General features: G+C 55.0%; 117 protein-coding genes and 1 tRNA gene (1 of these 118 only partly in view). 67 read left to right on the top strand and 51 right to left on the bottom strand.

Annotation, left to right across the window (positions count from 1 at the left end; genetic code table 11):
- Positions 1–1,002, top strand: the 3' portion of a protein-coding gene (gene leuB, locus IJT02_01415; GenBank protein ID MBQ7543582.1) for a 3-isopropylmalate dehydrogenase. 60 nt of this gene lie to the left of the window's left edge; the window shows 1,002 of its 1,062 coding nt (coding positions 61–1,062); its start codon lies beyond the left edge, outside the window; its stop codon occupies positions 1,000–1,002.
- A gap of 68 nt (positions 1,003–1,070) precedes the next feature.
- Positions 1,071–1,158: transfer RNA gene (locus IJT02_01410), tRNA-Ser, on the top strand.
- A 21-nt stretch (positions 1,159–1,179) separates the two neighbouring features.
- Here the strand turns inward: IJT02_01410 and IJT02_01405 are convergent.
- Complete coding sequence (locus IJT02_01405) at positions 1,180–1,782, bottom strand: methyltransferase domain-containing protein (protein ID MBQ7543581.1); 603 nt, start codon at positions 1,780–1,782, stop codon at positions 1,180–1,182.
- Positions 1,783–1,821: 39 nt separating this feature from the next.
- Between IJT02_01405 and IJT02_01400 the strand changes: the two genes are divergently transcribed.
- The 4 genes from IJT02_01400 to IJT02_01385 are packed head-to-tail and all read left to right on the top strand — an operon-like array spanning position 1,822 to position 6,533.
- The gene (locus tag IJT02_01400; protein ID MBQ7543580.1) at positions 1,822–2,511 is read left to right on the top strand and encodes an NAD-dependent deacylase; all 690 of its coding nucleotides are present in this window, start codon (positions 1,822–1,824) and stop codon (positions 2,509–2,511) included.
- Between the two features lie 4 nt (positions 2,512–2,515).
- The gene (locus IJT02_01395) at positions 2,516–3,922 is read left to right on the top strand and encodes a hypothetical protein (GenBank protein ID MBQ7543579.1); all 1,407 of its coding nucleotides are present in this window, start codon (positions 2,516–2,518) and stop codon (positions 3,920–3,922) included.
- Entirely contained in the window at positions 3,922–4,854 is a 933-nt protein-coding gene (metA, locus tag IJT02_01390) for a homoserine O-succinyltransferase (GenBank protein MBQ7543578.1), read from the top strand. Before IJT02_01395 ends, metA begins: the two co-directional genes overlap by 1 nt.
- Positions 4,855–4,868: 14 nt before the next feature.
- Complete coding sequence (locus IJT02_01385) at positions 4,869–6,533, top strand: cache domain-containing protein (protein MBQ7543577.1); 1,665 nt, start codon at positions 4,869–4,871, stop codon at positions 6,531–6,533.
- Positions 6,534–6,562: 29 nt separating this feature from the next.
- On the opposite strand, the gene ftsH is transcribed toward IJT02_01385, so the two are convergent.
- The 31 genes from ftsH to IJT02_01230 all read right to left on the bottom strand — a co-directional run bounded on the left by ftsH (position 6,563) and on the right by IJT02_01230 (position 36,322).
- Positions 6,563–8,446, bottom strand: a complete 1,884-nt coding sequence (ftsH, locus tag IJT02_01380) for an ATP-dependent zinc metalloprotease FtsH (protein MBQ7543576.1) — start codon at positions 8,444–8,446, stop codon at positions 6,563–6,565.
- 28 nt (positions 8,447–8,474) lie between these two features.
- Complete coding sequence (locus IJT02_01375) at positions 8,475–8,915, bottom strand: hypothetical protein (protein MBQ7543575.1); 441 nt, start codon at positions 8,913–8,915, stop codon at positions 8,475–8,477.
- Positions 8,912–9,499, bottom strand: a complete 588-nt coding sequence (gene gmk, locus IJT02_01370; GenBank protein MBQ7543574.1) for a guanylate kinase — start codon at positions 9,497–9,499, stop codon at positions 8,912–8,914. Before gmk ends, IJT02_01375 begins: the two co-directional genes overlap by 4 nt.
- Entirely contained in the window at positions 9,457–10,344 is an 888-nt protein-coding gene (locus tag IJT02_01365) for a YicC family protein (protein MBQ7543573.1), read from the bottom strand. The genes gmk and IJT02_01365 overlap by 43 nt, the downstream gene beginning before the upstream one ends.
- A gap of 3 nt (positions 10,345–10,347) precedes the next feature.
- Entirely contained in the window at positions 10,348–10,983 is a 636-nt protein-coding gene (locus IJT02_01360) for a 1-acyl-sn-glycerol-3-phosphate acyltransferase (protein ID MBQ7543572.1), read from the bottom strand.
- Positions 10,980–11,639, bottom strand: a complete 660-nt coding sequence (locus IJT02_01355) for a (d)CMP kinase (GenBank protein MBQ7543571.1) — start codon at positions 11,637–11,639, stop codon at positions 10,980–10,982. The genes IJT02_01360 and IJT02_01355 overlap by 4 nt, the downstream gene beginning before the upstream one ends.
- A gap of 3 nt (positions 11,640–11,642) precedes the next feature.
- Positions 11,643–12,533, bottom strand: coding sequence for an HDOD domain-containing protein (locus IJT02_01350; protein MBQ7543570.1), 891 nt, complete (start codon positions 12,531–12,533; stop codon positions 11,643–11,645).
- Between the two features lie 37 nt (positions 12,534–12,570).
- Complete coding sequence (locus IJT02_01345; protein MBQ7543569.1) at positions 12,571–13,287, bottom strand: rRNA pseudouridine synthase; 717 nt, start codon at positions 13,285–13,287, stop codon at positions 12,571–12,573.
- Positions 13,277–14,299, bottom strand: coding sequence for a tryptophan--tRNA ligase (gene trpS, locus IJT02_01340; GenBank protein ID MBQ7543568.1), 1,023 nt, complete (start codon positions 14,297–14,299; stop codon positions 13,277–13,279). The genes IJT02_01345 and trpS overlap by 11 nt, the downstream gene beginning before the upstream one ends.
- Before the next feature lie 13 nt (positions 14,300–14,312).
- Entirely contained in the window at positions 14,313–15,068 is a 756-nt protein-coding gene (locus IJT02_01335) for a Nif3-like dinuclear metal center hexameric protein (GenBank protein ID MBQ7543567.1), read from the bottom strand.
- The gene (locus IJT02_01330) at positions 15,065–15,703 is read right to left on the bottom strand and encodes a deoxynucleoside kinase (protein ID MBQ7543566.1); all 639 of its coding nucleotides are present in this window, start codon (positions 15,701–15,703) and stop codon (positions 15,065–15,067) included. The genes IJT02_01335 and IJT02_01330 overlap by 4 nt, the downstream gene beginning before the upstream one ends.
- Before the next feature lie 94 nt (positions 15,704–15,797).
- Complete coding sequence (locus IJT02_01325; protein MBQ7543565.1) at positions 15,798–16,307, bottom strand: prepilin-type N-terminal cleavage/methylation domain-containing protein; 510 nt, start codon at positions 16,305–16,307, stop codon at positions 15,798–15,800.
- Positions 16,300–16,734: a type II secretion system major pseudopilin GspG gene (gene gspG / locus IJT02_01320; protein ID MBQ7543564.1), complete on the bottom strand. Its 435-nt coding sequence runs from the start codon at positions 16,732–16,734 to the stop codon at positions 16,300–16,302. The genes IJT02_01325 and gspG overlap by 8 nt, the downstream gene beginning before the upstream one ends.
- Before the next feature lie 18 nt (positions 16,735–16,752).
- The gene (locus tag IJT02_01315) at positions 16,753–17,907 is read right to left on the bottom strand and encodes a type II secretion system F family protein (protein ID MBQ7543563.1); all 1,155 of its coding nucleotides are present in this window, start codon (positions 17,905–17,907) and stop codon (positions 16,753–16,755) included.
- A gap of 3 nt (positions 17,908–17,910) precedes the next feature.
- Entirely contained in the window at positions 17,911–19,413 is a 1,503-nt protein-coding gene (locus tag IJT02_01310; GenBank protein ID MBQ7543562.1) for a type II/IV secretion system protein, read from the bottom strand.
- Positions 19,413–21,443, bottom strand: a complete 2,031-nt coding sequence (locus IJT02_01305; GenBank protein MBQ7543561.1) for a type II secretion system protein GspD — start codon at positions 21,441–21,443, stop codon at positions 19,413–19,415. Before IJT02_01305 ends, IJT02_01310 begins: the two co-directional genes overlap by 1 nt.
- 61 nt (positions 21,444–21,504) lie before the next feature.
- Positions 21,505–21,852: a type II secretion system protein gene (locus tag IJT02_01300; GenBank protein ID MBQ7543560.1), complete on the bottom strand. Its 348-nt coding sequence runs from the start codon at positions 21,850–21,852 to the stop codon at positions 21,505–21,507.
- Positions 21,849–22,739 (bottom strand): hypothetical protein, encoded by an 891-nt coding sequence (locus tag IJT02_01295; protein MBQ7543559.1) that lies wholly within the window; start codon positions 22,737–22,739, stop codon positions 21,849–21,851. Before IJT02_01295 ends, IJT02_01300 begins: the two co-directional genes overlap by 4 nt.
- A 4-nt stretch (positions 22,740–22,743) precedes the next feature.
- Complete coding sequence (locus IJT02_01290; GenBank protein ID MBQ7543558.1) at positions 22,744–23,319, bottom strand: hypothetical protein; 576 nt, start codon at positions 23,317–23,319, stop codon at positions 22,744–22,746.
- 6 nt (positions 23,320–23,325) lie between these two features.
- Positions 23,326–23,826: a hypothetical protein gene (locus tag IJT02_01285; GenBank protein MBQ7543557.1), complete on the bottom strand. Its 501-nt coding sequence runs from the start codon at positions 23,824–23,826 to the stop codon at positions 23,326–23,328.
- The gene (locus IJT02_01280) at positions 23,827–25,047 is read right to left on the bottom strand and encodes a hypothetical protein (protein MBQ7543556.1); all 1,221 of its coding nucleotides are present in this window, start codon (positions 25,045–25,047) and stop codon (positions 23,827–23,829) included. It abuts the gene before it with no gap.
- Positions 25,044–25,976: a general secretion pathway protein GspK gene (locus IJT02_01275; GenBank protein MBQ7543555.1), complete on the bottom strand. Its 933-nt coding sequence runs from the start codon at positions 25,974–25,976 to the stop codon at positions 25,044–25,046. Before IJT02_01275 ends, IJT02_01280 begins: the two co-directional genes overlap by 4 nt.
- Positions 25,945–26,589: a hypothetical protein gene (locus IJT02_01270; GenBank protein MBQ7543554.1), complete on the bottom strand. Its 645-nt coding sequence runs from the start codon at positions 26,587–26,589 to the stop codon at positions 25,945–25,947. The genes IJT02_01275 and IJT02_01270 overlap by 32 nt, the downstream gene beginning before the upstream one ends.
- Positions 26,579–28,567, bottom strand: coding sequence for an O-antigen ligase family protein (locus IJT02_01265; GenBank protein ID MBQ7543553.1), 1,989 nt, complete (start codon positions 28,565–28,567; stop codon positions 26,579–26,581). Before IJT02_01265 ends, IJT02_01270 begins: the two co-directional genes overlap by 11 nt.
- 12 nt (positions 28,568–28,579) lie before the next feature.
- Entirely contained in the window at positions 28,580–30,091 is a 1,512-nt protein-coding gene (locus IJT02_01260) for a fused MFS/spermidine synthase (GenBank protein MBQ7543552.1), read from the bottom strand.
- A 32-nt stretch (positions 30,092–30,123) separates the two neighbouring features.
- Positions 30,124–31,560, bottom strand: a complete 1,437-nt coding sequence (locus IJT02_01255; GenBank protein MBQ7543551.1) for a TrkH family potassium uptake protein — start codon at positions 31,558–31,560, stop codon at positions 30,124–30,126.
- On the bottom strand, positions 31,550–32,941 hold the full coding sequence (gene trkA / locus IJT02_01250) for a Trk system potassium transporter TrkA (GenBank protein MBQ7543550.1): 1,392 nt from the start codon (positions 32,939–32,941) through the stop codon (positions 31,550–31,552). The genes IJT02_01255 and trkA overlap by 11 nt, the downstream gene beginning before the upstream one ends.
- Positions 32,934–33,659, bottom strand: a complete 726-nt coding sequence (locus tag IJT02_01245) for a hypothetical protein (protein ID MBQ7543549.1) — start codon at positions 33,657–33,659, stop codon at positions 32,934–32,936. The genes trkA and IJT02_01245 overlap by 8 nt, the downstream gene beginning before the upstream one ends.
- On the bottom strand, positions 33,660–34,892 hold the full coding sequence (gene hisD / locus IJT02_01240) for a histidinol dehydrogenase (protein ID MBQ7543548.1): 1,233 nt from the start codon (positions 34,890–34,892) through the stop codon (positions 33,660–33,662).
- The gene (locus IJT02_01235; protein ID MBQ7543547.1) at positions 34,870–35,499 is read right to left on the bottom strand and encodes an ATP phosphoribosyltransferase; all 630 of its coding nucleotides are present in this window, start codon (positions 35,497–35,499) and stop codon (positions 34,870–34,872) included. The genes hisD and IJT02_01235 overlap by 23 nt, the downstream gene beginning before the upstream one ends.
- Positions 35,492–36,322 (bottom strand): ATP phosphoribosyltransferase regulatory subunit, encoded by an 831-nt coding sequence (locus IJT02_01230; GenBank protein ID MBQ7543546.1) that lies wholly within the window; start codon positions 36,320–36,322, stop codon positions 35,492–35,494. Before IJT02_01230 ends, IJT02_01235 begins: the two co-directional genes overlap by 8 nt.
- 119 nt (positions 36,323–36,441) lie before the next feature.
- On the opposite strand from IJT02_01230, the gene IJT02_01225 reads away from it, so the two are divergent.
- The 11 genes from IJT02_01225 to IJT02_01175 all read left to right on the top strand — a co-directional run bounded on the left by IJT02_01225 (position 36,442) and on the right by IJT02_01175 (position 46,358).
- Positions 36,442–37,116: a histidine phosphatase family protein gene (locus tag IJT02_01225; GenBank protein MBQ7543545.1), complete on the top strand. Its 675-nt coding sequence runs from the start codon at positions 36,442–36,444 to the stop codon at positions 37,114–37,116.
- Positions 37,103–37,645, top strand: coding sequence for a sigma-70 family RNA polymerase sigma factor (locus IJT02_01220; protein MBQ7543544.1), 543 nt, complete (start codon positions 37,103–37,105; stop codon positions 37,643–37,645). Before IJT02_01225 ends, IJT02_01220 begins: the two co-directional genes overlap by 14 nt.
- 4 nt (positions 37,646–37,649) lie before the next feature.
- On the top strand, positions 37,650–38,222 hold the full coding sequence (locus IJT02_01215) for a hypothetical protein (protein ID MBQ7543543.1): 573 nt from the start codon (positions 37,650–37,652) through the stop codon (positions 38,220–38,222).
- Between the two features lie 12 nt (positions 38,223–38,234).
- Positions 38,235–39,965, top strand: a complete 1,731-nt coding sequence (locus IJT02_01210) for a BamA/TamA family outer membrane protein (protein MBQ7543542.1) — start codon at positions 38,235–38,237, stop codon at positions 39,963–39,965.
- Positions 39,949–41,154, top strand: a complete 1,206-nt coding sequence (locus tag IJT02_01205) for a hypothetical protein (protein ID MBQ7543541.1) — start codon at positions 39,949–39,951, stop codon at positions 41,152–41,154. The genes IJT02_01210 and IJT02_01205 overlap by 17 nt, the downstream gene beginning before the upstream one ends.
- An 11-nt stretch (positions 41,155–41,165) precedes the next feature.
- Positions 41,166–42,116 (top strand): UDP-3-O-(3-hydroxymyristoyl)glucosamine N-acyltransferase, encoded by a 951-nt coding sequence (gene lpxD, locus IJT02_01200; GenBank protein MBQ7543540.1) that lies wholly within the window; start codon positions 41,166–41,168, stop codon positions 42,114–42,116.
- Positions 42,106–42,882: a UDP-3-O-acyl-N-acetylglucosamine deacetylase gene (locus IJT02_01195; GenBank protein MBQ7543539.1), complete on the top strand. Its 777-nt coding sequence runs from the start codon at positions 42,106–42,108 to the stop codon at positions 42,880–42,882. Before lpxD ends, IJT02_01195 begins: the two co-directional genes overlap by 11 nt.
- 15 nt (positions 42,883–42,897) lie before the next feature.
- On the top strand, positions 42,898–43,353 hold the full coding sequence (gene fabZ, locus IJT02_01190; GenBank protein ID MBQ7543538.1) for a 3-hydroxyacyl-ACP dehydratase FabZ: 456 nt from the start codon (positions 42,898–42,900) through the stop codon (positions 43,351–43,353).
- Positions 43,350–44,138, top strand: coding sequence for an acyl-ACP--UDP-N-acetylglucosamine O-acyltransferase (gene lpxA, locus IJT02_01185; GenBank protein ID MBQ7543537.1), 789 nt, complete (start codon positions 43,350–43,352; stop codon positions 44,136–44,138). The genes fabZ and lpxA overlap by 4 nt, the downstream gene beginning before the upstream one ends.
- 55 nt (positions 44,139–44,193) lie before the next feature.
- Positions 44,194–45,792, top strand: coding sequence for a phosphoglucomutase (alpha-D-glucose-1,6-bisphosphate-dependent) (gene pgm, locus IJT02_01180; protein MBQ7543536.1), 1,599 nt, complete (start codon positions 44,194–44,196; stop codon positions 45,790–45,792).
- A gap of 65 nt (positions 45,793–45,857) precedes the next feature.
- Positions 45,858–46,358, top strand: a complete 501-nt coding sequence (locus IJT02_01175) for a type II secretion system protein (protein ID MBQ7543535.1) — start codon at positions 45,858–45,860, stop codon at positions 46,356–46,358.
- Positions 46,359–46,484: 126 nt separating this feature from the next.
- On the opposite strand, the gene IJT02_01170 is transcribed toward IJT02_01175, so the two are convergent.
- Together IJT02_01170 and IJT02_01165 are read right to left on the bottom strand one after the other, a co-directional pair.
- Positions 46,485–46,814, bottom strand: a complete 330-nt coding sequence (locus IJT02_01170; GenBank protein MBQ7543534.1) for a type II toxin-antitoxin system YafQ family toxin — start codon at positions 46,812–46,814, stop codon at positions 46,485–46,487.
- Positions 46,795–47,025, bottom strand: a complete 231-nt coding sequence (locus IJT02_01165) for a hypothetical protein (GenBank protein ID MBQ7543533.1) — start codon at positions 47,023–47,025, stop codon at positions 46,795–46,797. The genes IJT02_01170 and IJT02_01165 overlap by 20 nt, the downstream gene beginning before the upstream one ends.
- Before the next feature lie 61 nt (positions 47,026–47,086).
- On the opposite strand from IJT02_01165, the gene IJT02_01160 reads away from it, so the two are divergent.
- The 6 genes from IJT02_01160 to secF all read left to right on the top strand — a co-directional run bounded on the left by IJT02_01160 (position 47,087) and on the right by secF (position 51,796).
- Positions 47,087–47,362, top strand: coding sequence for an RNA-binding S4 domain-containing protein (locus IJT02_01160; protein ID MBQ7543532.1), 276 nt, complete (start codon positions 47,087–47,089; stop codon positions 47,360–47,362).
- Between the two features lie 62 nt (positions 47,363–47,424).
- A complete protein-coding gene (gene eno, locus IJT02_01155; protein MBQ7543531.1) occupies positions 47,425–48,720 on the top strand; it encodes a phosphopyruvate hydratase in 1,296 nt (431 codons plus the stop codon).
- A 6-nt stretch (positions 48,721–48,726) separates the two neighbouring features.
- Positions 48,727–49,152, top strand: a complete 426-nt coding sequence (locus IJT02_01150) for a RidA family protein (protein ID MBQ7543530.1) — start codon at positions 48,727–48,729, stop codon at positions 49,150–49,152.
- A 132-nt stretch (positions 49,153–49,284) separates the two neighbouring features.
- Entirely contained in the window at positions 49,285–49,551 is a 267-nt protein-coding gene (gene yajC, locus IJT02_01145; protein MBQ7543529.1) for a preprotein translocase subunit YajC, read from the top strand.
- The gene (gene secD / locus IJT02_01140) at positions 49,551–50,936 is read left to right on the top strand and encodes a protein translocase subunit SecD (GenBank protein ID MBQ7543528.1); all 1,386 of its coding nucleotides are present in this window, start codon (positions 49,551–49,553) and stop codon (positions 50,934–50,936) included. The genes yajC and secD overlap by 1 nt, the downstream gene beginning before the upstream one ends.
- Entirely contained in the window at positions 50,933–51,796 is an 864-nt protein-coding gene (secF, locus tag IJT02_01135) for a protein translocase subunit SecF (GenBank protein ID MBQ7543527.1), read from the top strand. Before secD ends, secF begins: the two co-directional genes overlap by 4 nt.
- 42 nt (positions 51,797–51,838) lie before the next feature.
- On the opposite strand, the gene IJT02_01130 is transcribed toward secF, so the two are convergent.
- Entirely contained in the window at positions 51,839–52,261 is a 423-nt protein-coding gene (locus IJT02_01130; protein ID MBQ7543526.1) for a hypothetical protein, read from the bottom strand.
- A gap of 51 nt (positions 52,262–52,312) precedes the next feature.
- On the opposite strand from IJT02_01130, the gene IJT02_01125 reads away from it, so the two are divergent.
- From IJT02_01125 to IJT02_01100, 6 genes are all read left to right on the top strand, one after another.
- Positions 52,313–53,233 (top strand): D-alanine--D-alanine ligase, encoded by a 921-nt coding sequence (locus IJT02_01125; protein ID MBQ7543525.1) that lies wholly within the window; start codon positions 52,313–52,315, stop codon positions 53,231–53,233.
- A 148-nt stretch (positions 53,234–53,381) separates the two neighbouring features.
- Positions 53,382–55,655, top strand: a complete 2,274-nt coding sequence (locus tag IJT02_01120; GenBank protein MBQ7543524.1) for a hydratase — start codon at positions 53,382–53,384, stop codon at positions 55,653–55,655.
- An 82-nt stretch (positions 55,656–55,737) separates the two neighbouring features.
- Positions 55,738–56,937, top strand: a complete 1,200-nt coding sequence (locus IJT02_01115) for an NADP-dependent isocitrate dehydrogenase (protein ID MBQ7543523.1) — start codon at positions 55,738–55,740, stop codon at positions 56,935–56,937.
- A gap of 68 nt (positions 56,938–57,005) precedes the next feature.
- Complete coding sequence (locus IJT02_01110; protein MBQ7543522.1) at positions 57,006–57,287, top strand: hypothetical protein; 282 nt, start codon at positions 57,006–57,008, stop codon at positions 57,285–57,287.
- On the top strand, positions 57,275–57,688 hold the full coding sequence (locus IJT02_01105; protein MBQ7543521.1) for a hypothetical protein: 414 nt from the start codon (positions 57,275–57,277) through the stop codon (positions 57,686–57,688). Before IJT02_01110 ends, IJT02_01105 begins: the two co-directional genes overlap by 13 nt.
- A gap of 9 nt (positions 57,689–57,697) precedes the next feature.
- Entirely contained in the window at positions 57,698–60,520 is a 2,823-nt protein-coding gene (locus tag IJT02_01100) for a PD-(D/E)XK nuclease family protein (GenBank protein ID MBQ7543520.1), read from the top strand.
- A 20-nt stretch (positions 60,521–60,540) separates the two neighbouring features.
- Here IJT02_01100 and gmd read toward each other — a convergent pair whose 3' ends face one another.
- From gmd to IJT02_01080, 4 genes are read right to left on the bottom strand one after another with little or no spacing between them, the layout of a single operon-like run.
- Entirely contained in the window at positions 60,541–61,632 is a 1,092-nt protein-coding gene (gmd, locus tag IJT02_01095) for a GDP-mannose 4,6-dehydratase (GenBank protein ID MBQ7543519.1), read from the bottom strand.
- 12 nt (positions 61,633–61,644) lie between these two features.
- A complete protein-coding gene (locus IJT02_01090; protein ID MBQ7543518.1) occupies positions 61,645–62,436 on the bottom strand; it encodes a TlyA family RNA methyltransferase in 792 nt (263 codons plus the stop codon).
- On the bottom strand, positions 62,426–64,279 hold the full coding sequence (locus IJT02_01085; protein MBQ7543517.1) for a 1-deoxy-D-xylulose-5-phosphate synthase: 1,854 nt from the start codon (positions 64,277–64,279) through the stop codon (positions 62,426–62,428). The genes IJT02_01090 and IJT02_01085 overlap by 11 nt, the downstream gene beginning before the upstream one ends.
- The gene (locus IJT02_01080; protein ID MBQ7543516.1) at positions 64,257–65,567 is read right to left on the bottom strand and encodes a hypothetical protein; all 1,311 of its coding nucleotides are present in this window, start codon (positions 65,565–65,567) and stop codon (positions 64,257–64,259) included. The genes IJT02_01085 and IJT02_01080 overlap by 23 nt, the downstream gene beginning before the upstream one ends.
- Positions 65,568–65,802: 235 nt before the next feature.
- On the opposite strand from IJT02_01080, the gene IJT02_01075 reads away from it, so the two are divergent.
- The 13 genes from IJT02_01075 to flhB all read left to right on the top strand — a co-directional run bounded on the left by IJT02_01075 (position 65,803) and on the right by flhB (position 74,027).
- Positions 65,803–66,024, top strand: a complete 222-nt coding sequence (locus tag IJT02_01075; protein ID MBQ7543515.1) for a flagellar FlbD family protein — start codon at positions 65,803–65,805, stop codon at positions 66,022–66,024.
- Between the two features lie 78 nt (positions 66,025–66,102).
- Complete coding sequence (locus tag IJT02_01070) at positions 66,103–66,819, top strand: motility protein A (GenBank protein ID MBQ7543514.1); 717 nt, start codon at positions 66,103–66,105, stop codon at positions 66,817–66,819.
- A 3-nt stretch (positions 66,820–66,822) separates the two neighbouring features.
- Complete coding sequence (locus tag IJT02_01065; GenBank protein ID MBQ7543513.1) at positions 66,823–67,551, top strand: flagellar motor protein MotB; 729 nt, start codon at positions 66,823–66,825, stop codon at positions 67,549–67,551.
- Between the two features lie 14 nt (positions 67,552–67,565).
- The gene (locus tag IJT02_01060) at positions 67,566–67,814 is read left to right on the top strand and encodes a type II toxin-antitoxin system HicB family antitoxin (GenBank protein MBQ7543512.1); all 249 of its coding nucleotides are present in this window, start codon (positions 67,566–67,568) and stop codon (positions 67,812–67,814) included.
- A gap of 18 nt (positions 67,815–67,832) precedes the next feature.
- Positions 67,833–68,291, top strand: a complete 459-nt coding sequence (locus IJT02_01055; GenBank protein MBQ7543511.1) for a flagellar basal body-associated FliL family protein — start codon at positions 67,833–67,835, stop codon at positions 68,289–68,291.
- 7 nt (positions 68,292–68,298) lie between these two features.
- Positions 68,299–69,312, top strand: a complete 1,014-nt coding sequence (fliM, locus tag IJT02_01050) for a flagellar motor switch protein FliM (protein ID MBQ7543510.1) — start codon at positions 68,299–68,301, stop codon at positions 69,310–69,312.
- Between the two features lie 4 nt (positions 69,313–69,316).
- Entirely contained in the window at positions 69,317–70,369 is a 1,053-nt protein-coding gene (fliN, locus tag IJT02_01045; GenBank protein MBQ7543509.1) for a flagellar motor switch protein FliN, read from the top strand.
- Between the two features lie 78 nt (positions 70,370–70,447).
- A complete protein-coding gene (locus IJT02_01040; GenBank protein ID MBQ7543508.1) occupies positions 70,448–70,810 on the top strand; it encodes a response regulator in 363 nt (120 codons plus the stop codon).
- Between the two features lie 30 nt (positions 70,811–70,840).
- Positions 70,841–71,101, top strand: coding sequence for a hypothetical protein (locus IJT02_01035; GenBank protein ID MBQ7543507.1), 261 nt, complete (start codon positions 70,841–70,843; stop codon positions 71,099–71,101).
- Complete coding sequence (fliP, locus tag IJT02_01030) at positions 71,082–71,873, top strand: flagellar type III secretion system pore protein FliP (protein ID MBQ7543506.1); 792 nt, start codon at positions 71,082–71,084, stop codon at positions 71,871–71,873. The genes IJT02_01035 and fliP overlap by 20 nt, the downstream gene beginning before the upstream one ends.
- Positions 71,874–71,890: 17 nt before the next feature.
- Entirely contained in the window at positions 71,891–72,166 is a 276-nt protein-coding gene (locus IJT02_01025) for a flagellar biosynthetic protein FliQ (GenBank protein MBQ7543505.1), read from the top strand.
- Positions 72,163–72,957 carry a flagellar biosynthetic protein FliR gene (locus IJT02_01020; GenBank protein ID MBQ7543504.1) on the top strand — a complete coding sequence of 265 codons (795 nt, stop codon included), beginning with the start codon at positions 72,163–72,165 and terminating at the stop codon, positions 72,955–72,957. The genes IJT02_01025 and IJT02_01020 overlap by 4 nt, the downstream gene beginning before the upstream one ends.
- The gene (gene flhB, locus IJT02_01015; GenBank protein ID MBQ7543503.1) at positions 72,939–74,027 is read left to right on the top strand and encodes a flagellar biosynthesis protein FlhB; all 1,089 of its coding nucleotides are present in this window, start codon (positions 72,939–72,941) and stop codon (positions 74,025–74,027) included. Before IJT02_01020 ends, flhB begins: the two co-directional genes overlap by 19 nt.
- A gap of 8 nt (positions 74,028–74,035) precedes the next feature.
- Here flhB and IJT02_01010 read toward each other — a convergent pair whose 3' ends face one another.
- The 5 genes from IJT02_01010 to IJT02_00990 form a co-directional block, all read right to left on the bottom strand.
- A complete protein-coding gene (locus tag IJT02_01010; GenBank protein MBQ7543502.1) occupies positions 74,036–75,214 on the bottom strand; it encodes a glycosyltransferase family 61 protein in 1,179 nt (392 codons plus the stop codon).
- A 267-nt stretch (positions 75,215–75,481) separates the two neighbouring features.
- Complete coding sequence (locus tag IJT02_01005; protein MBQ7543501.1) at positions 75,482–77,560, bottom strand: glycine--tRNA ligase subunit beta; 2,079 nt, start codon at positions 77,558–77,560, stop codon at positions 75,482–75,484.
- A 6-nt stretch (positions 77,561–77,566) separates the two neighbouring features.
- Complete coding sequence (gene glyQ / locus IJT02_01000; GenBank protein ID MBQ7543500.1) at positions 77,567–78,478, bottom strand: glycine--tRNA ligase subunit alpha; 912 nt, start codon at positions 78,476–78,478, stop codon at positions 77,567–77,569.
- 19 nt (positions 78,479–78,497) lie between these two features.
- Positions 78,498–79,709: a M23 family metallopeptidase gene (locus IJT02_00995; GenBank protein MBQ7543499.1), complete on the bottom strand. Its 1,212-nt coding sequence runs from the start codon at positions 79,707–79,709 to the stop codon at positions 78,498–78,500.
- A 5-nt stretch (positions 79,710–79,714) separates the two neighbouring features.
- The gene (locus IJT02_00990; protein MBQ7543498.1) at positions 79,715–80,920 is read right to left on the bottom strand and encodes a threonine ammonia-lyase; all 1,206 of its coding nucleotides are present in this window, start codon (positions 80,918–80,920) and stop codon (positions 79,715–79,717) included.
- 107 nt (positions 80,921–81,027) lie between these two features.
- Here IJT02_00990 and IJT02_00985 point away from each other — a divergent pair, with 107 nt between their 5' ends.
- From IJT02_00985 to gudD, 5 genes are all read left to right on the top strand, one after another.
- Positions 81,028–81,648: a flavodoxin family protein gene (locus tag IJT02_00985; protein ID MBQ7543497.1), complete on the top strand. Its 621-nt coding sequence runs from the start codon at positions 81,028–81,030 to the stop codon at positions 81,646–81,648.
- Between the two features lie 122 nt (positions 81,649–81,770).
- Complete coding sequence (locus IJT02_00980; protein MBQ7543496.1) at positions 81,771–82,262, top strand: tripartite tricarboxylate transporter TctB family protein; 492 nt, start codon at positions 81,771–81,773, stop codon at positions 82,260–82,262.
- 12 nt (positions 82,263–82,274) lie between these two features.
- Positions 82,275–83,792, top strand: coding sequence for a tripartite tricarboxylate transporter permease (locus IJT02_00975; protein ID MBQ7543495.1), 1,518 nt, complete (start codon positions 82,275–82,277; stop codon positions 83,790–83,792).
- Between the two features lie 68 nt (positions 83,793–83,860).
- A complete protein-coding gene (locus IJT02_00970; GenBank protein MBQ7543494.1) occupies positions 83,861–84,802 on the top strand; it encodes a tripartite tricarboxylate transporter substrate binding protein in 942 nt (313 codons plus the stop codon).
- A 70-nt stretch (positions 84,803–84,872) separates the two neighbouring features.
- A complete protein-coding gene (gene gudD, locus IJT02_00965; protein ID MBQ7543493.1) occupies positions 84,873–86,225 on the top strand; it encodes a glucarate dehydratase in 1,353 nt (450 codons plus the stop codon).
- Positions 86,226–86,248: 23 nt separating this feature from the next.
- On the opposite strand, the gene IJT02_00960 is transcribed toward gudD, so the two are convergent.
- Positions 86,249–87,154, bottom strand: coding sequence for a LysR family transcriptional regulator (locus IJT02_00960; protein MBQ7543492.1), 906 nt, complete (start codon positions 87,152–87,154; stop codon positions 86,249–86,251).
- Positions 87,155–87,277: 123 nt separating this feature from the next.
- Between IJT02_00960 and aroD the strand changes: the two genes are divergently transcribed.
- The 5 genes from aroD to IJT02_00935 are packed head-to-tail and all read left to right on the top strand — an operon-like array spanning position 87,278 to position 91,046.
- Positions 87,278–88,069, top strand: a complete 792-nt coding sequence (gene aroD / locus IJT02_00955) for a type I 3-dehydroquinate dehydratase (GenBank protein ID MBQ7543491.1) — start codon at positions 87,278–87,280, stop codon at positions 88,067–88,069.
- A gap of 12 nt (positions 88,070–88,081) precedes the next feature.
- Entirely contained in the window at positions 88,082–89,029 is a 948-nt protein-coding gene (locus IJT02_00950; GenBank protein MBQ7543490.1) for a hypothetical protein, read from the top strand.
- Positions 89,030–89,034: 5 nt separating this feature from the next.
- Positions 89,035–89,484, top strand: a complete 450-nt coding sequence (locus tag IJT02_00945) for a hypothetical protein (GenBank protein MBQ7543489.1) — start codon at positions 89,035–89,037, stop codon at positions 89,482–89,484.
- Between the two features lie 3 nt (positions 89,485–89,487).
- Positions 89,488–90,771 (top strand): TRAP transporter large permease, encoded by a 1,284-nt coding sequence (locus IJT02_00940; protein MBQ7543488.1) that lies wholly within the window; start codon positions 89,488–89,490, stop codon positions 90,769–90,771.
- A 14-nt stretch (positions 90,772–90,785) separates the two neighbouring features.
- A complete protein-coding gene (locus IJT02_00935; GenBank protein MBQ7543487.1) occupies positions 90,786–91,046 on the top strand; it encodes a zf-TFIIB domain-containing protein in 261 nt (86 codons plus the stop codon).
- A gap of 44 nt (positions 91,047–91,090) precedes the next feature.
- On the opposite strand, the gene IJT02_00930 is transcribed toward IJT02_00935, so the two are convergent.
- From IJT02_00930 to IJT02_00920, 3 genes are all read right to left on the bottom strand, one after another.
- The gene (locus IJT02_00930) at positions 91,091–91,642 is read right to left on the bottom strand and encodes a hypothetical protein (GenBank protein MBQ7543486.1); all 552 of its coding nucleotides are present in this window, start codon (positions 91,640–91,642) and stop codon (positions 91,091–91,093) included.
- A 78-nt stretch (positions 91,643–91,720) separates the two neighbouring features.
- The gene (locus IJT02_00925; protein ID MBQ7543485.1) at positions 91,721–92,164 is read right to left on the bottom strand and encodes a DUF488 domain-containing protein; all 444 of its coding nucleotides are present in this window, start codon (positions 92,162–92,164) and stop codon (positions 91,721–91,723) included.
- 38 nt (positions 92,165–92,202) lie between these two features.
- A complete protein-coding gene (locus tag IJT02_00920) occupies positions 92,203–93,093 on the bottom strand; it encodes a dihydrodipicolinate synthase family protein (protein MBQ7543484.1) in 891 nt (296 codons plus the stop codon).
- A 146-nt stretch (positions 93,094–93,239) separates the two neighbouring features.
- Between IJT02_00920 and IJT02_00915 the strand changes: the two genes are divergently transcribed.
- The 12 genes from IJT02_00915 (at position 93,240) to IJT02_00860 (ending at position 105,435) form a co-directional block, all read left to right on the top strand.
- A complete protein-coding gene (locus IJT02_00915) occupies positions 93,240–94,550 on the top strand; it encodes a hypothetical protein (GenBank protein MBQ7543483.1) in 1,311 nt (436 codons plus the stop codon).
- Positions 94,551–94,630: 80 nt separating this feature from the next.
- Positions 94,631–95,752: a molecular chaperone DnaJ gene (dnaJ, locus tag IJT02_00910; GenBank protein ID MBQ7543482.1), complete on the top strand. Its 1,122-nt coding sequence runs from the start codon at positions 94,631–94,633 to the stop codon at positions 95,750–95,752.
- The gene (acpS, locus tag IJT02_00905) at positions 95,749–96,159 is read left to right on the top strand and encodes a holo-ACP synthase (protein ID MBQ7543481.1); all 411 of its coding nucleotides are present in this window, start codon (positions 95,749–95,751) and stop codon (positions 96,157–96,159) included. Before dnaJ ends, acpS begins: the two co-directional genes overlap by 4 nt.
- Complete coding sequence (locus IJT02_00900) at positions 96,140–96,949, top strand: slipin family protein (GenBank protein MBQ7543480.1); 810 nt, start codon at positions 96,140–96,142, stop codon at positions 96,947–96,949. Before acpS ends, IJT02_00900 begins: the two co-directional genes overlap by 20 nt.
- Complete coding sequence (alaS, locus tag IJT02_00895) at positions 96,946–99,573, top strand: alanine--tRNA ligase (GenBank protein MBQ7543479.1); 2,628 nt, start codon at positions 96,946–96,948, stop codon at positions 99,571–99,573. Before IJT02_00900 ends, alaS begins: the two co-directional genes overlap by 4 nt.
- A 145-nt stretch (positions 99,574–99,718) precedes the next feature.
- Positions 99,719–100,912: a dicarboxylate/amino acid:cation symporter gene (locus tag IJT02_00890; GenBank protein ID MBQ7543478.1), complete on the top strand. Its 1,194-nt coding sequence runs from the start codon at positions 99,719–99,721 to the stop codon at positions 100,910–100,912.
- Complete coding sequence (sdaAB, locus tag IJT02_00885; GenBank protein MBQ7543477.1) at positions 100,909–101,577, top strand: L-serine ammonia-lyase, iron-sulfur-dependent subunit beta; 669 nt, start codon at positions 100,909–100,911, stop codon at positions 101,575–101,577. The genes IJT02_00890 and sdaAB overlap by 4 nt, the downstream gene beginning before the upstream one ends.
- A 12-nt stretch (positions 101,578–101,589) precedes the next feature.
- The gene (gene sdaAA, locus IJT02_00880) at positions 101,590–102,474 is read left to right on the top strand and encodes an L-serine ammonia-lyase, iron-sulfur-dependent, subunit alpha (protein ID MBQ7543476.1); all 885 of its coding nucleotides are present in this window, start codon (positions 101,590–101,592) and stop codon (positions 102,472–102,474) included.
- Positions 102,471–102,881, top strand: a complete 411-nt coding sequence (gene ruvX, locus IJT02_00875) for a Holliday junction resolvase RuvX (GenBank protein ID MBQ7543475.1) — start codon at positions 102,471–102,473, stop codon at positions 102,879–102,881. Before sdaAA ends, ruvX begins: the two co-directional genes overlap by 4 nt.
- Before the next feature lie 75 nt (positions 102,882–102,956).
- Positions 102,957–103,556, top strand: a complete 600-nt coding sequence (locus IJT02_00870) for a hypothetical protein (protein MBQ7543474.1) — start codon at positions 102,957–102,959, stop codon at positions 103,554–103,556.
- A 12-nt stretch (positions 103,557–103,568) separates the two neighbouring features.
- Complete coding sequence (locus tag IJT02_00865; protein ID MBQ7543473.1) at positions 103,569–104,324, top strand: sel1 repeat family protein; 756 nt, start codon at positions 103,569–103,571, stop codon at positions 104,322–104,324.
- A 121-nt stretch (positions 104,325–104,445) separates the two neighbouring features.
- Positions 104,446–105,435, top strand: a complete 990-nt coding sequence (locus IJT02_00860; protein MBQ7543472.1) for a glycosyltransferase — start codon at positions 104,446–104,448, stop codon at positions 105,433–105,435.
- A 54-nt stretch (positions 105,436–105,489) separates the two neighbouring features.
- On the opposite strand, the gene garD is transcribed toward IJT02_00860, so the two are convergent.
- Both garD and garR read right to left on the bottom strand, forming a co-directional pair.
- Positions 105,490–107,001: a galactarate dehydratase gene (gene garD / locus IJT02_00855; protein ID MBQ7543471.1), complete on the bottom strand. Its 1,512-nt coding sequence runs from the start codon at positions 106,999–107,001 to the stop codon at positions 105,490–105,492.
- 26 nt (positions 107,002–107,027) lie between these two features.
- Positions 107,028–108,050: a 2-hydroxy-3-oxopropionate reductase gene (gene garR / locus IJT02_00850; GenBank protein MBQ7543470.1), complete on the bottom strand. Its 1,023-nt coding sequence runs from the start codon at positions 108,048–108,050 to the stop codon at positions 107,028–107,030.
- A gap of 21 nt (positions 108,051–108,071) precedes the next feature.
- Here garR and IJT02_00845 point away from each other — a divergent pair, with 21 nt between their 5' ends.
- The 3 genes from IJT02_00845 to IJT02_00835 all read left to right on the top strand — a co-directional run bounded on the left by IJT02_00845 (position 108,072) and on the right by IJT02_00835 (position 109,179).
- The gene (locus tag IJT02_00845; GenBank protein MBQ7543469.1) at positions 108,072–108,413 is read left to right on the top strand and encodes a histidine triad nucleotide-binding protein; all 342 of its coding nucleotides are present in this window, start codon (positions 108,072–108,074) and stop codon (positions 108,411–108,413) included.
- 48 nt (positions 108,414–108,461) lie between these two features.
- Positions 108,462–108,659: a 30S ribosomal protein S21 gene (locus tag IJT02_00840; protein MBQ7543468.1), complete on the top strand. Its 198-nt coding sequence runs from the start codon at positions 108,462–108,464 to the stop codon at positions 108,657–108,659.
- Between the two features lie 67 nt (positions 108,660–108,726).
- Positions 108,727–109,179 (top strand): GatB/YqeY domain-containing protein, encoded by a 453-nt coding sequence (locus tag IJT02_00835; protein MBQ7543467.1) that lies wholly within the window; start codon positions 108,727–108,729, stop codon positions 109,177–109,179.
- Positions 109,180–109,304: 125 nt separating this feature from the next.
- On the opposite strand, the gene IJT02_00830 is transcribed toward IJT02_00835, so the two are convergent.
- The gene (locus tag IJT02_00830; GenBank protein MBQ7543466.1) at positions 109,305–113,945 is read right to left on the bottom strand and encodes a putative Ig domain-containing protein; all 4,641 of its coding nucleotides are present in this window, start codon (positions 113,943–113,945) and stop codon (positions 109,305–109,307) included.
- Positions 113,946–114,129 lie beyond the last annotated feature (184 nt).

The raw sequence follows: 114,129 nt of genomic DNA, 5'->3' as shown, positions 1-114,129 counted from the left end.
CTCGCTGTCCTCGAGAAAGCCGCCCCCAAAGCCTTCGACTTCCGCGAGGTCGCAATGGGCGGCAACGCAATCGACAAATACGGCGAACCTCTGCCCGCCGAGAGCCTCAAAATCTGCCAGGACGCGGACGCAACGTTGCTCGGAGCAGTCGGAGGCCCTAAGTGGGACAACCAGCCCCCAGAGAACAGGCCAGAGCGCGGACTTCTCGGCGTGCGCAAAGGCCTTAAGGTCTTCGCCAATATCCGTCCGGCCAAGATTTTCGCTCCTCTTGCTTCGGCGTGCCCGCTGAGGAAGGACATTGCGGACAAGGGAATAGACTTCGTCATCATTCGCGAGCTCACCGGCGGAATATACTTCGGCAAGCACGAGGCCTTCACCACGCCCGACGGTGAACGTGCCGCGCGCGACGTGATGGAGTACACTGAGCACGAGGTCAGGAGGATTGCTCACGTTGCGTTCAAGGCGGCAATGGGCAGGCGCAAGATAGTAACCTCAATCGACAAGGCCAACATCCTCACAACGTCGCGTTTCTGGAGGGAGATTGTTGAGGACGTTGCGAAGGAGTACCCTGAAGTCTCGCTGAATCATCTCTATGTCGACAATGCATCGATGCAGTTAATCCGCGTTCCCAGCGAATTTGACGTTATCGTTACGGAAAACACGTTCGGAGATATTCTGTCGGACGAAGCGAGCCAGATCGTCGGCTCAATCGGAATGATACCGAGCGCGTCTCTGGGTGATAACAATCGCGGGCTGTACGAGCCTATTCACGGTTCAGCACCTGACATTGCGGGACAGGACAAGGCGAATCCCATCGGGACGATTCTTGCGGGGGCAATGATGCTGCGCTACAGCTTCGGGATGAACGCTGAGGCTGACAGGATAGAACGTGCTGTTGACGCTGTGCTGAACGACGGCCTGAGGACGGGAGACATCTACACAGGAGCTGAGAAGCTGATAACCGGATCGCAGATGAGGGACGCGATTATCACGAAGCTGTAAGACAAACTTACGGGAGGCCGTGAACGTTTGGGGGCTTCCCGTTTTTGTGCTATAATCTCTCACCAGACGGAAACGTGGCCGAGCGGTCGAAGGCGGGCGCTTGGAGAGCGTCTTAGGAGTGATCCTACTAGAGTTCGAATCTCTACGTTTCCGCCATTCTTTTACCATCCCGCCGAATTACTTCCAGCAGTCATACACAAACGCAGGCGGAACGTTGAACATCACAAACCGTGTCTTCATGTGCGCAAACTTCTTCTTCAGGACATGCTTCATTATCGAGGAGTACTGGTACGCCACAAAATGTCCCTCCGGCTTCAAGCTCTTCACGACTGCGTTAAGAATCCTCACCGTCATTTTCGGCGGAAGCACCGTGAAAGGCAGGCTCGAGATCACGAAGTCCAGCGCGGTGATGCCGTTCTCGTTCATGTACCTGTAGAGCTCCTGAGCATCGCTGTGCAGCGTCAGTCCCTCATGTTCAGGGTGCTCGTCGCGAATCATCTTCTGCAGTGCCGGGTCAATCTCGAACACAAGAATCTTCGCGTCTTTGCGTGCACGCTTCACTATCTCGCGCGTGAAGACTCCTGTCCCCGCCCCGAGCTCGGCTATGTATCTGGCGTTCTCCCAGTCAACACGGTCAAGCATTGCCTTCGTCAGGAAGCGTGAACTCGGCGCAACACTGCCTATTCTTCTGGGTGAACTCGCAAAACGTTTCAGGAAGGTCATACTCTCCTTGATGTGCAATTGTGATTCTCCTCCGTGAACAAAATTTAGTGTTATCATTTAGCAATTCATACATAATTATACAGGGAGAGAGTGTTTATGAAGAGGCTTGTTGTGCTGACTGGTGCAGGGATAAGTGCAGAGAGCGGGTTTAAGACGTTCCGTGATTCCGGCGGACTGTGGGAGAGTTACAGCGTCGAGGACGTTGCGAGCATTCAGGGCTGGTACAGGAATCCCCAGCTGATGACGGACTTCTACAACGACATGCGGGCCCAGCTCGAGAAAGCTCAGCCCAACGCCGGACACAGGATACTTGCGGAACTTGAGGAACACTTTGACGTGCAGATAATCACCCAGAACATCGACAACCTTCACGAGAAAGCCGGAAGCCATCACGTCCTTCACCTTCACGGCGAACTGACCAAAGCCCGCCCCGTGAACAACGACAGCAAGATCATCGACATCGGCTACCGCGCAATGAAGTACGGCGAGCGCGACGAGGACGGAGACCTTCTGCGGCCGCACATCGTGTGGTTCGGCGAAGCTGTACCCGAAATCATGAACGCGGCAAAGCTCGTCAGGAGTGCGGACATCTTTGCGGTAGTGGGCTCGTCGCTTGTGGTGTATCCGGCGGCTGGCTTGGTCAATGAGCTTCGGGGAGGGACGAAGAATTACCTGATTGACCCGGCAGACGTTGACGTGCCCGAGTGGCTGAACTTCAGGGTCATCAAGGAAGTCGCCTCTAAGGGAGTCGCGGTAATGAGGGATGAACTGTTGAAGGAGGTATAAGCAAATGGCATTCAAGCGATGGCAGAACGTCCCGGAAGTTCAGGACGAAGTCAGCAAGTTAGACAGCAATGCGCGGAGATACTTCTCTCTGCTCGCTTCAGGCAAAACCGACGACAAGATTCAGGCACAAAAGTTGTGGGGCATAATGTCCAGCTCCTACTGGGACATACTTTTTACGCTGGTTGACGCACAGACTAAGGCAATGCCCGCACAGCTGGCCTTTGACGCGGAAGAGAGGCTGTTCATCAATACAGGCTACGTTCACCGCGTGTTGTCCCTGAGCAGGAGCTTTGACCCTAAAGCCTTCCTCACCGCGAAGTGCCCTGCAGGAATCTTCCCTGTGATGGCATTCTCGGACTACATAGCCGAAACTTGGGCGGCAATCACCGGCAACCCAGCACCTGAACCCTCAATCGGCATGTCCCAGAGCACACGCTCAGCACAGCTCGCCGAAGCCCTGACCTCCGCGCAGGCAGAACGCGACAAGGAGTTAGCCGGCATCGTTGCGACGTACGGCCTCAAGCTCAACGCAGACCAGACATCGCGCGCGCTGAATGACAACCTAATTCCGTACATGAAGGTGAACATGAGAGTTCCCGAGTACCGCGAGGGAGATGAAGCCTTCCGACAGAACTTGGCCAAGCTCCGCAAAGCGTTTCTCGACGCGGAAAATGCTATGCTGATGGAGATTAATTCCGCCCGCAAGAAGGAGGCTGACCCGTTGCCTGCACCGAGAGCCGAGAGATTCCTTCAGCTCCACGAAACCACGAAGACCCTCGCGCGTGAAGTCCTCTATTCGCAGATTGACGCGGCCAAGATTGCCCGGCGCATGAAGAAAATCACCGACGAATGCGCAGGAATGTCCGCCAACATGAAGCGCAGCCAGCTTCGTGAAATCCTCGTGAAGAAACGCGACTACCTCACTGTTCCGGGCAAAAATGCACGGGCTGATACTTCTCTTCTCTGCCTGCCGGACGCGATGCCCCTCGATTACGCTGCGAACTACGCGATTCTTGAGGACATGTGCAGAATGGACATCGCGATGTTCAACGTCCCGCGCGTCAGAATGTACGGCATTCCGCGAGCAATTTTCGTGCCGGGTCAGGGACTGGGGGCTTACGACTGGCAGGATAACTCTCTGCTTCTGCCCGCGTTCCCGATAGGCGGAGAAGATAAGTCAGTGAGCTATGCACTTGCCGCGTACAGGTGGGACAGCGACGAGGACAGGAAGGTCAAAGCCCCGTACGAGCAGATTAAGGAGAACAGGAAGAAGGCGACGCTGGCTCTGGCAAGTTCATTCTACAAGGATTATTCGCTGTGGATGACGAAGGAGAAGAAGGGCTACAGGATACTTCCCGCCGAGACACATAAAGTGTTCGTGCAGATTTTCGCACAGAAAGCCGACGACTGATGCCCATAAACATACCCGGAGACCTTCCGGCAGCGGGAGTCCTTGAGCGCGAAAACATCTTCGTGATGACACGCAGGCGTGCGCAGTCGCAGGACATCCGGCCTCTGCGCATCCTTATCCTTAACCTCATGCCCACAAAGATAACTACGGAGACGCAGTTAGCCCGCCTTTTGGGCAACACTCCGCTTCAGGTTGAGATTGAGCTCATAGCCGCCAGCGGACGCGCGCACAAGAACACTCCCGCCGAACACATGCTGGCATTCTACAGGAACTTTGACGCGGTGAAGCACGAGTACTTTGACGGAATGATAATCACCGGCGCGCCCGTCGAACACATGGCCTTCGAGGAAGTGGATTACTGGCGGGAACTGTGCGAGATTATGGAGTGGAGCAAGTCCCACGTTCACAGCACGTTCCACATCTGCTGGGGAGCTCAGGCCGGGCTGTACTATCATTACGGCATCCCGAAAATTCATCTGCACAGCAAGCTGTTCGGGGTGTTTCACCACAGGGTTACGCACAAGGGCTCGATACTTTTCAGGGGCTCGGATGATGTCTTCATGGTTCCGCACTCACGCCACACGACGATAATGCGGAGCGACATCAAGAGAGTACCTGCGCTGAAGATTCTCTCTGAGAGCGAGGAAGCAGGAGTCTACGCGGTCTCCACCAACGAGGGGCGGCAACTCTTCATCACCGGGCATTCGGAGTACGACCCCGAGACTCTTGCGCTGGAATACTGGCGGGACAAACGCGCAGGACTTGCGATTCACGTGCCGTATAATTATTTCCCGAACGACGACGACACAAAACCGCCGGTCTGCACGTGGCGGTCGAGTGCGAACCTGCTTTATTCCAACTGGCTCAACTATTTTGTGTATCAGCAGACACCTTACGATGCGCGGAATATTACAGACCTTACAACAAATTAGGAGCGTGTGTATACGTGAAAAATCTCAGCATCAAAGCAATGCTTATTATGCTTTCCCTTGTTCCGCTCATTCTTTCTGTCTCAATCATTGCCGTCGTAACTTCAAGAATAGTTGTCAGCAGTCTCAAGGAGAGCACGAAGGAAGAACTCCGCGTAGCCGCCAGAGCACTCAAAGAGTATTACGAGTACGACATAGTCAACGAGAATGACCTGGTCGACGGGTTCATACGCTACGACACATCCTACATCGACTCAATGAGGACGACGGGGGTTGACCTTACGCTCTTCAAGGGCAACATACGCTTCATGACGACCATCAAGGACGCGGCGGGCAAACGCATCGAGGGCACTCCCGCTTCTGACGCGGTGTGGCGGGTAGTCAGCACGGGCAAGGATTACTACTCCGACCAAGTGAAGATAAACGGCCTCGACTATCACGTGTGCTACATGCCGATTCAGTACGCGGGAAGGATCTACGGCATGGCATTCTCCGGCAAACCTGCAACGACAATCCAGGAAGCCGAACGCAGCATCTACAAGATTATTCTGACGATAAGCGGACTGCTTCTGCTTGTGTTCGGGGCAATCACGATGGTTATTGCCAGCAACGTCGCTCATCCATTGATGGAAGTGGCAGACAGGATAGAGAACCTCCTCAACATCAACCTTGAAGTTAAGCAGACGACGACGAGCAGCATACGCGAGACCTCCCAGCTCATCACCGCCGCAGATAAGCTCAGCGCGGTACTGACTGAAGTTGTGGGGAAGATTCAGGACTCCGCGCACTCGCTGACTGACACCGTGCTGTCCACCGCCGACATGGCGCACAAGTCTTCGTTCGCGTCGACGCAGATTGCCGAGTCGATGCAGGCTCTGGCACAGACGACCGTGTCGATGGCAGGAAACGTCCGCGACATCAACGAGAACGTCAGCAGTATGGGCACGGTCATAGAACAGGCGGTGCAGAACGTCGAGAACCTCAGCAAGGGAGCAGGCGAGATGACTGAGGCCAACAATGCTGCTCTTGAGTACATAGAGAGTGCGGCCAAGTCCTCAGTAAAATCTTCAGCGGCAATAGACCTCATCACCGAAAAGATTAACGCCACAAATGAAGCCATCGCGAAGATAGGCGCGAAGGTCAGAATGATAACGGACATTGCGACGCAGACAAACCTTCTTTCCCTCAACGCCGGAATAGAAGCAGCACGTGCAGGTGAGGCCGGAAAGGGTTTCGGTGTTGTTGCGGCGGAGATAAAGAAGCTGGCTGAGGACTCCAACGAGTCGGCGGAACAGATTAACGGTATTGTTGACGAGATTCGCGAACTGTCCGGCGAATGCGTCGAACAGGCGGCGAAAGTCAGGGAGCTCATCACGGAAGAAGGCGAGCTGCTTTCCACAACGCGGGAGAAGTTCATGGCACTGGCTGAGGAGATAAAGGATTCGGTGAAGGAAATATCGTCTGTTTCGGACATTACGGCGCGGCTCGAGAGCATCAAGGACACGATACTTTCTGCGGTGAGCGATCTGGCGGCGATCTCTGAGGAGACTTCTGCGACGAACGAGCAGGTTGCGGCATCAATCGAGTCCATCGCCGATAACGTCAAGACTGTTTCCGACGACACGGACACGATGAGCGGGCTTGCAGAAAACCTCAACGAAGCAATCTCCTACTTCCACTAGTTTATGATAGATGAGGGGCTAGGGAGCAGCTAACCCTCTGCCCCCTTATCTTCTTTCTCTTTGTCTACCATCGCCTGAATCTCGTCGTGGTTGATGACTTCCTTCTCCTGCAGTACTCCCGCAACTTCATGAAGCAGCTTCTCGTGTTCACGGAGGATGCTTTGTGCCTGTTCCTGCGCCTCAAGGACAAGACGGCGTATCTCCGCGTCAATCTTCTCTGAGGTGTCGTCGCCCACGTCGTTGCGGACTCCTGATTCGCCGTGAAGGTACATCATCGACGGAGCAGCGTACCTCACCGGCCCGAGCTCTGCGGACATACCGAACTCAATGACCATACGCCGTGCAGTCTCTGTCGCGCGCTCAAGGTCGTTAGACGCACCTGTCGAGGCCTCAGAGAACACCAGCAGTTCAGCCGCACGTCCGCCGAGCATCACTGCCATACGCGAACGCAATTCCGTTTCCCCGACAAGGTAATGATCCTCGTTCGGCCTCTGCATCGTGTAGCCCAGTGCTCCCTTCGTCGTCGGAATTATGCTCACCTTGTGCACCGGGTCAGTTCCCGGCAGGTAACAGGCAACGAGCGCATGTCCAGTCTCGTGGTAAGCTACCTTCTTGCGGACTTCGGGCGTGAGGGGAGTTTTCCTCTGCAGTCCCGCGACAACGCGTTCTATTGCGAGGTCAAAATCATTCATGCTGACCTTGTCGGCTTTTCTGCGCGCGGCCAGGAGTGATGCTTCATTGGCGATGTTCGCGAGGTCTGCTCCAGAGAAGCCCGGCGTAACCTTAGCGATGGCCTTCAAGTCTATCTCCGGCGCAAGAGGGAGATTCTTCGTGTGTATCTTGAGTATCTCCTCTCTGCCTTCCTCTGTCGGAAGCACTACCTGAATCTGTCGGTCAAACCTTCCCGGCCTCAGCAACGCCTGATCCAGAATCTCCGGCCTGTTGGTTGCTCCCATTATCACAACGCCGTTATTCTGCTCGAAGCCGTCCATCTCAGCGAGTAACTGGTTCAGCGTGGCTTCCTGCTCGCTGTTGCTGTTGAAGTTCCGCATCCTCGACTGCCCTATCGCGTCAATCTCGTCCACAAAGATTATGCACGGTGCTTTGCGCTTGGCCTGGTCAAAGAGGTCGCGCACTCTTGCCGCTCCGACACCGACGAACATTTCAACGAAGCTCGAGCCGGTGATGAAGAAGAAGGGTACTCCTGCTTCACCCGCACATGCCTTAGCGAGCAGTGTTTTTCCTGTTCCGGGAGGGCCGACAAGGAGTACGCCTCTTGGGAGTTTCGCGCCGAACCTGTCAAAACGTTTCGGGTCTTTCAGGAAGTCAATTATCTCGCGCAACTCTACTTCTGCTTCACCTGCACCGCCGATGTCGCTGAAGTGTACGCCGCTCATCTCTCCCTGAAGTTCTTTTGCCCTGCTCTTGCCGAACGAGAAGATTCCTCCGCCGCCTCCGCCTCCGTGCATGTTCCTGAAGATGAAGTACCAGATAATCACGAGCGGAAGCATTGGCAGGAGAATCCCCATCAGCATATCAAGCAGGCTGTCCCGCTGTGCAATCCCTCCGAACGTAATATCTCCGCTCGCAAGCCTCTCTATCAGGAACGGGTCTGTTACACGTACTACGCTCTTGACGGCTGAGGGCTTCTTTGCGCGCGTTCCGAGTATTTTTCCGTCAACTATCGGTCGCTTGTCGGGGCTTAAGGCTGATTCCTTGAGCGTGTAGGTTATGCGCGAGTCCGTGATGTCGACGTTCTCGATGTCTCTGCTCGTCAAATCCGCAAGAAACTCGCTGTAGGGAACTTCGCTCTTGCTTTCCGTCCACGGCTTATAGATGTATTCCGCGAACATCCAAGCCACCAGCAATGCGCCGAGAAAATACCATACCGAAAATTTTTGTCCTCTGTTCATGTCAAATAGGTTTTATCCCCCTAAGATTCTACAGCCTTGCGCTCCTCATTATTGCCCGTCCTGCTCCGTTACGGCGGGCCTTGTCCCTTGCCGCAGAAAACTTCTCCGCAATCTCCTCACGTTCGGAAGGAGTTACCGGCATTGCGTCAAGAAACTTGTTGAGCTTCTCCTCTATCTCGTCAATCTCCCTCGTCGTCGGCGGAACTGTACGGCCTATGTTCTGGAGGCTCATTGCGGCAATGTCAGCCACGAGTATGGCCAAGTCGTGAAGGTCGCTGTCATCCTGAGCGTCGTTCGAGGCTGGCTTGTCGGGGCTGTACCTTGTCGCGAAGTTCAGCAGACCGACAGCACCCGCAAGGCACGCAGCACCTTCTGCAGTTTTCCGCGTGTAGAACATGTATGCCGCGAAGATTGCTCCGATTATCCCGGCGCAGAAGAACACCCACCGTGAAAGCCTGTCGATGCTCATGATGTGATTACCCGCCTGAGCTCTTCGCACGCCGAATCAAGGTCATCATTCACGATTACGCGGTCATACTCGCCTTTGAGGCCGAGCTCCTTGACTGCGTTAGTCAGACGCGTACGCAATGCCTCTTCCGTCTCGGTGTGCCTGCTCCGCAGACGGCGTTCAAGCTCCTCAACAGAAGGCACGTCAACGAACACCAGCACTGCTTCAGGAATCTTCTCCCTCACCTGCAGTGCTCCCTGTACGTCGATTTCAAGCAGTACGTTCTTTCCGGCTTCGAGCTCGCGCATAACGTCAGCCTTCAGCGTCCCGTACATGTCATCATGAACGTGTGCGTACTCGAGGAACAGCCCCTGATTCACCCACTCCGTGAACGTTTCGTGCGTGATGAACCTGTACTCCACTCCGTCAGTCTCGCCGGGTCTTGGCCGCCGCGTCGTGCAGGAGATTGAGTACACGAGATTAGCGATGTCCTTCAGGGCTTTCTCGCGGAGAGTGCCTTTGCCCGCACCGCTCGGCCCGGAAAGCACAAACAGTTTCCCTCTCACTCGATGTTCTGGATTTGTTCCCGCATTCTCTCTATGCATGATTTCGCCTCGACTACTCCCCACCTGAACTGTGCATCGTTGACCTTGCTGCCCATTGTGTTTATCTCGCGGTTCATCTCCTGAATCAAGAAGTCCAGCCTTTTCCCCGACGGTTCGGTAAGCTCCATAACCTGCCGGAACTTCTCCGTGTGTGCCTCGAGCCTCACGAGTTCTTCCGACACATCCCACCTGTCCGACATCAGCGAAACTTCCTGCGCTATCCGTGCCTCGTCAATCTCTAGGCTGTAATGTTCCATGACGTTTTCGATGCGTGTGCGGAGGGACTCTATAGCTTCCGTGCTGGCATCCTTCCAGCGTTCGTTGAGTGCCTCGATTATCTTCAGCAGAAGGTCAAGGTCTGCGGCTACTTTCGCTTTGAGCTTCTGGCCTTCGGCTTCCTTAGTGTCCTGCAGGGACTTCACAGCATCCATCACCACAAGGTCCCACACTTCCGGCCTCGAACGTGCTTCCTGTTCCGCAAGGTTGCTGTGGTCGTCGTACACTCCCGGAATCAGCAGAAAGCTCGTTATGTCAGTAGGCTGTTCCATGTGGTTGCGCTTGGCTATCTTGCGCACCTGATTGAAGAGGTTGATTAGCCCTTCCTCGTCGAGAACTGGGATATGTGCTCCGGGATTCCATGTTATTTCGGCGGACAGCTTGACCTTGCCGCGAGAGATTGAGCCGCGCAGAAGGTTGATGATTCTGTTTTCGAGGGATGATAGCTCTCTTGGAAGACGTGCTGAAAAGTCCTGAAACTTATGGTTGACTGAGGTAATCTCCACTAATACAGTGCCCCACGAAAATTCACGGGACGCACTGCCGAAACCTGTCATGCTCAAGAACATTCTTCACTTAACCTCCGCTTCAAGCTGCTTCATTGCATCATTGAGGCTGTCCATGATGATTTTGCGGCCGTCCCTGCTCTTGTAGACCTCGTCGCTGAACCTCAGAGGCTCGCCGAAAGTTATGCGCAGTTTCGTGGGCTTGATGAACACCGCTCCGGGAGGCATCGACTTGAACGAACCGTGAATGAACGCAGGAAGTATCGGCGCGTGTTCGTGTGCCGCGATTAATGCCACTCCGGCTTCAAGCGGCTGTAATTTCCCGTCGAGAGTCCTCCCGCCTTCAGGGAATATCAGCACGTCGCTTCCTTCCTGATAAAGCTTCATGAAACCCTTTAACGCTCCGGCGGCACTGGCATTGCTTTGCCTCGAGACAGGCACAGCACCGAGAGCGCGGATTATTGCGCTGAAAATACGGTTCGTGAAAAGCTCCTCCTTCGCGAAGTACCTTAAACGTCTCGGGAAAAAACACCCGACTATTACGGGGTCAAGGTTGCTCGCGTGGTTGCAGGCTACGATGAAACGTTCATTATCGGGAAGCCTGAACTTCCACTTTGCGGAGCATCTGTTCCAGATTATAAGTAATGCCTTGAGGAAATTGCGAACGATTGCGTAAAAGATTTTGTTCTGTCCAGTCTTCATGATTGTATTTCTGCCTTAACTTGCTTGATGATAAATTCTGCGGCTTCCTGCTCCGTCATGTCCGATGTGTCGAGGTATATAGCTCCTTCCGGCACTGTCAGAGGTGCGGTCTCACGGCTGGAGTCGTTCTTGTCGCGCTCGATTATCGCCGAAAGTATCTCGCCGTAGTCTGCGGGTCTGCCCTTGCTGATGCGTTCGAGGTATCTGCGTCTTGCGCGGGCTTCGGGGCTTGCTGTGATGAAGAACTTTACCCGTGCTTTCGGGAAAACCACGCTCCCGACATCACGGCCTTCCGCGACTATTGAGCCGTGCTTCTCCTGCTCCTGCTGAAGCCCCAGCAGTGCTTCTCTCACCGCAGGTACAGCCGAATACACAGAGGCAAGTTCGTCGACTTCCGGCGTGCGTATCTCTCCGCTAACGTCAAAGTCATTCACGAGAACCCTGCCGTCCTTGAGCTCAACGCGGATTTCACTCAATGCTTCGCGCAAGAACTCTTCATTGTCGGGACTGACTTCGGACTTGGCCAGAAGGAGGGCTATTGCGCGATAAATTGCGCCGGTGTCGAGGTAGTTGATGCCCAGCTCGCGCGCAACATCCTTAGCGACGGAGCTTTTGCCTGCACCTGCAGGACCGTCTATCGTGATTACGTACGGCAATTTCTACAGCCCCGACATGTCGCCCATATCCGCAGCAACGTTTCCGGCGAAATCAATCATCTCTGAGAGCAGAACGTCAAAGTTCTTGATGCCCAGCCTCTCGATCGGTTCGGGGAACATGTACGACTGCAGGCCGTCAGCTCCTAACCCTATACCCAGCATCAGGCATATCGTGTTTGCGACGGTTACAACGTCAAGCAGAGGCTGGTACTGCTTCTTGTCTTCGGGGAGTTCGTTGGGTTTGTGGTGGTAGGCTACTGCGAGACGGTACGCTTCCGGCATGTCCCACTTGCCTATGAGCACTTCGCCTATCTCTGCGTGGTCGAAACCCAGCACCTGGCATTCCGCTTCAGTGAAGGGCATATGCTTTTCCTCAACCATCTTCACGATGATTCCGTACCCGAAACGCACATAGTCATTCAGTATGACCTTGCCGATGTCGTGAAGCAAACCTCCTACGTACGCATCCTCAGAGCTAACAGCACCAGTTACCTGCGCAAGATGCCGTGAAGTGTACGCAACCATCAGCGAATGCCTCCAGAGTTCGCCCCTGTCGAGCGCGTAGCCGGAAAGCCCCTTGTCCATCGCTGAATACACCGTCGCCGCAAGAATGATGTTGCTGACGCTCTTATAGCCCAGAAGCGCGATTGCCTCCGAAATGTTGGAGATGTTGCGGGTCATTCCGTAGGCCGCCGAATTTGCCAGCTTCAGGATGCGCAGAACCAGCCCTTCATCTCGTGAAAGGCTTTGCGCCACGTCCGCAGCATTGCTTTCGGGGTCATTAAGTTTTCTCATCGTCTCCATAACGAACTGCGGGAATGATTTTATGTCCTTCATCTTGCTGATTATTCTGGTCTTGATCAGTTCGCGGGATTTCTCATCTATCTCACTCACGGACTATGCCCCCTTCTGTGAAAAAGTTGCTTGTGGATTAGATTTTTCCGCCGTCAAATATTTTAGAGTACAGGCCGGAAAAAGACAAATTCACGTACTCTCCGGCTTTCAGGCTCTCTAACACCATCCCTCCTATGCGCCTCCGTATCAGCCTCTCTACCCTGAAACCTGCCTCGCGTGCCATCAGCCTGACTTCGCGCTTCAGTCCCTCGACGATCACCACACTCACCCACTGTCCTGCGGGTTCGCGGTCAATCACCTTAATGGTTATCGGCTTCACGCGGTGTCCTCCCTCAAGCTCGAAGCCTTTCCGCCAGCGCGCTAACTGTTTGGCGTTGATGGGGATGTTGAGGAGTGCTTCATACTCCTTGCGGATCTCGTTCGAGGGGTGAAGGATGCTCTGTGTGAACTCGCCGTCATTCGTGAGGATCAAGAGGCCTTCGCTCTCACGGTCAAGACGGCCGACCGGGTACAGCCTTCCCTTGTGTTCGGGGATGAGGTCAACGACGACAGGGTCATACTTGTCGCTGACTGCGCACACGTAACCTGCGGGTTTGTTGATGACGTAATAGACGTGCTCGCTGAGGGTGAGAGGTTTGCGGTCAAGGGTAACCGTGTCGTTCTCCGGGTCAACCTGAAAGAACGGCGCGAGAACTATTTTGCCGTTGACGTGTATTCTGCCCTCGAGGATGAGGGTTTCTGCCTTGCGCCTCGAGGCAGCTCCGCACGACGCGACGAACGCATTAAGCCTCATTGACTCTCTTAGGGTTCACAAGCAGCCCCATCGCAGGATAAACTTCGCTCATCGTCTCGCGCGCAACACGTCCCGCACGTTCCGCACCGTCAGCAAGAATCTCGTCGAGCAGAGAAGTCTTGCCCTCGTACTTGGCCCGGCGTTCACGGACAGGAGTCATCATCTCCTGAATGTGCGCGTTCAGCCTCTTCTTGCAGTCAATGCACCCTATGCCCGCAGTCCTGCAGCCCTCGCAGAGTTCGGCCTTCTCCGATTCGTCTGGGTTGAAGACTTTGTGCAGATCCCACACAGGACATTTCTCCGGGTCGCCGGGGTCAGTGCGCCGCATTCTTGCCGGGTCAGTCATCATTGTGCGGAGCTTCTGCCACATAGAGTCCGCGCTCTCCGAAATCTCCAGCGCGTTGCCGTAGGATTTGCTCATCTTGCGTCCGTCGATGCCGGGAACTTTCGGGAAAGCCGTAAACATCGGCTGAGGTTCAACAAGCAGATTCTCGCCGAAGAAGTTGTTGAAGCGTCTCACAAGTTCACGGGAAATCTCAAGGTGCGCGCTCTGATCCTCACCTACCGGCACAAGCGATGCCTTGTACAGCAGAATATCTGCCGCCATCAGCACGGGGTAACCGAGAAAACCATACGTGCCCAAATCCTTATTGGCGATGTTCTGGAGCTGTTCCTTGTACGTGGGATTTCTGTAGAGCCAGCCCAGTGGCGTAATCATTCCCAGTGCTAGGGCTAATTCCGCGTGCTGGGGAATATGCGACTGAACGAACAGCGGGGATTTCTCGGGGTCTAGTCCTACCGCAAGCCAGTCCAGAAGCGCAGTGTATGTGTATTCGGCAGTGTTCGCGCTGTCCTCGTAGTTGGAGGTCAGGGCGTGCCAGTCTGCGATGCCGTAAAAGCAGTCGTACTTGTCGTCGTTCTGCAGGCGGACGAAATTGCTCAGTGCTCCGGCCATGTGGCCAAGATGAAGCGGCCCCGTCGGTCTCATAAGGCTCAATACTCGTAATTTCATTATGATAAATCTCCTATATTCTCAGCGGTAAAGGCAGTGCCTTAACGTCAACAATGACTGTCTCTGTTCCGCACTGCGATAACTTTTCGGCAAGGGCAGGAAGCGATGCCCTCTCCATTTCGCCATGACATGCCAGCGCAACAGAAAGCCCCTCGTTCACAGCGTCAGAGATGTCGTGATACTTCATGTCTGCAGTAAGGTATATGTCTGCTCCCCTGCTCTTGGCCTCGCGCCAGAACTCCGCACCTGCTCCTCCGCACAGTGCGACGCGCGAAATCCTAGCGGGCTGTCCGTACAAGTCGAGGTGAGACAGTCCCCACGAAACTTTGACGTGTTCAGCAAACGCAGGACGGTACATCGGCACGGAAAGTTTCCCGACAACACCAAAGCTGTCCATCGGCTCGGTGTCTTTCAGGCCGAGCAGTGAAGCTAATGTGTCGTTCACTCCTCCGGCGGCTTTGTCCCAGTTCGTGTGAAGCGCAATGATATTCACGTTCCGGCGTATTGCCTCGATTATCGTTCTGCCCTGCTCCGTGTCGTCCGTTACCCTCCTTGCGGGACGGAATATCAGCGGGTGATGGCACACCAAGACGTTGCACCCTTCATCTGCAGACGCTATTACTGCCTCGCGGACTGCGTCAAGAGCTACAGCAATCTTCCTGACCTCCGCAGCGTAACTTCCCACGAGAAGGCCGGGATTGTCCCACTCCTCAGCAAGCGAAAGGGGCGCAAAACTGTCTGCGTGTTCAAGGAGTTCACGTACATTCATGATAATCTGCGCTCCGGGAAGTATGACTTGACGTTTGCGAGGAATGCATCAACCATTGAGGGCGTGTGAATGAACGCAGGGTCTGAGAGGTCAAGCTCTATGTAGTTCAGATCATCGGAAAGCTCGGACTTCATGAAATCCAGAAACGGCATGTATGCATCATAGAGGGACTTCCAGTATTCAGCACCGGCATCTATCTCGTCCTGCCTGCCTCGTGAGTGTATGCGCCTCATTATCTCGTCGAACCCGCATTTCACCAGCACCAGAAGTCTCGGCTTCTTCACGTAACGCAAGAGTGAGTCATAAAGCGTCAAGTAGCACCCCAGCTGGCTGTCCTTGAATGTTCCCTGCCTGTAGTACAGCATCGCGTAGACCTTGTCGCCGAATATGCTTCTGTCTAGTATGTAGTTCTCCTCCTCGCTCGCGCACATGTACTGCGCAAAACGTGTTACGAGGAAGTTGAGCTGCATCGGGAATGCCCAGCGGTTGTCGTGGTGGAAGCGGCTCAGAAGATCCAGCGGGTCTCTGAACTCTTCGGGCATTATCTTGAAGCCTAAGCGTTCGGAGAGCAGATTAACGATTGTGGATTTGCCGCTTGCGGTCATGCCTTCAACGATGATTTGTATCTGACCCAAATTATTAGCTCCTTTGAGAATGATTGTGTGTGAGAATTATGCGATTATACCAGATAACAAAATCTCCCTCCCGTTTTGTCCGAGAGGGAGAAACCTAATTGCTCTTCTCCAGCTTCATGCAGTATCCCGTAACTGTGAGCACGTACTCATCTGCGTCGAAGTCCGAGACGTTCGGCGGAGCGTTCGAGATTCTTGCGGGCGAACACGAACCGTCCTTGTAGAAGTAGATTATTCGCGGGTTGAACCTCCATCCGTCGTCTTTCGGAACATTCCTGAGCTTTATCTTCTGCCACTCGAGAACCGGCGGCTTGTTCTTGTCCGTCCCGAGAAACGCACTCAGGCTGTCCGCAGGCTCTTCCTTCTTGAGCAGTGCCTCAACAACGATCTCTCCGCGACGGCGCGGGTTGTCGTCGTTCACCGAGAGCCTCAGCGACGTTCCGCCCAGTGCACGGTCTCCTGCCTCCTCGAACATCCTCTGAAGTTCTGCTGAGGGCGGCTCGAACTGTGCTGACATTTGCGGTATTGCCACTGAAGCCATCATGCCGATTATCAGCAGGACTATCAGTATCTCGAGAAGCGTGAAGCCGCTTCGTGCCCTAGTCATAGTTCGTGATGTCCGCGTTGACTCCTTCTCCGCCTTCTTCGCCGTCAGGTCCGTAGCTCGTGATGGTTATGCGGCCGTTGTTGTTGCGGTACACGTAGGGGTTGCCCCACGAGTCCTCAGGAACTTTCTTCATGTAGCCGCCTTCTGCGTACTTTCTCGGGACTGGTGTTGTGCTCGGAGCATTAACAAGTGCATCAAGCCCCTGCTGTGTCGAGGGGTAGAACCCGTTGTCGAGGTGGTACTTCTCGAGTGCCTGCTCAATCTGGCTTATCTGGGTACGTGTTGCGGTACGCTGTGCCTCCGAGACGTTGGAGCTGATGTTGGGCACTACCAGAGCCGAAAGCAGTCCCAGTATGACCACGACCACCATGATTTCGATGAGGGTGAATCCCTTGCGCTTCACAAATACCTTCTTCTTGTCCTTCATTGTTCTGCCTCCTTGTGTTTATCTTACTATTCCGGCTAAGTTGAACACCGGCGTTAGTATCGCCAGTACTATGAACCCTACGCTGAAACCAAGTGCCAGTACCATTATCGGCTCCATCAGCGTAGAAAGTTTTTCCATGCGGGACTGTGCTATCTCGCGCGACTGCATTGACACATTCGTCAACGCTCCGGCCAAGTCTCCGCCCATCTCTCCGACGCGCACAACTGCGACGTTCTCTTCAGGAAGGCCTATCTTCTCGAGGGCTCTGTCGAACCTGTGCCCTGCCTTCACCATCTCCGCCGCGTCAATCCATCTCTGCTGCTGAACGTCCATCGACGAAGCCATCCGCAGTGCCTGCACGAGCGGTATTCCTGAGTTCAGCAAGGTGCTGAGGTGAGACATCACGAGCGCGAGGTTCAGCTGTTCCGTTATACCCTTCATGAACGGCATCTGTATGCTCCTGCCCGTCCTCTTCATCCACGCAAAGAAGATCAGAATCGCCAGCAGAAGATACAGCCCCCAGTTGCTGAGGAAGTTCGACGCGCCTATGAGGATTCGTGTCGGCAAGGGCAAGGTCTGGTGCATGTCCTCGAAGAGCTCAGAGATTTTCGGGACAACGTACGTCAGCATGAATGCCACAACCCCAACTCCCACGACCGCCATAACGATGGGGTACGTCATTGCTCCGTGTATCTTGCGCCGCAGGTCGTCCTCCAGCTTGAACTCATCAGCCGCCTCGTTGAGCACTGATATTAACGTCCCTGACTGCTCGCCGGATTCTGCGACACGCCACAAGCTCTCACGGAATGCCCCGCTCTCCGACAATGCCGTGTGGAACTTCCGGCCTCCCTCAACTTCCGCAAGGAGCTTCTCCATTACCGGCTTCATTATCTTGTCGTGAGTTTGCTTCGACATTATGCGGAGGCTGTCAGCCAGCGGAAGCCCGGACTTCAGGTACGACGACAACGAGCGGCAGAAGAAGATGTGCTGTTCCAGAGGAAGGAGCTTTATCTTGACCTTGCCGCCCTTCTTCTCTTCCGCGAGCTTCACGTCAACGACAACTATTCCGCGTTCGGTCAGACGGTCAACAGCCTGAATTGACGACGGAGCTTCAACCGTGCCTTTCGTGCTCTTGCCCTTAGCGTCGTAGCCGGTGTACGAGAAATACGGCATCCCTTAATCCTCCCCTGCCACGCGTGCAAGTTCGTCAGGAGAAGTGAGGCCGGACTGCACAGCCGACAAGCCTATCTCCCACAACGTCTTGAAGCCTGACTTCCGCGCAATCTCACGGAGTTTGCTTGCCGGTGCTCCGCCAACGAACGCTTCCTGAATCTCCTCGTTGATGACAAACTGCTCATAGAGACCCACACGGCCTTTATACCCCGTATTGTGGCACTCACTGCATCCTACGGGCTCGAAGGCGCGGGTAAGTCCCTGCTTGGCCATCATTGACGGAGGAGTTATCTCGCGGCGGCATTTCGGGCACAAACGGCGTGCCAGCCTCTGGGCAACCGTTCCTATCATGCAGGATGCGGCCAAGTACGGCTCTATTCCCATGTCGACGAGACGGATTATCGCGCTTATGCTGTCGTTCGTGTGAAGAGTCGAAAGCACGAGGTGTCCCGTCAGCGAGGCCTGAACTCCGATGTGTGCAGTCTCGAAGTCGCGCATCTCTCCGATCATCACTATATCAGGGTCTTGACGCAGGATTGAGCGCAACGCCGCCGCAAAGGTTACCCCTGCTTTCTCGTTCACCTGAATCTGCGACACTCCGGGCAACGCATATTCTACCGGGTCTTCTACCGTGATGATGTTCACGTCTGGTGAAGCAAGCTCCTGAAGGATTGCGTAAAGGCTCGTCGACTTTCCTGAACCTGTAGGGCCGGTGAACAGTATCATTCCGTGCGGGTGATGAATAAGCTCGTTCATGATTCCGCGCTCGCGTTCCTCCATGCCCAAGTCAGCAAGCGTGAGAAGCCCGCCTCCCTTGTCCAGAAGGCGCATCGCTATACGTTCGCCGTACTGTGTGGGAACGAGGCCGACGCGCACGTCAACTGCTCTGTCCCCGAGCGTAATGCCGATTCTGCCGTCCTGCGGTGCCATGTGTTCGGCGATGTCCATTCGCGACATAACCTTTATGCGGCTCGTTAAGGGTGCTTGGTTCGAACGCGGAAGCCTCAGCCTGTCCTGCAGAACTCCGTCTATCCTGAAACGTATCAGCACCTCGTCTTCATACGGCTCTACGTGAATATCCGTCGCCCTCTGCTTCAGAGCATCAACGAACAGTCCGTTCACCAGACGTATTACGGGAACGTCAACGCTGTCGCTGAGGATGTCTTCACGCGTGAGGTCGTCGATGTCGTCAATGCCCTCGATGTTCTTGGCCGCCTCGTCCGCCGCAACGCTTCTGAGGTCGTAGAGCGTGTGAATCAGGTCTCCGATCTCCTTCTCGTCCCGTAGCTCGAGGTCTATCGGGTAACCCAGCGCAACTCCGAGCATCTGGGCTTTCCCCCACGCCTCGTAGTCCACTGCTCCGACGATTAACATTCCGTCCTCAACACGCAGGGGAACTATCCTCGACTGCCTCAGAATGTCCAGTCCGAAGCCCTCAGGCAAGAGCGCGCTGACTTCTTTTGCGTCGGGCAGGGGCTGTAATGTACTTGTCTGTTCCTCCGGCATTACTTCCTCCTAAGGCTCTTCTGGTACAGCTCCCTGAACCTCACGTCAATGTCCGCCTCGACAGGACTCACATCCACGCTCAGCAGATCACTACGCGCGTAGGCCGGCATCAAGTCCGACATGTTCAGTTCCTTCACGTCGGGCGACACGAAACGGTTCGTGAAGCCAGAGGCACGCATAGTAGCTCCGCGCATTTCTTCTGGGCTCTCGATTATCTGCGGGGTCAGGAAGATAACGAAGTCTACCTTCTGCTTCTCCTTGCTTATCTTCTGGAACAGCCCTCCGATTAACGGGATGTACGCGAGGCCGGGAACTTTGCGCTTCATTGAGGTTTCCGTCTCCTTGATCATGCCGCCGAGTATTACCGTCTCGCCGTCGCCCACAACAACCGATGTGGTTACCTCGCGCTTCGAGGTTATCGGCGTGGGAACTCCGGCAGGAGTCATAACATCTTCCGTCGTCTGCTTGATGTCCAACGTTACGAGGTTGCCGCTCCTGATGTGAGGCGTTACCGTGAGGGTGAGACCCGTGTCCTTGTAGTCGTAGTTGCTCTGGACTGCCGAAGGGTTGCTCAGGTCGGAAGTAGCTCCCTTGAGCACGGGAATAACCTGGCCTACCTTGAAGCTGCTCTCCTTGTTGTCGGTGCACATGAGGCGCGGAACTGAGAGGACGTTCACCGCGTTGTAGCGTTTCAGCAGGTCTATCGTCGCGTACATCAACGCCATCGGTTTCGTAACCGTAGTCTGATATGCGTTGCCGTGAATGTCGTACTCTATGCGCTGTTCCTTCGTCATGTCGTTGAACCACGTAACGAACGTAGAGGGCACGGAACTTTCTCCGAGAGACATATTGCCGCCCAGCAGAAGGTCATCCCACATCTGGCCGCCTATCATGTTCCAGTCGATGCCGTTGTTCTCGAGGTTAGACACGTTGATTTCTGCGATGAAGCCGCGCAACAGTATCTGCTTGGGCTGAACGTCAATCGTGTCGAGAATCGGTTTCAGCGCGTCAAACTGCCTCTGCGTCGCCGCGAATATCAGGCTGTTCGTTGCGGTGTCCGGGACAACTGTTGCGGGAAAACGTGCCGCGTCCGGGCCGAGCATCGTTGTTGTTGTGGCGAGCACCCTGCCGACCTGTTCCGCCGCAGCTGTCGCGTCGATGTTCTTCAGCTTGTAGATGTGGAAGTCGCCTATCTTGCTGTCCACATCAAGATCACGGATTATCGCGGTGGCCTTGTCTATCGCACTCCGCGAACCCACGACGATTACCTTTTTGCTCGGAGCATCAGCTATCGCCGTAAGTCCCTGCAGAGGCCCTTGAGCTCCGGCGACTGCATTGAGCTGGCCTGCCACTACAGCGGGGTCTGCGTACTTTATCTCGTACGTCCGGCTTAAACGCGCGCTTGAAGGCGTGTCCATCTTGCGGATCAAGTCAACTCCCTTGCGGACATCCGTTGCCCGTCCCTGAAGGAGAATGTCCTTGCCGTTGCCGACGGGAAGCACTATCAGCGCAGAACCAAATGACTGCTGAATCGCTGGAACTATGCTCTCCAGCGTTATGTAGTCCAGCGGCACAATGTACGTTACCGTCTCTTCCCCGAAGTTCGGACCGGTACGGCCGCGATTAACGTTCGGCGAAGGGCTGAAGCCTCCCTGACGTACAACAGAATAAGCTCCCATGTTCTGCAGGGAGAGATTGTACATCTGAAGCGTCGACAGCATTATCTCGCGGCTCTCTGGTATCGTTACGGGATGCGGTGAAACTATCGTTATCTTGCTGTTGATGTTGGGAGGGACTATGATGTTCTCGTTCAGTATCTCCGACATGAACCGCATGAACCTCACGAGATCCATGTCCTTGAAGTTGAACTGTACCATTCCGCTCTGCCGGTAAGCCTTTGCCATGTCCATCAATGCTTTTTCTTCTTCTGCTGTCATCTCGGTCTGCTCCGGCGGGGGAGATGCCCCTTGTGCCCCGGACAGAAAACTTAAGCACAGCATTATTGCCATTACACAGGTCTTGAAGTACAAGATTTCCGTTCCCCCTAATACTTTACATCTTGCGTGCAACTATAATACTACATAATATCATTTACGGAGAAACATATATGTATGCCTCACTTCCCGTCTCATCCCTGATTGTTACGCGCCTGTAACGGAACTCGAAGTCCTCTCCCAGCGACGCGAGAGGCACCGACATTTCCCGCGCCTCCCATTGAACCGACAAGTCCTCGTCCGTCCCGCTCGACGGAGTGTCGGGGTCTGTCCTGAACCTCAGCCAGATACGGCTTGCGGCCTCAGTCATGCGTCGTTCCTGCTCCACTCGCTCAAGAGTGCTATAGGACATCGCGATGAGCCTGAAGCCCGCAGTTATCGAGAGACCGGCTATCGCTGTCGCAACCAGAACCTCAAGGAGCGTAAACCCGCAACGGCGCATCACTTCACCACGTAACGCAACGGAGTATTCTTTCCGCCGCGCGTTACCTCAACGTCAAAGCGTTCACTGTTCATGAGAGAGTTTATCGAGTTGGCGATGTCTCCCATGTTCGTGAAAGGAATGCCGTTCACCGAGCGTATCACATCCCCGCGACGTACGCCGAGCTGCCGCAGTATGCTGTCATTCTGAATCCACTGAACCTCGAGGCCGCCTTCCTTGTCGTTGGGACGAAGACGTATGCGCTTAAGTTCGTCGAAGGGATTCTGTACGAGGGAGTTCACCAGCTCTGCGGAAATAGCTCCCTCTGACTGTTCTGTCGCTTCCTGAACGTCGCCGGTGTTCTTGCGCGCTGCAGCTCGCTTGGGTGCAGGAGGAGCAGGAGGCGGTGTCGGTGTCGCCGCAACTGTCGGCCCGTACGTGAGGTAGAAGGTTTTGCGTTCACGGCCGCGCCGGAAAGTAACGCTGTCGTAGTTCACTGAGGTCAAACGCCAGCGGTCGAGGTTATTGCCCACAAGCACAAGCTCCATGTTGCCATCATGCTCAAGCCACGCACCGATACCCGGAAATGTCCCGCGCAATATTGCTTCAAGCGGTGCAGGCTCGGCAGGTGCAGGCTCGGCAGGCTCTTCCACCTTCACCGGCTCGGGAGGCTTCCGCGATGACACGTGGAACGGGTTTGACGCAAGGAACGACGACAAGTTCACTGAACGTGATGACGATGAACCAGAGGCCTGCGTGCCCGAGACTGAGGCATCAGCTATTCCAGCGGACGGCGAAAAGTAGGAGAGAGCGAAACTCCCCAGCGTCGAAGCCATGTAGCCGACCGACAGCCCGGCTATCGCACAGAGCACAAAGCTCCACAGTGATACTTTGTCCCGTATGTTGTCCATTGATTTACCTCCTTAAGTACCAGTTATCTCCTTCGCGCACGATAGGCAGATAACCCTGAAGAAGCGAGATGTTCTCCTGCCATTGCGGCGGCATGTTCAGGCGCGCAGAAGCACGGGCAATCCTCCCCGTTGACACGTCGTACGTTATTGTCCCGGAAACGGAGAAATCACCGTTTGTGCGCAAATTCTCCACGTGCACGGAAGAAGGGCGCGCAAATCCCGTCATTCCGCCGTTCCCGAAGTTCAGGGTCTGCCCGAAGCGTACATTGGCATCATTGAAGGCCAGATCAGCAACAAGGCTCAGGTTGGCGATGCTGGCGATTATGCGCGGAGTTATCGTCAGCGACGAGAAGGTGAAGCTCACTCTTCCGTTCACGGACAGGTTGTGTACCGTGAAGCCGCTGTCTGTCCCGGAAACGCCCGAGAAGGTGATTCGCGTGCCGTTGCGCGAGGCGTAGGATGATGCGTTGGTAAGCAGGAAAGTTCCGATGCTTTGCCAGTCCAAGAAGTACCAGAACGCGGCGGCAAAACATACCGTGAACAACAGAATTTTTGCGATTTTCACAGAGATACGTTTCATGATGAGTTAACTTATCGGGCCGATGATTGCCGAGAGGGTGAAGAGCCGTTCCTGCCCGGCCGGAAGAGCACGGAGCTCGGCGGAGATGAACCGTACTCCCGAAGCGTTGAGCTGACGCTGAAGCTCGGTCAGTTCCTCGTCGTATAGACGATTGACCTCAACTGAGAGATTCCGACCGTCGGGCGTGATTCTGTTGACGCGGCTTCCGAGTGCCATGCGCTCGGAGACCTGCGCGAACACTGACGGAACGTCGACGTTTTTTGTTGTGCTGCGGGCAAGCGGAGCAAGAGACTTGTACTCGTTCCCGAGCGTCAGAAGAGTGTTCAGGCGGTTCTGCTGAATGCTGAGGGTGCTCAGGCTCTGTGCCGTGAGATTCCTCACCATCAATACGCCTGTCCACACCGTCAGCGCGAGAAGCCCGGCCGCCAGAAACATTACTGACCCCGCCGCCTCTCCGCGCATAACACTGCGGGCACTGCTTATCACTTGGTCTACGTTCAACGCCATCTATTGCCACCTCACACGCAAATCAAACCTGTAGCCTATCCCTGATACAAACTGTGTGTTATCCACTTGTGCCATGTTTCCCCTCTCCTCCCATGCACGGCGGAAGTTCAGCACCGCGCTCTGATCCGGCGCAGTTCCCGTGCAGTCTATGCCTTCGCTGTTGTAACGGATTACGTCTATTGTTACGCCGGAGTTTCCTGCCGACGCGAATATATCTCCCAAGCTCTCCAGCACTTCTTCGAGCGGGTGAACGACTGTGCTTGTGCCGGAGAGTTCGGCTATCTTGTCCCGTGCAAGCATTACGGGATTCGAGATTCGTCCTGTCCGCGAAGGGTCAAATGTCTGGCGGTAGTAGTTCTCGCTGCGTGTCCTGAGTGCGTCTATCTGGCTCTGCACCTGATAACGCCGCAGAAGGCCAGCTCCGAGCACTCCTGCCCCAAGCACAAGAAGCCACACTGCCGCACGCGTGCTCACCCTGACGATGCGTTCTAGATCCCGCGCTCCCTCAAGAGCTGTACGCGAGAGGTTCACGTCCTTCATCCACGGGCATGTCTTCACACTCTCCGCGACAATGTCGGCAAAGTCTTCGTCAGTCTCCTCGATGGCAGAACCATTAATCACGAAGGTGCCGCCCCTGTCGAGCTCTCGGGCTGTGCAGTACGCCTCATACCATGCTAATTCTTTGACGGAAGAGGCTTCGCCGGAGTTGCTGTGCCAGCGGTAAAGTACGGGCTTATTCGACTGCCACAAGATGGAGCAGATGTTCTTCTCGTCCATCCACATCGTTACTCCGCTGCCGCCAAATTCGGCCAAGCATGAAACGAACGGCATCGGAGCAGGCCACACCTTCACCGTCCCCGAAGCCGGAATGTTCAGCTCAGCAGGAGACGCGTACCACACTATACCTTCTGCGGCGCGCCCCTTGCGCAGGGTTATCACGGGGAACAGCTCAACACTTCCCGCAGAACCGAACGGCATGACCTTGAGGCGCAGGGATGCCGCTATCTTCGAGGGCGAGGAGAACGGAAACTCGAACCCCTCGACGGACAATGACCTCATGGGTGCGAGAATTATGCTGTCCCTGCCGTTGCCCGTCCTCACTGTCGCAGGCTCTTCACTGTCCTCAGCCAGCCGCAGGAACGTCGTTGAACGGAATGTTTCACCAGATTTATTGCGCGTCAAACGAGTCCTGAGGCCTGCAAGTATTTCGTCTAGCTTCATGATTCCTCCCATCTCACTATGCTTCTCGTCGTGATGTCAAAGATTATTCGGAATGATGTCCCGCCGTCCTCTCTGCCCGAGAGGCTCTCCAGCGTGTCTATCTTCAGCAGGAAGTAGCGGCTCTTGAAGGCAGCAATGTTCGTCAGCTGTGTCGAGGTCTTTGGGCCGGCTCCGGGTATGCGCTGAACGTCGTTAAGTGAGGTCAGAGGCTCTTCCTGCCTAATCTGCGCGATTCTCTGCGCAAGTCCGTTTGTATCAAGGCCGGGCAGCAGCTCCATAACGTGCACGGGCGCAGTGTTGAGGTTGATCTGGCTGTCTCCGTAGATAGTGCAGTACTCCTCGATGGCGTTCAGCAGTGATGGCGAGATGTCCGCGCTCAGAATCAGAAGCTCGCTCATGTCGTAGGGCGGACGGTTGATGTACCAGTCGCGCTCTGCGCTGCCTACTCTGGGCTTGTCGTTCTTGTCCATGAAGTCGAGCAATAACTGTTCAAGCTCACGGTGTCCGAGAGTTTCCCACAGCTTCTCCCACACATCAGACAGTTCGCGGCGCAAAGTGTCTCCGTCGGGGAGAAACATCGTGCGTATGGGTATCTTGTCGTCAAGAGGCGTTACCTGAACTGCCCAAAGGCCGAGCGATCCCCCCTCCGAACCGAACGGCAGAATTATCGGCTGATACCACTTCTGGGACGGATTGTCCGCCTCCGTGTGGCTGCTCATCTCGCTCGTTACGCTGATGACGGCTTGCGCGAGGGTTTCCGCCATTGACCGTATCTCTATGAGCCTGCGTCCTCCACCGACACTGCGCGCCTGCGTCCTCACAAACCACGTGAATGCTGTTGCGCACGAGATTAATATACTGCAGAGGATAAGGACGCTTATCATCACAAAGCCGCTCTTACGGAAGCGTGATTGTACGTGATAGCTCATCCTCCCTGTCCTCCTTGTCCCTGTTGAGCGCGTCGCTCATTCCTTCTCTCTTGCCCCGACGAACCCTGATGTACAGCCCCTTAGGCAGTGCCCCCGAGTAGCTCTTCAGCGGTTCATCGCCCATCTTTATGGCCTGCACCTCGACGCTGAACTCCATCACGTCAGGAAGCACCAGCTGGGCTTCGTCGCCATCGAGGCGGTTCGTGTTTACGTCGTTAGGCCTCTTGCCGGGAATCACCCAGCGGTACAGTCCGGGTATAAGGTTGTTCTGCATCACTCCGCCTTCAAGCGTCTTGTACACGACTGTTCCGCCAGCATGCCCCTGCACGGAAGGAGACACAGTCATCACCGCGAGCGTGTCGTCCGCAAAACCTCCGAGCGAGTCGTGGTCGGTTACGGTGATTGCGTTGGTGCTCAGGCGCATTGCGTTCATCACATCACGTTCGATGATGGAGATAGTCCGCGTCAATGCCTCGTGGTCGCGGCGGGAGTTCATTGTGTCGACAGTCCCGCTGATTGCCCGCACCGTAGGGGCAAGTGCGAGCGTCGTAAGCGTGCCCGTGAGCATTACGGCAATGAGCGTCTCCATCAGGGTGAAGCCTTTAGTCGTCATCACTGCCTGGTCCGTTCACCAGAAGAAGTGCGTTCACGACTGAGCCGTCAGCGTCCTTTTGCGGAATACGCCTCAGGTGGTACGTGCCGGGCCTGAAGTAGCTAGCCAGTTCACGAAGTACCGGCTCGATCTGGTATTTCTGCGCGTACTGCAGAAGACGGCTGATGTCCTCGCTGTGAGGCTCGTGGTTAAAGTGCTCCCACAGAAGGTTGAAGCCGTTGGACAGCATTTCTCCGTCATCAGTCTGCTCGCCTCTCTGCATGTAGTGATAGCCGATGTTGCGCATACTCTCTTCATAGGTTATCGGGTGCTTGGCCGACCTCTCAAGGTAGTACATCTGGAGGTCAGCATTTTGTGTGGAGAGTGCCTGACGAAGGATGTAGTTCCCGGCTATTCCGCTGTAAATGTAGACACAGCCAGCGACTGCCGACACAACGCACGCAAGCCCGACAACTTTGCGCAGTCCGCCCCTGATGGAGAATCTCTGCGAGAGAAATTCGCGGTTCGAGAGCGCGAAAGCTAAGGCAATCCACACCATGTTTTCGATTCGGTGGAACGGACGCGTGAACAGCCCGCAGAAAGTTATCAGCGACACGAGGCACAACGCCCACACAGCATCGCGCGAGATCTCCTTACGCTTGAACAGTCCGATTACAGCGGGCACCAGCCACAGCATCCACATCAAGACGAGCAAGCATCCCCCTGCCACTCCGCCTTCACAGAAGAACTGCAGGAACTCATTATGTGCCCAGTGAGTGTACTGCCACGTGTACCAGTCATAGGGCATCAGCTTGAAGCCGTAACGCTGTGCCTCGAGGTAATGCCACTTGTACTGTCCCACGCCTACGCCTTCAGGGTGCTCGAGGAACATTGCGTAGCTCGTTGCCCAGATGCCCCGGCGGTTGCCGATGTTCTCGGCGTTCTGGATTATGTCTATCGTCTTGCCGACTATCTGCCCCGAACGTTCGGAGTACATCGATACCCAGAACACCGCGCACAGCACAACCATCACTGCACCGAACCTCACCAAGTCCTGACGCTGGAACTTCCACGCAGTCAGCAGAAACATCAAGATTATTCCGCCCGTCAGCGCAAGTGTCGCAGAACGGCTCGTAGAGTTCATCAGTCCCCAGAAGTTCACGGCAGCAAGCGTGAGGGTTACCCCCTGAAGGGTTTTCCCCGAGAGAATGAATGCTGCGACGAGGCACACTCCTGCGGCGGCGTAGCATACCGTTATCCCGTCAGCTACAGCGAACTTCAGCGCAACCGCAGCGAGCGCGACGCACAGTGCAGGGAGAAAGGCTTTGCGCCCTTCGTTCTTGTTGCTGTGTATGGACAGCCACACCGCACCGAGAACTGCCACCGCGCACCACAGGCCGAACATGTTCTGCTGGGCTGTGTTGCCGATGTAGTTGCCGGGCGTCGGAAGAATTATGTTGCTGTAGCGGATTATGTCGGAAAAGATCGTGCCCTCGAGGAAGCGTAGGTTGTTCATGTCGCGAATCTGCAGCTCCGCAAACATCACGTTCACAGCGGCATTAATGTTGGCGAGGAGCAGAGCGATTTTCAGCCCCCATTCCGGGAACGACGACACCGACAACACGTAGAACGCCCACACGCACGCAAAGCACACCATCTCGAGGACGTAGCCCGTCGGCGACAAGAGCTTCACCCACAAAGGCTGTATCGCGCAGTAGACCAGAATCACCAGCCATATCACCGCAAAATTATCCAGCTTCAGCGTTATGCGCTCAGTTCCGTAACGCACCAGCCTCAACCCCGCCACAATCAGCGCAAGCGCGACAGGCACGCCGGTAACCGTCCACTTCAGGATGTGCAGTGTGTCGGCGAAAAGTACTCCCGAATACACGAGGTTAGGGAGTGCCAGAGATACCATCCACAACGGAATCAGTATCCACGCAGGCACAAGAGGCAGAACCGGCAGCGCGTAAGTCTTATTCTTCACGTTCTTCTTCATGATGACATCCTCCTAGTTCTGCGCAAGTGCGTAACGTTCCACAGGCGCGAAATCATCTCTGAATGCCGGTACGCTGGGGTCAGGGACAAACGGGTCAAGCCACTGATGACGCATAAGTGAAGCGTATTTGCTGTCCACTGCGGCCGCTATGTCCTCGCCGTGCGCAATAAGGATTATGTTCTGCAGTGCCATAGCGTAACGTGCATCAGGGGCACTCACAGGAAATATCGACATCACAGGAAACGCAGTGTTGAACGCCTTGTAGATGCCGTGAAACACTCCCGACTTCGGCCCGTAAAGGCTCGCTATCGTGTTGATGATTAACACCCCGTCGGGCTTGAGGATGTTGCGGATGTGCCGGGCAGTCTCTACCGTAGTCATCTGGAACGGTATTGATGTCCAGCTCGTGAACGTGTCCATAAACACAGCGTCGTACGTCCCCTCTTCACGGTTGAGGAAGGTTCTCGCGTCCTCGTGGAATATCCGCATGTTCGGGCTGTCCTTGAGGCTGAAATAATCCCTCGCGCACTGTGTTACGCCCGGGTCAAGCTCAACAACGTCGATGGAGACATCAGGCCTCGTGGCGAGAAGGTGTCTCGGTACGCAGTATCCTCCTCCTCCGAGCATGAGTACTTTCTTGGTGTCAGGCTTGTAGCTGAACGCGAGGTCGTAGAACTTCGTGTATTCGCTGAAGAGCTCTGAAGGGTTGTCGATGTACATCACGGACTGTGCCGCGTCAGGGTTTGTTACGAGAACGCGAACACGGCGGCCGTTGCGTGTGTCTGTGCTCTGCACTACGGAGAGGTGATTATACGCAGTGTCGATCTGCACGCCCAGAGGCGCGAACGGAAGCCCGAACGTATCTGCGTACCACGTCAAGCCTGCCATTGCGCACATCACTATCAACGCGATAATCTTCCTCCATGCCCCCGTGTAGACCAGCACAGAGAGCAGTGCCACAACGCTTGCGAGGAGCATCAGTATCACGCCCGACGGGAACAGCGAGATCAGCACAAACCCTCCCATGAACGTCCCGAAGATACTGCCTGCAGAGTTCAGCGCAGAAAGCCTCCCGACCACTGCACCCGAAGAGTTCACGTCCTGCATCGCCAGACGGGCAACGAACGGCGACACCATTCCCAGAAGCACTGACGACGGCGCGAAGATTGCGACCGCGCTTGCTATGCTTGCTGTGTAAAGGTTGAGGTTGAGGCCGTGAAGTTCTGTGAGGATGTAATTGCTCCCGAAAGCTGTTGCGGCTATTATGACTGCGGCCAAGAGCAGGATGCGTCCCAAGAGTTTGCCCTCAGGCCTCTTGTCGGCTAGCGTCCCGCCCGTCCAGTTCCCGATGCACAGGCTGGTCATGATGATGCCGATTAACGCTGTCCAGACGATAAGGCTCGTCCCGAAAAACGGTGCTACCATACGCGAGCCCGTCATCTCTAGTATCATGGTCGCCGCTCCGCTGAAGAATGATGTTATCTGCAGTCGGGGAGCTATGCGTATAGAGTTGTTGTCATACATGAATTAACCTCCTTTGTGTTGTGAATTATAGCCTATTTCCGATAAGTTCCAGGCAGGAACAGCAGGAACACCGCGAACAGCTCCAGCCTACCGGCGAGCATCAGGAACGAGAACAGCCACTTCACCGCACCCGGAAGCCACGCGAAATTCTCCACAGGCCCGAGCAGGTTAAGTCCCGGCCCGACGTTGCTCAGGCACGTGATTACCCCAGTGAACGCCGTGAGAACATCGATGCCGAACGCCGCAGTGATTACTGTCCCGACGACAAGCATCAGCATATACAGCACGAAGAATGCCCCTGCGCTGTCGAAGGTGCTGCGTGAAACAGGTACGCCGTTCATTCTTGCGGTGATTAGTGCACGGGGGTGAAGGAGATGCTGTGTCTCTGCTTTGAGCTTCTTGCCGAGCACAAGGAAGCGTGAGACCTTGCACCCGCCGCCCGTCGAGCCTCCTGACGCTCCGACGAACATCAGCACGATGAACATGAACCGCGTGAACTCCGGCCACAGGTTGTAGTCCTCTATCACGAAGCCCGTAGTTGTCATCACGCTCACCACGTTAAATGCCGCACGCCTCAGTGTACCTTCGAGGCCTGTGCCCATTCCGCAGACCCACAGCCCGGCAGCCATAGCGAGCGCGGACACGACGGCGATGCCGACATAAGCCCGGAACTCCTCGTCACGGAGAATGAGACGGGGCATGAAGTACAGCGAAAAGTTTACGCCGGACGCGAACATGAACGCGATCAGCACCCACTGCACATAGCTTCCGAACGCTCCGGCAGAGGCATTGCGCGTCGAGAACCCTCCTGTTGCTATGGTCGAGCAAGAATGGCAGAACGCCTCGAACAGGCTCAGTCCTCCGAACATCAGCAGGACAGTTTCCGCTAGCGTGAGAGATACATACACCGTCCACAGGTAGACGGCGGTCTGGTGAAGTCGCGGTGTGAGCTTGTCTGCCGTAATACCGGGAACTTCTGCCTTGTACATCTCCATTCCCCGAACTCCGAGAAATGGCACAACAGCAAGGCTCAGCACGATAATTCCCATGCCGCCCATCCAGTGGGTGAGAGACCTCCACAGCAGGATGCCTCGCGGCAACGCCTCAATGTCGGTCATGATTGTTGCGCCGGTAGTGGTGAAGCCGCTCATTGTCTCGAAGAACGCATCTGTGTACCCGCACACTCCCGCGAAGACATACGGCAGCGCACCTACAGCAGACGCAATCACCCACGAGAACCCCGTAACCCCCACTCCCTCGCGGATTCCGATTGAGATGCCGGTCATGGGCTTGAAGCCGTAAATCCACCTCAAGAGCAGGGATACAGCACCTCCGGCCAAGAACGCGAATCCGAACGCCCACGCATCATGCGAGCGGTCAATCAGTGCCAGAACCAGCGGAAACAGCATTGCTCCGCTTATCACGAGGCAGATGACCGAGAGAATGCCCGCTACGTTCCTAATCTTCATGTTCGTCCTCAGTGCCGAAACGTTTTGCGGCTTCCTGCATCCTTGAACCTACCGCAAAGAGTATCACCCTGTCTTCCGGCATAAGCACGTCAGCTCCGGCGGGCACAAAAACTTTGTCTCTCCTCTTTATCAGCGCGACAACAACTCCCTTGCCGAGCCTGAGTTCCATCAGAGACTTTCCGGCAACTTCCGCGCCGTCCTGAAGCACGACCTCGAGCATCTCAGCGTCAATGTTCTCTATCATTGTGTAAGCCCGCGTGTGTTCGGGATAATGCACGATTCTCAGTATGAGATTGGCGAGGGCATCATTCGGGTCAACGATGGCATCAACGGGCATACAGTCGGTGAGTGTCTGGTAGTCCTTGCGCTTGACGACGGCGATAGTTTTCTTCGCGCCGAGACGTTTTGCTATCGCGCAGTAAATCAGGTTGAGCTCGTCGCTGTCCGTCGCGCAGATGTAACCGTCAGCGTCCTCGATGCCTTCGGTGGAGAGCATACGTTCATCCGCACCGTCGTCGTTAATCACGAGAGCTTCGCCGAGTTCCTCAGAGAGACGGAGTGCCTTTGCGGTATCCTTCTCGATGAGCCTTAACGAGACGTTCCCGAAATCGCGTTTCACTGCCTGCACAATCTGCGTGCCTAACTTTCCGCCGCCGACAACAAATATCTTCCGCAGCCTCCTGCCTTTCTCGGGGCTGGGGTCAAAGAGTTCCTGAAGGACTTTCGCGCTCTCCTTGTAGGTAACGACGTAGCACACATCACCTTCACGCAGAACAGTGAACCCGTCGGGCACTCCTGCCGTCCCGTCCTCGTGGGCAACATGCACGAACACTGCCATCAGCTGCGGAAACTTCGGGCGTATGTCCTTCAGAGCCATGTTCACGATGGGTGATTTCGGTGAGAGCCTGAGGGTGTAGAGGCCTGCGCTTCCGTCGAGGAGTTCTGCGGCCTTCGTTGCGGAACTGACCTCGAGGAGGCCGATAACTTCGCGGGCAATTGACCTTTCCGGCGAGACCATGAACTTTATCCCGAGCTTGCCGCCCCATTCCGGGCTGTCGGTGAACTCGAGGTTCTTGGCGCGGCTTATGACGTGTTCAACGCCGGCGTTGTGGGCTATCCAGCACGACAGGATGTTGACCTCGTCCCTGTTTGTGCACGCAATGAACATCTGCACGTCGCCGAGCTGGTTGATGCCCGTCTGAGCAAGAACCTGCGGACGCGCCCCGTTGCCCGTAACCACCTGAATATCCAGCTCTGATTTCACGCTCTCGGCCTGTTCCGGGTTCTTCTCGACAAGGCAGATGTCGTAATTCTCGTCCGACAAGGTCTTGGCCACGCTCCGCCCAACTTCCCCTGCACCTACAATAACAATCTTAGGCATCACGCTTCCTCCAAGTGGTCAGGAACATTCCCGACGGCTTGGCCACGCCTTCACGGATGACTTTGTGCGCAAAGGACAGCTCTTCGGGACGCTTCGAGACCTTGATTGTAACATTCTCGCCGAGCTTCGCGCCGCTCCTGAAGGACGCATACACCGAGCACAGCTCGTGAGCCGTAAGGTCAAGCGGTGATGTGTCGTGAATCCACTCGAAGTATGCCGCGTTGTTCACGTGCCCGTTGTAGTCGAGGTCGTGGAAGGCGACGGTACGGCTGGTTTCACCTGTAGTGTCGATCTCCCCGAAGTCCGGGATGTCGTGGAACTCCGGCGCAATCTCCGCAGTGTCTCTCTCAGTGATGCACGGCAAGTGAACGGCGGGCTTGACGGGTTTCCCGGCGGCCAAGTCAAGGAGAAGCCAGCTTGTTTTTGCCCACACGAACGGAGCACTGAACACCCTCAGAGTGTTGTAGCCGTGATTCGGGTCATGGAACGTGGAGAGTGTGAATCTCTCGTCGAGGCTCGGGAGCTTCCCGATGAACTCAATCTCGTAGCGCGTCAGAACCCACGCGTAACCTTTCGCGATGAGTTCTGTGGTTGTGCCCTCTATGTCCTCGACGGCGAGCCCGGCTGTGTCCTGAAAGTAATCCAGCAAGGCACGGAGCTTTATTGCCCCCAAGCACGACACATCCGACGGCTGTACTGTAATATCTCGTGAGTACACTTAATCATGCCTCCTTACCGTGATGCTTCTTGCGTGTCCCTGCAGCCCTTCAGACATCGCGAATGCCTCGATGTCTCCTGCTGACTGCATCAATGCATCATGAGAATAAGCTATGTACTGTGTTTTCTTCACGAAGTCATCAACCGACAGAGGCGACGAGAATCTTGCTGTGCCCATAGTCGGGAGGACGTGATTTGCTCCCGCGTAATAGTCCCCCAGTGCTTCGGGAGAATTTTTCCCCAAGAAGATGCTGCCTGCGTTGTGTATTCTGGTCATGAACCCGAACGGCTCAGCTACGCACAGCTCCAGGTGTTCGGGTGCGAAGTCATCAGCAATCTTTGCGGCATCATTGAGGTTCTCAACGAGAATAATTGCGCTGTTGTTCTCGATGGCTTCACGTGCAATCTCCTCGCGCGGCAAGGCCTGAAGCTGCCTCTCAACCTCCGACTTTACCTTCTCCGCAAGGTCTGCGCTGTCGGTGATGAGCACAGCAGAAGCTAACTTGTCGTGCTCTGCCTGAGCTAGCATGTCTGCGGCCAAGTGAACGGGGTTGTTGTCCTTGTCAGCGATGATGAGTATCTCGCTCGGTCCGGCTACCATGTCGATGCCCACTCTCCCGAAGACCTGCCGCTTTGCCTCAGCTACGTAGATGTTGCCGGGCCCGGTAATCTTGTCGACTTTGGGGACGCTCTCTGTCCCGAACGCCATTGCCGCAACTGCCTGCGCTCCTCCCATCTGGAAGACCTGCGACGCTCCCGCAATCTTGGCCGCCGCGACGATTTCAGGCCTCACGCGGGGCGGAGTAGCAACGACGATCCTCCGGCATCCTGCAACGACAGCCGGAATTACGTTCATCAAGACGCTTGACGGGTAAGCTGCAGTTCCGCCGGGCACGTACACTCCTACGGTGTCGAGCGGAATAACTCTCTGCCCGAGAAGTACTCCGTCTCGCGGTGTGAACATGAAGCCCTCGTGCCTCTGCTTCTCGTGAAAGGCTCTGATGTTCTCTGCAGCACGCTCGAGCATACGCAGGTACTCCGTGCTTACTGCGGGGGTATGTGCTGCAAGCTCCAGCGTCTCGAGCTTCACGCGGTCAAAACGTTCCTCGTACTCTTTTACGGCCGCGTCTCCTCTGAGGCGAACATCCTCGAGAATCTCCGCGACAACTTTGCTGACATCCGGCGAAGATACTATCTTCCTCCTGAACTCTTCAGCCCTGACAATCTTTATCATCACTAAGCCTCCTGATAATCTCCGTTATGGCTTCACGCTTGAACTTGTACGACGATTTGTTGGCGATGAGGCGGGCAGAGATGTCGGCGATTACGTCAATGACCTCGAGGTTGTTGCGCCTGAGAGTCTCGCCTGTCTCGACAATGTCCACGATAACATCACTCAAGCCCAGAACCGGCGCAAGTTCCAGCGAGCCGCGCAGTGCGATGATGTCTATCTCCACGCCCTGTGCCTCGTAGTACCTACGCGCTATGTTCGGGAACTCCGTCGCTACCCGAAGAACTCTCTCTTCGTCATCCTCGAAGCTCTGAGCTCCGGCAACTGCCATCCTGCACACACCGGCCTTGAGATCCATCAGCTCATACACGTCCGGCGAACGTTCCATCAGTATATCTTTGCCGATTATCCCGATGTCCGCCGCGCCTCTCTCTACGTATACTCCCACGTCAAACGGCTTTGCCCAGAATGCACGCATCCCAAGTTCCGCGTTCTCGAAGACGAGCTGCCTCGTGCCGCCCTGCATTCCGTCAAACTCGTAGCCTGCACGCACAAACAAAGAGTACACTTTCTCGCCGAGCCTCCCTTTGGGGAACGCTATGCTAAGCATGAACATCACCCCAATTCACCGCGAAGCCTATGCCCTGAGCATCTTCATGACCCATCAGCTTCATTAGGTTGTCATACTGTCCGCCAGACAGAACGCACTCGCTCACTCCCTCGATGAAGCCTCTGAACACTATTCCGTTGTAGTAGCTGAGGCTGCTGACTGCGGAAAAATCTACGCGTATCTGTTCGTCGTACTCACCGAGACTGCTGAGAACCTCAAGCCCGGCGACGTTTCCGACTTCCGACGGATGACCCTCTGTCTGCATGAGCCTCAAGAGTTCCTCCGAAGCTCCGAGCTCCTTGAGGCCGTGAATATTCTTCGCACGTATGCACTCGAGGCACTCGGCGCGTCCCTTCTCCGGGAGCAAGGCAGCAACAGTCCCTGCGTGGCAGACATCGAGAACGCACTTCCGCTCTCCCGCAAGAACCTGAAGGCTCTTGACCGCAAGCTCTATCACTTCGCCTGTGTCTACCTCGTCAAGGTCTCCCATGCACTCTATGCCGGCCTGCGGAATCTCACGGAATGCCGCAGAGTTTCTCGGTACACGGTAAACTTTCTCGTCGTAAAAGTATTTCTGCACCCTCTCTTCCGCACGAAAATGCTTGATTATCGACAAGGTTACATCCGGCCGCAATGCCTTCATACGCCCGTCAGCATCCGTGAAGGTCAGCACAGAAGGCGACGGCAGAAAGTCTTTCTTGTCGGAGTAGAAATCATATTCTTCGAAGCGGCTCATCCTGTAGAAACTGTACCCGTAATCCGAGTAAAGCCCCCGCAGATACAAAGCTGCTTCCTCTTCTGGTCTTAGTCTGAATGTATGCATGGTGATAGCGTGAATGAACTCCCTTGATTTTTGCGCTAATAATAGCATAAGCGTAAATAGTACATGGTATAATTGCTGAAATTCCAATCTATCATTTTGACAGGGAGGCGTTCAGGACGTTGGATGTTCCCGCAGAACCGGTGCGCATAATCTTCGCCCGTCATGGCCAGACAGAATGGAACAAGGCACTGAGATTTCAGGGCAGGACAAATGTGCAGCTCACAGATGAAGGCAAGAAGCAGGCTTTGCTGCTGGCAGAACGCTTGTCGTCGTGGCCTGTTGAGGCGGTGTACACGTCTCCTCTTGACCGTGCGTCGTTCACTGCTGAGGCAATAGCTTCGCGGCAGAACGTTGTGCCGGTGCTTCTCCCTGAGCTGACGGAGATAAACTTTGCTGTGTGGGAAGGCCAGTCCATCCCCCAGCTTCAGCACGAACAGCACGAAGCGTGGTCGTTGTGGAGAGCAGATCCGTTCTTCAACCCTCCGCACGGAGCAGAAACGTGGGAGAAGATTCATACCCGCCTTACCCGTGCAGTGAAGACGTTTCTTGACGGCGGACATAAACGCATCGTAGTGGTTTCGCACGGAGGGATAATGCGCGCGCTTTACGCTGTCTTCTGCGGACTTAACCCGCACAAGGTCTGGAACATGGACGTGTCGAACTGTGCGATGAGCGGAGTAGAGATGAGGCACGGAAGACCCTGCTTAGTGTTCGCAAACGATGACCTTCACGTGAGGGTTCCAGAGATGGCCGGTAAACTGCCGGTGTGGGGGGACAGCAATGTTAGACTCTGAACGCGAACGCGAACTGTGGCGGCTGTGCAACGCCGGAGACCCTGAGGCACGGGAGGAGCTCATCATAGCGTACCGTCCGCTAGTGTTCTGGATAGCCGGGAAGATTCACATCACCGACCCAGAGCTGAAGCAGGACATAATACAGGAAGGAATGCTTGCGCTGATTCGTGCGGTGGATAAGTTCGAGCCGGAGCGTGAGTTCAGGTTCTCGACGTACGCTTACCACAAGATACACGGACAGATGATAAACCTTCTGGAGCGTTCGGAACGCCGCGCGCCTGTGCCTGTGCCTGACGAGTGGCTTGAAGTCTCGGAGGAAGAGCGCAGTGATGAGGACTGGCTCTCAGCTTCGGAGGCTGTGTCGCGTCTTGAAGGGCGTGAAGCAGAAGTAGTGTCCGCGCTGTTCTTTGAGGGCAAAGCCCCGAAGGATGTTGCGGCAGAGAAGAAGCTGGATGTCAGCCATGTCTACCGTTTGAGGCGCAGCGCGATAGCCAGAATGAGAATGTGGCTTGGTTTAGAAGGAGCGTAAGTACTTGCTTGCAGAGAAGAGAATAGACGGAATAATACGGTGGCTGGAGAGGCTGAAGCAGTCCTACCGCAAGGGTGCGATGGAGAGTGCGCTGATGGACGCTGAATGTGCCCGTGCAGACCTCGAGGTGCTACGGCAGGAGGTGTGGTCGACGACACGGGCAAGAGTTGTGCATACTCCCTCCCATATTAAGGGGAAGGCGGGGGTGGGGTTTGTACTTCGCACCTTATCTCTTGCGGCGGTAATCGTGATGTCGTACGTTGTACCACTCGCAAAGGACGTTCCTTCTGTGGTAATCGAGCACAACCCCGAGACCTTGACGCTCGCCGAACCCATCGTGATTGTCCGCGAGGAAGTGCCCGCCGGTGAAGCTCCTGCCGCTCAGCAGCGTGCACCTTCGCCCAAGAAGGCGGCGGCCAAGAGAACGACTCCAGCACAACCCCGCAAGCGCGCACAAGTTCAGCCCTCAGCAAAACCTTCGCCGGTGCGGACTGTGCCCTACGACAAAGTGTTTTCGCTGGTTCAGACAGGACAGCGTGCCCTGAAGAACACCAGCACAGTGATAAAGCTAGATTAGGGGAGATATATTGTGAGACATAAATTTTTGCTGCTGTTAATCCTTCTGCTGATTCCTTCGGCCGCATACTCGGCGGAACTGCCGCAGTTCCAGGTAACGAGCGTAGCAGTCTCCGGCAACAGCCAGATTGCATCGGAATACATCCTCAACGTCGTTGACACGAAACCAGGAAGCATTCTCAGCCGCGACGTGATTCAGACGGACGTTGAGGCGATCTACAATCAAGGCTTCTTCTCGTACGCAGATTTTGACCTCAAGCCCGAAGGCGGCGGAGTGGCGGTAACCTTCATAGTGCGTGAGAACCCCGTAATCGAGAGCATAATCTTCACGGGAAACACGATGTACACATCGGAACAGCTGATGGAAGAAGTTTTCTCGCAGGAAGGCACAGTCTTCAACCGCAACTTCTTCCGCAACGACCTCGACAGGATACAGGAGAAGTACCACAAGGCCGGTTACGTTATGGCACGCGTCTCCGACGTGCAGATAACGGGCGGCAATATCTACGTAACGATACTTGAGCCGCGCGTCCGTGATGTTGTAATTCAGGGCAACACCAAGACCAAGACCTACGTTATCCGCCGTGAAATCAAGCTCGACGAAGGAGACATCTTCAACGTGATACATTTCCGCCACCAGCTGGGGAAACTTCAGGGCTTGGGGTACTTTGAGGACGTGAACGTAGCTTTTGACGTGCCGGAGGACGTGGACGGTGTAGTTGACCTGATACTGACGGTGAAGGAGAAGCGCACCGCGTCGATCGGAGTTAATTTCGGTTACGGGACAGAAAGCGGAGTGTCCGGCGGACTGACTTACGGGGACACGAACCTTTTCGGACGCGGCATGAACTTCGAGATAGGCTTCAACGAGGGCAGTGAGGCGAGCTACTGGATGACGTTTTCCTCGCCGTACATGGACGCACACACGTTCGGCTGGCGCGTGGGCGTGAACTACAGGAAATACGACGACAGGTACTATTACTACAACGGCCAACGACAGTTCGAGTTCGACGAGAAGAGCCTGAACGTCTACGCTGGGATAGGCAAGAAGTTCAGCAACGAGGACTGGAGCTGGTTCTTGACGCTGAGGCGCGAGGAAGTCGACTATTCCAACATACACAATGCTATTCCCGGTTACATGGATGACATGACGGAGTGGGACGGCGTGAACCAGACCGTAGAGCTTCAGCTGACGTGGGACAAGAGGGATGTCTACGCGGCATACCCGAGCGGTTTTGTGTGGGACACGAACCTTGAGCAGGCAGTGGAGGCACTGGGCGGAGAGTACAGCTACCTGAAGTACTGGACACAGGCACGCCTTTACGCTTCACTGAACAAGGCAGTAGAGCAGATAGCTGACACGTCGGGCGGATGGACTGATGACAACCCGCTTCTGTTCGCGGCACGTCTGCGCATCGGCTCTTCAACAGAGGACGAACTTCCTTCGTTTGCCCGTTATTCGCTCGGAGGAATGAACTCCCTCAGGGGCTACAATTCGCGCTCCTTCGAGGGCAGCAATTTCTACTTGGGCAACTTCGAGCTGAGAGTGCCGGTGAACAATTACCTGTCGCTTGTGGGCTTCTACGACATCGGCAACGCAGACAAGAAGATGGACTGGAGCAACTACCACGATGATTACGGTTTCGGAGTGAGAGTAAAAACTCCGTTCGGGAATTTGCGCCTTGACTATGCGAAGGGCGAGGACGAAGACAGAACATATTTCGGTTTTGGCGAAATGTTCTAGCGTAGTGCTGTTGCTGCTCTTAGCGTCCCCTGCGTACTCACTGAGCATCTCAGGCCTGCCCGCGTGGCTGGAAGGTGCGGTAGCGCGAAGTATCAGCGCAGTGTGGCAGGAGATTCCCGACACTCCCGAGACAGACCGTGAAGGGACGCTGGAGCTCGTAGCGGCGAGGTTATTTGCAGGTTACAGCGTGTTCGTCTATCCGGGCCGCCGGGGACCTGCAGTAATTTTTTCTGCACATGATGAGCCGTCGTCTCTGCGCGTGAACATCCAGCCTCCCGACCTTCGCGGAATGTCAGCAGAGTGGTTCAGGGAGGACACAACGGGACTGAGCGGCGATGTTGCGTCGCTGCTCGGCGGAGTGCCGAAGACTGCGCTGACTTGGGCGGATGAAGCCTTGCGCGAACAGATAGGCCGTCTGGTTTCTGCGCGGCTTCCGGGCTGGGAGTTCGCACAGCATATCTACATTTCCTCCGAAGAAGTCCTAATCACTCTGACGTTCCGTCCCTCCACGAAGCTGGTCTTGGCCGTAAAGCCCTCTCTCTACTCGCGCACAATCCCCGTGATGTTCCGTTCTGACCTCGAGGCGAAACTTCTGCCGTTCTTCTCGCCCCTTATCGGAGTGCCGGTGAAGTGGGCGGCCAAGCACAAAGCAGACATAGAGGCGGAAGCGAGAGAGTTTCTGCTTGACCGTCATGCTGTGGAGAACCTGAAGGCAGGCGTGAGCGTGAAATTCCGTGCGGACACGGTGAGCGAGCTTGATGCAGAGGCAGACAGCGAGGATTTCACGTTCAGCATGTGGGTAGCGGCGTACGCAGGGCTTGAGGGAAAATACCCGGAGGCGGGACTGTTCTTCGGTTTCCGTCCGGGCTGGCGGGCAGAGCTCTACACGGAGCTTTTGTTCTCGCTGAATGACTTTGAGGTAACGCGCCGCATCGGTGTGAGGTTCGAGGCACTGGACAACCTGTTCATTGGGATTGATGCGCAGTGGCCGGAGGACAGCATATATCTTCGCGTGCAGTACATCCCCGCGAAAGTTAGGAGGCCTTATGCTCTGTGGCGTTGGTCGCCGGAACTCAGGGAACACGAGGCGGCATTAGGCTACCGTATAGACGAGCACGTGTCGATAGAGCTTTACTACAATAGCACTGGTTCTGACAAGGTAGGAATACGAGGCCAGTGGCAACTATAAGAGGAGGACTCATGAAGACATCAGACATAGCGCAATCACTTGGTTTAGAGGTGCGGGGCAACCCATCCCGCGAAGTTACACGCATAACATCACCCGACAAAGCAGACGCTCAATCACTGTGCGTAATCTGGGACAAGCACATAGCGGAGATTTTGCCGCCGGAAGTCCCGATTGCTGCTCCTGAGGACTTCTTCACTTCACCGCGCGACGGAATAATCACGCCCAATCCCAGAGCGATGCTGCCGAAGCTGCTGGCACTCTTCAGCCGCAAGTCCAAGCCCGCAGGGATACATCCTTCAGCCGTAGTCTCAGCGGGTGCGGATGTTTCGCCGAGTGCATACGTCGGAGCGTTGGTGTTTGTCGGTGAGGGGTGCAGTGTCGGCGAGGGGACGGTCATTGAGCCGAACGCCACGCTTCTTGACGGCGTGAAAGTCGGCAAGAACTGCCTGATACACTCTGGGGCGGTGATTGGTGCGGACGGTTTCGGCTTTGAGCGTACAGCAGAAGGACTCGTGAAGATACCTCAGACCGGCGGAGTAACCATCGGCGATGACGTTGAGGTAGGAGCGTGTACGACGATAGACAGGGGAACGATGGGCGACACGGTTATTGGGAGTGGAACGAAGATAGACAATCACGTTCAGATCGGGCACAACGTGCAGGTAGGGCGCAGCTGCATCATATGTTCAATGACCGGCATAGCAGGAAGCTCGGTGATAGAAGACAACGTAACAATCTCGGTTCAGGCCGGAATAACTGACCACGTGAGGATAGGAGCAAACTCTATCCTTGCCGGGAGAACCGGCGTAACGAACGACGTACCCGCAAACTCGGTTGTGTCCGGCTTCCCTGCCCGTCCGCATAACGAGGCCAAGAGAGCACTGGTGCTTTCTGCTGATTTGCCGTCGCTGTACAAGAGAGTGAGAGTTCTTGAGAGGTGGTGCAAAAATCATGAGGCTTAACGGGAAAATATTGATGGAGGGTAAAGGTCTCCACAGCGGCCAAGACTGCAGGCTGACTATTGAGCCCTGCGACAGCCCGTGCATCATGATGAACGGCTATCCTCTGCGCGAACTCTCGCTTTGCGGGACGAATCGCGGCTCGGACTACATCTATCCCGACGGCACGAGGATACGCACCTGCGAGCACGTACTCTCAGCACTTGCCGGACTGGGTATCTGGAGTGGAGTGAGCCTCACGGTTGAGGGAGGAGAGATGCCCGCGCTTGACGGATGCTCGCGGACGGTCTGTGATGAACTTCTCCGGCACTCGGAAGACAGCGAACCAGCAGAAGCAGCATCGCTGACTGAAGCAGTATGTGTTTACGGCACTGACAGGACACGGTTTGTTGCGGCACTGCCCGGCGATACCTTCAGGATAACGTACGTTGTGGATTATGACTTTGTCGGGACACAGTTCTTCGAGTACAGCGGGAACTACTACGACGAAATCTCGCAGGCGCGAACATTTGCGATGAAGCGGGACATAGATTACCTCCGCAGTCATGGAATGGCACTCGGAGGAAGCCTCGACAACGCAATAGTCGTCGGCGAAACCATCGAGGCAAAAGGCGGCCTGCGCTGGCCTGATGAGTTCGTGAGGCACAAGGTCTTAGACTTAATCGGGGACTTGGCCGCAGTAGGACACCCCGTGAATGCGCACGTAATAGCGGTGAAGGCGGGTCATGAGCTACACCTTCAGCTTGCAGAAAGATTGAGAGGAGCATAAAGGTTAATGGCAGAGATGGATATTCTCGAAGTGATGAAGATTCTGAAGCAGCGTTACCCGTTCCTGATGGTGGACAGGATAACGGACTACGATGACTCTCACGTAACAGGCTACAAGAACGTAACGATAAACGAGCCGTTCTTCAATGGACATTTTCCCGGCGACCCTGTGATGCCCGGCGTAATGATTCTCGAATCGATGGGGCAGGTAGCGAGCGTACTTCTCGGCCTGCGACTGGGCAAGGAAGGCGAAGACAAGATAGCGTTTCTTGCGGGGATAGACAGTGCACGTTTCAGGAAGCCTGTACGTCCCGGCGACCAGTTAATCACGACTGCAGAGCTCACGAACGTACGGAGCAGGAGCGCGAAGGTCAAGACCACCGCAACCGTCAACGGCGAGACGGCGGCCGAAGCGGAGTTCATGTGCATAATCGGCAGCACACTCGTGAAGAAGAAGGAGGGTCAGGAGTGAGCGTAAACATTCATCCAAGCGCGATAGTCTCACCCAACGCCGAGATAGCCGACGGAGTTACTATCGGGCCGTTCTGCATAGTCGAAGGCAGGGCACGCATAGGAGCAGGAACGCTCTTGCGGGCATACGTAAGCATTCACGACCACGTGTCGATAGGCGAGAACTGCGAGATCTGCGAGTACACGGCGATAGGCGGCAACCCGCAGGATCACGGCTTCAAGGGAGAAGTCTCCTACGTGAGGATAGGGAACAACAACCTCATACGCGAGAACGTAACCATCAACCGCGCTACCGGCGAAGGAAACGAGACAGTAGTTGGCGACAACTGCTTCATCATGGACGGCGTTCACCTTGCGCACAACACACGGCTAGGCGACTGGGTAACCATCGCGAACAAGGTCGGGCTGTCGGGCTTCGTGCAGGTAGGCAGTCATACGGTCTTCGGCGGAATGGCGGGAGTTCACCAGTTCGTGAGGATAGGGGACTACTGCATGATAGGCGGGCTGTACAGAGTGGTGAAGGACGTTCCTCATTACACGCTTGCTTCGGGAGAACCGCTGAGGCTTACGGGGCTCAACAAGGTGGGGCTTGAGAGGGCAGGTATCCCTGAGGAGACGCGGAGGACGATAACGAAGTTCTACCGCGAGCTGTACAGCAAGGACAGGACATTCACGCAGTCGCTGGCTGAGGCGGTGGAGAAGAAAGCGGAATACATCCCGGAGATTCAGCACATAATAGAGTTCTACGAGGGGACTAAGAGGGGAGTAACATTCTGGGGCATTTAGGGTATAATTCTGCCATTCCCAAATTAACACAATTGAAGAATGGAGGCATAATTATATGCAGGCAAAGAAGATAGTCAACATCCCTTCTCTCATTAGCGACTACTACACTCTTGCGCCAGATCCTGACGACAAGACACAGCAGGTCGCGTTCGGAACATCCGGGCATCGCGGAAGTTCAGCCCTTCACAGCTTCAACGAGGCGCACATTCTCGCGATTGCACAGGCAGTCGTCGAGCACCGTACGGCTGAGGGCATCAAGGGGCCGCTGTATCTCGGAGCAGACACGCACGCTCTCTCCGAACCGTCAATGAGGACGTGCGTTGAGGTGCTTGCGGCGGCAGGAGTCGAGCTCATCCTTCAGGAGGGTTTCGCACCAACGCCCACGCCGGTAATCTCCCGCGCAATCCTCGAGCACAACCGCACGCCCGGAAACATTGAGGCTGACGGAATGGTCATCACACCTTCGCACAACCCCCCTACTGACGGCGGAATAAAGTACGACCCGCCTTCGGGAGGCCCTGCGAGCCCGGAGATTACGAGCAAGATTCAGAACCGTGCGAACGAGCTTATTCGTCAGGGTGTCGGCTCAATCAAGCGCGTACCGTTTGAGCGTGCAATCAAGATGGACAACGTTCACTTTGAGGACTTCGTGATGCCCTACGTGAAGGCACTTGCGACTGTCGTTGACATGGAGGCAGTTGCGAGGTCAGGCCTGAAGATAGGTGCAGACCCGTTAGGCGGAAGCGGCATCTACTACTGGGAGCCCATCGCAGAAGTCTACGGCATCAAGAACCTCACCGTCGTCAACCCCAACCTTGACCCGACATTCTCGTTCATGCCTCCTGACCATGACGGCAAAATCAGGATGGACTGTTCATCGCCTTACGCGATGGCGAACCTCATCCGCCTGAAGGACGACTACGACATAGCTTTCGGGAACGACACGGACTATGACCGGCACGGCATCGTAACTCCGCAGGGTCTCATGAACCCGAACGCGTACCTTGCTGTTGCGGTACAGCACCTGTTCACGACACGTAAGGGCTGGCGTGCTGATGCGATGGTCGGCAAGACTGTAGTCTCGAGCTCAATCATTGACCGTGTAACCGCAGGAATCGGCCGCAAGCTGTGTGAAGTGCCTGTAGGGTTCAAGTGGTTCGTTGAGGGGCTGCTTGACGGCTCTATGGGCTTCGGCGGAGAAGAGAGCGCGGGTGCATCGTTCCTGTGCAGGGACGGAAGCGTCTGGACGACGGACAAGGACGGCATAATCATGGATCTGCTGGCGTGCGAGATTACGGCGACTACGGGGAAGAACCCTGCTGAGCACTACGCGGAGATTACGGCCAAGTACGGGACGAGCTTCTATGCGCGCATCGACACTCCAGCAACGCCGGAACAGAAGGCGGCACTCGGGAAGCTGTCTCCTGAGGACATCAAGGCGAGCACGCTTGCGGGAGATGCGATTACGGCGAAGTTCACGAAGGCACCGGGCAACAATGCATCAATCGGAGGCCTGAAGGTTACGACGGCGAACGGGTGGTTTGCGGCTCGTCCGTCAGGAACGGAGAACATCTGCAAGCTGTACGCGGAAAGTTTCGTGAGCCCCGAGCACCTGAAGCAGATTCAGGAAGAGGCACAGAAGATTATCGCGTAAGGTAGTACGGTTGCCCTCCGGCCGAAATGCCGGGGGGTATTGTTTAGCGGGAGGTGTATCGTAACATGAAGATGAAGCGCGAAGGTTTTACGCTGGTTGAGCTGCTGATAGTGATTGCGATTGTGGGCGCACTTTCGGCGACGATGTCAGTTGCGACGAGCGGGTCGACAGCGAAGGCTAAGGCAGTGGCTATCGCGTCGAACGTGGAAGCGTGCAGGACTGCGGCTATGCTGTATGTCAACGACGCGACAGACAATATTTCTACTCTGAAGGCAGATGATATGCTTAAAGCAAGCATTCCTACTTGGGTTGATTTTGGCAGCGGGAATACCACGTACACGGCAGAGGGTGAAGGTAGCGTTAATTGGTCTGTTACTGTGGACTTCGGCAGTGAACCTGACAAGGATGCTGTAAGAGAAGCTCTGCAGAAGATTAAGGGCTACGGAAAGTACAACAACAATGGTAATGCGACAGTGCTTTTAGGAACAGGTGTGTACAGCTTCAAGGTTACACTCCTCTCCGGCAAGATTGAGCCTGTTCCTAGTGGTGGGGGGGGGGGGGGCTAACCCCTAGCCCGGAATCCAACCCTGACGGCTGACGACATTTTCGGGTATGCCTGACCCGGAATTTCTTTGCCCCACAATACAAAAGCTGTCCCCGACCGTGAGGACAGCTTCTTTGCTTCTTGCGCCCTAGAACGCTTCCGAGTGTGTTTTGATGTTGTAGCACACCACTACTTCGCAATAGGACTTCTTGTGTATCTGGTAGATCAGCAACAAGTCCCCCTTAACATGGCATTCCCTGAAACCTTCAAACTTGCCGGTCAGTTTGTGGTCTCTCCATTCAGCGGGAAGAGGCCCGTCGTTCATCATCAGCAGTGATATAGCTTCCTTGATGAGGTGCATATCATGCTTGCCGGACTCCTTCAGTCTTTCCCAATCCTTGACGAACCCGCTCGACGTATACAGAATTTCTCGGGGAAATGGGGTGCGTTTGCGTTCGCTACTCTTCTTCGCCGTCAACGTCATCGTCCCCCTCGTAGTACCTCCTCATAGCTTCCGCCATGCCCGTGCGCTCAATGCGCCTGTCCCATTCCGCAATAAGCTCCTGTCCTTCCGCGATGCTTTGCAGGATGTCAGGGTTCGTTATTCTCCTGCCGTCATCGTAATACATCTCGATGTCGCGCCAGTCTACCTTCGTTGCCGCTGCCTCACGCTCTAATACTGCTTCCATGATTACCCCTCCTGATAGTGTTAATATATTCCCTATTCTACAGCAAAAGGAGGCACACACTATGAGGCTCGACAAATTCCTTAAGCTCGCCCGCCTCGTCAAACGCCGCACTGTCGCCCAAGAAATGATAGAGCTCGGCGCAGTCCGTCTCGACGGCCGGGAGTGCAAACCTTCCGCCGAAGTCCGCGAAGGCAGCATCATCGAGATTGCCTACATCAACCGCGTCCTGAAGGTCAAGGTACTCATCGCCGATGAAGCGATACTCAAACGCCCAAAAGTCATTTCGTGGGAGCAGCTCGAAGAAAGGCCTGTTAAGCCCGACGAAAAACCGTTTTAATTTTTCGCCATAACACTTTATAATTACACATACCCAAATTCTTGACAGGAGGAAAATTTTTCATGGCATCTATTATCGGAATTCATGGCCGCGAAATCCTTGACTCACGCGGAAATCCCACCGTTGAAGTTGACGTTTACCTCGAGGACGGCTCACTTGGCCGCGCCGCTGTCCCCTCAGGAGCATCAACGGGCGTTCACGAGGCGTTAGAGCTTCGCGACAAGGAAGCACGTTACGGCGGAAAAGGCACCCAGCACGCAGTCGACAACGTCAACGAGAAGATAGCCCCCGAGATTCTCGGAATGGACGCAGACGATCAGGGTTCGCTTGACCGCGCAATGATCGCTCTCGACGGCACGGACGGCAAGTCCAATCTCGGCGCAAACGCAATTCTTGGCGTGTCAATGGCAGCAGCAAGGGCAGCCGCACAGTCTCACGGCGTAGAACTCTATCAGTGGCTCGGCGGAATCGGCGGGTATCTCCTTCCCACACCCATGATGAACGTCATCAACGGCGGAGCTCACGCAGACTCCACAGTCGACTTCCAGGAGTTCATGATTGTCCCGCACAACGCACCCAGCTTCAAGGAAGCCCTCAGAATGGGCGCAGAGACCTACCACGCGCTGAAGTCCTGCGTAAAGGGGCGCGGATACTCGACGGGCGTAGGCGACGAAGGCGGATTTGCCCCCAACCTTAAGGACAACCGCGAGGCTCTTGACCTTCTCATGGAAGCCATCAACAAGGCAGGGTACACGCCCGGCAAAGATGTCAGCTTCGCGCTTGACGTTGCGTCGTCAGAGTTCTTCGACACCGAGAAGAACAAGTACGTGTTCACCAAGAGCGGCGGTGCAGAGTACACCTCAGCCGAGCTCGTGAAGATGTACGAGGACCTCGCGGCAAATTACCCGCTGATCTCCATCGAGGACGGATGCGCTGAGGACGACTGGGAAGGCTGGGCGGCACTCACTGCGGCACTCGGCGGAAAGATTCAGCTTGTCGGCGATGACCTGTTCGTTACCAACCCCAAGATTCTCGAGCGCGGAATCACTCAGGGCGTGGCAAATGCAGTCCTCGTTAAGCTGAACCAGATCGGCACAGTCAGCGAGACCCTGCAGGTCATCCAGATGGCCAACGACGCGGGCTATGCGGCCGTAGTGTCCCACAGGAGCGGCGAGACTGCAGACTCCTTCATCGCAGACCTCTCCGTCGCAACACGTGCAGGACAGATTAAGACGGGAAGCATCGCGCGTACCGACAGAATCGCGAAGTACAACCAGCTCATCAGGATTGAGGAAGAGCTCGGAGACACAGCGCGTTATGCCGGCCTCAAGAGATATTCCCCGATGTGGAAGAAGTAGGTCATCATGGCATTTGCAGACCCCGAAATCATCCTCGAGCAGGCAGAGGTCAGGCAGGTAGTTTCCACAAAGGAAGCTCCTGCCGCCATCGGCCCTTACTCTCAGGCAATCAAGGCCGGAGAGTTTCTCTATGTATCGGGTCAGATTCCTGTTGACCCGGCAACCGGCAATGTCCCTTCAGCAATCGCAGACCAGGCCCGGCAGTCCCTCGAGAACCTTAAGGCAATCGTTCTTGCGGCAGGGTACACGCTCTCTGATGTCGTCAAGACAACTGTATTTGCGGCGGACATAGCCAACTTTGCGGAGATTAATGGTGTGTACGCAGAGTATTTCAGCCATGATGCACCTGCAAGGTCATTCGTGGCGGTGAAGGATCTTCCGAAGGGTGTCGGCCTCGAGATTGAGGCTGTAGCCTGGAGAAAGAAGCAGTAACTTTTTGGAGGTAATGTTTTAGACATGGCAGAAACAACAACAGCGGTATCGCCTTGCGGAGGGAGTGCACCCTCAGGCTCGGGCGGTGCAGGTGCAGGAGAAGGAGCAGCCCAGCAGGGCGGACTTATGGGGATGCTCTTTCCCCTTGCTATATTCGTGCTTATCTTCTACTTCTTCATCATAAGGCCGCAGAGGAAGCGCGACAAACAGCAGAAGAACATGATAGACAGCATCGCGCGCGGAGACCAGATCATCACGATAGGCGGCTTCTTCGGGACAGTCCGTGAAGTGCGTGATGACTCGTTCCAGATTGAGATTGCTGAAGGCGTGCGCGTAACTATCCTGAAGTCAGCAGTTCAGGGCAAGCGTGCTGCTGCAAAGACGGAGGCAGCATCTTAATGAACCGTACGGACAGATTTCGCTTCTGGCTGGTAATTATCGTAATCGCGGCAGCAGGATGCTTCGCGTACTTCGAGAAGGACAGCCTGAATCTCGGTCTTGACCTCAAGGGCGGAGCTCACATAGTCCTTCAGGCAAAGGCAACGCCGGAAGCCCCCCTCCGCGATGACAGCATAGACAGGCTTCTTGCGGTACTGCGCAACAGAATCGACCAGTACGGAGTTGCTGAACCCATCATCCAGAAGTCGGGCTCGGACAGAATCATAGTTGACCTTCCCGGCATTCAGGACCCTGCGGCGGCACTCGAACTCATCGGACGCACTGCGCAGATGGATTTCCGCGAAGTAATAGACCAGACGGGAATGGCAACACCTCCCGCACCTGTAAGGAGCAATTACGACAGCGACATACAGTTTGTGAACGCTCAGGAACGGTGGAAGCAGGCAGTCGAGCAGATAAGCAACGCCAGCGCAGACCTCGTCGCGAAGGTTGCGGCCAATCCCGGCTCAATCGTTGCACCCGCAGAGGAAGCCGGAAGGTTCTACCTGTTAGGGCCTGTGGTTCTCTCGGGAAAAGACCTCGTTAATGCAGAAGTTGCCCCCGACAATCTCGGCAGAATGGGCGTATCCCTCGAGTTCAACTCTGAGGGCGCAAGGCTCTTCGAGGAAGCTACGGCAAGAATGGTCGGCAAACAGCTGGCGATTGTGCTCGATAACGTAGTGATTTCAGCTCCCGTAGTTCAGGACAGAATCTCGGGAGGCAGGGCGCAGATTACCGGGCGTTTCACCAACGAGGAAGCCGCACGTCTCGCAATAATGCTGAAGGCCGGTGCACTTCCTGTTGCGGTAGAAATTGCCGAGAACAGGTCAGTAGGGCCGAGCTTGGGTGCTGACAGCATCAAGCAGGGACTCGAGGCAGGACTTTTCGGCGCGGCAATGGTGCTCGTGTTCATGCTCATCTATTACCAGTTCAGAGGACTTGCGGCGGACATCGCACTTGCTGTTACGGTACTTTTGATCTTCGCGGGGCTGATTGCCTTCAACGCAACCCTGACGCTTCCGGGCATCGCAGGTATCATCCTCACGCTCGGAATGGCAGTTGACGGAAACGTTCTCATCTACGAGCGCATTCGTGAGGAGCGCAACACCGGCAAGACACCGATGGCCGCACTGGACTCGGGCTTCCGCAAAGCACTCGTTACGATTCTGGACTCCAACATCACGACGCTGATTGCAGCACTGGTGCTGTTCTACTTCGGCTCGGGCTCGGTGAGAGGGTTCGGAGTAACTTTGTCGGTCGGACTTGTTGCGAGCGTTTTCGCTAACATAGTTGTAACCAGAGCGATACTTCAGCTTTTCGTGAAGAGAGGAGATGCCAGAAGATGAGCGCACTTAATCTGCATTTCGACTTCATGAGCCGCCGCAAACTTGCCCTGACAATCAGCCTTGTGTTCGTCATTGCAAGCATTATCCTTCTGCTCACGAAGGGGCTCAATCTCGGAATAGACTTCACCGGCGGAAACGTCATACAGGCAGAGTTCGAGAACAGGCCGGACATCACGAACGTCAGGCAGGTAATTTCGGGAGTAGTAGCGCGTGAAGCGATGATTCAGAATTTCGGCGAGAAGGGAATCATAATCCGTACCAACGAGGACACAGAGGAGAGCCGCGAAAACGTCGTGAAGGCTCTCAGTACAAACTACCCTGACATGAAGGTTACGGGCTTCGAGAAAGTCGGGCCGGTAGTCGGAGGGGAGCTTCGCCGCCAAGCAATAATCGGCGTGTCAATCGCTCTCGTGGCGATACTGATATACATAACACTGCGCTTCCAGTTCAGGTTTGCGGTTGTGAGCGTCATACCGCTGGTGCATGATGTCATCATCGCGCTGGGTTTCTTCAGCCTCACGCAGATGGAGATAGGTTCGTCGTTCATTGCGGCAATCCTCACGATTGTGGGTTACTCGCTGAACAACACGATAATCATTCTCGACCGTGTGCGCGAGAACTGGGGCACGTTGTCGCGTGAGGGCATCGTCAACCTCGTCAACAAGTCCCTGAACCAGACGCTGGGCAGAACCATCAACACCACGCTGACTACGTTGTTCCCTGTTATTGCGCTGTGCGTGTGGGGAGGGCCTGTGCTTCAGGCGTTCAGCTACGCAATGCTTGTGGGTATCATCGCGGGAACGTGGAGCTCTATGTTTGTGGCTACGGGGCTTCTCTGCGAGTGGTACGACAAGAGATAACGATTATTACCCCCCTTACGCAGGGGGGATTATTTTTTTCCGCTAGTTGCTGCAGAAGACTTCTCTGACTTCTTCCGTCTCGAGAAGTATGTTGCTCTGGTTAAAGACCTTCAATGCCTCGTCCATGATGCTCTTCACGGCTTCCGGCTCAATGTCCAGAAAGACACACACTAATGTGTTCTCGGTGTAAGTGGTATCGCTCTCTTTGTCGTACCAGAAACCCTGCGCGTGCTGGAAGGTTGCCCCTCCCGTGTACTTTTTCGCGATTAAGAACATGGCTTCCTTTGCTTCCTCGTAACCGAATACTTCCATGTTCGAGTCCTTGTCGTTGAGGCCGACATACATCGTATACTTCGTCTGCCTCTCAGAGCCGAAAATGTCTGCGCGATCCATTTCGCCGAAAACCAGCGCACCTGCCATCACAACGACAATAACATAGAGAATCAACAGCGGCTTGTTCTTCATGAGATACCGCCTCCTTTCGGCATTAATTATAATATTGTCGAGGTGATTTTATTGAAACATGTTGCAGTGTTATGCGGAGGAGACAGCAGAGAACGCGAGGTTTCCCTTCGGAGCGGCAAGGCAGTCTGCGACGCGCTGAATGAGGCGGGCTTCACCGCTGAGCTTTTCGACATCAGGAGTCTTGACGAGGCGGAGGACATCAGGGGCTTCGACGGAGCATTCATCGCGATGCACGGAGACTGGGGCGAAGACGGAGACCTTCAGGCACGGCTTGAGGAGATGGGGATACCCTACACGGGTTCAGGGCCAAGAGCAAGCGCGCTCGCGATGAACAAGGAACGTGCTCAGGCACTCTTTGCGCAGAACGGAATCCCTGTCCCCGAGAGCCTGACTTGGCCGGTGAGCCTTGAGGAAGTCATCACGAAACTCGGCAGTGATGTCGTCGTCAAGCCCTCTAGCGGAGGCAGTACCGTCGGGATAACGATAATTCACGGCGCAACTGACGAGCTCCTTCGTCAGGCGGCAGAGACAGCACGCGCGAGCTACGAAGGCGACGTGTTCATAGAGCGTTACATAGAGGGACGGGAACTCACCTGCGCAGTCTGGGAGCACGACGGCAGAACAGAAGCCCTCCCCGTAATCGAGATTGACCCGCACACGGGCTTCTACGACTACAAGAACAAGTACACCAAAGGCGCGACAGAATACCTTGTCCCCGCACCAATCACCACAGAAGAAGCGGCACACGTCAGCGAACTCGCGGTGAAGGCTCACGAGGTGCTGGGATGCTCGGGCTACAGCAGGGCGGATTTCCGCCTCACGCCGGAAGGTGAAGCCTACATCCTTGAGGTCAACACAGCTCCGGGAATGACCGCAACAAGCCTCGTCCCGAAAGCAGCAGGAGCAGTCGGAGTGAGTATGCCGGATTTCGTGAAGGCGATAATGAACATGGCATCGTGCGGCAAGGACTAAGAGATGATTATCTACTGAATTACACGTACATTTGAATTTATCCCAACGTGTTATAATTCAGGAAACAAAATTTTAGTACACACTCACATTTTTTCACGACAATATTTTTTCTGTACATCATATATATTTCTGAGGGGGTATAACCTTAATGATCAAACTCTACGATGAAGGTGTCTATCTCGTCAACGGCACAACGATAGTCCCCGAGAGCCAGGCTGGCGGCAAGTACGTCAAGGCCGACGCAAAGAAGGGCACGATCGCTTACGGCATCATGAAGTCGCACAATACGTCTGACGACATGGATCACCTGCGCATCAAGTTCGACGCAATGGCCAGCCACGACATCACGTTTGTCGGCATCATCCAGACTGCCAGAGCGTCAGGAATGAAGAAGTTCCCGCTTCCCTACGCAATGACCAACTGTCATAACTCGCTTTGCGCAGTCGGCGGAACAATCAACGACGACGACCACTATTTCGGTCTGAGTGCGGCCAAGAAGTACGGCGGAATTTACGTTCCTCCGCACATCGCAGTAATTCACCAGTTCATGCGCGAGATGTTTGCAGGCTGCGGCAAGATGATTCTGGGTTCGGACAGCCACACCCGCTACGGCGCGCTCGGCACGATGGCAATCGGTGAAGGCGGCGGCGAGCTCGTGAAGCAGCTCCTCGAGGACACATACGATGTCGCGTATCCCGGCGTTGTAGCAATCTACATGACCGGCAAGCCCGCACCGTTCGTCGGCCCGCATGACATCGCCCTCGCAATCGTCAAGGCAGTCTTCGAGAGCGGCTACGTCAAGAATAAGGTCATGGAGTTCGTAGGCCCTGGCGTGTCCTCAATGACGACGGACTACCGCAACGGCGTTGACGTAATGACCACCGAGACCACCTGCTTATCATCAGTGTGGAGGACGGACGACGACACAAAGGCGTTCCTTGCAGAGCACGGCAGAGCCGGAGACTACAAGGAGCTCAACCCTGCGGATGTCGCGTACTATGACGGATGCGTGGAGATCGACCTCTCCAAGATACGCCCGATGATCGCGCTTCCTTTCCACCCGTCAAACGCTTACACGATCGCTGAGTTCTACGAGAACATGAAGGACATTCTCGCGGACACAGAGAAGAGAGCGGCGAAGGTAGCAGGCGGACGCGCAACGTTCACGATGATGGACAAGATTACGCCCGACGGAAGGCTTCAGGTTCAGCAGGGAGTCATCGGCGGGTGCGCAGGCGGAAACTACACCAACGTTGTTGAGGCGGCACACGCACTGAAGGGCAAGTCCTGCGGCTTCGACGAGTTCTACCTGAGCGTTTACCCGTCCAGCCAGCCCGTGTTCGTTGACCTTGACCGCAAGGGCTTCCTCGCTGACCTCATGGATGCCGGCGCAATCATCAGGACGGCGTTCTGCGGACCGTGCTTCGGCGCAGGCGACACACCAGCCAACAACGCATTCTCCATCCGCCACACAACCCGCAACTTCCCGAACCGCGAAGGCTCAAAGCCCGGCAACGGCCAGATGTCAGCAGTGGCACTCATGGACGCACGCTCAATCGCGGCAACAGCGGCAAACGGCGGAAAGCTCACATCAGCTGAAGACCTCGACTGCTGGGGCGACATTCCTGCCTACCACTACGACGACAAGGCCTACAAGTCCAGAGTGTACTGGGGCTTCGGCAAGGCTAACCCTGAGTCGCCGATGCGTTTCGGCCCGAACATCAAGGACTGGCCGGAGCAGGAGCCTCTCGCGGAGAATATCCTTCTGCGCGTAGTGTCCAAGATTCTCGACGAAGTTACGACGACCGACGAGCTTATTCCGTCCGGCGAAACCAGCTCCTACCGTTCGAACCCGCTCGGACTTGCAGAGTTCACGCTCTCGCGCAGAGACCCCGAGTACGTCGGCAGGGCAAAGGAAGTCCAGAAGATTGAGTACGAGAGGCTGAAGGGTATCAGCCCGGCTCATGGCGAACTTGCGGAAGTCTACGCGGCCATAAAGACGATACCCGGACAGGAAGGCGTTGACCCGATGACGATCGAGTTCGGCTCGACGATTTACGCCAACAAGCCCGGCGACGGCTCGGCACGTGAGCAGGCGGCAAGCTGCCAGCGCGTTCTTGGAGCACTCGCCAACATCACGCAGGAGTACGCCACGAAGCGTTACCGCTCGAACTGCATGAACTGGGGAATGATACCGTTCCACCTCAAGGGACAGCCTGACTTCGAGGTCGGAGATTACGTGTACGTTCCCGGCATCAGGACGGCACTCGACAACAACGCGCTCGAGAGCATCAAGGCGTACGTCATCAAGGGCGGCAAGGTGTTCGAGGCAGAGCTGTACATCCAGCCTATGACCGAGAATGAGAGAACCATCGTCAAGGCCGGCTGCCTGATCAACTTCAACCGCAACGGCAAGAAGTAACTTTAGCGGCAGCACCTGCCCCCTGATCCGTTCGGGGGGCGTTTCACCAACACATAAATTCTGAAGGGAGACACGATTCATCATGGGCAAGATAAAAATGGCCAACCCCATCGTTGAGATGGACGGCGACGAAATGACCCGCGTACTGTGGCAGATCATCAAGGACGACCTCCTTCTGCCGTTCGTTGAGCTTAACATGGAGTACTACGATCTCGGCCTGCCGAAGAGAGACGAGACGCGCGACAAAATCACTTGGGAAGCCGCAGAGGCCATCAAGAAGCATCACGTCGGCGTAAAGTGCGCAACCATCACCCCCAACAAGCAGAGAGTCGAGGAGTATAACCTCCACGAGATGTGGAAGTCCCCCAACGGCACGATCCGTGCAGTGCTTGACGGGACAGTCTTCCGCGCACCGATCCTCACGAGCGTAATCAAGCCGGTCGTCAAGAACTGGAAGAAGCCCATCACGATTGCGCGTCATGCATACGGCGACGTGTACAGGGGAACAGAGTTCCGCGTACCCGAACCCGGCAAGGCTGAGCTTCTCTTCACGGGCAAGAACGGGACGACTTTCCGCGAGACAGTCTACGAGTACGAGTGCCCCGGCGTTCTTCAGGCAATGTACAACAAGGACACCTCGATAGAGTCATTCGCACGTTCGTGCTTTGAGTACGCGCTCTCGACGAAGCAGGACATCTGGTTTGCGACGAAGGACACAATCTCCAAGCAGTACGACCAGACCTTCAAGCTGCGTTTCCAAGCAATCTTTGACGCAGAGTATGCCGAGAGGTTCAAGGCGGCAGGAATCACCTACTTCTACACGCTGATTGACGACGCAGTAGCAAGGGTCATGCGTTCAGAGGGCGGCTTCATCTGGGCGTGCAAGAACTACGACGGCGACGTTATGAGCGACATGGTCAGCACGGCTTTCGGCTCGCTGGCAATGATGACCTCCGTACTTGTCTCGCCCGACGGGAACTTCGAGTACGAGGCGGCACACGGAACAGTAACGAAGCACTATTACCGTTACCGCGACGAGGGCAAGATGACTTCAACGAACCCTGTCGCAACGATCTTCGCGTGGAGCGGAGCACTCAGGAAGCGCGGCGAGCTTGACGGCAACGCAGAGCTTGTAGACTTCGCGGACAGGCTCGAGAAGGCCACCATCAGCACCATTGAGGGCGGCGTAATGACTAAGGACTTGTCCGGCCTGTGCGAGGGCGTAGTTCCTCAGGTTGTGGACAGCAAGCAGTTTATCCAGGCAATCGCGGCGAAGCTGTAGAAACTGGTATAATTCAGCCCGCAGGACTCATCGAGGGTCTTGCGGGTTAATTTTTTGGAGGTGTAATCATGGAAGAACGCGTAACATCACGCATCGACTGGAGCCGTGCTCCGGCGGACACTCCTGTGTGCAAGGATAGGGGAGTTTACCTTCGGGACATCGTACAGAGCATTCTTGACGGCTACGAGACTCCCAGCGAAGTAATGCAGGTTCTCGGCCTCACCGACGAGGACGAAGGCTATGAGGAAATCCCCGCGATAATGGACATCTTCGTGCCCGTCATCAACGCGTGGAAGTCAGGTTCTTGCGGGATGGGCTGTGCAGGGTGCTCCGGCTCATGCGGAGGCTAACAGCCGTTGTTGTTCTGCTGCTGGTCTTGGCCGGGAGTGCTTGGGCAGGCGAGATGAGGATCATCATTGCGGCGAATGGCAGAAATCTCTACGCTACTCTTGAGGACAACGTGGCCTCGAGGTCTCTCTATGAGATGATGCCGTTTACCGTGAAGATGAAAGACCTATACGAGCGCGAGATGTGCTTCTTCATGCCCGGCAAGCTCCCCGAGACAAAGCAGACCGCGACGAACTACAGCGTAGGGGACATCATCTACTGGCCGCCGAGAAGGTGTCTGGTGATTCTCTACAAGCAGAACGGCGAACGTTTCAGGCGGCAGCATCTCGGGCACATTGACGCAGGAGCGGAGATGTTCGCTTCGACGGGCGACACGGACGTAACTTTCGCACCGGCGGAATAGAGGCCAGCGATGAGCGCAAAAATTTTCGCATATTCCAACGCTGAAGACCTGTCGGGGATACTCTCCGGCCTCGAGAGGGACAGCTACACGCACATAATCATCCCTTCACGAAAAGACAAATTCTTCATCAGCGAGCCCGACGCGTGGACGTGGAATGACCTCTACGAAGCCGTCAGCAAGGAATCCCGGCGCGGAATGTTCTCTCCGCCGGATCACCTTCTGATTCTCGGCTCAATCCTCGAAGGCGTAATCCCCAAGTACAAAGCCAAGCTCGACGCACTGCCCGGAATACGCAGGCCGGGCTTCCTTCTTGTGCTTTCGCGGGATGTCAGGGAGCTCCTCAACGAGGCGGTATCCCCCGAAAAGCTCACTCACAACCCCGACAGCGACAAACCCGAAGAATTTCTCCTGCCGGAAGTTTATTCGCACTATATCGAGTACCTTGACGCTCACCGTCTAATCGACAGCGCGCAGGTGTGCACCGCGACAGTTGAGGCCTTGCGGGCTAATCAGTCGTGGGGAAAAGATTACGTGATGGTGTTCACGGGCTTCCTGTCCTTCAACCACAGCCAGCTTGAGCTTGTGCGTGCTCTTGAGGACAGGTGCAGGGAAGTAATCATCATCAAGCCTGAAGCCGGGCTGGAAGGTTTCGGCGACGCGGCCTCGCAGTTCGGGCAGAGGGTAAAAGCTGCTCCGTCGTCAGGACGAGTGCTCGAGCTCAACATCACTGAGCCCGGGCTTGAAGCCGAGATGATTGCGCGTACGCTGGCCTTGTGGTCTGCGGGCGAGAAGCCGGAGATGGGAGAATTTCCGGGCTTTGACGCGATAGGCATGATGCTAAAGGACGGCAGGGAGGACTCGTTTGCGCAGGCTTTCGCGAGGTACGGGATACCGTATGACTTCATGAGCGGCATTCCCATAAGCCAGACGCTGCCGGGCAAGGTCTTGGCCTCAGTCTACGGCCTGCACACGAGGAGCTTCCCGACGTACGACACCGCGATGCTGCTCACTCAGCCGTGCTTTGCGGGCTCTGGCTTCCCCGCACTAGAAGCGTTCAGGGACGGACGTACCGGCCTCAACAACTGGGAGGAGTATTTAGCGGGAGGTACAGGCGAGGTGTTCGCTGACGCACTGAAGGCGATGCAGAATATACGGAAATTCTGCGAGGTCTTCAGCAAGAAGCACACTCCCAGCAAAATCATGGCAATGTTCCGCGACTTCCTGAACACGTGGCTTGAACGCAAGGACAGGACAGCGGACTTACCCGAGCTCGACGAGGCAGTCCGGCAGACAGCGAGTGCGATAGAGACCGTCAGGCACAAAGCCTTGACGCTCGACGAACTTTCGCCGGATCTCGGGCCGGTGCTTGACCTCAGGCTCAGCGGCGAGGAGGCGTACAGCTTCCTTGAGACGTGGTGCAGGAACACCAACACCCGCGCTCCTATCCAGACGGCAAACAGCGTGAGAATCTTCACCGGACAGCCGCCGGTCTTGGCCTCGTTCCCGGTCTGGATAATGACGGGCGTAACGATGCGCGAATACTCCGGCAACATGCAGGCATCGCCTCTTCTGGGCACGGAGGAGCGCATCAAGCTCACCGGCATGAACGTTTACCTTCCCACGCTGAACGACAAGGCACAGCAGAAGGAGGCAGTGTTCAGGAGGCTTGTGCACACGGGCGAAAACCTGACGATAATCTCACGGCCTCTGCTTGACGACGAAGGACGGCCGGTCTCAGAGTCCCCGTTCATGCAGAGGTTCAGGGACGAGATGACGGGCTGGAAGGTGGAGAGTTTACCTGCGGAAGGAATCTCGATTCTGCTCGGCGGGGACGGCTTCACTTTCCCAGAGGTTGACGCAGGAGGCACAATCCAGCGCACACCGCCCGTAATCACGAAGGAGGCAAAGCATGTCGGAGCGAGCGACATCCGCGAACTTCTGCTCTGCCCGTTCCTGTGGTGGCAGAGGAGGCAGGCAGGAATCTACGAGCCGTCCTCAGAGCTAGCAAGTTCCGCAAAGTGGGGAGATCTCCTGCACAAGTACTGGGAGTGCGTCTGGAAGGCTTACCGCGAAGACATGAACGCTCCGGGCAGTGTCTTCAAAGATATAGCCGACAAGGAATGGCAGAGGCTGGAGAGCGTCGCGGAAGATTACGAGGATTTCCGCAGGCTCATTCACGATTTGCGGCTGAAGAGGAGGCTGTCTTCCGTGTATTGGCGTGCTGACAGGCTGAAGAGGCTTCAAATGGGCATACTTGACGGCCTTCACAAAGCGGGCTGGACGCACACTGAGATTCTGATTGAGAAGGAAGCGCACCTGAAGGAGGATTCTGATGGCGTTGCGTTCTTTGGACAGTGCGACAGGGTAGAGATTCTCAGGGCACCCGACGGCACTACTTCAGCCTTCATCGCTGACTACAAGACCGGCAAGGGCGAGAAATACGACGACAAAACCGCGATAGCTTCGTACTGGTGGAATAAAGACGGACGCAAGGAGTTCGCACGGGGGCTTCAGCTTTCGGTGTACGCGGCGATGTTCAAGAGTTGCAGCTTGGCGGGGGTGTACATTCTCGGCCTCGAGGACGGCAAAGTCTCCGGGACAATCGAGAAGTCTGCGCAGGCCGCCTTTAGCGAGTACGCGTCAAAGACGTTCGACGGCGACATAACAGCCCGCACTCTTGAGGGTGAATACGCAATGAAATGTGCGGTGAGGGTTCTGGAACGCGGAGAGTTCTCGCCTGAGTACAGCTGTGATCTGTGCCAGTGGTGCAAGGTCAAGAGCTTGTGCCGAAAAGGTGAGTTCAAGGGTGAAGTTATGGCGGACAGTGATTAGCTCCTGCCCGCTGTAACAGCTCACGCCTCCTCGAGCGCGCTCGTAACCGTGTAGCCCGCGTCGCGGATGAGTATGTCCTTCTTGAACAGTTCGAGGTCGTACTTCACCATTCGCCTGACGAGCTCGGGGAAAGTTACTTTCCTCTTCCAGCCTAAGACTCTTTCGGCCTTCGACGGATCGCCGAGCAGCAGGTCTACTTCCGTCGGGCGGAAATACTGCGGGTCAACAACCACAACCGCCTTGCCCGTGCGCGTGTCTATCCCCTTCTCGTCGACACCTTCGCCCTGCCACTCGAGCTCTATCCCCGCCTCGCGGAATGCCAGCGTCGCGAACTCCCTCACTGAGTGCGTCTCTCCAGTAGCTATCACGAAGTCATCAGGTTGGTCCTGCTGAAGAATCATCCACATTGCTTTGACGTAATCTTCTGCGTGCCCCCAGTCGCGTTTTGCGTTGAGGTTGCCGAGATACGTGCGCTCCTGAAGTCCCAGCGCGATACGTGCGGCGGCGCGGGTTATCTTGCGGGTAACGAACGTTTCTCCCCTCAGCTCCGACTCGTGATTGAACAGTATTCCGTTGCACGCGAACATCCCGTAGGCCTCGCGGTAGTTCACCGTTATCCAGTATGCATAGAGCTTAGCGACACCGTAAGGGCTTCTCGGGTAAAAGGGAGTCGTCTCCTTCTGGGGTGTCTCCTGAACCTTGCCGTAGAGTTCGCTCGTCGATGCCTGGTAGAACTTCGTGTGCTTCTCCAGACCCAGAATCTTTATTGCCTCGAGCAGGCGCAGAGTTCCCAGACCGTCAGAGTCTGCCGTGTATTCCGGCTCCTCGAACGACACCCGGACGTGGCTCTGTGCCGCGAGGTTGTAGACTTCGTCGGGCTGTATCGTCTGCATCATACGCACGAGGTTGCTGGAATCCGTCATGTCCCCGTAATGCAGGTAGAACATGTGCCCCTCGTCGTGAAGATCCTTGTAGAACTCGTCGATTCTTGCTGTGTTGAAGAGAGAGCTTCTGCGTTTGAGGCCGTGAACCTCGTAACCCTTTCTCAGCAGAAACGCTGTCAGGAATGCTCCGTCTTGGCCGGTTACTCCCGTGATTAGTGCTTTCTTCATGAGTGTGCCTCCTTATTTCCCTAACTTTTCATGCGCTTCGTCAACTATAGCATCAACATCGCAATTCTTGCTGTCATGTGAGCGGGACAGCCAGCACAGGAACTCTATATTACCTTCAGGCCCGCGTATCGGCGAGTGAGTGAGCCCAGCAACGCCGAAGCCCGAGCTCTCCTTCACGAACGCCAGAACCTCCCGCAGAACGTCGGCGTGAACTGCCTTGTCCCTCACAACCCCCCTAGAGATTCTCTCGCGCCCGGCCTCGAACTGCGGCTTTATGAGCACAACAGCATCACCCTCCGTTACGTCATCAATCACAGGGATTATCAGCTTCAAGGAGATGAACGACACATCGCACGAGGAGAACTCTACCCGCTCGGGAAAGTCCGAACGTGTGAGGTAGCGTGCGTTTGTCCTGTCCATGACTACGACCCGTGAATCGCTCGCCAGCCTCCACAGAAGCTGCCCGTAACCCACATCAATTGCGTAGACCTTCCGCGCACCGTTAGCCAGCAGTACATCCGTAAAACCTCCAGTTGATGCGCCGAAGTCAGCACACACCTTCCCTTCAACGTTGATGGGGAAAACCTTGAACGCACGCAAGAGCTTCTGCGCTCCTCTTCCTGCCCACTGGCGCACTCCTTCTACGGTGATAACTGCATCGCGCGGGAACATTGCGCCCGCCTTCGTGATAACCTGCCCGTTGACGCGGACATTTCCGGCCATGATTAATGCCTGAGCCCTGTTCCTCGTATCGGTGAGGCCAAGCTCAGGCAGTAACTTATCCAGACGTTCCTTATCCTTCATGATGAGGCAGGAACTTTTTGCACTGTGCTATCACGTTCTCGGGTGTGAGGCCGTACATTTCGCGCTGTTCCGACTGCGTGGCGTGTTTCACGCACACATCAGGCACTCCGAACCTCACGAGCCGTACTCCAGCGTTCGTCTCAGCAATCCTTGCCGCGACAGCCTCGCCCAGTCCTCCGGCCTCGTAACTCTCCTCGAGCACAGCAAGAAGGTTGTAGCGCGCAAGAATGTCGTCGAGTGCTTCAACGTCCAGCGGCTTCACACGTCTAACGTCATACACTGCAGGAACGCACAGCCCTTCACGTCCGGCCAAGCCTCTAGCTTCGATCATTGCAGGGACACTCGCACCGTTCCCCAGCATCGCCCATAAGCTGCCTTCGCTGAGCTTCAGGATTCCTCCGTCGCACACGGACGGGCTGAGGTTCTCGGAGGGGATTAACCCGCGCGGGTAACGTATCAGCGTCGGGCCGTTGTGAACTGAGGCCTTCAGCATAGCATCACGCAATGACGCTTCATCGCACGGAGCGTAAATCTCGAGGTTCGGCACTGCCCTTCCCCACGAGATGTCCAGCAGTCCCTGATGAGTATCACCGTCAGAGCCGGACAGCCCAGCACGGTCAACCATCAGGACGACAGGCAGATTCTGCAGGGCAATATCATGCATCAGCTGATCCATCGCGCGCTGTAAGAACGTCGAGTAGATGAACACCCAAGGGCGCATTCCTCCTGCGGCGAGCCCGGCGGCCATCGTCAGCATGTGGCTTTCCGCTATGCCCACGTCGAAGAACCTGCGGGGGAAATCACGCGCAAAATGTTCGAGCTTCACTCCCGTAATCATTGCGGCGGTCAGGCACACGATGCGTTCATCACGGCGCGCAATCTCTTCTGCCATATCGCTGGCGGCTTCGCTCCACGTCCGGCCCTTCGGCTCTCCGGCGGGAGAAAGCTGGTGATACTTCGTAGGGTCTGCCTCTGCTTCAGGTACTCCCTTGCCCTTCGTCGTGTTGAAGTGCAGAATCACAGGCCGGTAGTAGTTCTTGGCCAGCTCTAATATCTCCTCGATGTTCCTGATGTTGTGCCCGTCGAACGGCCCCCAGTACTTTATACCCATCTCATCAAAGACTGTTGACGGCTTGAACAGACTTCGAATGTGATTCCTGACTCCTTCAAGCCACTTCTTGAAGTCGTTGCTCGTCCGTCTGCGCAGCGCGTTCTTGATTCGCCTGTAGAAGGTATTTGCTGAGAGACGCGCCAGCATCGTCGAGAAGCCCCCTATGGGTTCGCTGATTGAGTGCTTGTTGTCGTTGAGGATGATAATCAGCTTTGTGTTCGTGTCCTGAACGTAATTCAGTGCCTCGAACGCAAGCCCGTTGATTAACGACGCATCCCCGATGAACGCCACAACATGCCGTTTCTCCCCAAGAAGGTCTCGCGCTTTGGCGTAACCCAGTGCCGCAGAAATCGACGTGCTGCTGTGCCCGGTGTTGAAGTGGTCGGCGGGACTCTCGCTCCTGCGCGGGAAACCCGCAATCCCGTCCTTCAGCCTCAACGTGCTGAATCTGTCGAACCTGTCAGTAAGAATCTTGTACGGGTAAGACTGATGCCCAACGTCAAAGATTATCCTGTCGTTGAACGGGTCGAACTTACGGAGCATTGCTATTGTCAGCTCGACGACTCCCAGCGACGAGCCGAGATGCCCGCCGTTCTTCTTCACGGTCTCTACAATAACTTCCCGCACCTCTTTAGCAAGCACGGGAAGCACGCTGTAATCCAGAGTGAGCAGGTTCTGTCGTGTGAAGCCTGGCGTTAGAATCTGCATATCACTCAAATCTTCGGAACTCATACGCCGCAAACTGTGCAATCAGCTGCAGCGAAGCAATCTGTGAACGGTCGAGCACTGCCCTTGCGCCCTGTCCTGCACCGAGCGCGATAATCCCCATAAGCGAATTGTCATCACACACAGGGAACACGTACGCGGCATTCTTCATGGCTTCCTTCCACGGACACCCGGCCAAGCCCCACGACTTGAACACAGAATCGGCGGACTTTGCGGAAATGTCGTACACCGTGTCGCTGACCTTCACCGCAGGTACGGGCCCGGTCGACGAAGGCAGAAGCGTCGTGTCCTCGCTGGCCTTTATGTGCCCAGTCCTGTGCTCGGCGATGGTGTAGCCCTTGCGCCCGGCGTTCCACGTCGAGAGAATGCACGTGCTCATGCGGGACTGTTCCGCGAAAATGTCAACAAGAAGCGAGCAGAATTTCTCCTTGCTCTCAGCTCCCTTGAGGACTTTAAGGACGTTCGACAGTGAAAGCACCGTAAATTCTCCGCTCGAGATGTTAGCTTCAGTCTGCTTCGACTGCGCGCGCAAGTTGTTGATGGCTATTGCCCGTACCGCGAGGTTGCCGAGAAGCTCGAGGAAGTTCATCATCTCGTCGTCAGGAAGGGTGTCCCACTGCATGAGGCAGAACAGACGGCAATCACCTTCCGCGACAGGCAGGAGGACTTCTGCGGGCTCGTACTTGCTCATGATTACGGGGTTGGGCGGAAGAATCTGCGACGCGTAAACTCCTTTGCGCTCGGGAATGCTGTCAGCTTTACCCTTGAAGACGGTCAGGTAGCTTCCTTCGTCCTTGAGGATAACGATTGATTTCGGGAAAAGGCTTTCCTGAAGCACGTCATTAAGGAACGACGCGAAATACTGTAACGGCATCGGCTCAAAGATTGACGCGAGGGTACTCTTTGTCGCCAGAATCATATAGGACAGGCGCGAGAGCTTCTTCTCCGTTGACGATATATTCTTGAACGTCTCCCACAGCCTCAGAAGCCCAGCATAAGGCTTCAGCTCGGCGAGAAGAGCATCAGGGTTGGCGGGCTTATCCTTGAGGAGGATATACACGTTCCAGTGCTCGCCCTTGACGTGAACAACTCCCGGCCAAGTTTTCGACGCGGCGGAGAACTCAAGTTCATAGGCTTCGTGGGCGATACCTTTAGGGAACAGGGCAGTAACGTCGTCCTTGAGGCTGAGGCTTTCGGGGACGAGGCCTGCCGCACCGATGACGCTCAGTCCTGCTGAGTCGTTGGGTTCGACAACAAGAGCCTTGATGCCCTTGCTGTTGAGGAGGTCAGTCAATAGCTGCAGAGCTCCTCCGTTCACAAGGAAGTCTATTCTATTCTGAAGTTCACTGATATTTTCGGACATGATACTAGGAAATACACCTCCGACGGTAAATTTTGGTCGTGTGAAAATTTTTTGGTCTGATTATTTTATCGCTTTTTCCCCTCAAAATCGTATAATATATCCATCAATTTACCAAACACGTAATTTTTCATGCACAATTTTTACAACTGAAGGGCTGGCGTTATATGTGATTGAAGTACATCGCTTGAACGGTGAGGCATTTCTGCTCAACTCCGACATGATAGAGACTATTGATGTAACGCCGGATACTGTACTGCGCCTTCTCAACGGACACCGCTACGTCGTCAAAGAGAAAGTGAAGGACGTGTACAGGAAGATTATTGCATTCAGGAAAGCGGCAGGGTACACGTGCATAATCGCCAACACTGCCGACGAAGCAAAGGAATAATACGTCAGAGGTGAGCACGTTTTGGATTTAACAAGTCTGATAGGATTTCTCGCGACATGGATTCTGGTTGTAGCGTCGATGGCTTCTGGCGGAAACATCGGGGCATACTTCGACGTTCCCTCATTGATGATAACAATCGGCGGAGCAATCGGAGCAACAGTCATCTCCAACCCGGGCGACCGTCTTAAAGCTATAGGCGGCTGTATGAAGAATGTCTTTACGTTCAAAGAGCCTGACCTTGTGGGGATGGTTCAGATGATAGTCAGCTTTGCGGAGAAGGCACGGCGTGAAGGCCTGCTCTCTCTTGAAGCTGATGTGGCGGAGGTCGACAGCGATTTCATGCGCAAGGCAATACAGCTCGTTGTTGACGGAACAGACCCGGAACTTGTGAGGGCAATCCTTGATACGGAGATAGGAGTCTTTGAGGACAGGCACAGTGCGAACAAAGCCGTGTTCGACAACCTTACGGAGTTTGCGCCGTCGTTCGGAATGATAGGAACTCTGATCGGACTAATTGCAATGCTCGGAAACCTTCAGGACGTTAATGCTCTTGGTCCCGGAATGGCGGTCGCACTTATCACGACAATGTACGGCTCAATGATGGCTAACATGTTCGGTTCTCCTATCAGCAAGAAGCTGGCGGCACGTTCGGCGCAGGAAGTCAAGTCGATGGAACTGATGGTAGAGGGTATCCTTGCGATTCAGGCCGGAGAGAACCCGCGAATCGTTGAAGAGAAGCTGAAGGTTTATCTGCCTCCTGCAATGCGCGAAGCCTTCAACCAGGAGGAGGCTTAACGTATGGCGCGCCAGAAGAAGCCCGAAGAACCGGGACTTTCCGCACCGTTCTACATGGGCACATACGGGGACATGGTTACGCTTATACTGTGCTTCTTCATCCTGCTGTTCGCTATGTCCTCGATAGACGCGCAGAAGTTCCAGAAGGCATTGTTGTCATTGAGGGGATCTCTGGGAGTGCTGAAGGGCGGGGTAACCACAGAAGAATCTGCTGACCCGAACAAGAGCGGAGAGATGGGCACGAGTCCCGGTGCGAGTGAGCGCGTAGAGCTGGACACGCGGCATGTTGCGTACACTCTGAACAGTTACTTGAGGTCGGAGAATCTCACGCGTGATATTCAGGTGTCGATAAACCAGCGCGGAGTGGCTGTGTCGATAAGCGACCAGTTCCTGTTCCAGCCCGGCCGCGCTGACCTCCGGCCTGAGGGGATGCGAGCACTCTACAAGATCTCTGAGCTCGTGAGGGATTACGTGCCGTTTGCGTCTGTCGAGGGGCACACTGATGCGGGAGTGCTGAACGGAGGAATTTACCGCGACAACTGGGGGCTGAGCTCGATGCGGGCGGCGGCGGTTGCGTCGTACATGGAGAGTGCGGGGAGGTTTGACCCGACGAAGCTGCAGGCTGTAGGGTTCAGCTCAGCACAGCCGATTGTGCCCAACGACACGACACAGCACAGGGCACTGAACCGGCGCGTGGAGATAGTGTTCTTGTCGCAGTACCCGAAACGTTAAGGAGGAGAGAGAGGATGAAATTCACAGCATGTTACACGAAGCTGGAGGAAGGCTTCGGATATATGGGACAGCTTCTGGAGTGGCCGAACGTTATTACATCGGGCAAGGATATTGACGACTGCGAAGAGATGCTGAAGGATGCTGCTCATGAAATGGCTCTCGCTTACTACGAGGACGGCGAAGAAATCCCGCAGGAAGAACTTATTGTTAAGCCTATAGATATACCGCTCGACAGGGAAGCAGGAATACCGCAGATCTTTTAGGAGGACAGACATACATAAATGAAGCGCATACTGATTTTCGCAATAGTAGGACTCGTAATGTTCGGAGCAGGTTTCGGAGGAGGCCTGATACTTGGCCGCACAATGGCTCCCAAAGACACCGAAAACGAGATCGGTGCGGGGCGCGTAATCCAGAATCCCGGCCCTATCGTCTCAATCGGACAGTTCACCAGCAACTTGGCCGGAGCAGGACGGCACGTTCTCGACTGCACACTGTCCCTCGAGCTCGTCGAGAAGGAAGGAGCTTCCGCGCTCGTGCAGACACCAGGCTGGATGAACAGAATCCGCAGCGAAATATTCATGCTCATCAAGGACAGAGTTTACGACGACCTGACCAGCGCAGAAGGAGCATTGCAGTTCGCGGGGGACATCAAGCGTTCGCTGAACAGAATGCTTCCTGACGTGGGCGGCGAAGCTCCGATAGTCAACGTACTCTTTGAGAGCATGATACTGCAATAGGTGAGAGATGCCGGACGTACTATCACAAGATGCCATCGACGCACTCATGAAGTCGATCTCCAGCGGCACAAGCATCGACGAGATTGCCGCTAAGGCCGACGAGTACGACAAGCTCAAGGTCTACGACTTCAAGCGTCCCGACAAGTTCAGCAAGGATCAGCTCCGCGCAATACAGATGATTCACGAGTCCTTCGCGCGCCAGATGACCACCGTTCTGTCCACGCTGATACGCTCCATCGTGTCCGCTGAAGTCGCTTCCGTCGAACAGCTCGCCTATGAAGAGTTCGTGAACTACATGGTTCAGCCGACAGTCATCGGAATGATTGAGATGCACCCGTTTGAAGGAAGTATGCTCATCGAGATCAACCCCGCATTAGTCTTCACGATAATAGACAGAATGCTGGGCGGCAGAGGAACTTTCACCGGCAATGTCCGCGAACTCACCGACATCGAGAAGACAGTCATCGAGAGGGTGATAATGCGCATCCTTGAGCTCCTCGAGGACAGCTGGAGCACGGTTGTTGACGTTCGCTTCAGGTTCGAATCGATGGAGAGCAATCCGTTCTTTGTGCAGATATGTTCGCCGAGTGATATGGTTCTCGTCGTCATAATGAAGCTGAGAGTTTCTGACGTTGAAGGAATGGTGAGCTTGTGCTTCCCGTATTTCCTGATGGAGCCGATAATGGACAGGCTGTCGTCCCAGCAGTGGTTTGCGTCAACGAGCCACAAGGCCGACGATGAGGTCAGAAACTGGCTGAACAATTCCGTTATGCAGGTGAAGATGCCGATGGCTATGGAGCTCGGACACACGGTGCTGTCGCTCGCGGACGTTTATGCTCTCCAGCCCGGCGATGTTATACGCCTCGACGAACGCAAGGACGCGCAGATAGATGTACGTGTGGGCAACCAGATACGCTTCAAGGCACGTCCCGGAACGCTCAACGGCAACAACGCAGTAGAGATCACGCAGGTACTGTCGCAAGAGATGCCTGTCATAATACCAGAGAAAGGAGACCAATAACCACATGCCTGATGACTTATTGAGTCCCGACGAAATCAACGCCCTGCTGTCCGGCGGAGGCGAAGGGCTCGGAGATATGGACGATATTTCTGACGCAGACTCCGAACAGCTCGCCAAAGTTGCCGACGTTTTCGCCAACTCCGAGAACAGCGTCATCAACATGCTTGCCGGAAAAAACGTAACCACCAGCATTAGCGCGCCGGAAATCATGACGCAGACGGACTTCACGGCCAAGTTTAAGGAACTTCCCTTCATCTTCTCGAGCACGTTCGGTGGCTTCGACGACAAACCGTTATCGCTCGTTGTTGAGCCTAACGGTGCACTGACCCTCGCAGATCTCATGATGGGAGGAGGAGGCTCTCCGCTCCCAGAACCCAGCGATCTGCACTGGAACGCCGCGCAGGAAGGCTTGAGCCAGGTAGTCGGAAGTGCTTTCACCAGCTTAAGCGGACTTCTCGGAAACCGCAAGCTGATGCCCGAGAACAGCATTGCCGCACTCGCAGAAGATGACTGGCTAGCCATAGCCGTCGAACCCGCAGACTCCAAGCTCTGGATCAGCCCCGTAAACGTAAGCATTGACGGCCTTGCTCCGTTCAACATATGGACGTGCCTCGCACTCAATGACGCGCTCGACATCTCTAACGTTATGCGCGGAGGAGGCAGACCGCCAGAGCCTCAGCAAGCCAGCAGCCCGATGGGAGGAGGAGGAATCATGGGAGGACGGCAGAACACAGGCCCGGCAGTTGACGTAAGACCGGCGGCATTCCAGCCCTTAGGCGGCGGAAGTACGGGAGGTGTCCCGAGCCCGATAGACCTAATCGCGGATATTCCCGTGAGGGTTACGGTGGAGCTCGGCAAGGCGCGCAAAAGCGTATCAGAGATTCTCGCACTAACCGCCGGAGCAGTCGTCGAACTCGACAAAATGGCCGGTGAACCAGTTGATATTCTCGTCAACGGAAAGCTAATCGCACACGGTGAAGTTGTCGTGATAGACGAGAATTTCGGCGTGAGAATAACGGACATTATACCTGGAGGAGCAGCACGGGCGGCATCGTAAAAATCAAGCTGTTTCGTGTTATAATGCAGATAAAATTTCCAGACAACAAGTCAATCACATTATGGAGGAGTTTCCAGAATGGGCAAAAAGGTTTTAATCGTCGATGACGCGGCGTTTATGCGCATGATGCTAAAGGATATTCTGACCAAGAACGACTTTGAGGTTGTTGCTGAGGCCGAGAACGGCAAGGCAGGAGTAGCCGCCTTCCAGAAGTACAAGCCTGACATCATCACAATGGACATCACCATGCCGGAGATGAACGGAATCGATGCCGTCAAAGCCATCAAAGCAATAGACCCCAGTGTCAAGGTCGTCATGGTCTCGGCAATGGGTCAGCAGCCAATGGTCATCGAGGCAATCCAGGCCGGAGCAAATGACTTCATCGTCAAGCCCTTCCAGCCCGAGAGAGTTATTGAAGCCATCACAAAGGTGCTGTCATAAATCATAGAGAGCGTAAGTCTTGCGGCTTATGTGCTCAAAGCCGTAACAGCGTTGATAGTTATGTCTGCTTGTGCGTATGTTCTGGTGAGGTACGCAAAGAAGCACAATCCCCAGCTTAACGGCACAAGAGGCACGGAAATATTATCGTCCCTGCGCTTGACCGGCAGGGATGTGTTTTTTGTGGTGAGGTGCGGCCCGGAAGTGATAGCCTTCACTGTCGGAGCGTCAGGCACGTGCGTTGTGGGCAGGTGGAGTTATGATGACTGGCTTGATGCGAAAGATAACAGCTAGCCTCGTCCTGCTCTTTCTCTTGGCCGGAGTGTCGTACGGTGCTGTTCAGGTCAACCCTCCGCGAAGCCCGGAAATCTCCAGCACAATAACTCTCCCGGCACTGCGTCTCGGCGTAACTCAGGCGGACTCTCCGCGCGATGTCGCACTGACCCTGCAGATTCTCGCGCTTATGACCGTGCTGAGCCTCGTACCCGCAATCCTGCTCATGGTTACGAGCTTCACGAGAATAATTATCGTGCTGGGGTTCGTTCAGCGTGCAATAGGCCTCCAGCAGTCCCCGCCGCAGCAGGTAATCGCCGGGCTGTCGCTGTTCCTGACGATGTTCACGATGTATCCGACGTGGTCGCAGGTCTACAACGACGGCCTTGAACCGTACTTGTCCGGCAACATCACGGCACAGCAGGCGTGGGACAACTCGATTCAGCCCGTGCGCGAGTTCATGTTCAGGTACACGAGGCAGGAAGAACTCTCCCTCATAATCTCGATGTCAGAGTCTCCGCGCCCAGCAAATCAGTCGGAAGTCAGCACGCGCGTGCTTATCCCTGCATTCATGCTCAGCGAGCTAAAGACGGCGTTTCAGATGGGAGTAGTGATCTACATTCCGTTTCTGGTTGTGGACATGGTCGTGTCGAGTGTACTGCTGGCTATGGGCATGATGATGCTTCCGCCAATGATGATTTCCCTGCCGTTCAAGATTCTGCTGTTCGTGATGGCAGACGGCTGGAATCTCGTGGTGATGAGCGTCCTAAAGAGCTTCACCAACGTACCATAACAAGGAGTGTGCGATAAATGCCCGTAACTAACTTAAGCCTGTTCGACGTTCTCAGCGGTGCAATCTGGACGATGATTTCCGTAACCCTCCCGATATTATTGACGGCAATGATTGTCGGCCTACTCATCGGAATACTCCAGACCGCGACATCAATTCAGGAGCAGACGTTAATCTTCATCCCGAAGATTCTTGCGGTGTTCGGGTGCATCGTAATGCTGTCCCCGTGGATAGGGACGAGAATGCTCGTTATGACCCGCGAGATTCTCGGGCAGCTCGAGAGATTCATACAGTGAGAGGGATTGAGCTACCCTCACAGCTTTTAGCCGTCTACCTTCTGCTTCACCTGAGGTATATCGGACTCGTTTTCTCCTCTCCTGTCTTCACGTCAACAATGCCGCCGACACCGTACAGGTACATGTTTGTTGTGATGCTGTCGGTGTGCTCTGTCGGTATCATCAAGACGGAAGAAATCCCAATGATATATTTCGACGAGGTAATCTTCTTGGCCGCCGTGTGCCTCCGTGAACTGCTTGTGGGTGTTGCGCTGGGCTTCATCTCTGCACTGCCGCTGTACGCGCTCTATGTTGCCGGAGAACAGACAGGAACAACTATAGGCTTCTCGATGGCTCAGGTGATGGACCCGACAACGCAGAGCCAGTCAACGCTTATCGGACAGCTTCATTTCTTCGTTGCTATGTGGCTGTACTTCCGCTGGAACGGACATCTCCTGATGATTCAGGCAGTAATCGAGAGCCTGAAGCTCGTTCCGCCGGGACAGATTTCGCTTTTCCCTTCGGGTGATATGCAGCTGGGTTCGTGGCTTCAGAGCATGTTCACGCTCGGCATCAGAATGGTCGTTCCGTTCTATTGCGCGGTTGTGCTCTCGGACGTGGGGCTGGGCTTCCTTGCGCGTACAGTCCCGCAGATGAATATCTTTGTCGTCGGACTGCCCATAAAGGTAATGCTGGGGTTCATGGTTTTGGCGGCTGTTCTGCCTCTGGCGATGGACTTGGTGTATAACCAGTTCGAGCACTGGATAGAGTTTGCGCTCAGCGTGATTCGTGCATGGAGGGCTGTACCGTGAGCTTCAACCTGCAGTTCTTCGGCGAGGAACGAACGGAGGAAGCTACCCCGCACAAGCGCGAGAAAGTCCGCGAAGAAGGCCGTGTGTGCGTCAGCAAAGACCTTAACGCCGCAGTAGCGATAATCATTGCACTGTTGGGCTTAGCGATGCTCGGAGCTATGACGTGGCGGACATTGACGGGGCTGATACAGTTCATGTTCCGCGCAGTAGGAGACAGGACGATACTGCAAGACGGCTGGTTCGCGTTCGTCTCGTGGGAAGCCATAAAGAGATACTTTGCCGCGTGGCTTCCGTTAGGCGGGCTCGTGGTGCTGTTCTCGACTTCTACGGTTATTGCGCAGGTAGGCTTCGCGATGACGGGCGAACCCTTCGGCCCTCACTTCGACCGCCTTAACCCCTTCACCGGCATGAAGAAGATTATCTCTATGCGTTCGTGCGTCGAACTTATCAAGGGGCTGCTGAAGGCCTCAATCTTCGCGGTGATGATCTACAACGCGATACGCAGCTACCTTCCCGTCTCCTCGAAGGCTATGCAGATGCCCCTTCCTGTCGGAGCACGGCAGTTCTGGGACATGCTCTGGACGCTGGCAATGAGGCTCGCACTGATGCTGCTGGTTATGGCGTTTGCTGATTACGCGTACCAGAAATGGGACTTCGAGAACTCAATCAAGATGAGCAAGAAGGAAGTCAAGGACGAGTACAAGCAGATGGAGGGAGACCCGCAGGTCAAGCAGAAGATTCGCCAGAAACAGCGCGAGATGGCCAAGCAGAGGATGATGCAGGATGTTCCGAAGGCCGACGTTGTCATCACGAACCCGACGCACATTGCTGTAGCTCTGCAGTACGACAGGGAAGTGATGGGAGCACCGGTAGTTATCGCGAAGGGAGGGGACTACACAGCCCGGCGCATCAGGGAGATTGCGGAGCTGAATCTTATTCCTGTTGTCGAGAACAAACCGCTTGCGTGGGCTCTGTATGAGCACGTGGAGATTGGCGAGGAGATTCCAGAAGACCTGTACAAGGGAGTTGCGGAGGTGCTGGCGTTCGTGTACAAGCTGAAAGCATCATGAGCACGACGCTAACCACCTCTCTGCTGAGATCTGTAGTAGGCTCGTACCTTCTTATAGTATTCGGGTATACCTGCTTCTCTGTAGGAGAGCTTTACTTTTGCCCACATACCTTTTACGAAGCTGACAACAAAATATCTCGGCCTGACGATGTACTTCCTCAGCCATCGGAGATAGTACAAGACTCTTGTCCTGACGTTCAGCTTTTGGGTGCCTTCCCTTACCAGCCCGTCTTCAAGACGCATTCCTTTATCCTTACAGTATCTCATAAATTCCGGTGTCAGCCTCATGATGAACGGTCCTGCTCCGAAACTGACCGGCAGAGGTGAGACATACGCATCAACGTAATAGATTTCGCTGGCATGAGACGCTTGATTCACGAGAGGCTGAAAGAAATTCATAGCGTACGTCTTGTTGATGATAGTAACTTTGGGGCTGCCCGCTACAAGCAGGAGGTTGTGTGCAAGCGTACCATTCACCATCGCAATTTCTGAAGCGGAATTGAGTGCCTGTATTTGCTCCCTCACTGTCATGCGTTCCATGTAGACCGGAACATATCCGTTGTCCGTGAATACTTTCTCGATGTAACTTTCTCCGTCTTCTTTGTGATCCGGCAGGCGGCTTCTGGAACAGTAGATTTTCTTCTCGCTGGTGATTCTTGCGCCGGAGTTCTCAATTATGCGGTCAAAAAGCTCCCGCCATTCCCTAGTGAAATATTTTCCCGGAAATACCGATAATTCAGGAACTATGACCTCCCTGAACCTAGTAACCTTATCTACCCTGACGAATCTATCACGGGATATTCCTGCAAGTTCCATCAGTTCTAGGATGTTCCCCAGCCCTGAACGCAGCTTATCCTCATGAACCACATAAGTGTTGTAGGTGTATGCCACCTTCGTGTCTTTATCGACCGACATGTACCAGACTCTGCCTAGAACGTCGATGAGCGTGTGTCCCCAGTGAAAATTCAGCGCGCAGTTCATGTAGATGACTCTCTCATCGCTGTGAACTACTTCATCCTCACTGAAATCGTAGCTGCCTCTGACCCTAAACACATCTCCTGGCAGCAAAACGGCGGGCTGGCACGATATGTCGACATAATTCCCATCGCTGTCAAGGACTCCGCCGAGAACATCGACATTGGGAGGATAACTCGTTTTTCTGGGAGGGAGGATGATACCGTTCTGCACGTGCTGGCAAGTCAGCGGCTTGTCGGAAAAGTAATTTCTGCTGGAAATATTAACAACGTCTTTGCGGGATAAATCCTGCAGATAATCAGGTCTTAAGAGACAACAATAGTCTGTGAGCTGTGAGCTGTGAGCTGTGAGCTGTGAGCATTATGCACAAAAACAGTCATGATGTCAATACCACCTTTCCATGTAATGCACGTTATTGTATCACGGCAAAAGCAAAACCTGCGCAGAAACATCGTTAGACTTCCGCGCAGATCTGTAAGTTTACGCCATAACGCTCAAGTCTCCGGCGGTCATCAGCAGGTCGTTGCACTTTGCCAAGAGCGCAAGCCTGTTGTTCCTCACAGCTTCGTCCTTGTCCATGACCATAACTCCGTCAAAGAATCTGCTGATTACCGGCGACAGCTCAGCGAGCATCTTCGTGAGGCCTTCCCAGTCATAGACCTTCACTGCCTCGCGCACAGCCGCATCAAGCCTCAGAACTTCGCCGTAAAGGTCTTTCTCCGCATCAACAGTCATCAGTGCTTCGTCAGGTTCTCCTGCGGGAACGTCCTTCGCGTTCTTGCTGAGGATGTTCTTGACCCTCACAGCAGAGTTCGCCAGCGCGCTGAACCACTCCTCGCCCTTAACGCCGTTCAGCGTCTCCAGAAGGCGCAGTGCCTGATACGGAACTCTTCCTGCGGCATTAACGCCCAGCGTCGCAAGTTCGTGGGAGTAACCGCGTTCCTTGAGCTGAATCAGAAGCCTTTGGGTCATGAACTCCAGAATCTTGGCCTTCACCTCGTCGCTGACCTCGTTAATCCTGCAGGCCTCGCTGACTGTGTCCTCAACGTCGAAGTTGTAGCGGCGCGCAAAAAGTATCTCGTTGATGCAACGGGCCGCCCTTCTCAGTGCGTAGGGATCCTGTGAGCCCGTAGGTTCGAGGCCGACTTTGTGGCACGCAGTGATTATGTGTATGCGCTCTGCGATGCCCAGAATCGCCCCCACGTCGTCAGAAGGTGTCTTGTCCCCAGCAAACGCAGGAAGGTACTGCTCGTGAAGCGCAAGAGCCACGCGCGGGTCTTCGTCCGAACACTTTGCGTATTCCCTGCCCATAACTCCCTGAAGCTCCGGGAACTCGAACACCATTGACGTTACGAGGTCAGCCTTCGAGAGGTACGCCGCCCTGTCGACCAGCGAGGCTATGTCCGTCTCGCCGTAAGTCATGCACAGCCACAGCGCGAGCTTCCTCGTCAGCATAACCTTATCATAGATGCTGCCCAGCTTCTCCTGATACGTTACGGACTTCAAGCGTTCCACGAATGACGCGAGAGGCACTTTCCTATCCTCCGTCCAGAAGAACGCCGCGTCCTCAAGCCTTGCCCGCAGAACACGTTCATTCCCCTCGCGGATAACGTTCATGTTCGCCACAAGGTTATTGCTCACGCCGATGAAGTACGGTGCAAGACGGCCGTTCTTGTCCTTGCTCCTGACTGCAAGATACTTCTGGTTCTTCTTCATTGACGTTGTCAGGACTTCTTCAGGAATCTCGAGGTATTTCTTGTCGAAGCTCCCGATGAACGGCACGGGGTATTCCACGAGGTACAGGTTCTCCTCGAGGATGCTTTCATCCAGTTCAACCTCAAAGTTGCCGTCAAAGTCCTTCTGCAGGTTAGCGATTGAGGTCTTCATCTTCTGGAGGCGTTTCTCCTGGTCAAGAATCACGTTGTTGTCGTAGAGGATATCAAGGTACTCGGAGGCACTCGAAATCTCTACCGCCCTTCTGCCCATGAAGCGGTGTCCTGACGTTGTCCTTCCGCTCGCGACCGTCCCGAACGTGAAGGGTATCACCTTGTCGTCAGCTAGTGCTACGATCCACCTCACCGGCCGCGCGAACCTCACGCCGGAATTGTCCCAGTACATGCTCTTCGGGAAAGTCAGGCCGTTCACCAGCCCAGCGAGAATGCCGGGCAGAACTTCCATTGCGGGCTTGCTCTCCTGACGGATTACGGCCAGAAGGTACTTCACTCCCTTAATCTCCGTCTCCGTCAAATCCTTAACATCAACACCCTTGCTCTTCGCGAAACCTATTGCGGCCTTCGTCGGGACTCCGTTCTGGTCGTAGGCATTCGCCAGCGCAGGCCCCTTGAACTCCTCTACCTGCTCGGTCTGTTCGTCGCTGACGTTTGAGATGAGGACGGCGAGCCTTCGGGGTGTCGCATAGGTCTTTACGTCGCGGAAAGTCAGGCGGCTGGATACTAGCGAGGCTTCCGCGCGGTCTTTCAGGGTCTTCAAGGCATCAGGGATGAAGCGGGAAGGTATCTCCTCTGTGCCGATCTCTAACAGTACGTTCTTTATGGGCATGATGATTTACCTCCTGTCCGCGTCAAAATAATTCCCTGTCGTCGTGTCGAATTTTGCCGACAGCGGGAACTTCATTGCTTCTCTCTGCGCACGGTAGGCCGCCGCGCATCTGCACGCCAATGCTCTCACGCGCGAAATGTAGCCTGTGCGTTCGGTTACGCTTATTGCGTTGCGGGCATCGAGGAGGTTGAACGTGTGCGAGCTCTTCAGCACGTAGTCGTACGCCGGAAGAACGCGCCCCTTGTCGAGGATTCGTCCTGCCTCTGCCTCGTACATCGCGAAAAGCTGGAACAGCATATCAGTGTCCGCGTCCTCAAAGTTGTAGAACGAGTGCTCGACTTCACCCTGAAGGTGAACATCTCCGTACGTAACGTTCCCTGCCCACTCGAGGTTGTAGACGCTGTCGACTTTCTGGACGTACATTGCGATTCGTTCGAGGCCGTAGGTTATCTCGGCGGGTACGCTCTCCATGTCTATGCCGCCCAGCTGCTGGAAGTACGTGAACTGCGTAATCTCCATCCCGTCAAGCCAGACCTCCCAGCCCAAGCCCCACGCTCCCGTCGAAGGGTTCTCCCAGTCGTCCTCGACAAAGCGAATATCATGCTCCATCGGGTCAATCCCCAGAGATGCGAGGCTCTCAATGTACAGCTCCTGAATGTTCGCGGGCGCGGGCTTGATGATTACCTGATACTGATAATAATGCTGAAGCCTGTTCGGGTTCTTGCCGTAACGTCCGTCCGATGGCCTGCGCGAGGGCTCAACGTAAGCAACCCTCCACGGCTCAGGGCCGAGAACACGGAGAGCTGTTGCGGGGTTCATTGTTCCTGCTCCGACTTCGATGTCGTAGGGCTGCTGTATCACGCAGTCATGACGTGCCCAGAAGTTCTGAAGCCTGAAGTATATTTCCTGAAAGTTCAAGGTGTTGTGTAACTCCTTCCTACTTTGATGCAAAATGTGTGTTTCCGGCCAAGTAAGGGATCGGATTCACCTTCGTGTTGTTGATCCTGACCTCGAAATGCAGGTGATTCGCCGTCGAACGCCCTGTGTTGCCGACGTACGCGATGACCTGCCCCTGCATGACTCTCTGTCCCTCAAAGACCGCAACTCGTGAGCAGTGTGCGTAGAACGTCCTGACATCTCCGCCGTGATCCAGCATCACGAAATTGCCGTAGCCCCTGAAGCCTATCGTCGAGTTGTTGCCGGTGCGGATGACTACGCCGTTCTTCGCGGCTCTGATGGGAGTACCGCCGGGCATCGGAATGTCTATGCCTTCGTGCTTGTGCTTTCCGCGCCACTTCCCGAACGGTGAAGAGATTTTGCCGTCGACAGGCCACATCATTTTTCCGTTGAGGCTGGTGATGGCGGGAAGAAGTCCCGTGCCGCCCGGCTTCGAGGCGTTGTAGTAGGAGATGTAGGTGTAGCTCGACGTGAAGGGAGCACTTGCATCCGCTACAGTGGGCTTCTTGGGCGCGGCACTCTGCGGGAGCTGTACGACTTCAACCTTGTCGCCGGAAATTACGAGCCTCATCGGACCGTGCGAGGGGTCTCCGTTCGGCGAGAGAACGATAATCGGATCCATCAGGCCGGGAATCTCCTGCTGGGGAGTTTTCTTCTTGGCCGTGAGAATCTTGTCGGGCTTCGCTGTCTGCGCGATGACTTTTGCCGGTGAAGGCTGTGCTGTCTTCTTCGCGGGGGTCTTGGCCTTCGGTGCGGCGGCGACTGGTGCAGGTGCGGGTGTTGGTGCAGGCTGAGGCTTCGGAGCGGCGGCAGCAACTGTCTGCGGGACTGCGCTTGCTGAGGCGGGCTTCGTGGTCTTGCCGTCGCTGATTGCACGTTTGGCGGCGGCTTCGCTGGTTACGGGAACAAGTGCCGTAGGCTTCCACGCGCCGGAATGCTGCCATATCGCGAGCATGTCCGCCTGATTCTTCGGGAGGTGTATCGTCATCCCGGCCTTAAGGCTGGCTTCGTCGGTCTGGTTTGCCCACAGAACGTCGTTCAGCGCAACGTCGTGCGTGATGCAGTACTGCTTCAGCGTCTCGAGCCCTGCTGTTACGTCGTCGGTAAAGCTCAGCGTCTCCCATTTGGCGGCCGCACCAGCTGACACCGCAAACACCAGCAACATAATCAATGCCGAAAATATCTTCCTCACTACTTCTACACCCTTTCCGTTACGATTCTGAAGCCTGCTTCGGTCAGCTTCTGCCTTATCAGCTCAATTTGTCCTGCGTTCAGTGTCTCGAGCGCAAGTTTCAGGAAGCACGAATTGATTGCCATGTTGGTATCTCCGTGATCGTAGTAGACCGACACGACGTTTGCCCCGCACGAAGCGATTATCTCGCTGACCTGCTGAAGCTGTCCCGGCTTGTCGACGAGCTCTATGGTCAGGTTGACGTTCCGGCCGGTCATCATCAGGCCTCTGGTTATGACGCGCGACAAGATGTTCACGTCGATGTTTCCGCCCGAGACGACGCACACTGTCTTCTTGCCCTCAATGGGGAGCTTGTGGAACATTGCGGCGGCCACAGGCACAGCACCTGCACCCTCAGCTATGAGCTTCTGCTTCTCGATGAGTGCCAGAATTGCGGCGGCAATCTCGTCCTCGCTCACGCACACAATGTCGTCGACGTACTTGCTGATGATGTCGTACGTTGTCTCGCCGGGATTCTTCACGGCAATTCCGTCGGCGAACGTCGAGACGCTATCGAGGGTCTGACGCTGTCCGGCCTTGAAGGAGTTGTACATTGACGCGGCACCTGCTGCCTGAACACCGTAGACTTTTACCGACGGCTTGAGGCTTTTTACGGCAAAAGCTATCCCCGAAATCAGCCCGCCTCCGCCGATGGGAACGATTATCGCTTCAACGTCCTCGAGCTGGTCAAGAATCTCGAGGCCTATCGTTGCCTGCCCGGCAATCACATAATCATCATCATACGGGTGAATGAACGTTGCTCCCGTCTCCGAAACTATCTCCAGAGCGCGGTCATGAGCGTCATCGTAAACGCCTTTCACGAGCTCGACGTTAGCACCGAGCCTGCGTGTGCTGTCTACCTTCATTACTGGCGCGGAGTCCGGCATACAGATTGTGGCGGTAATGCCCCTGCGCGATGCTGACATTGCGACACCCTGCGCGTGGTTGCCCGCCGAACATGCGACTATTCCGCGCGCCTTCTCCTCGTCGGTGAGCTGTGAGATCTTGTAGTATGCTCCTCTGAGCTTGAAGCTCCCGGTAACCTGCAGGTTCTCAGTCTTCAGGTAAAGGCTGTGGTTCTCGCTGAGGTTCGGGGCAGCAATGAGATCCGTCTTTCTCGCGCACTCTCTGAGAATGTAGGCGGCGGTGTAAACTTTATCGAGGGTCAGCATGTTTTCCCCTTCTCAAAAATGTTCATGATAACCATCTCCAATTCTAATAATGGGCATATTATACTAAAATATACCTATCATGAATCACAACGAGGGGGAAAAAATCAATGAAGGTTTTGCTGATTAATGGCAGTCCCAACGAAAAGGGGTGTACGTTCACAGCCCTTAGTGAAGTTGCGGCGACTCTCAACAAGAACGGAGTAGAGACGGAGATTTTCTGGATCGGCAAAAAGGCCGTGCAGGGGTGTATTGCGTGCTTCAAGTGCCAGCAGCTCGGGCATTGCGTGTTCAGCGACGGAGTGAGGGAACTTGCGGACAGGCTCGATGAGTTTGACGGGCTGGTAGTGGGTTCGCCGGTGTACTATGCCGGGCCTGCAGGGAGTCTGTGCGCGTTTCTGGACAGGCTGTTCTTCTCGGGAGGCGACAGGCTCGAGGGCAAACCTGCGGCGTGTGTTGTGTCATGCCGGAGAGCAGGTGCAACTGCGGCGTTCGACAGGCTCAACAAGTACTTCACGATAAGGAACATGCCGGTAGTGTCGTCGCAGTACTGGAATCAGGTTCACGGTTTCACGCCGGAAGATGTGAGGCAGGACCTTGAGGGTATGCAGACGATGAGGACGCTAGGCGAGAACATGGCGTACATGCTGAAGTGTTTTGAGGCGGGGCGGAAGGCAGGAGTTCCTGAGCCGGTGCACGAGGAGATAGTGTACACGAACTTCATACGGTGAGCATCATTTCCCCCTGTGCGTAAAAAACACGGGGGGATTTTATTACCCTTTTGCTATAATCCTATCAATTCCATTTTTCCCAACAACATATCAATACTATTCAGGAAGGAAGTGCTGTAACCTTGTTCTTCAGGAAATACGGTGATGTTATCGTCGGCATCTTCTACACTGCTCTCGGTGCCGCAGTAATATACCTCGCCAAACAGCTCCCAAAGTCCCGCGTCATGAAAATCGGCCCGGACTTCATGCCTACGGTCATCGGTACACTCATCGTCATTCTCTCGCTGATGCTCCTCTTCACCGCGCTAAAGAACTTCAAGGCCAATGCCGCCAAAGCCGCATCAATGCCCGCAGATACCTCCGACTACAAGAGAGTTCTCGCCTCTCTCGTGCTCGTGGTCATCTACGTCAACATCCTTGCTCCCGTCGGCTTCATCATTTCGACGCTGTGCTATCTGTTCCTGCAGATTTTCGTCCTCTCCCCCGACGACAAGCGCAAGAGTAAGGACATCATCATGTATGCGGTCATTGACATCGTCTTTGTGTTCGTGGTGTTCTACCTGTTCAGGTACGGCTTCAAAATCGTACTGCCCGCAGGAATTTTCACGCTCTAGGAGGTGCAGGTCATGGAAGCGTTATCACAGTTAGGAGCCGCCGCGTTACGGGTCTGCGAGCCCACATCATTGCTGCTCATGATTGCCGGCGTTGCTGTCGGAATAATCTTCGGGTCAATTCCCGGCCTCTCTGCCTCAATGGCCGTCGCTCTCTTCCTTCCCTTAACGTTCTCGATGAGTTCTTCGCTCGGAATGAACGTCCTAGTCGCGGTGTACATCGGCGGAATTTCGGGCGGTCTCATCTCCGCAATCCTCCTCAACATGCCCGGGACTGCCTCGTCAATCGCAACGACATTCGACGGCTACCCTATGGCACAGAAGGGCGAAGCTATGCGCGCGCTGGGCGTGGGAATAGTGTTCTCGTTCTTGGGGTCAATCTTCTCGTTCGTGATTCTCACGTTCTTTGCGCCGTGGCTGGCTGACGTTGCGCTGAAGTTCTCCTTCCCCGACAACTTCGGAATCTGCTTCTTCGCGCTTACGATGGTCGCTATCCTCTCGTCCGGCAACATGGTCAAGGGGCTCTTGGCCGGAATGCTCGGGCTGGTGTTCGCGCTTGTGGGGCTTGCTCCGATTGACGGGACGGCACGCTTCACGTTCGGTATCCCAGAGATGCGCGGAGGATTCAACACCCTCACGACGTTAATCGGAATCTTCGCGGTTGCGGACATTCTCGTGAGTGCTGAAACTATCGGCGGAGGTGTGAAGACTATCCCCGTCAGGAAGGTGCGCGGTTTCGGGTTCAGCTTCGGTGAACTCTTCAAGTGGATGCCCGGCGCAATCCGTGCGGCACTCATCGGGACAGGCATCGGAATCCTTCCCGGCATCGGCGGTTCAACGTCAGGAATGCTCGCGTACGTTACGGCCAAGAACATGAGCAAGCACCCGGAGACTTTCGGGCAGGGAGACCCTGAAGGCATCGTAGCTACAGAGTGCGCCAACAATGCCACAATCGGCGGAGCATTAATCCCGCTTCTGGTTCTGGGCATTCCCGGCGACGGAGTTACGGCAATGATGCTGGGCGGCTTCCTCATTCACGGACTTAGTGCCGGACCGCTGCTCTTCGTCAAGAACTCTGACGTTGTGTACGGAATCTTTGCGGCCTGCATGATCTGCGCGCTCATAATGCTAATCGTCGAGTGGACGTGCATCAAGGCATTCGTTCAGGTGCTCAAGGTGCCGAAGCATATTCTTCTGCCGCTGATTCTGGTGCTGTGCGCCGTCGGAGCTTACGCAACGAACAACAGAGTGTTTGACGTTCAGTCTATCGTGGTGTTCGGAGTGATAGGGTATCTGTACCACAAATTCAAGCTGCCTACTACGCCGTTCGTTCTGTGCTTCCTGATTGGCAGAATGACGGAAGAGTACCTGCGCAGAGGGCTTCAGCGGTATAAGACGTTCGGAGCATTCTTCCAGCGTCCTATCTTCTGCGTGTTCTTCGGTATAGCGATAGCAGTTCTCCTGTGGTCGGTCTGGAAGGAGATTAAGGCCTCCCGCCAGAAGGAAGCAGTAATTCACATCGACGGGAAGTAACAGACAGCCGTAGAATTACGAGTAAAGCCCCCGTTCGCGGGGAGAATATACAGTAAGGAGCTGTAACAATGAAGAAAGTATTATTAGCGTTAGTAGTTGTGCTCGCGGTAGTATCGTGTGCATTCGCGGAGTGGAAGCCCACAACCACAGTATCAATCATCGTCCCTGCCGGAGCAGGCGGGAACACAGACCTCAGCGCGCGCGTGTTCGCACAGTACGCTAAGGAGCTTTCCGGGTGCGACTTCATCGTCGTGAACGCCAACGGTGCCGCAGGTTCAATCGCGGCCGACCAGGTCAGGGCAGCTGCGCCGGACGGACATACGTTCCTGTACGGGCACAACCTCGTGAACGTCGCCAACGTTGCCGGAATCACGGACTACAACTACACGGCATTCACGCTCGGGCCGACTTTCGCGAAAGACCCCGCCCAGCAGTTCTACGTGAACCCCAAGAAGTACAAGAACCTTCAGGAGTTCATCGACGCGGCCAAGAAAGCACCCGGCGAACTTGTTGCGTGCACTGAAGTCGGAGCATACACGTACTACGAGATTCTGAAGTTCCAGGACTTGGCCGGGATTCAGCTTGACCTTGTGGACTACGGCTCGAACTCTGACAAGATTGTAGGAATGCTCTCAGGTCAGGTAGACATGATGCCCGGCGCGTACATCAACTGCAAGGACTATCTTGAGAGCGGGCAGTTCATCGCACTCGGAGTTCCCAGCGCAGAGAGATACGAGCTCATCAAGGACATCCCTACGTTCCGCGAGCAGGGAATCGACCTCGTTTACCCTGACTGCGATTTCTCGTTCTACTTCCCGAAGGGCACGCCCGAAGAGATAATCGCGTGGTACGAGAACATCGTCAAGGAAATGCACAGCAAGCCGGAATGCCTCGAGGCAATCAGGAAGGTAGAGATGATGCCCTACTACCTGAGCGCGGCGGACAGCGAGAAGCACGACGCGGAGTACTTTGCGACGTTCAAGGCAATAGCTGACCAGTTCGCGGAGTAAGTGAGCAAGGAATAATGTTGTCCCTCCTGTGAAAACTGCAGGGGGGATTTATTGTAGAGGAGACTGAATTATGAGCACATACGGAACAACACCAACTGTAACAAGCATGAAGGTCGTCCCCGTAGCGGGGTATGACTCGATGTTAATGACCCTGAGCGGGGCACATGCACCGTTCTTCACGCGCAACATCGTGATTCTCGAGGACAGCGCAGGCCATCAGGGTATCGGAGAGATTCACGGCGGGGATTACACCTGCGAGGCACTCAGAGCGTGCGAAGGCCTTGTTGTAGGTCAGCCGGTCGGGAAGTACAGGAGCATTCTCGACAGCATACACAAGCACACCAAGCGCGCGAAGGAGGACGACGGCGAGGGCATCCAGACGCTGGACATCTCGAAGCTGAAATTTGTCGTGAAAGCTGAATGGGCGATAGAGTGCGCTCTGCTGGACTTGCTGGGTCAGGCTCTGGGCTTGCAGATGTGCGACCTTCTCGGCGACGGCAAACAGCGCGACAAGGTCGAGACGCTGGGCTACCTGTTCTACGTCAGCGACAAGGATAAGGCAAAAGCTCTTCCGTACCTCGACGAATCATCAAGCTCTGATGCGTGGTTCAGGATGCGCCGTACCGAGATGCTCACGCCGGACGCTATAGTCTCGCAGGCTCAGTGTCTTCACGAGAAATACGGTTTCAGGAACTTCAAGCTGAAAGGCGGTGTCTTGGCCGGAACTGAGGAGATGAAGGCAGTTGTTGCGCTGAAGAAGGCATTTCCCGCCGGACGCATAAACATTGACCCTAACGGTGCGTGGAGTCTTGCTGAAGCAATCGCGCTGTGCAGGCCGCTCGAGGATGTCTTGACGTACATTGAGGATCCGTGCGGGCCGGAAGCAGGGTATTCGAGCCGTGAGATTATGGCGGAGTTCAAGAACGCTGTTCACCTTCCCGTAGCTACGAACATGATTGCGACGGACTGGCGGCAATTCTACCACTCGGCGGCGTTGAAGGCGGTGGACATTGTGCTCGCTGACCCGCACTTCTGGGGCTTCGGCGGCTCAATCAGAATCGCACAGCTCCTCAACGACTGGGGGCTGACGTGGGGAAGCCACAGCAACAACCATTTCGACATCACGCTTGCGGCTTTCGCACAGGTCGGTGCGGCTGCTCCGGGACATCCGACAGCACTAGACACGCACTGGATCTGGCAGGACGGGCAGAACCTGCTCGAGGACACTCCGCGAATCGTTGACGGGTATCTTGAAGTTCCAGAGAAGCCGGGACTCGGAGTTACGCTGAACATGGCACGGCTTGAGGAAGCAAACACTCTGTACAACAAGCTGCCATCACACGACAGGAACGATGCAGAGGCGATGCAGTACCTCATTCCGAACTGGAAATTTGACAGCAAGAAGCCCTGCCTCGTGAGGTAAGCAGTAATCTTTGTGCCCTCTGGTTAATGCTGGAGGGCACGTATCTTCCTCAGCTCAGCTTCAACCCCGTAGCGTATGAACCTCGTAACTGCCGGAGTAAGGTACATGTTCTTCATGTGGGTCATGTAGATTATCCTGAAGCAGTCAGCCCGTTCAACCTTCAGTATTGCTACGTCAAAATCCCTCAGCGAGTACACAGACGCAACAAACGACACCCCGAACCCTTCGGACACAAGACCTGCTATGCTCTCTTCGTCTGGAGCTTTGGCTGCAACCTTCGGTGTCAGACCTTCGTCCTCAAGTATCCTGTGGATCGTCGGCTTCAGTCCCACGTAGTCAGCGTAATCAACGTACGGATACTGCAGAAGCTCGGCAAGGGTTACGCTTCCGCGTTCTGCCAGCTCGTGAGTCTTCGGGACTATCGCAACAAGTTCCTGCTTCTTCAGCGGGATATAGTTAATCTCAGGGAGCACCGGCTCGCTCGTGCAGATGCCCACATCATAACGCCCGGACTTCAAGCCTTCCATAATCAGCGGTGAAGAGTTCTGGTGAAAATGGAACGTGCATTCACTGTTCTCCGGCTCATCAAGAAACCCCCTCGCCATCTGCGGCACTAACTTTCTCCCAAAAGGTACGTTGTACGCGAGGTCAATATGTCCAGTCTTGCTGTCCGCGAGCCTCTTTGCCTTGTCCGTGATAAATTCCAGATGCTCGAGAACAGGGCTTATCTGCTCTGAATAATATCTGCCGTATTTCGTCAGCTCTACGTGCCTTCCCTTGCGTTCGAACAGGTAGAACCCCAGCTCCTCCTCAAGTTTCGTGATGGCATTGCTCAAAGAAGGCTGTGTTATGTGGTGAATGTCCGCCGCCTTGTGAAAGTTAAGCTCCATTGCTATAGTGCAGAAGTAACGGAGCTGCTGAAGCGTCATGAAATTTTCCCCCTTCAAAATCTATCAATAAGTGCAAATTTAGGAATTAGATATGCGCAAAGACTAATTATAGAATACACGGACAATCCCAATCACAATTTTTAACAGGAGGCAGTGTACATAATGAAGACTGTCAAGATTCGTAATGTTGAGCTCGGGGCAGGAGTCCCGAAAACTATCGTCCCCATAGTCGCGAAGACTAAGGCAGCAATTCTGGAGAAGGCCGCAGAGATCAAGACGCTGCCCGTTGACCTTGTCGAGTGGAGAGCAGACTTCTATGAAGACCTCTTCAGCACACCCGTAATGCTGGATACGCTTAAGGCTCTGCGTTCGGCACTGGGAGATACTCCCCTGCTCTTCACGATTCGCACGAAGCCCGAAGGCGGAGAAGTTGCCCCGTCGTTCGAAGACTACGCGAAGGCAAATCTTGCCGCCGCAAAGTCAGGAGATGCGGACCTCATTGATGTCGAGATGTTCTGGGGAAATACCGACTGGAACGGCAAAGTCTCCGAAGTCTCCGCAAAACTCGTTGAGGAGCTTCACGCGGCCAAGTGTCTGGTTGTAGGTTCAAGGCACAACTTCTCTGCCACGCCTTCAGCCTCAGAGATGGTTGCGACTCTCAGAAACCAGCAGGCTGCCGGAGCAGACCTCCCCAAAGCCGCAGTTATGCCCGTAACTAAGGGAGACGTTCTCGCGGTACTTGATGCCTCGTATGAGTTCGCCAGCAAGTACGCAGACCGCCCCTTCCTCACAATCTCGATGGGGCCGAAGGGAATGATGAGCCGTGTCGCGTGCGAGCTGTCGGGTTCGTGCATGACGTTCGGAGCAGCAGGACAGGCCAGCGCACCTGGACAGATTCAGGTAGGCGACCTCAAGGACATGCTCGAACTCATCCACAAGTCCAGCGAGGCATAAAGGAGGCCGGCAATGACACGGAAAATTTGTGCGGCACTACTTGCTGTGCTGTTATGCTCGGGATGTGCCTTCGGTGCACAGGGCGTAATAGGCTGGGCGGCAGGCGGCGGAACTGATACCCTCATGAGGATTCTCACGTCCCAGATGAACGGCACTGTTGACCCCGTAACCAGAACAGGACTCGCCGGAGCAATGGCGACAATGTACGTTTACGGACAGCCGGCAGACGGACAGACACTCCTCATGAACGCAGAAAACCCCACGCTCTACAAGCTGCTGGGCTACAGCGACATAGACTATGACGATTTCGAGTGCGTGCTTCTCGCGGCTACGGAAGTTGTAGGCGTTATAGTTCCTGCGGACTCTAAGTGGCAGACCTTCACCGAGATAGTAGAGGCCGCGAAGTCCGGGCAGGAGGTCGTCGAAGCAACTACAAACGTCGGCGGTATGCCCTGGACGCTAACGGCAATGCTCGGGAACGTAACAGGTGCTTCATTTATTCAGGAATGGTACGCCGGAGACATGGCCGCCCGTGATGCTGTCGTTAACGGAAAAGCTGATTTCACGTTCTGCAAGCTCCAGATGGGCAAAGATTTATTCAGGGACGGAAAGCTGAAGTTCATATCACTCATCCACAATGAGAAGATTGACGGCTGGGACGTTCCGTTAATCACTGACGAATACCCTGCGTTTGCGGAAAATCTCCCTTGGGGGCCGTTCTATGGCGTGTTCGTGAAGAAGGGTACTGCTCCAGATGTCTTGGCCAAGTGGCGCGGTGAGTTCCTCAAGGCGTATAACTCTGAGGCGTTCCAGAAGTATCTTGCTGACACGAGGATGACTCCTCTGGGTTTGTCGGGAGAAGAGGCCGTGAAGTTCATTCACGACTGGCAGGCAAGGACTCTCGCAGTCCTCTCGAAAGCTAACCTGAACATGAATTTCAGGTTCAACGTAGGAGAGTGATGATTATGAGCGACAATAAAAGCGGCGGCTTTGAGCTGAACATAATATTCTTCATCTTCATGCTGATATGCCTTGCGACGCTTGTCGACATTATTCCGGGCGTGAACGGCAGCATATGGGCTGTGAGGCTCTACGGAATAGTGTGCTTGATCGGCGTGATATTCTGCGCGCGGAAAGGGTTATTCATGGCGATAGACTCCTTTGTGCTGCTTTACCCGGAATCCCTCCAGAAGACATTAACGAAGCTGAACCAGATACTTATGCTCGTCGGGTATGTGCTGCTTGAAGCTGCACTGATTATCGGCTTTAAGAAGTATCTTGCTGATGATTCGTTCTCGTCCGCTTCAATGGACAACAAGTGGAACGGCGTGCTTTATGTCCTCTCGCTCGTCGTATATCCTGTGTCCCTGCTCTATCTTGTGCGGGACATTTTTTCTGCCAGGAAGGGGGAATAGTTTATGCTCGTAACTGTATTTATCGTCCTGTTCTTCCTGATGCTTGCTCTCGGCCTGCCGATATTCTTCAGCATGGTGCTTTCTTCAGCACTGCCTCTGTTCCCTGACCTGATTTCTTTCGTGCAGTTCGCGGGCTGGTCTGTGGCCAAGACTATGAACGCTACGGGAGTCCCTATTGTGCTGTTCATCATTGCGGGGCAGGTAATGTCCAGCGGGAAGCTCACCGAGAAAATCTACGACGTGTTCAATTACTTCTTGGGAGCAAAGACGGGGTTCATGCCGATAGTGTGTATCTTAACCGCAATGTTCTACAGCTCTATTTCGGGCAGTGCTACGGCTGTTACTGCGGCAGTCGGCGGAATGTGCCTCCCTCTGCTAATCGAGATGGGCTACGATAACGCTTTCTGCACGTCTATCCTGATGTGTTCGGGAGTCTTGGGCTTCCTGATTCCTCCGAGCACGCCTCTGACTGTCGTTATAGGCCTCGCAGATTTGGATCTCACTACTGGATATTATGGCGGAGCGGTTCTCGGAGTAGCAATCGGTCTCATGCTGATAGTCTACGCGTACCTGTACTGCCTGATCAACGGCAACGGAAATCCCGAAGTCATTATGTCGCACCACAATAAGATCCGTGCTATGGGCTTCGGAAAAGTCTTTTCCGACGGAATCTGGGCTCTGCTCTCGCCGTTAATCATTCTCGGAGGAATCTTCAGCGGACTGTTCACAGTAGCTCAGGCGGCGGTTGTCAGTGTAGTTTACGGAGCAATAGTCAGCGTTATGATCTACAAGACTCTGACGTGGAAGCAGTGCATTGACACGATAAAAGAGGGCCTAGAAGTTGCTGTGCCTCTGCTTGTTGTGCTGTTTGCAGCTAACATCCTGAGCTCCTGCCTCGAGGCTCTGAATGCCGCTACAGTTATTGCGGGCTTAATCGAGAAATCGGGTGCGGGTGCACAGCTCGTAACGTTCATGATAATGATGGCATTGTTCGTGCTGGGGATGTTCATGGACTCGGGGACTGCTTGCTATATGCTCGTTCCGATAGTCCTGCCTGTGGCGTTCAAGCTCGGGGTTGAGCCGTATCATCTTCTCGTCGGAATGGTCGGCATACAGAGCATCGGCCTCGTAACTCCTCCTGTAGGGCTTGCGCTGTTCACGATGCTTCCTATCTCGAAGCTGTCGGTAGGCGAGATCAGCAGGAAGCTGTGGGTGCCGTTGATACTGTTTATCCTGATGTGCTTTGCGTTCACGATGTTCCCGGCTCTGACGGCGTGGATAAGCTAGGGAGGTGAGAGAGCATGAATGAAGTGAAGATGTGCCCCGTGTGCAATGTTCCTCTTGAGGCGAAGAAGAAGGGTTACGCAATGGGAAGCTCATTGTCGCACAGCAGGATGCACGCAGATCTGTACGTGTGCCCCTCGTGCAGGGGAATATACATGTACGAAAGCGAGAGCGATAACATGGTGAAGTGTCCTGTTTGCGGTAACATGCACCATGTCGGCGAAAAGTGCCTGTACTGCGAGCTGAACAAGATTCCCGGAGCAAACGCAGCAAGCTAGTTGAGTGAAGTAATTAGTGCCCTCTGGTCTCTTGGCCGGAGGGTTTATTGCTTCGCATGGAGAATCTTTGCGATGAGCTTGTAGTAGCGTCCGTTGAAGGGTTTTGCGGGCATACTCATAACCAGATACGCCGTGCCTATGTTCACCGCGCGGGCTTCGTACTCAGGGTCGGTTACGCGTATGTGTGTGTACTCTCTGCCGTTGTGGATGAATGATGCCCTGCTCCGAAGTTTGCCTTCATGGTTGCGCTCAACGTTAAGCGTGAGGTTGTCCGCCCTGATGAGGATAAGCGAGTACCTGTGCCGGAGTTCGCTCATCTCTTCATCCGTAACGTACTCCCCTCCATTGCCGAAAATGTACCTGTAGGATTCGTCGGGGTGGCAGAGCAGGACTTCCGCGACGGTGAGGCGGCCAAGTTTCAGCCACGCATCGCGCTCTATCATGCAGTCCTCAACGTGATTTTTGCGGGGGAAACGTTTTGCGACACGTACCCGCGCGAGGTCGAGGGGCTGGCAGCTTCCGCCGTCGTTGATGAACATCATCTGCGAGTCGTCGAGAGGGTCGCCGTCTCCGTAACCCACGAACCGCACCCACATTCCCGAGTGAACGTCTATTCCCGCAACGCAGAACTTCCCCCCACATCGTGGACTTGGCCAGAATCACTGCGTCAATCTTCACAGGTGGATTATCTCCGTATCGGGCAGCTGCTCGGCAATCATCTCGGCGAAAAGTCTTCGGTGGCAGTGTTCAGGTGTAGATTCGGAGCATAGCAGGCACATACAATCGTAGATGCCGTCGAACCTCACGACGAAGTCCCTCACAGCCTCACGCTCGAGCATCAGGGCTTTGTACTGCTCCTCGTACTCCTCCCATGTTATGAGCTTCTTCCTCCAAGAGGTGAGGAGTTCCTTCGTAGGTGCATAGTTAGCACAGTGCTCGTATGTGCATGTACATATCTTCTCCAGAAAATAGGGAAGGTCTCTCTTTATCGTGAAAACGTTTAAGCTGGATGTGTTCTTCAGGCGAACATCTACCACCACCTGAATTTTGCAGCATCTCAAAAGCTCAAAAAACTGTTCTGCTGATTTCTTGGTGAAGCCTATTGTGTAGAGGGTCATAATGATTACCCCCTCACAGTCGAGGGGGCTTAACGTTCCTACTTCAGCAGGCCGATATTCTTCAGCACAACCTCTAGCTTCGCGTGCTGTTCCGGCGTAAGAGGCTGGATAGGCTCCGCACACTTCCCGACGTTGAAGCCTAACATGTTCAGTGCTTCCTTGATGGCCACAGGGAAGCTACCCATGTTCGTCGCAATCCTGAACTCGCTCAGCTTGAACTGTGCCTCAAGTGCCGCCTCGTAGTTCTTGTTGATGAAGTTCTCGTAGATGTCTACGGCGATTCTCGGAGCAGCATTACCGCACGAAGTTATTGCTCCCGCCGCACCGTACCACAGGGCCGCGTAAATCAGCGTGTCCCTGCCCATCAGTACGCAGAACTCCGGGTTGTCCCGCGTAAGCCTGATGTACTCCTCGCTGTTCGTCATGTCGCCGGTAGAGTCCTTCACCGCAATGATGTTCTTCACCTTCGCCAGCTTCTGGATCGTCTCGGGGGCAACCGTTACGTTCGTCTTGGGCTTGTTGTTGTAGATGACGATGGGAAGGCTCGTTGCGTCGGCTATCTTGCGGTAGTAGATCTCAAGCTCGGCCTGTGTCTGGCTCACGAACATCGGCGTTAAGACGCTCAGAGCATCAACCTTCACTTCTTCGGCTATCTTGGCCAGCTCAATTGCTCCCTTAGGCGTGATGTGGTTCGCTCCAGCGTAAATGTCCATCTTTCCGCGCGCGTATTCGCACGTAACCTCGAGGACGTGGCGGTAGAAGCCGTTGTCGAACGCGTAGAACTCTCCGCTTGTGCCGAACGGGAACACTCCGTGAATGCCGTTGTCGATGAAGTACTGAAGGAGTCTCTTGTACTCGTCCTCCAAGAACTTGCCGCTCTCGTCAAAAGGAGTTACGACAGGGATAACTATACCGTGAGGCTTGAACATGGTACACAATTTCTCCTCTCGCTGAAAATTTGGGTTTGGGGTAGAGAGTATTATACACGCTATCAACACGGCTTGTTTGTGAAAAACTAGTGATTATTATAGAATTACTCACACACAAATTTTTTCACACAGGGAGGATATTGTTTATGATGAGGAGAACAGCACTGCTAATGCTGCTGGTCATGTCATTGTGCGTGCCCGCGCTGGCAGATGAACCCGAAGCCGTACCCGCCGAACCTGAAGCTGCCGCAGAAGTCGCAGAAGCTACGGAGGCCGAAGCTCCTGACGAACTCGCACAGCGTGAAGCTGCCCTCGAAGCAAGAGCCGCCGAGCTCGATGCGTTAGCTGCCCGGCTCGAGGAACGTGCGGCCGAACTGGCGCAGCAGGAGCAGGACTTTGCCCCCAAAGCCGCAGTACTCGCCAAGAAGACCATCGAGAACAACGCGGCAGGTGCCGTCCTTACCGGGCGCGAGAGCCAGTTAGCCCAGCGTGAGACTGCCCTCATGGAGCGTGAAAGAGCAGTCGCGTGGCGTGAGGCAGTGTTTGCGCAGGAAAGCCAGAAATTCACGGAGGCATCATCAGCCTTAGCCGGAAGAGAAGCGGAGCTGGCCAAGCGTGAGGCAGACCTTGCAGGCCGCGAGAACGACCTCAACGCCAAAATCTCCGCGAAGGAAGCCGCCGACCAGCTCACCGCCCGTGAAGCAGACCTCGTTAAGCGCGAAGCATCCCTGACAGAACGCGAGGACACCACCAGCAGGCTCAACGCCCTCGAGGAAGAACTCAACGCCAAGCAGGCAGAGCTAGCCGGGCGTGAAGAGGCAGTAGCCGGGCGTGAAGCATCAGCCGCCGAGCAGGAGCAGAAGCTTGCGGAGGCGACGAAACAGGCTTCTGACCATGAGGCACAGCTTGCGGAGAAGGAATCAGCCCTCACAGCCAGAGAAGCCGAGCTCACGAAGAAGAACGCCGAGCTTGAGGAGAACACATCGGCCTTGACGGCGCGTGAAGTTGCCCTCGTCAACAAGGAAACCGAAGCATCGCGCAAAGCTGCCGAAGTCGCGGAGATGGAGACCCTCATCAAGGAACTTCCTGCCTTCGACCCCAACAACTCGACGGAAGCCGCAATGATCCTCACGTACCCGATACCCGCCGCAAAACGCAGGGAACTCATTACGCTGCAGAGAGAGGCCTACACGCGCTACAGCTCCAACAGGGTAACTCAGGCACTCGAGAGCTACACCGCCGCCTACGAAGCCGAACCCACAGCGAACTACCTCGCGGCATACTGGGCAGGCCTCAGCGCGGAGAGACTGCGCGGAAGGAGAGACGAGGCCGTAACGTGGGCAGACCGTGCGCTCGCCATCAACCCGGACTACAAGCCCGCACAGGACCTCAAGAGGAGGCTGGAGACACCCGCAAGGACGACACAGCAACAGCAGAGAAGACGTACAACCCGCTAGTTCATCGCGGAAGAAGTGTAGAGTGAAACCCCTCTCTGAATCGGCGGGAGGGGTAATTTTTTAGGGAGGTGCTGTAACGTTTGGATGACTTATACGAGATACTAGGAGTTCCCAGAGACGCATCACAGGCGGACATCAAGAAGGCGTACCGAAGTCTTGTGAAACAGTTTCACCCCGATGCACACCCGGGCGACAAGGACATAGAGGAGAAGTTCAAGCGCATCAACGCGGCCTATACCGTCCTCAGCGACCCGGAAAAGCGCGCGCATTACGACCGCACCGGCTCGACCAGCCCGAGCGCAGACCCGTTCGGCGGAGGGTTCGCTGGCGGAGGGTTCACGACGGTGGACTTGGGAGACTTGTTCGGCGACATGTTCTCGCAGATGTTCGGCGGAGGAGGCGGGGGAAGTTCACGCAGAAGCAGGCGCGGAAGAGACGAGGAGCAGATCATCCACATCACTCTTCTTGAGGCGTTCAACGGGACGACGCGCGAGATTGAGTTCACGAGGGACGAGGAATGTTCGCACTGTCATGGCACGGGCGCGAAATCCGGCACTAAGCCCGAGAAGTGCCCCCGCTGTCATGGGAGCGGACGCGTCGTAACTGTGCACCAGAACGGCTACATGAAGTTCGAGAGTGCTTCGCCGTGCCCGGACTGCAAAGGGACAGGAAAATTCATCCGCGAAAAGTGCGGCGAATGCGGAGGCACAGGCCGAATCCGCACTAAGCAGACCCACAGCATGAAGATTCATCCCGGAGTGTTCAGCGGACATCAGTACGTGATTCAGGGGGCAGGCGGCGAAGGCTACAACGGCGGCCCGGCCGGAGACTTGTACCTCACGATAGACATCGAGCCCGACAGGAGGTTCGAGCGCGACGGCGACAACCTTCACACCGTGATAGCCATCAACTACCCGCAGGCAGTCTTGGGCACTGATGCGGAGATAAGCGGTGTTGACGGCACAACGGAGAAGTTCAGCATTCCTGCAGGAACACAGCACGGGCAGGTCATCAAGCTCAAGGGCAGAGGTATGCCGCGCCTGAAGTCGTCCTACAGAGGAGACCTGCACGTTCACGTGAACATCGACATCCCGAAGGAAGTCAGCGGCAAGCAGAAGGAACTAATCGAGGCACTCGCTGAGGAGATGGGCACGCCGGTGAACGAAAACCTGTTCAGCAAGTTCAAGGGACTGTTCAAATGATTGCTGGTATAGGCGTAGACTTGTGCAGTATCTCGCGGGTTGAAGAAGCATTAGCGTCTGACTACTTCCGCGATGAGCTCTTCAGTGCAGAAGAAATCGCTTATGCAGAATCTAAGGGTGCAGGGCGTTTCGGGAGCTACGCGGCGTGTTTTGCGGCTCGCGAGGCGTTCATCAAGGCATCAGGCTTCACGTTAAGTGCCGTGATGTTCAGCCGTAACTTCGAGCTTGTTCACGATTTGGACGGTGCTCCGGCGGTGAAGCTGTCGGGAGATTTGGCGGCGCGTTACCCTGAGAATAATGCGCAAATTTTTGTGTCAATCTCCCACGAGGGGGATTATGCCTGTGCAATGGTAGTAATAGAGAAAATCAATGATGAGGTGATAGTTAATGGTAATTCGTACGCTTGATTTCGACATCGGCGCAGTAATTTCGTGGCTGGGAAGTTCGGCGGTAGTGCTGTTCTTCCTGCTTATCGTGCTCTCAATGGCAGTAAGAGTCGTCCCTGAGTACCGCAGGCTGGTGCTGTTCCGTCTTGGCCGGCTTGTAGGGAGCAGAGGGCCCGGCATCGTGTTCATCCTTCCGTTCCTTGACCGCGCGGTAACGGTTGACTTGAGGATTCTGACGCTCGACGTGCCGGTTCAGGAAGTCATCACGAAGGACAACGTAGCCATCAAGGTTAATGCTGTCGTGTACTTCCGCGTTCTTGAGCCGTCAAAGTCAGTCGTTGAGGTAGAAAATTACGTTGTAGCAACAAGCCAGCTCGCACAGACTACATTGCGTTCTGTCGTCGGAAGCGTTGAGCTCGATGAAGTTCTGTCTTCGCGCGAGAAGATTAACCAGGAGCTCCAGAAGATTATTGACGAGAGAACAGACCCGTGGGGAATCAAGGTCAGTGCAGTCGAGGTGAAGGAGCTTGAACTTCCCGAAGGAATGAAGCGCGCGATGGCACGTCAGGCAGAGGCAGAGCGTGAACGCCGTGCGAAGATTATTGCTGCGGAAGGCGAACTTCAGGCGGCGGAGAAACTCTCAGAGGCTGCGCGCAAGATGGAGGCCTCACCGGTAACCCTTCAGCTGCGTTACCTGCAGACCATCAGGGAAATTTCCGGCGAGCGCAACACAACAACGTTCTTCCCGATTCCTGTTGACCTCGTTAAGCCGTTCATCGACAAGCTCACGAAAGGAGAGGTGAAGGCATGAAGTACCGTACCGCAAAAGAACTCCGTGAAATGTTCGTCTCATTCTGGGAGGAGAAAGGCGCAAAGCATCTTCCCAGCTTCTCGCTCGTGCCTGAAGATCCGTCGCTTCTGTTCACGATTGCTGGAATGGTTCCCCTCAAGCCCTACTATCTCGGCATAAAAGACCCCGAATATCCCCGCGTAGTTACATCGCAGAAATGTGTGCGCACCAATGACATCGAGAACGTAGGACGCACAGCCCGTCATCACACGTTCTTTGAGATGCTGGGGAACTTCACGTGGGGTAGCTACTTCAAGCAGGAAGCAATCTCGTGGGCGTGGGAGTTCCTCACCGAACGTGTCGGGCTCGAACCTGAGAGGCTGTACGCGACAATCTACACGGACGACGACGAAGCCTTCGAGGTCTGGAGGAAGTTCCTCCCTGCGGAAAAGATTTACCGCTTCGGGCAGGACGACAACTATTGGTTCATGGGAGACACAGGACCTTGCGGGCCGTGCAGTGAAATCTACTACGACAGAGGCGAAAAGTATTCATGCGGAAAGCCCACGTGCGGAGTCGGGTGCGACTGCGACCGCTACATGGAAATCTGGAATCTCGTTTTCACGCAGTTCGACCGCCAGAAGGACGGAAGCCTTCCCCTTCTGCCCCACAAGAATATTGATACGGGAATGGGCTTAGAGCGTCTTGCGTCAGTCGTTCAGGGAGTAGATACGGACTACGAAACGGATTTGTTCACTCCTCTGATTGAGCACACGTGCAGGAAGGCCGGAATAACCTACGGACAGAACGCGCGCGATGATATGGCTGTGAGGGTGATTGCCGACCACGTGAGGAGTGTTGCCTTCATGCTTGCGGACGGAGTTCTGCCGAGCAACGACGGGCCGGGCTACGTGCTGAGAAGGTTATTGCGCAGGGCTGTACGTTTCGGGAAACTATTAGGCTTTGAAGGAATGTTCCTGAATGAGTACCTGCCTATCCTCATCGGCATAATGGGAGACCCGTACCGCGAATTAATCACACAGCGTCCCGTAATCGAGCAGATAATCAGCCTCGAGGAGGAGAAGTTCAACAAGACGTTACGTCAGGGCACGGAGCTATTCGACGAGGAGACAGCCGCCCTTAAAGCGAAGGGCATAACGGAGATTCCCGGCGATGTTATATTCACGCTCTATGACACTTACGGTTTCCCGCCGGAACTTACGCGCGAAATGGCCGGTGAGCAGGGCTTCACCCTTGACGAGGAAGGTTTCACCCGCGAGATGACGGGACAGCGTGAACGTGCCCGGGCTTCGAGCAAGCAGAAGAGGAGCGCGCTTGCCGGAGACGTGTACACGGAGCTCGAGAACGAGTACGGAGCAACACGCTTCACGGGCTACGAGACGCACACAGGTACGGGGAACGTTATTGCGCTCATCACGCCCGAAGGCAGGACTGACACCGTCAAGGACACGCCGGAGTTCGAGATAGTGCTTGACGTTACGCCCTTCTACGCAGAACGCGGCGGAGAGGTCGGCGACACAGGAACTATCACGGTGAACGGACAGACTTTCAGCGTCATCAACACAGTACCTCACGGCAAAGTCATCGTCCACACGGTTAAAGGTGAAGGAACTATAAACGTGGGCGACGAGGCAGTCTGCACGGTCAATGACGAACGCAGGGCATCAATCCGCCGCAACCACACGGCAACGCACCTTCTGCACGAGGCATTAGGGCGCGTACTTGGCCGACACGTGAGGCAGGCGGGCTCGCTTGTAACTGACGAGTTCCTGCGGTTTGACTTCACGCATCATTCTGCTGTAACGGACGAGGAGATAGCGGAGGCAGAACGCATCATCAACACCGAGATTCTTGCGAACGTTGAGGTGAACATCTCCGAGCACAGCAAGGACGAGGCACAGGCACTCGGAGCTAAGGCACTCTTTGACGAGAAATACGGTGATGTCGTGAGAGTGGTTGATGTTCCGGGCTTCTCGATGGAGTTGTGCGGAGGACTTCACGTGAAGAGGACGGGCGACATCGGGAGCTTCAAGATTCTGCGTGAGGAGAGCATAGGCTCAGGCACACGGCGCATTCTTGCTGTTACGGGAATGAACGTGCTTACGATTATGCAGAAGCTGTTTGCGCTGAGGGCATCGATGACCGCACTGCTCGCGACTGACGAGGACGGACTTGTGGACAAGGCGAAGGCACTTGTTGACGAGCTTAAGACTGTACGGAGTGAGATTCAGGCCGTGAAGCTGAGGGAACTCACCGAGAACGCAGAACGTTTCTTTGAGCGCGAGGAGACGGGCGGGGTTCTTGTGCATACGGGAAGATTCCCGAACATTCCGGCAAACATGCTGAGGGACATCGGCGACAAGGCAAAAGCCAGGCAGGAAGGCAGCGTAGTGATTCTTGCGTCGCCAAGTGATGACGGAGCATGTCAGCTCGTTGTGATGGCAGATGATAAGGCGGTAAGTCTCGGTGTGAATGCCGGAGCACTGGTGAAGGAAGCGTGTGCTGTTCTCGGAGGCAAGGGCGGCGGCAGGAAGAACCTTGCGCAGGGAGGCGGCAAGGACGGCGCGAAACTTGAGGAAGCACTTGCGAAGATGAGGGAGATTCTCTCACAGCAGGTGAAATAACTACTACCCGCCGGAGTCAGCAAGAGGCTTCGGCGGTATATTTACACTCTTGCAACAATTTAGACTTCATTCCGGCCTGTTCACAACTAACTTTATTGCGATATACTTTCTGCATTCCAATACAATTTATCAAGGGGGTAAATTCATCATGAAAATGGGACTCGTCCCGAAACTCATCATCGCTATTATTGTCGGCATCCTCATCGGCCTGTACATGCCCTTGTGGGTCTGCCGTACGGTCGTAACCGCATCAGGAATCTTCAGCACGTTCCTGAAGTTCGTCATCCCGCTGATGATACTTGCGTACGTTACGATGGGCATTGCTGACCTCTCGCAGGGCGCAGGCAAACTCCTCATCATCACAGTTATTCTCGCTTACGGCTCAACCCTCATCGCAGGCAGCGCGTCATTCGTTATCTCCGATACACTCTTCCCGAGCTTCATGAGCCCCGACGCTCTGGCCAAGATTCAGGAGACAGCGGACAAGTCTGTAGCCTCGTACTTCTCGCTCGCTATTCCTCCGCTCCTCGATACGCTGTCGGCGGTCGTGATGGCATTCATGCTCGGCCTGTGCCTCTCCGCAATGAAGGGCAAAGAAATCGGCATGTCTCTCTACAACGGCATGAAGGACTTTTCCGGCATCATTGACAAGGTGCTCAATAACGTAATCGTCCCGTTCCTTCCGCTGTACATCTGCGGGACGTTCGTTGACATGACGTACTCAGGCAAGACCTTCACGATTCTGGGCATCCTCTGGAAGGTGTTCCTTGTCGTTATCGCAATGCACCTGTGCTACATCGTTATACAGTTCTTCATCGCCGGAGCAGTCAGCGGCAAGAACCCCATCAAGCTCATCATCAACCAGATACCCGGCTACGCGACGGCACTCGGTACGCAGTCTTCAGCCGCAACAATCCCCGTCAACCTCAAGTGCGCGGAGCATGACGGCATCAGCGCGGAGATCCGCAACTTCGTCGTACCTCTTTGCGCAAACATTCACATGTGCGGGTCGATGATTACGATTACGGCTTGTGCTACGGCGGTCTGCATGATGAACCAGCTTCCCATCAGCCTGGCGACGGTTATACCGTTCATCATGACGCTCGGCGTTGCTATGGTAGCTTCTCCCGGAGCTCCCGGCGGCTCGATAATGACTGCGCTTCCCTTCCTGTATATGATTTTCGGGCCCGAAGCAGGAGACCCCAACGGGCCGATATGTGCAATCATGGTAGCATTGTACATTACACAGGACTCCTTCGGGACGGCGTGCAACGTTTCAGGCGACAACGCAATCGGCACTGTCGTTGACGCAATCTATAACAAGTGGATTAAGGCATGAACGTTTTTGACATCATAGGGCCGGTAATGATTGGCCCCTCAAGTTCTCACACTGCCGGTGCGGTACGACTTGGCCGTGTCGCAAATAAGGTCATGGACGGCAAGAAGCCCAAGACGCTCGACATAACATTATCGGGCTCGTTCGCGCGAACTTACAGGGGGCACGGGACAGACCGCGCGCTCTTGGCCGGAGTGATGGGCTACCACAGCTACAGCGATGAGATTCGCGACGCACTGGACATCGCGAAGAACGAAGGCATAGACTACCGCTTCATCGAGCAGGACATTCCCGGAGCACACCCCAACACTGCACGGATTCACTTCACGTTAGAGGACGGCACGGAAGGCACGGTCGAGGGTGCGAGCATCGGCGGCGGAAATATCCGCGTTGACCTCGTGAACGGAATGCGCGTAGACTTCACCGGCGAGAACAACACGATTCTTGTGCTCCACTGGGACAGGCCGGGCGTAATTGCGGACGTCACGGCGTTGATGAGGCTGAAGTACTCTCACGTGAACATCTCCAACTTCCACTTGTCGCGCAAGGAACGCGGGGGCGAAGCACTCATGACGATAGAGATTGACGGCCAGCCCGAGCCCGGAATGACTGAAGACCTGCGGGGCTTGAGCAACGTCATCAACTCGCTGCTTATCCGTGCAATCTAGGGGGTGCGAAGAATGCTGCTTAAGTATGACACAATCAGTGAGCTTGTGGATGCGGCAGGGAGCGGCAAAATCAGCGAGCTTGTGTTAGCTGACCAGTCGAAGGCTATGGACGTTTCGGCGGAAGAGATATTCGCGCGTATGGAGAAGAGCTTTGACGTTATGTGCGAGGCAGTCAGGGCAGGGCAGGACGAGCACGTCCGCTCAATGTCAGGCTTAACCGGCGGCGAGGGCTTCAAGATGAAGAACTACGCGGAGACGGGCGGCCTCTCAGGAAAGTTCATGACTAAAGCAATGTCGATGGCTCTTGCTGTCGCTGGCTACAATGCCTCGATGGGAAAGATTGTCGCTACACCGACTGCAGGAAGCTGCGGGATAATGCCGGGCTGTCTTGTGTCTCTGTTCGACGAGGGCAGAGCAGAGAAGCGCGATATAGTCATGTCGATGTTCACGGCCGGAGCGTTCGGGATAGTGATTGCGAAGAACGCGAGCATTGCCGGAGCGCAGGGAGGATGCCAGGCTGAGTGCGGGAGTGCCTCAGGAATGGCGGCGGCCTCACTCGTTGAGCTGATGGGCGGAACACCTGCACAGTGTGCGGATGCTTGTGCGATTGCGATTGCGAACCAGCTCGGGCTTGTGTGCGACCCTGTTGCGGGGTTAGTGGAGATTCCGTGCATAAAGCGCAATGTTTCCGGCGTGATGATAGCGTTCTCGTCGGCTGACATGGCACTTGCCGGGATAAAGGCGTATATTCCCGTCGATGAGTGCATAGTTGCGATGCGGAACGTCGGCGACGCTCTGAGCCCTGCCCTGAAGGAGACAGCAGGAGGAGGACTCGCGGCTACACCGACAGGACGCAGGCTGAAGGAGCAAGTATTCGGCAAGGACAGAGACGAGTGAGCAGAGTATTAGCCCTTGACATCGGCACTGTGAGAATCGGTGCGGCAGTCTCTGACACGTCGGGGATAATCGCGCAGGGACTCGGCGTGTGGAACGCTGAGACGTGGTTTGAGGATTTTGACGAGGCACTCACGAAGTATGACCCGAAGATTATTGTTGTCGGGCTTCCTTCACGCACTGACGGCAAACCCAGCGAGGCCGCAGAGAGGGTGCGCGGGATTGTCGCAGAGTTGTCGGCCAAGTACCCGGAGCGTGAGTTCACGTTGTGGGACGAGAGGTTCACGACGGTGATAGCGCAGAGGGCGATGCTTGAAGCTGATGTGTCGCGCAGAGGCCGGCGAAAGAAAGTCGACAAGGTTGCGGCGGTAATCATCCTCGAGGACTGGCTGGAAGCTAACCGCAAGTAACTTATGCCCCTTCTTGTTCAGAACAGGGAGGGGCTGTATAATACCCAGAATTTTAACCGTAAGGAGGCAGTGTTCATGAAGAAGTTTGCGGTGTTGTTGGCGGCTGTGCTGTGTGCGGCTGTGTTCTGCGGTGTGCTGTACGCTGAGGAGAGGGAAGCAGTAAAGCCATCGCCGATTGATGATACGCTGAGGAACGGCACGGAAGGCAAGACGATTGACGGCAACGGGATGATAATCCAGAAGATGAAGGACGAAAACAGAGAGCAGGGAGGCAACGATAACCAGAAGAAGGAAACGCCTGCTGCTTCGGATTACTGGCATCCTGACGCGAAGTACAGAGTTACCAAGTGGGAGGATGACGGCACTACGCTCACACTTACGGTTGAGGACAGAAACGGCGAGGAAGCAGACCCTATCATCAGCACGAAAGGCAAGCTCCCGAATGAGCGACCGATGACTCTGCATGACCAGATGCCCCTGCAGTTCACAGTCCCCGACTGGGTAGAGGTTGTGCATCTCTGGAGTAATCCCGGCTACAACTACAAAATCAATCTGAAGGACGGCAAGCTCACGGCGTTACGCAAGGCCAAAAAGGGCGACGGCAAGGCGGCATATCCCCGCAACACGGTTCTTGTGAAAGACGGCAACACTATGACAGTGTGGCTTCTGCAGTAGGAGGCGGCGGCAATGAGGAGACACAGTATTTTTCTCGCGGCGGCAGTTCTTGCGGTGCTGATGAGTTCTGCGTCATTCGGGTTTACGCGCGAAATGTACGCCGAAGTCCCGGCGAGCATAAACCTCGAGGCAGTCGAGAATCTTTTTGCCCGCGCAATGGACAAGGACAGCCCCGACCTTGAAGGCGACCCTAAAGCCCAGTACGAGCTCGGAGTTCTGTTCTTCACGATGTTCTCTGCTGTCAGATTCGAAGGGGTTTCGGAGTACGATGATGCAGATGTGTACGCAAGGGTCTTCAACATTAACGTCAACCTTCACCAAGCGGCTTACTGGCTCAGGAGAGCCGCATACAAAGATTACGCACCGGCGCAGTACATGTTGAGCCAGCTTGACTTCTGGTATCTGAACGAGCACGACGAGTCATTCATATGGCTGGACAAAGCCTCTGACGCGGGATATGCCAGAGCTCAGGCTCAGAAGGCAGACTGGATGACGCACAGCATCAAGGACACTGAGACGCTGAACCAGACGATCGAGCTTGCGACGAAGGCGGCGGAGCAGGGAGATGCTTTCGGGATGGAAGTTCTGAGCAGAATCTACAGAAACAGCAGCTATCCTGTCTACAATGAAGCCAAAGCCGACGAATGGGCAAAGAAGGCCAGAGAGGCGGCCAAGAATGACCCCACGATAAGTTTTGACGACGAAGAAGAAATCCCTGAGGGAGTACAGATCCCAGTCATCAGGAGTATAACGGAAGACCAGCAGTAGCTCACACACCATCCCCTTTCAACGAACGGAAGGGGGATATACTTTTCTCTTGACAAAGCCCCCCCCCCCTACCGTATAATTACTTACATGTCAAGTACATTGTTTATCAGGGGGAATCGAAATGAAGAAAGTCTCTCTCATCGTTCCATTGTTCAGGTCAGAAGCATTCCTGCCAAAGTTAATTGACTCCATCATCAGCCAGACATACAACAACCTAGAGGTCATCCTTGTCGATGACGGCTCGCCGGACAACAGCGGGGCTATCGCGGACGAGTATTCCGCTAAGGACGCAAGAGTGCGGGTGATTCACAAAGAGAACGGCGGCACATGTTCCGCACGCAACGCCGGGCTGGATGTCGCGTCGGGGTATTACCTTATGTTTGCCGACGGGGACGACTGGCTTGAACCAGACTGCGTGGAATACCTCGTGGGCATCCTCGAGAATAATAACGCAGATATGTCGATGACGGACAGCGTCTTCACGACTCGGGACAGAGCCCAGAACAACGAAGACTTCATCAGAGTGTGGGACAACAAGCAGGCTGTAGCGGGAATCATCAACAAGTCTATTCCTGTAGGCCCGTGGAACAAGTGCTACAAGATGGAGATTGTACGCAATCATAATTTGTCGTTCTCTGTGCCGTGGTTCGGTGAGGGGCTGTACTTCTCGACAATGTCTGCGATGTATTCCGAACGCGTAGCTGTGGGACACAGGCGCGTCTACAACTACAGGCTGAACAATCCCAACAGCGGCTGTACAGTGAAGGAAGTCAGGCACGGCATGAACGCTCTTAGGAATATCCTGTACATCAGAGACTGCATGACGATCAGCAGCCCGGAAATCACCGAAGCCTTCAACTGGCACATATGGGCGAATAATTTTCTCCTGCTGAACTACATTGTGTGCGCGGGGCAGAAGAAGGAATACATGGAGGAGTATCTTTCTGCCAAGTCTGAGATGAGGAGGCTGTTTCCGCTCGCGATGAAGAACAGGTTTCTTCCGCTCAAGCAGAAGGTGAAGATGGTTCTTGCGACACTCTGCCCGGATTCTGCGGCTCGTTATCAGCAAAGGCGGAGCATCAAGGCTTTCAGGAAGGACACAACGCAGTAGACAGGATAATGCCCCCTTACTTCTTCAGCAAGAGGGCATTGATATTATTATACTTTACGTTATCGGCGCAGGGTTGAAGATGCACAGGAAGTTATGCAGTCCGTACTGTTCCGTGTACGGCTTCTTCACTCCGCTCGCAACATCCACAATGAACCTGAACAGCTCCGTCCCGACCTCCTGAATGGTCTTCGTGCCGGTAACAACCTCTCCCGCGCTGATGTCGATAACATCCGGCCACTGCTCCTTCATCTCGTTGCGCGAACACACCTTAATCACCGGCGCAGCAGCAAGCCCGTACGGAGTTCCTCTGCCCGTCATGAACACCTGAAGCCCGATGCCGCTCGCAAGCTGTGAGGGCCCGCACACCATGTCGCTGGCAGGCGTGGCCGCGTAAATCATTCCGTGCTTCGTCGGACGTTCCGCAGGCGAGAGCACCTCAACGATTGGTGATGTCCCGCTCTTCGCGATTGAGCCCATAGCCTTCTCGACGATGTTGCTCAGTCCGCCCTTCTTGTTGCCAGGCGCAGGGTTCGCGCTCCTGTCGACTTCTCCAGCGTCGAGGTACGCATCATACCAGCGCATCTCTTCCGCCAGCCTGTCCCGAACCTCAGCACTCACGCAGCGTTCTGCGATGAAGTTCACGCCGTCCCGGACTTCCGTTACTTCGCTGAACATCACAGTAGCTCCCGCCTGAACGAGCATATCTGCCGCGTAGCCAGCACTGGGATTCGCCGACACGCCAGAAAACGCGTCGCTTCCTCCGCACTGCATCCCAACAAGCAGTTCGCTCAAAGGCAGTTCCTCGCGCCGCCTCTGGTCAAGCACAGCCAGCTTCTTCTCGGCCAAGTTCATGATGGCATTCAGCATCGCGTCATAACCCTTGCACTCCTGAAGGACTACTACGTTATCCGGCGTGTTGTTCTCAGCTCCGACTAGCATATCAACCGTCAGCTTCTCGCACCCTAACGACACGACCATTAACTGTCCGCCGAAGTTCGGGTGTCTGGCTATGTTGCGCAGTGCACGAATCGGGAACTTCGCATTGGGCGCGTTGATGGCTACCCCGCAGCCGTAAGCATGATTCACCGCTACGACATCATCAACGTTCGGATACTTGGGCAGAAGTTCGCGCTTGATGCGTTCTACCGCGACGTTCAGCACTCCCTGCACACACTGAACCGTCGTCTGAATGCCGAGAATGTTCCTCGTGCCTGCGTAGAAGCCGTCGGGATTCCTGTAGCCCATGAAGGTCTTGACGGGAGCTTCAGGAAGATCCGTGCGGATGTTCGTTCCCCAAGCCATATTCTCGACCGACGGAGAGACCGGCAGACGTAACATGTGCTCGTTTATCCATGCACCGCGCTTTATCGGGTCAAGTGCGTAGCCCAGAACAACGCCGTACCTGATAATCTCTCCGTCCTTCGGAATGTCTGTGAGGGCGAATTTGTGGGCCTGAGGTATGTCGTCCAGAAGAAGAAGGCCCGGCATTATCTCCGTTCCCGCTTTAACGTCGTGCGTTACTACTGCAACGTTGTCGCGGTCTGTAAGTTTCACGTAATCCCGCAAAGTTTTTCCCCTCCTCAATAAATCTGCTAGCCGCGAAGTATCTCTGTGTTCGCCAGCTTCTCGTAGAACAACGCAAGCGCGCTGTGGTCGTCCTTTCCGTGCCCGTCAGCGTGGACAATCTTCATCATCTCGAACACCTGAGCCGTCAGAGGCATCGGAGCATCCACAGACTTGGCCGCGTCAAAAACGTTGTTCAAGTCCTTGATGTGCAGGTCAATCCTGAAGCCCGGCACAAAGTTCCTGTCCATTATCATGGGAGCTTTCGCGTCCATTACTGTCGAGCCCGCAAGGCCGCCTCGTATCGCCTGATAGATCGCCTCAGGGTCAACACCCGCTTTCTTGCCGAGCATGAGAGCTTCACTCACCGCCGCAATGTTCACCGCAACGACTGCCTGATTACACAGCTTCGTAACGTTCCCTGCCCCGACCTCACCGCAGAGCACCACGCTCGAACCCATAGCCTCAAGCACCGGCTTTATGCGCTCGAAGACTTCCTTCTTGCCGCCGACCATGAAGCTCAATGTCCCGTCAATGGCCTTCGGTTCTCCTCCGCTCACAGGAGCATCGAGCATCTCTATTCCTTTTGCTGCTAAGGCTTCCGCTATCTCCTTGCTGGCGATGGGGTTGATACTCGACATGTCCACGAACACCGCGCCCGGCTCCATGAAGTCAGCGACCTTGTTGTCGGTGAGCATTACGCTTTTGACGTGCGGGGAGTTCGGCAGCATCGTGAGCACGAGTTCCGTGCCCTTCGCGACATCGGCGGCGGTCTCTGCGGCTTTAGCCTTCCCTTGCGAGAACGCAACTACCTCGTCAACCGCAGGCCTGCTCCTGTTGAACACGGTGAGCTCGTGTCCGGCCTTGATGAGGTTCTTGGCCATAGGCTTGCCCATTATCCCAAGTCCGATAAATCCTATCTTCATTAACGACAGTTCCTCCTTCACATGAATCTTGTTGTGGTAAAATTGTAACACGCTACCTAGTCTGTTCCGCAGAATCAGTATACTTTGAATTGTACAGTTTCTTAATCTGGTATACAATTCTTCCATAATCCAGAGGAGGCACTAAAAATTTTGAGCGATTGTATTTTCTGCAAGATAGCTGGCGGCGAAATACCCGTTGATTTCGTCTACAGTGATGACAATGTTGTAGCCTTCAATGACGCTAACCCGCAGGCTCCTGTTCACGTTCTCGTGATACCCAAGCAACACTACGCCTCCTCGCTGGCGGTTGATGATCCCTCCGTTTGGAGCAGCCTCATGGAAAGCGCAGTGAAAGTTGCCCGCTCTCTCGGCCTTGAAGACAAGGGCTGGAGAATGGTGATCAATACAGGAGAACAGGGCGGACAGACAGTACCCCACCTCCATTTGCACTTATTGGCAGGCCGCAATCTCGGATGGCCTCCGGGATAACTTCCCGCCAAGCTGTACAGGTAATACCCGAAGGGAGGGAAACGAACCATGACCACAGTAACCCGCAAGGACGGCGAGTCGCTCGAAGATACCCTGAAGAGATTCAGGCGTGAAGTTGCCAGAGTAGGCACACTCAGAGAAGCTCGCAAGCGCGAACACTACGAGAAGCCCAGCGACGCGAAGAAGATCAAGCGCGCCGAAGCTGCCCGCAAGCGCAAGAGTATGCGCCGCAGAAGTATAGGCTAGACACTCACTGAAGGGGGGCTGAGAGATGCTCCCCTTTTTTTGTTACCCGCAAGGAGGATAAATAACAATGTCGTTGACAGAGACAATTACCCATGACCTCACGCAGGCCATGAAAGCACGCGAAGAACCCACGCTCTCGACGCTGAGGATGCTGAAGTCCGAGCTTCAGAAGCTGCAGGCCGACAAGGGCAGGAGCTACGAGATAACGGACGCGGATGTTCAGGCGGTCATCAAGAGGCTCATCAAGCAGAGGAAGGATGCCGCAGAGCAGTATTCTGCAGGAGGGGCAACGGAACGTGCAGAAGCAGAACTTGCTGAAGCGAAAGTGCTTGAACCATACCTGCCCAAACAACTGGGCGACGAAGAGCTTGATTCTCTGATAAGAGAGACTGCGGAGAAAATTTCAGCCTCGAGCGTCAAGGACATGGGCAAACTGATGAAGGCTGTCATGTCTAAGATAAAAGGTCTCGCTGATGGTGCAAGAGTGAAGGAGAAGGTTACTGCGTTCCTGAACAAGTAATCAAGGTAAGACGAAAGCCGGTCTTTTTGAGGCCGGCTGTTGTATTTTGAAGGGTTGTGTGAGAAAAGTCTGTTTACTGGATTGATTGAGCCGGAATTTTATACCCAAACTCACAATCTGTCAAATTAACGCTTTACAAAACAGACACCGGGTGCTGTGAAAAGCATCCTGCTTTTCAGGAACAAGACCGCGATTGCTGCCATTCCTGCGATGCCGGAAGTAGTCATGCAGCCTCCGCTTCCGCCGCCGCCTTCGTCGCCCTGCGGGGCAGGTGTGTCGGGTGTCGGCTGAGGTTCTACGTAGCCTTCCGGCACAGTGAATGCCTTGATGCACGCGTTGCACGGCCTGCCCTTGCCGTCATCAGTGATCGTTGCTCCGTCCTTCCAGTCCGCATCTCCGGGAATACTCGAGGCTTTGGCGAAGTAGCTTTCTCCGGCATTAACGCTGGCGGCCCTCACTGTTTCGGGGTCTTCCACTGCGCTGGTGTAGTCATACGCAGACCCCTTCTCGCACTTCAGGATCACAGCAAAATAGTCGTTGCTCTCAAGATCAACTGAAGTGCTCAGCTCAATCGTGTGGTATCCGGCGTAAGGCATTATCCCGGAGGCTGCTTTCTCTTTAGGCACGCCGGGATTAACAGGACGGTTTTTCCCCAGCTTGTTGATGTAGACCTCGTAGGGAACGTTGTTGTCTGTCGTGGTGAAGGCTATTTCCCTGATGGTTTCCTTGCCGTCCGCCCTGAAGACATTTGCTGACCAGCGGAAATCGTTGCGCCCCGCCTGTGTCAGGACATCGTAGCCCTTGTGCGTGAGGCCCGAGTCTTTTGCGGCAATGAACACCGCACAGTCTCCTATCGTCTGCTCGTAGGACATCCAGAAGTACCCGCCGTCTCCGCTGCCTGTGCCCCAGCTGTTGCGGATAAGCCACGCGCCGTTCGACGAGGGCGTGTTCTTGAAGTTGGTGCGGGAGTAATCATCGTCCCAGCCCACAGCATCGACCATGTGCCCGTAACCCTTTGAGGTATTGTAGTAGTACGAAGCACCGGCAAGTTCTCCCTTCTTATGCTCGTAGGCAAAAGTAACTGCCCCGTACTGCTGGATTAATCTCTTGATTTCCTCCCTGTTGTTTGCGTTCACTGCTCCTATGTTGTAGGCCTCTTTGAGCCTGATAGCGTTAGGGTAATCTTCGGGATGCCTTGAAGGAGGATTGTTCTCTATGCTTGCGGCTTGGCTGTAGGGCATATCGTTTTCTGAGGCAGTGCCTGCGCGCGAGAGGAAGGCTATAGACTGCGAGCTGTTGCCTCCCTGCTCGAGTGTAGGTTTCTTCTTATCGTCGAGGGGGTACGAGTAGCCTTCTCTGGTGTCCTTGTAGACGAACCACGCCTGATGAAGCTCTGAGGTGTCCGGCGCGGTGCTGCCGAAGCCCTGAGCAATGTAGCTAGTCTCGAGAGCTCCCAGTGATGCGAAGCTCCAGCATGTGCCGTAAGGGGTCTGATTCCTGACCTGCGGGAGAGTCCCTGACGTTCGCGGGTCATGCTTGGAGGAGGCCTTGAAGGCTGACGCTGGGGTTACCGTGCCTCTCGGAGGATTGTCCGCGAGGTGGGAGAGATCCAGAGGGTCAGGGGTATCGCCGTAGAACTCTGAGCCGTCGAAGTACGCTTCCGGGTCTTCGAGGTAGCGCAGGTACTCGGAGTTCATCGGTGCAAAGTCGGCCTCTACCGGCTCCCACTCGCAGATGAATGACCACATAGATGGGTCGATGCCGTTATGGCTGTTGGTTGCGTCGTTCCAGCCCCAAGAATTGTCGCTGTCTTTGGCGAGGATGAGGTAGTGTTCTTCGCCGCCCTGATTGTTGGGCTCGCCGGTGTGCCATTTGGTGAACGTGAAGTCTTCACTTGTTACCCATTTCCACGAACCTTCCTGTTCAGCGTCAGATGCCCCTAGCCAGTACGGACGGTCTTCATCCGCAGACAGCAGACTCACTACAATGTCGAACTCTTCCTGAGAAGTTATTGTTGCGAGGTGTCCGCCGAGAGATTCGCAGTAGGCTTTGGCTTCGGTCCACGTCATGGGGAGGTCGAAGACGGTGTACTTGTGGCTGGAGAGCGGGGAAGATTCGGGTGTGGTTGGTGTGGTAGGAGTATTAGGGGCTGGAGTGTCCGGCGTTGTCGGAGTAGTCGGTGTGTCTGATGTATTGCCCGAGATAGTTACGTCCATTGTGCCGCCAGAACCAGCGTATCCTGTGTTATAGGAGTACTTAACAGAGGCAGGAAGTGAAGCGAAACGTGCAATACCGCCCGCGTATGTTGTGGCGATGTTAGAACTAATGCTGTCTCTTCCCTGAACCCCTGAGACATTCGAAAACTGGCTGCTATTCATGTAGTTACTGAACTCGAGCTGATAGGGATATGATGAGTCGCCAGTGTTGGAGATGATGAGTCCTTTCTTCCCTTGTGGAGAGCTGTTCAGCCTCCTCAAGGCAGTGTTGCGGCTCACGTCCAGCGTCGTCAGCTGGTTGTTGTCGCATACCAGATACGTCAAGGCGGTGTTGTGGCTCACGTCCAGCGTCGCCAGCTGGTTGCCGCCGAAGTTCAGTGTCCTCAATGCGGTGAAGTACTCTATCCCTTTCAACGAGGTAATTCCTAGACTTCCCATGTAAATACTCGTAATATTCGCTATCTCCGCATCGCTCAGAGTTCCGTCGTTATTCGTATCAAAATTACTGCTAACGTAGTTCTTGAATATCTCATCAGGAAAATTAGTAGCATTTATCGCCACATCTGCCCACGCTGAGTTCTCAATCACGGCAAGACACACCACCAGCATAACCGCCAGCCTCTTCCTCCGCTTCACCAGCAAGCCCGGCAAGCACACCGCCGCCGCTAGCATTCCTTCAGCCGAAGCATCACATCCTCCGCCTCCGCTGTCCCCTCCTGACTGCTCAGGTGTTACAGGGTTTGACGGCGCAGGTGTCTCAGGGGTCTCAGCCACAGCCTTCACCGTGAGCACAAAACTCTTCGTGTCAGTCCCTCCTGTCTGCCTCATCATGGCCTGAACCGTGAACGGAAACTCTCCCGTACGCTCCGGCGTTCCCGTGAGAGAACCAGCACTCGACAGCCCAAGTCCCGGAATATCTCCGCTCACTATTGACCACGAGGAAGAGTACTGCCCGGATGCTGTGAACTTGAAGCTGTACTTCGTCCTCTCGTACGCCGCCGGAAGCTCTGCCTGCGTAGTCAGAATCACAGGCCCGCCCTCAATCTCCGACGACGGAAGAACCGAAACCGTGAACTTCTGCGAGTCCGTCCCGCCGTAACGATCCGTAACACTCACCGTGATGTCGAACGAGCCCGACTGAGACGGTCTTCCCGCAAGCCTGCCTGATGACGAGAGCGTCAATCCCGGAACTTCTCCCTCATCAATGCTCCATGTGATGCCTGATTTCAGGGATGCGCTCAGATAAAAGCTGTACGACGTATTCACGTACCCCGTAGGAATATCTGCGTTGGTTGTGGTGATTATCGGGCTTTCGGGCGATGACGACGGCGACAGTATCTCCAGCGTGAACGTCTTGGAGTCGCTCCCCAGCGTATTGCTGACTGTCAGCGTGAACGTATACTTTCCCTCAGCCTTCGGAGTGCCGGATATTTTCCCCAGAGTACCGTAGAAATTAAGACCGTCAGGAAGTTTCGCCTCGTCATCAATGCTCCATCTGAGCGAACCTGTACCTGAAGCCTCGAGGCTGCAGTCATACTTTCTGTTCGCATACCCGCTCACGAGTTCAGTCATCGTGATTTTCGGGAAAGCGTTGAACGCTACACTCATTACGTGCTCTGAACCTGTATCGTAGTCGTAGCAGAACCTCACGGGCTCTTCGCTGAACGAAGCAACCCCTGAAGCAGTGTCATAGTCTGTCAGTACGTTGGCAGACTTGGTGTTGTACCCTTTGACGCTCGAGGAGATGATTCTGCTGAGGTTCGCGGAGCTCAGGCCGCAGTCATTAACGAGGTCAACGTAGTATGTCCCGTCCCCTCTTGCGTGTGAATTAAGGCCGCTGATGTTCTGCACGGATACTACCGCGTCGGTTAATGCAGTGTGTAGGCTCAGATCAAGAGCCCTAAGGAAATTGTTAGAGCATTTGAGTTCCTTAAGTGCCAGATTGCTGGAAAGATCGAGAGCACTAATGCCGTTGGAAGCACAGTCTAATTCCTTGATTGCGGCATTGTTCCTGAGGTTGAGGACGCTGAGGTTGTTTCTGGCGCAATCCAAGTACATTAATGCTCTGTTGCTGCTCACGTCAAGTTCTGGGAGTCTGTTCATGGAACAAGACAGTCTTGTGAGTGCCGTGCATGTGCTGACATTGAGGCTCTCCAAGCTGTTGGCCCAGCCGTAGATTCTTTCGAGCCTAGTGCAGCCCGTAACATTAAGGTTCGTGAGGCTGTTGAGGGAACATAACAAAGCTCTTAGGTTAGTACACCCGCTCAAATCAAGATTGATTAGGCCGTTGTTCGAGCAGTAAAGGTAACGCAGGGATGTAAAGTGTTTTATCCCCGTCAGGTCTGTTATGCCCTTACTGCCGATGTACATACTATCTGCTGATGCTATCTCCGTACTGCTCAGCACTCCGTCCGAATCTACGTCGAACGTGCTGCTGATGTATGTCCTGAATATCTTGTCAGGGAAATTCCCTGCCGTTATGGCGACGCTTCCGAATGCTCCTGATGCCGTCGCACACAGAAGCATCATTACGCACAATATCTTCTTCATGATTAACAATACCTCCAGTGAAAATCTTGCGTTATGTTTCACCGAAGCCCGCGCAAACGCACAGGCACACTACTAGCGCGCTGTACCGTTAATCGTCAAGGGGGGTGTGAGTCGTGAAGCGAAGTGATGATAGGAGTGTCGACGCACAAAAAGGCGCAAGCAAGCAAGCAAGCAAGCAAGCAAG

The organism is Synergistaceae bacterium (assembly GCA_017450125.1).
Taxonomy (GTDB): Bacteria; Synergistota; Synergistia; order Synergistales; family Aminobacteriaceae; genus JAFUXM01.
The sequence above is the reverse complement of the archived record's forward strand: the minus strand, read 5'-3'. Positions and strand labels throughout refer to the sequence as shown.

Excerpts from the sequence above, each read along its gene's own strand:
- IJT02_00970 (MBQ7543494.1), top strand. The coding sequence starts at position 83,861 with ATGAAGAAAGTATTATTAGCGTTAGTAGTTGTGCTCGCGGTAGTATCG.
- IJT02_00835 (MBQ7543467.1), top strand. The coding sequence starts at position 108,727 with ATGTCGTTGACAGAGACAATTACCCATGACCTCACGCAGGCCATGAAA.
- IJT02_01160 (MBQ7543532.1), top strand. The coding sequence starts at position 47,087 with ATGAGGCTCGACAAATTCCTTAAGCTCGCCCGCCTCGTCAAACGCCGC.
- IJT02_00930 (MBQ7543486.1), bottom strand. The coding sequence starts at position 91,642 with ATGTGGGTGCGGTTCGTGGGTTACGGAGACGGCGACCCTCTCGACGAC.
- IJT02_00985 (MBQ7543497.1), top strand. The coding sequence starts at position 81,028 with ATGAAGGTTTTGCTGATTAATGGCAGTCCCAACGAAAAGGGGTGTACG.
- IJT02_01310 (MBQ7543562.1), bottom strand. The coding sequence starts at position 19,413 with ATGCCGGAGGAACAGACAAGTACATTACAGCCCCTGCCCGACGCAAAA.
- IJT02_01265 (MBQ7543553.1), bottom strand. The coding sequence starts at position 28,567 with ATGAAGAAGAACGTGAAGAATAAGACTTACGCGCTGCCGGTTCTGCCT.
- gmk (MBQ7543574.1), bottom strand. The coding sequence starts at position 9,499 with ATGCATAGAGAGAATGCGGGAACAAATCCAGAACATCGAGTGAGAGGG.
- IJT02_01040 (MBQ7543508.1), top strand. The coding sequence starts at position 70,448 with ATGGGCAAAAAGGTTTTAATCGTCGATGACGCGGCGTTTATGCGCATG.
- eno (MBQ7543531.1), top strand. The coding sequence starts at position 47,425 with ATGGCATCTATTATCGGAATTCATGGCCGCGAAATCCTTGACTCACGC.
- IJT02_00900 (MBQ7543480.1), top strand. The coding sequence starts at position 96,140 with ATGGTAATTCGTACGCTTGATTTCGACATCGGCGCAGTAATTTCGTGG.
- IJT02_01165 (MBQ7543533.1), bottom strand. The coding sequence starts at position 47,025 with ATGGAAGCAGTATTAGAGCGTGAGGCAGCGGCAACGAAGGTAGACTGG.
- IJT02_00975 (MBQ7543495.1), top strand. The coding sequence starts at position 82,275 with ATGGAAGCGTTATCACAGTTAGGAGCCGCCGCGTTACGGGTCTGCGAG.
- IJT02_01060 (MBQ7543512.1), top strand. The coding sequence starts at position 67,566 with ATGAAATTCACAGCATGTTACACGAAGCTGGAGGAAGGCTTCGGATAT.
- IJT02_01285 (MBQ7543557.1), bottom strand. The coding sequence starts at position 23,826 with ATGGCGTTGAACGTAGACCAAGTGATAAGCAGTGCCCGCAGTGTTATG.
- IJT02_01085 (MBQ7543517.1), bottom strand. The coding sequence starts at position 64,279 with ATGAGTTCCGAAGATTTGAGTGATATGCAGATTCTAACGCCAGGCTTC.
- IJT02_00960 (MBQ7543492.1), bottom strand. The coding sequence starts at position 87,154 with ATGACGCTTCAGCAGCTCCGTTACTTCTGCACTATAGCAATGGAGCTT.
- trkA (MBQ7543550.1), bottom strand. The coding sequence starts at position 32,941 with ATGCCTAAGATTGTTATTGTAGGTGCAGGGGAAGTTGGGCGGAGCGTG.
- IJT02_01335 (MBQ7543567.1), bottom strand. The coding sequence starts at position 15,068 with ATGAATGTACGTGAACTCCTTGAACACGCAGACAGTTTTGCGCCCCTT.
- IJT02_00950 (MBQ7543490.1), top strand. The coding sequence starts at position 88,082 with ATGACACGGAAAATTTGTGCGGCACTACTTGCTGTGCTGTTATGCTCG.
- IJT02_01275 (MBQ7543555.1), bottom strand. The coding sequence starts at position 25,976 with ATGAGCTATCACGTACAATCACGCTTCCGTAAGAGCGGCTTTGTGATG.
- IJT02_01150 (MBQ7543530.1), top strand. The coding sequence starts at position 48,727 with ATGGCATTTGCAGACCCCGAAATCATCCTCGAGCAGGCAGAGGTCAGG.
- IJT02_00830 (MBQ7543466.1), bottom strand. The coding sequence starts at position 113,945 with ATGAAGAAGATATTGTGCGTAATGATGCTTCTGTGTGCGACGGCATCA.
- alaS (MBQ7543479.1), top strand. The coding sequence starts at position 96,946 with ATGAAGTACCGTACCGCAAAAGAACTCCGTGAAATGTTCGTCTCATTC.
- IJT02_00935 (MBQ7543487.1), top strand. The coding sequence starts at position 90,786 with ATGAATGAAGTGAAGATGTGCCCCGTGTGCAATGTTCCTCTTGAGGCG.
- sdaAB (MBQ7543477.1), top strand. The coding sequence starts at position 100,909 with ATGAACGTTTTTGACATCATAGGGCCGGTAATGATTGGCCCCTCAAGT.
- IJT02_01290 (MBQ7543558.1), bottom strand. The coding sequence starts at position 23,319 with ATGAAACGTATCTCTGTGAAAATCGCAAAAATTCTGTTGTTCACGGTA.
- IJT02_00915 (MBQ7543483.1), top strand. The coding sequence starts at position 93,240 with ATGATGAGGAGAACAGCACTGCTAATGCTGCTGGTCATGTCATTGTGC.
- IJT02_01280 (MBQ7543556.1), bottom strand. The coding sequence starts at position 25,047 with ATGAAGCTAGACGAAATACTTGCAGGCCTCAGGACTCGTTTGACGCGC.
- IJT02_01220 (MBQ7543544.1), top strand. The coding sequence starts at position 37,103 with ATGTTAGACTCTGAACGCGAACGCGAACTGTGGCGGCTGTGCAACGCC.
- IJT02_01105 (MBQ7543521.1), top strand. The coding sequence starts at position 57,275 with ATGCGGAGGCTAACAGCCGTTGTTGTTCTGCTGCTGGTCTTGGCCGGG.
- gmd (MBQ7543519.1), bottom strand. The coding sequence starts at position 61,632 with ATGAAGAAAGCACTAATCACGGGAGTAACCGGCCAAGACGGAGCATTC.
- pgm (MBQ7543536.1), top strand. The coding sequence starts at position 44,194 with ATGCAGGCAAAGAAGATAGTCAACATCCCTTCTCTCATTAGCGACTAC.
- IJT02_01230 (MBQ7543546.1), bottom strand. The coding sequence starts at position 36,322 with ATGCATACATTCAGACTAAGACCAGAAGAGGAAGCAGCTTTGTATCTG.
- IJT02_01130 (MBQ7543526.1), bottom strand. The coding sequence starts at position 52,261 with ATGAAGAACAAGCCGCTGTTGATTCTCTATGTTATTGTCGTTGTGATG.
- IJT02_01055 (MBQ7543511.1), top strand. The coding sequence starts at position 67,833 with ATGAAGCGCATACTGATTTTCGCAATAGTAGGACTCGTAATGTTCGGA.
- IJT02_01345 (MBQ7543569.1), bottom strand. The coding sequence starts at position 13,287 with ATGAGGCTTAATGCGTTCGTCGCGTCGTGCGGAGCTGCCTCGAGGCGC.
- gspG (MBQ7543564.1), bottom strand. The coding sequence starts at position 16,734 with ATGAAGGACAAGAAGAAGGTATTTGTGAAGCGCAAGGGATTCACCCTC.
- IJT02_01005 (MBQ7543501.1), bottom strand. The coding sequence starts at position 77,560 with ATGCCCATAAAGAACGTACTGTTAGAGATCGGCACAGAGGAGATACCT.
- IJT02_01175 (MBQ7543535.1), top strand. The coding sequence starts at position 45,858 with ATGAAGATGAAGCGCGAAGGTTTTACGCTGGTTGAGCTGCTGATAGTG.
- IJT02_00840 (MBQ7543468.1), top strand. The coding sequence starts at position 108,462 with ATGACCACAGTAACCCGCAAGGACGGCGAGTCGCTCGAAGATACCCTG.
- trpS (MBQ7543568.1), bottom strand. The coding sequence starts at position 14,299 with ATGAAATTACGAGTATTGAGCCTTATGAGACCGACGGGGCCGCTTCAT.
- IJT02_01065 (MBQ7543513.1), top strand. The coding sequence starts at position 66,823 with ATGGCGCGCCAGAAGAAGCCCGAAGAACCGGGACTTTCCGCACCGTTC.
- IJT02_01235 (MBQ7543547.1), bottom strand. The coding sequence starts at position 35,499 with ATGCTTAGCATAGCGTTCCCCAAAGGGAGGCTCGGCGAGAAAGTGTAC.
- IJT02_01365 (MBQ7543573.1), bottom strand. The coding sequence starts at position 10,344 with ATGTTCTTGAGCATGACAGGTTTCGGCAGTGCGTCCCGTGAATTTTCG.
- IJT02_00940 (MBQ7543488.1), top strand. The coding sequence starts at position 89,488 with ATGCTCGTAACTGTATTTATCGTCCTGTTCTTCCTGATGCTTGCTCTC.
- secD (MBQ7543528.1), top strand. The coding sequence starts at position 49,551 with ATGAACCGTACGGACAGATTTCGCTTCTGGCTGGTAATTATCGTAATC.
- IJT02_01090 (MBQ7543518.1), bottom strand. The coding sequence starts at position 62,436 with ATGAAGGATAAGGAACGTCTGGATAAGTTACTGCCTGAGCTTGGCCTC.
- gudD (MBQ7543493.1), top strand. The coding sequence starts at position 84,873 with ATGAGCACATACGGAACAACACCAACTGTAACAAGCATGAAGGTCGTC.
- fliP (MBQ7543506.1), top strand. The coding sequence starts at position 71,082 with ATGCGAAAGATAACAGCTAGCCTCGTCCTGCTCTTTCTCTTGGCCGGA.
- IJT02_01195 (MBQ7543539.1), top strand. The coding sequence starts at position 42,106 with ATGAGGCTTAACGGGAAAATATTGATGGAGGGTAAAGGTCTCCACAGC.
- acpS (MBQ7543481.1), top strand. The coding sequence starts at position 95,749 with ATGATTGCTGGTATAGGCGTAGACTTGTGCAGTATCTCGCGGGTTGAA.
- IJT02_01405 (MBQ7543581.1), bottom strand. The coding sequence starts at position 1,782 with ATGATAACACTAAATTTTGTTCACGGAGGAGAATCACAATTGCACATC.
- IJT02_01400 (MBQ7543580.1), top strand. The coding sequence starts at position 1,822 with ATGAAGAGGCTTGTTGTGCTGACTGGTGCAGGGATAAGTGCAGAGAGC.
- sdaAA (MBQ7543476.1), top strand. The coding sequence starts at position 101,590 with ATGCTGCTTAAGTATGACACAATCAGTGAGCTTGTGGATGCGGCAGGG.
- IJT02_01295 (MBQ7543559.1), bottom strand. The coding sequence starts at position 22,739 with ATGGACAACATACGGGACAAAGTATCACTGTGGAGCTTTGTGCTCTGT.
- IJT02_01360 (MBQ7543572.1), bottom strand. The coding sequence starts at position 10,983 with ATGAAGACTGGACAGAACAAAATCTTTTACGCAATCGTTCGCAATTTC.
- fabZ (MBQ7543538.1), top strand. The coding sequence starts at position 42,898 with ATGGATATTCTCGAAGTGATGAAGATTCTGAAGCAGCGTTACCCGTTC.
- aroD (MBQ7543491.1), top strand. The coding sequence starts at position 87,278 with ATGAAGACTGTCAAGATTCGTAATGTTGAGCTCGGGGCAGGAGTCCCG.
- IJT02_01025 (MBQ7543505.1), top strand. The coding sequence starts at position 71,891 with ATGCCCGTAACTAACTTAAGCCTGTTCGACGTTCTCAGCGGTGCAATC.
- secF (MBQ7543527.1), top strand. The coding sequence starts at position 50,933 with ATGAGCGCACTTAATCTGCATTTCGACTTCATGAGCCGCCGCAAACTT.
- IJT02_01375 (MBQ7543575.1), bottom strand. The coding sequence starts at position 8,915 with ATGAGCATCGACAGGCTTTCACGGTGGGTGTTCTTCTGCGCCGGGATA.
- IJT02_01260 (MBQ7543552.1), bottom strand. The coding sequence starts at position 30,091 with ATGTATGACAACAACTCTATACGCATAGCTCCCCGACTGCAGATAACA.
- garR (MBQ7543470.1), bottom strand. The coding sequence starts at position 108,050 with ATGGAAGAATTGTATACCAGATTAAGAAACTGTACAATTCAAAGTATA.
- IJT02_00865 (MBQ7543473.1), top strand. The coding sequence starts at position 103,569 with ATGAGGAGACACAGTATTTTTCTCGCGGCGGCAGTTCTTGCGGTGCTG.
- IJT02_01325 (MBQ7543565.1), bottom strand. The coding sequence starts at position 16,307 with ATGACTAGGGCACGAAGCGGCTTCACGCTTCTCGAGATACTGATAGTC.
- IJT02_01100 (MBQ7543520.1), top strand. The coding sequence starts at position 57,698 with ATGAGCGCAAAAATTTTCGCATATTCCAACGCTGAAGACCTGTCGGGG.
- IJT02_01395 (MBQ7543579.1), top strand. The coding sequence starts at position 2,516 with ATGGCATTCAAGCGATGGCAGAACGTCCCGGAAGTTCAGGACGAAGTC.
- IJT02_01315 (MBQ7543563.1), bottom strand. The coding sequence starts at position 17,907 with ATGCCGTATTTCTCGTACACCGGCTACGACGCTAAGGGCAAGAGCACG.
- IJT02_00945 (MBQ7543489.1), top strand. The coding sequence starts at position 89,035 with ATGAGCGACAATAAAAGCGGCGGCTTTGAGCTGAACATAATATTCTTC.
- metA (MBQ7543578.1), top strand. The coding sequence starts at position 3,922 with ATGCCCATAAACATACCCGGAGACCTTCCGGCAGCGGGAGTCCTTGAG.
- fliM (MBQ7543510.1), top strand. The coding sequence starts at position 68,299 with ATGCCGGACGTACTATCACAAGATGCCATCGACGCACTCATGAAGTCG.
- hisD (MBQ7543548.1), bottom strand. The coding sequence starts at position 34,892 with ATGATAAAGATTGTCAGGGCTGAAGAGTTCAGGAGGAAGATAGTATCT.
- IJT02_00990 (MBQ7543498.1), bottom strand. The coding sequence starts at position 80,920 with ATGCTGACCCTCGATAAAGTTTACACCGCCGCCTACATTCTCAGAGAG.
- IJT02_00860 (MBQ7543472.1), top strand. The coding sequence starts at position 104,446 with ATGAAGAAAGTCTCTCTCATCGTTCCATTGTTCAGGTCAGAAGCATTC.
- IJT02_00920 (MBQ7543484.1), bottom strand. The coding sequence starts at position 93,093 with ATGTTCAAGCCTCACGGTATAGTTATCCCTGTCGTAACTCCTTTTGAC.
- IJT02_00870 (MBQ7543474.1), top strand. The coding sequence starts at position 102,957 with ATGAAGAAGTTTGCGGTGTTGTTGGCGGCTGTGCTGTGTGCGGCTGTG.
- flhB (MBQ7543503.1), top strand. The coding sequence starts at position 72,939 with ATGGAGGGCTGTACCGTGAGCTTCAACCTGCAGTTCTTCGGCGAGGAA.
- ftsH (MBQ7543576.1), bottom strand. The coding sequence starts at position 8,446 with ATGAACAGAGGACAAAAATTTTCGGTATGGTATTTTCTCGGCGCATTG.
- fliN (MBQ7543509.1), top strand. The coding sequence starts at position 69,317 with ATGCCTGATGACTTATTGAGTCCCGACGAAATCAACGCCCTGCTGTCC.
- IJT02_01120 (MBQ7543524.1), top strand. The coding sequence starts at position 53,382 with ATGATCAAACTCTACGATGAAGGTGTCTATCTCGTCAACGGCACAACG.
- lpxD (MBQ7543540.1), top strand. The coding sequence starts at position 41,166 with ATGAAGACATCAGACATAGCGCAATCACTTGGTTTAGAGGTGCGGGGC.
- IJT02_01110 (MBQ7543522.1), top strand. The coding sequence starts at position 57,006 with ATGGAAGAACGCGTAACATCACGCATCGACTGGAGCCGTGCTCCGGCG.
- IJT02_00925 (MBQ7543485.1), bottom strand. The coding sequence starts at position 92,164 with ATGACCCTCTACACAATAGGCTTCACCAAGAAATCAGCAGAACAGTTT.
- IJT02_01255 (MBQ7543551.1), bottom strand. The coding sequence starts at position 31,560 with ATGAAGATTAGGAACGTAGCGGGCATTCTCTCGGTCATCTGCCTCGTG.
- IJT02_01270 (MBQ7543554.1), bottom strand. The coding sequence starts at position 26,589 with ATGACGACTAAAGGCTTCACCCTGATGGAGACGCTCATTGCCGTAATG.
- IJT02_01115 (MBQ7543523.1), top strand. The coding sequence starts at position 55,738 with ATGGGCAAGATAAAAATGGCCAACCCCATCGTTGAGATGGACGGCGAC.
- IJT02_01070 (MBQ7543514.1), top strand. The coding sequence starts at position 66,103 with ATGGCTTCTGGCGGAAACATCGGGGCATACTTCGACGTTCCCTCATTG.
- yajC (MBQ7543529.1), top strand. The coding sequence starts at position 49,285 with ATGCTCTTTCCCCTTGCTATATTCGTGCTTATCTTCTACTTCTTCATC.